An 81,928-nucleotide genomic window follows, 5' to 3' on the forward strand; every position below is an offset into this window, starting at 1 on the left:
CTTTTTGAGTCATCTGAATTTTTTTCAGTCTTTGAATTCTCGTAAAGCAGATAATACCTCCAAAGAAATTGATCAATTGAATTTAATCAGTTTTAGGGGAGATGAGTTCATACTCCAACAATATTATGAAGCCTCAACATCTGTTGATAACTATGGCCTATCAATGATTTATTTTTTTTCTAAAAATAATAGATAGTTATTAAAAATATTTTGTAGAGAATTAGTCATTTCGGTGACTACAAAACTCATTAATCCCATCAATCATGGTTTTTTCCACCAAAACTTTTGTTCGATGTTTTATTAACTCTGTTTTTAATGTTGATTTAAATCTAGAACAAGCATATGAATCATATTCAAAATTAAGGTTTTTATATCCCACATCCATAAGAATTAAACATTCTGGAGGCATTGGTTTGATAGGCATGAAGTTATTCGGGTTTAAATAATCAATTACTACTGAAGAATCTTTTTGATTATTTCCAACATCGTATAATACCCTAACCATCTTACGTACCATATTCCACAAGAAGCTTTCACCCTTAACATCTACACAAATCAGAGGCCCATTTTTTACAACAGACACCTCATCTACTGTTCGAATTGGATTTCTTTCACTTCTTTTTGAAAAATTAGAAAAATCATGGGCACCTTTAAAATAGTCCCCGGCCTCACTCATTTTATTTATATCTAATTCATTACAATCCATAATAATATAACGGTAATGTCTTGTATTAGCATATCGTGGTCTGAAACCATAGTGAACAGGCGTTTTTGCTAAAATCTGGACATCTGACGGGAGTGCATCATTTATTTGATTAATTATTACTTCATTTTCACTCATGAATGTTACTACATTTCCTAATGCATGGACGCCCCTATCCGTTCTTCCAGATATTGCAAAATATGCCTTTTTTAAATCATCAATTAATCTCATTTCTTTTAAAGTGCGAATCAATTCACCTTCAACTGTTCTAACATCAAGCTGTCTTTGAAACCCGTGAAAATTTGTTCCAATATAAGCAATTTTAAGTGCCACTTTTTTCATATGAATCTATCCATTATATCTATTTCAATTAATAATCGATTATGAAAATATAATGTGCATTTAGGGGTTAAACCCAATGTAATCCTTTTTTAATATGTGATTTTAATATGTTGATGATTATCATCTAAATTTAATATCCTCAAGCATTTCTGGTAAAGTAAATCTATAATTAATAAATATAAATAATGTGGACTTACCATTCATATTAATATGGAATAAAATATCAGGATTATGATCCCGGATAATTCAAAAAAAATTAATCAATTATGTAAGATATATGTTGGAATTTTTATAGGGAATGATCTAATATGAATCGTTTTTGGGGATATCTGAGTATTATAATGGCCACACTATTTTTTGGTATTTCCGCAACTTTCAATAAAATAATGCTTCAAGAAATGCATCCACTACCTATAGCTGCCTTAACTTACACCTTAGCCGGTGTTTTCTTGTTTTCAATAAGGCAATCTCCTATAAAGGAAAGAATACTGGATATTTTAAACAAAAAAAATAAATCAGAAAATTTTATTTCAAAGAGAGACTATGGGATATTGATTATAACTGCAATTTCCAGTTCAGTTATAGCGCCATTATTATATCTTAATGGGTTGAGTCAAACTACAGCAGTTAATGGGTCGCTTTTATTAAATTTAGAAATTTTATTTATTATTATTTTGAGTTTAATCCTTTTTGATGAAACTTTTAAAAAAAAAGATGTGATAGGAATAATATTTTTAGTTATAGGTGCCGTTTTTCTTGCTACTAAAGGTGAAGTTGACGATTTGATAAACAGCCAAACTTTCACAGGAAGCTTACTTATTATTGGAGCAGCAGTATTTTGGAGCATTGATATAGTTTTAAGTAAATTTCTGAGTAACAAAAGAGACTTGATATGGATTTCTGGTCTTAAAAGCTCAATTGGTGGAATATCATTATTATTCATTACGGGATTTTTTATGGGTTTGAGCCTATCTTTATCTTTAGAAATATTGCCCTTTTTGCTTTTTGTTTCAATATTTAGTGTAGGGAGTGCTTTTATTCTGGTTTATTTTGCCATTAGAGAAATAGGCGCAACTAGAGTTGGTTCAATTTTTCCATTATCTTCCCTTTTTGGCGCATTTTTTGCATTTATAATATTAAATGAGCCATTTGGAATATTAGAGATAATATTGGGATTATTAATGGTTGGGGGGGTGTTTATTTTATATTGGGATCCTGAAAAAACTAAAAAATAGAATTTAAAAAACTGAAATTGATCAGATGATTAACACCGGATTAACATTAAACTAATTAACAAAATTCTAAGCAATGAACTCCAGTTATTTCATGTTCAGGACAACTTGATATAAACTAACCCTACCTCATTATCAATAGGACTATCCATACTTACCTTTTTTTTATTATTAGTTTAATTAGTTAAAGCCATTAATAATTATTTTAAAGTTTGAATTTTGATTAATAATAGTAAAAGATTCACTGACATATAACACATAACATATTAATTGAAAGCTAATGATACTATAAAAAGCATGACTAAAAGGTGATATAATGTCCTTTCATCCTAACAAAATGTTAATAATACCTGCAGTAGATATTAAAAACGGAAAATGTGTTCAATTAGTACAGGGAAAGCCCGGAACAGAGCAAGTGATCATTGAAAATCCAGTTAAAGTTGCAAAAAATTGGGAAGATCAAGGGGCAGAAAATATACATGTGATTGACCTTGATGGGGCATTCGGTGAAAGGAATAACTTGCCACTGGTTAAAAATATTGTTGAAGATGCAGATGTGCCTATTCAGATGGGCGGAGGAATTAGAAGTAAAGAATATGCTCAGGAATTATTGAATATTGGGGTTGAAAGGATAATTTTAGGAACTTTAGCAATTGAAAACCCAGAAATAGTTGAAGAATTATCAGAAGAATATGATTCCAGCAGAATCATGGTTTCATTAGATAGCAAAGATTCTAAAGTTGTAATTAAAGGATGGACCGAAAAAACATCAAACACTGCACCAGAATTGGGGCAAATACTGCAAAAAAAAGGAGCTGGAGGAATACTTTTTACTAATGTTGATGTAGAAGGTTTATTAAAAGGTTTTAATTTAGAACCAGTTTTAGAATTAGTTGATGCTGTTAAAATACCCGTTGTTTATTCAGGAGGGATTACCTCTATTGATGACATCAAAGAACTAAGAAAAACCGGAGTTAAAGGATTGGTTATTGGTTCTGCTTTATACAAAGGAAAAATAGATTTTAACCAATCACTGAAATTCCAAAGACTAGACTAAATTAAAATATTATCAGGGCAAATATTCCGATTTCAATAAAAAGCATAGAAAACTCTATAGCAACATAATTAACAGGTGAAACAATGAAAATAGTGATGGCCACAGGTACATTTGATTTAATACACCCCGGACATGGTTTATACCTCCAAGAAGCAAAAAAGTTAGGTGGGAAAAATGCAAAACTAGTGGTGGTTCTTGCTCGAGATTCTACTGTACGATCTAGAAAAAGGATACCTGTCATTAGTGAAGATCAACGCAAAGAAGTAGTTGAAATGTTAAAACCAGTCAACGAGGCATATTTAGGTAGTGAAACCGATATGTTTGCCATAGTGAAACAAATAAAACCAGATATAATTGCTATTGGTCCTGATCAAAAATTTGATCTTGATGATTTGAAAAAAGAACTTGAAAAACGAGATATTAAATCAGAAGTGATCAGAGTTCCCCAATATAAAAAATCTCCACTTGACAGCAGTTGTAAAATTATTAAAAAGATTAAAAATACTAAATTTAGTGATAAATGCTTTAAAGATTGTTGAACAAATAATCCCCACACAAACAACTTTAAATTGTAAAAATAAATTATCTAACAATCATCAATTTAACTAAATTTAAAAGCAATATCCTTAAATAAAAAAAATGGATTAAAAGGGTAATTCTATGTAATGGCCTTTAATTTTTACTGTTTCTTTGTTCCAGTTTTTAATAGTGCCTAAAGTATTCTTATAACTGGTAGCATCAGCATCGTACCATTTTCCATTAATAAATAATTGAGCCCAAACATGCCCATAGGTATTACCACTGCTAAAAACACATTTACCATGAACATATCTCGCAGGAATTTTGGCTGCTCGGGCTAATGCTATAACTAAATGACTATGATCACAGCAATTAGCTGATTTAGTAGATAACGTTTTTACAGCGCCCTTTTTTGTATTGTAGTAAAATGAATACTTTAAATTATTTCTTACCCATTTGAATATTTTATCCGCTTTTTCATAACTTCCACTAGTATTATTGGTTAAGTTTTTAGATAACTCCTGAATTGAATCATCATGTATTTCGCAATTATCCGTGGACTTTAAGTATTCAGACGTATGGAAATATCCAACTTTAGCAACTTTCTTATATTTAATCTTTTTAACCCATTTATAAGATTTTTTATACTCATTGACGTATTTATATTTATAAACATACCTGTATTTGTATTTACCATGATAACTACTGTAATACCATTGTTTCATCGGAGTTTTAATTGTTTTAGTAACCTTTTTCCAGTAAGTAACTCTTACTTTAACTTTTTTATAAGGTACTTTAACATAATATGTGTATCTCTGAATATCCAGACTTGAATTATTTGTTGTGGCTGATTTTGTGGAAACTGTTTTAGTTGTTAAGTTCTTTTGAGTTACAGAAGATAAATTATTAGATAGCTGGTCATTATTTGAATCTACAGCATTAACTTCATCGATAGGCAACACCAATGCCACAGAAAATAGCAAAAGTATCGCAATTAAAGATCCTCCCTTAATTCTACCGCCTCCATGCCCAAAATATACCATATCATTAATAAGTATAAGATTATTGATTAAAAATCAAATAATCCATTAAATGAATAGCTATGGTTTCTTAGACATTAAAATATTCAAATTTGCATAATATATAAATTTTTTGATTTAAAACTGGGAAAAAGGAACATCTAAATCTAGTTTTCTCATTTAAGGCACATTTTAAAGGAATTGTATAATCATTGTATCATTATACCTAAATAATTCTGTTTTTTTATACTTGCTGGACTTTGAATAATCATTTAATAGAAAAAAACCAATTATGACTGTTTTTTAAACAATTTGGCATATTAGAAAGAATAAATCTATGATTAAAAAATTTAAAACTTGAAATATATGAATATGATCATTTTAAAAAAAAATTAAACACTGCAAAATGAAATATTAACTAAAAAAAGTCGAATCTGGAAAAATTTAGAAAAATTGACTTTATTTCTTAAAATTCTAAAAAACAATAACATGAAATATATGGGGGTTATTCCACTGCAGCCTATGGCTAATTTTGAATAGAATTAATATTAACCGGATCTATATTCTCTAAAAAATATTTTCAATATCTAAAATATCTTAAAAATACATTTATATCAACCCTCCTTAATTTGAAAATTCAGTGCCCATATGAATAGAAAACATTTAATTAGTCTATAAAAATAAATTAACCCAGTGAAAATAATTTAAATAAATATAATCAAATAAATCATAGCATACGGTGAAAAAATGATAAAAGTAGGTATAATTGGTGCAAGTGGTTACACTGGAGGAGAATTGCTGCGATTTTTATATAATCATCCGCAGGTTGAAGTAGTAGCTGCTACATCACGCCAATATAATGAAATGCCAATTTACAAAGTACATCCGCATATCAGGGATTGTGATTTAAGTTTTCAGGACACTGCCCCATCAGACATTGATGCAGATCTGGTCTTTACAGCGACCCCTCACGGGGCTTCTATGAAAATAGTTCCAGATATTCTTGAAAGAGGGATTAAAGTAATAGACTTAAGTGGGGACTATCGTTTTGATAATATAGCTACTTACGAAAAATGGTATGGCCTCACTCATGACAATCCTTTAGATGCAGTTTATGGGCTTCCAGAAATATATAGGGATGAAATAAAAAAAGCTTCATTTGTAGCTAATCCCGGATGTTTCCCTACAGGAGCAATATTAGCTTGTATGCCAATTGCTAGTGAAAAATTAACGGACGCATTTATTATTGACTCTAAAACAGGAGTTAGTGGTGCGGGTATAAAACCCACCACTGCCACACATTTTCCTAACTGTAGCGATAACATAGTTCCATATAATGTAACCACCCACCGTCACATGCCAGAAATAGAACAAGAAATTAACAAATTCTCATCTGCAAAAGTTTGTTTCACTCCCCATTTAGTGCCGGTGATAAGGGGAATTTTAACAACAGTTCATGTATTTTTAAAGGAAGATTTAACTTCAGAATCCTTAGAAAAAATTTACAATAAATTTTACCATGGCGAACCATTTGTAAAAGTTCTTGATGACGGAGAAATTCCCCGTTTAAGTGCGGTTAGAGGTTCTAATTATGCCCATGTAGGTTGTTTCCAAGTGGATCATAATGGTAGAGTCGTGATTGTTTCAGCCATTGATAACCTAGTAAAGGGGGCTTCTGGTCAAGCCATTCACAACATGAATCTAATGTTTGGTTTTAATGAAAAAGAATCTTTAGATGTGTATGGAATACACCCCTAATTCCATATATGACATCTAGGATGAAAAGATGCATTTAAAAAATTAAAGTAAATATGCTGAATTGTCTTAGTAATTTTCTTTAAATTTTTCAATTTTTTTATTTTTCAAAAATAATCTTTTTTATCTCAAAAAGCTTATAATAAAAAAAAGCATATCTATAAGAATAATTGAAGAAAATTTTTAGGCAGAGAGCATATGATACCATTAATTGAATTAATTACAAACCCCACTAAAATTTTTTAAATTAATTAGTTATTTTGAATGCACTATACCTAAACAATCAAAATAAGGTGTTTAAATGAAAACCATTGTTTTGTATTATTCCCGAAGTAGAAAAACAGCTACTGTTGCAGAAACTATAGCGAATGAATTATCAACAGATATTCAAGAAATAAAAGATGTTAGAGAACGTTCAGGATTTTTAAATTATGTTAATGCTTCAGTTGATGCCTTGAGAGAAAGTAAAACCAAAATAAATCCTGAAAAACTAGATCTCAACGATTACGGTCTGGTTTATATAGGAACGCCTACATGGGCTGGAAAACCTGCCCCTGCCATTATTACAATGATTGATCAGTGCGATTTTAAAGGAAAAGATGTGATATTATTTGCAACTATGGGTAACCAGGGCGGTAAGGGAGCTATAAAAAGAATGAAAGAAAAAGTTGAAGCTAGGGGAGCTAGAACAGTTAACTCATTTGTTCTAAAAACCAACAACCAGGAACTTATAGAAATAAAATCAAATACACTTAAAAAAATCGAAGAACACGACCTGAAGATTTATGGTATATGAAAATACATTCATTTCATTGTTAATAAATAGTATTTTATTTGTACTATATATTAACTAATATAGATTAAATGAGTTAAAGTTACTAAATTCATATCTAAAATAAAAAAAGGAAGATAAAACATTAAAATTAGGTCTTAATAATACTTATTTCATCCATATTAAGTCCTGTGCAATAAAATAGTAATAAAATTGCATGAAACTTCGAAATCGGTGATTCAATGCTAGAAAAATTTTTAGAATCATATAAACCATTAATTGCCATTCCCGTCGCAATTACCATAATTTCAGTGCTTTTATTAGCATTTAATGGTTTAGATGAAGGTGTAGACCTTAAAGGTGGGTCTTTAGCCGTTGTAAACTTAGAAAAACAAATTTCTCAAAGTGATTTAGATTTAATGCTCCAAAATGGACTTAACACAACCGATATCACTACACTATCAATAAATAACCAACAAGCCACCGTTGAAATTGGTACGGATGCAGATGTGGTTAAAGTATCAGAAGTATTAGAGGGGACTGGAACTATAATCAGTTACCAATCCGTAGGGCCTGTTTTGAGTAAACAATCACTGGATCAGGTGTATTGGGCAATTGGATTTGCATTTTTATTCATGTCCATATCAGTATTTATTATATTCAGAACCCCTGTGCCATCCATGGCAGTTATTTTTGCTGCAGCCGCAGACATATTGATTGCATTAGGTGGAATGTCACTTTTCAAAATTCCATTATCTCTGGCATCAGTAGGAGCCATATTAATGCTAATTGGGTACAGTGTAGATACAGATATATTGCTAACTACCCGATTATTGAAAAGAAAAGAAGGTACAATAACAGATAGAGCTTTAGATGCTATGAAAACTGGTATAACTATGTCTGCAGGAGCTATTGCAGCTATGGTTTCATTGTATTTAGTTACTGTGTTTTTGATACCTCAAGCCGTTACTTTGAGTCAAATTGCAGCTGTTCTTATAATCGGTCTTATGGCAGATATTATCGCAACATGGCTTATGAACCTTGGAATTCTCAGATGGTACCTGGAGGTTAAATCATGAGGAAAAAAGGATTTTCAGAATTTATCAGAGACCGCCGCGTAATATTACTCATCGTGCTCCTTATTGGAAGTGTGGTTGCTATTTCTACACTTGGGATCCAACAAGGTCTTGATCTAAAAGGAGGTTCTCTAATCCAGATTCAACTGGAAAAACCCGTTGATTCTGATACCATGAATACGGTTACCAGCGTTCTAGATAAGCGTTTGAACATATTAGGAGTTAAAGATGTTAAAGTAAGAGCCAGCGGAACGCAAAATGTTATAGTTGAAATTGCAGGTGTTCAACCAGACGAAGTAGCAAAAATTGTGGGAAGTCCGGGGAAATTCGAAGCCAAAATAGACAATAAGACTGTGTTTACTGGTGCAGACATTGTCAGTGTGCAGCCAGCAGTTATAACAGACACCCAATGGGAAGTACCCTTTAAATTATCTGCAGATGCTGCTAAAAATTTTGCCGAAGCTGCAAAAGGTAGAGCAGGCACTCCAGTTGAAATGTATCTAGACGATCAGATGATAACCAACCCGGAAATATCAGCAGAAGTAGCCAATGGTGTTCCAACTACTGAAGTCCGAATAACCGGAGGAAATGCAACTAAAGAAGACGCTACAACTGAGGCCAAATCAATTGAGACCCTTATGAAATCAGGTGCTCTTCCAGTGAAGGTTAGAATTGTAGGAGTTAGCAGTGTTTCACCAGATTTAGGTAAAGAATTTGGTCAGGGAGCTTTAATAGCAGGTTTATTAGCGATTCTTTCTGTATCAGCCCTAATAATAATCAGATACAAATCACCGATCCTGGTTATTCCGATTATTTTCACCACACTAGCAGAATTAGTATTGGTGTTAGGATCTGCGGCAGTTATACACTGGAATATTGATTTAGCAGCCATAGCTGGAATAATCGCCGCTATTGGTACTGGTGTAGATGATCAGATTATTATCACTGATGAAGTATTAAAAGGGAAAAATGTTAAGGAGAGAAGAACAAGGAGAACTAGAACAAAAATCAAAGGTGCATTCTTCATTATATTTGCATCCGCAGGTACCTTAATTGCAGCAATGCTGCCATTAGCATATGTTGGTTTTTCCAGAGGAGCTACAGGAATAGGTATGTTATCTGGTTTTGCATTTACCACCATATTAGGTGTGATTATTGGAATATTTATAACCAGACCAGTTTATGCTAAGTTTATAGAAGATTTTGTGGGAGATTAAATAAAAAGAAGAATTCATTCTTCTTTATATATTTTTTTTAAATTTTTTTGGAATATTTTGATAAAAAATCCTGTTTTTAATTAAATGGTTAACCCATCAATTATTTAAACATCCATTAATACTAATTTTATAAAGTAAAAACTCATATAACTTATAAAACAAAATTCATATATCTAAAAGGGCATATACCTACGCATAAAATGATATTTCACTTATTTCAGTTATATACTAATCTAGAGAATTTGAGGGTTATTTAGATGAAAAAACCGAAAGAACTGAAGGTAAAACCTATAAAAAATGGTACTGTAATTGACCATATTACAGCCAACAACTCATTAAATGTTCTTAGAATATTAGGACTACCTAATAAAAAGAGTAAAGTGACTATTGCCATGAATGTGCAATCTCCTCACATGGGCCATAAAGACATAGTCAAAATTGAAAATAGAGAATTAGCGTCCAATGAAGTGGATCAAATCGCTCTTATTGCTCCCAAAGCAACTATAAATATAATAAGAGAATATGAAATAGTTGATAAAGGTAAAGTTCATCTTTTAAATGAAATTAAAGATCTTTTAGATTGTACTAATCCTAATTGCATCACAAATACTCTAGAACCTGTTCAAAACAGATTTTATGTTATTGAGAAAGAACCTGTTATTTTGAGATGTCATTACTGTGAGAGATTGATGGAGGAAGCAGAAATTGAAAACCAACTTTAACCCCCATAAACAAAAACTAAAAAGATTATATTCAAAAAAAGTATTTATTTTGATCTCTTTATTAATCTGCACATTGGTACTTACATCACCAGTAACAGCCAAAGTATTTGTAACTGATACTTCTCATGGGATAATGACTGCTCCCGCTGCATCTTACACGGGAAATGAATTAATACTAAGCAGTACCACTCCTGAAAAGGCTGTTAAAAACTATCTCAGTGGACAAAGTACCATAGTTGTTGGAAATCTAAATATCGGTGGAACCAAAATCTCCGCTAGAACCTCAACATTAGCCAAATACTGGACAAAAAGCAATGTAGTCATTTTAACTACTGGAAATGATGTTTCAGCCACGTATCTTGCTATAAAATATAAAGCACCCATTCTTATCTCTGGCAAAACAATGCCTGCAGCTACAAAATCAGAAATAATTCGTTTAAAACCCAAGACCATAATTATTTGTGCATCTACTTCTTCAATACCTACTTCTTCATTAAAGTACTTTAAAAGTGCTAATAAAGTTCGAAGATGGCATGGTAGTGATCGTGCCACCTTATTGGCTGTTCAAAAATCATGGCCAAGTAAAACAAAAATAACTGCTCCAAAATCTCTTTTACCAGTGGCCATGAATTTATGGAAAACCGCTAATTTTGATATTTCAAGCAGTAGCAAAGTAACTATTAATGGAAGTACCAGTATATGGTCATCCAATACAGCTATAACCAGCATCGCCATGAACAGAAATGCTAAAAAAACTTTACCCACCATATACATTACTTCAGATAAACTGTCAAGTAGTTCTGCGGATAAAGCATTTTTAGCAAAAATAAAAAGTGCAGTATCTGGTTCAGCAAAAGTCGTTATAGATCCAAATTCACCAGCCCCCGGTGAAGCCAGTAGATCTATAAAAAATGCACCATCCGGATCAATTGCAGCATATATTGCCGCAGCATGCCCTGGATTAATGTATGATGTAGTTACTGGTGTAAAAATAGGATACTTGAAAACATCCGCCGCTAAATTAAAAGGAATAGTGTATGTTAACTATGGAAATTTAAATCTGGGAAGTACAAGCTATTTGAATCGCGCATGGGATGATAATTTCTCTAATGTTTACTTTGCCGGACTTTACACACCATCCAAATATTTATCAAATTCAGGGATTAAAGTCATTGAACCTAAAATTGGAACAACTACTGAATCCCAAAGAATAAATAAAATAGCATCTGGTTTGATTTACTACGCTTACACTTCAAATAAAGAACATACCAGTACTACTACTTATTCTAGTATGGTTGCAAAGCATCAAATAGATCCAACTACATTATCCACCAATGCACAGCAGATTTTAAATAATCAAGCCAACAGTATGAATCGAGGAAAATGGCTTTATTTAACTTCCCAGTACATTTCAGGGACACCAATTACTACTACATCCGATAGCATGACCGTGGCAACCTCATCATCCAGTACATATTCTGGAACGCTGACCCGGGCAGAGTATAAGTATGTGGCAAAGAAAGTCCATGAATTCATGAAAACTAATAAAAGGGCCCCTAACTTTGTTGATGTGAATGGAAAAAAATTAAGTATAAATGATTATACTAAATTATTTGCTCAAATAACCTCAAAACATACTGCCAAAAAAAGCATGAATTTCCCAGCTACGGTGACTTTGAATACTTCACTAATTGATCAAGTGATAGAAGCTATGAATCAAATAGGGAATTTAGTAAGCTCTTAAATTAGGGATATTTTGAAAAAGGGATTTAAATCCCTGATTTTTTTTATTTAAATAAATAAATAGATTTATTTTATCAATTTTTTGAATACTATATTAACCACTATATTTTCCAGCTATATGCTTAGCTAATCTCTTAGCAAGAGCCATTATAGTGAGAATAGGTGGTGCGCCAGGAGATATAGGTAAAACACTAGCATCAGCCACGAATAAGTTTTTAATCTCTGTTTCCAAGTTACAATCAACAACACTCCCTATAGCCGCAGTTCCCCCAGGATGTGCACCTCTAGGATGAGTAGAAACAATTGTATCTGCCTTAACTCCAGCTTTAGTTAAAATAGCTCCAGCCACAGCAGCCCCTTCCGCTAAAAAACGAACATCTTGAAGTGTGTCATGTTTTACAACGGTATTCTGATTAACATGTCCAGATAGTTCATCTCCAATTTTCACCATTAATCCCAAAATGTCTTTATCCCTAACACCCCTATCTTCCAGGGCTTGAGAAATGAAGGTAGAAAAATGGGGAGATATTATAAAATTATCCATTGCAATGAGTGCATTCATCTGCACTTCTTCTTTGAAGCCTATATTCTCAAGAACTCCCCCTACGGTAATAAATGTATCCATGAAAAATGTTTCACCTGCATCAATACCTGCCTTTTGAAGAAGGCGGGGTGTTTCAACAGCACCAGGTGATAAAATAACCATATCCGAAAGTATTGGTCCAGCAGATGTTTCAATTCCCTTAATGCAACCATTTTCAATAATTAAACCAGCTACATCAGTTCCAGATATTAATTCAGCTCCTTGTTCTTGAGCTTCAACTATGAAATCCTTAGCACTCCATTTTGCATCATTTGGACAACCAAAAGAGCATTTACCACAAGGTTTGCACTCTTCTGAACGGATAAATTTAGGCATCTTCACTACAGGAAGCCCCAATGATTCAGCCGATTCCATTATCACTTTAGTACCCTCACCAAAGTGTGAATCCGGCATTGGTCCAATAGATAATTCTTTTTCAATTTCCTCGAGTTCCAGGGATATATTTACTCCCATTCCATCTAATTCGCTCTCAAGGACCCTAACTCCATTTCCAGCAGCTACCAAAGTAGATCCACCAACACATGATGTTTTAAGTAAATCCATTCCTTCCTCTGATGGATCATAACATTCAAAAGCTTTTTTAGAATTTATAAAGGGACCTTTCTCAATTATAGTGACAGGAAATCCCGCCATTGCTAATTCTTTTGCAACTGTTGCTCCTCCGGCACCGGATCCTACTACAATAACCATTTAAATACACCATATTGTTTAATTCATGACCGATATAGATTTTTAACTATTGTTAAATTGATGTTTTATAGATAGTGAATTTAGGGAATAAATGAAAAAATTAAAAATGGAAATTAGTTATTCCATTAAAAGTATAGCTCTAGTTGGGCAGGAGTTGATACAAAAACCGCACCCGATACAAGTCTGATTGTCTATTTCAATTGCCCAATCATCCTGAATACATATTGCCTTTACAGGGCAAAGCGAAACACAAGCCCCACAGTCAATGCATTTGTCAGATTCTTTTTTGACAACTTTCATTATAGGTGTGACTTCAATACCCTGCTCTTCCATGTAACTAATACATTCATTTTCCTGAGGGCCGCTAATCTCAACCAGCATTTTACCCCCTCTAGGAGTAATATGGGCTCTTAAAATATTGAAATCAATATCATATAATTTTATAGCATCAGACATTATGGCTTTATTGATAATACTGGGTAAAAATCTTAACCACGCTTTCATATGGCTTCTCCCCCATTTTCGTTATTTAAATTTTCTCCAATTAGTCGAGATATATCTTCCGCAGTGATCATTCCTTTAACCATTTTGTCTTTATCAACAATTGGCAATCCTGAAATATTGTGTTTATCAATTCTTCTAGCAATTATATCCACTGATTCATCTTCCCGGGCAATTACAACTTTACGAGTCATTACTTCTTCCAGTTTAGTTCTGCCTTTAGCAACAGCATCAGCTATATCCCATGAAGTGACAATTCCCTTGAGTTTCCCATTATTATCTACAACAGGAAGATGATTAATATTATTATCAACCAATTTTTTAGCCACATCCTTTATCTTATCCTCAGAATAAGCAATAATAACCGGTTTACTCTCAATATCTTTAACCATTACCGCAGGTTTGCTAATCTCAAGTGGGCTAACTGTAAAGCCCTTGGAAGGAATTTTTCCAACCGGATTAGAGAGTAAAAAGTCTCCTTTTTCTATCCAGTCTTTGAGTTCCTCAGCAACCATCAAAGCCCTTTTATACGAGGAAAGAGGTGATGTAGGTATTTCCATCCCATTAATCTCAATTTTTCCAGTTTTTAACTCTTTATAATTAGTTTCTTTAACTACAGGCCTACTACGCCTTGGAACACCGTAATCAATAATCTTACAAGTTATGTCTTCATCACAGATAGCAGTTCTAGCAGCTATATCTTCATTAAGAATAGGTATAGGTATTCCTGCCCCCACATAAAGAGTTGGTCCGTATTTTGGCATGGTAGCACCCCGAACATACTCAGGATTCATTTTTTTCATATCACCTGTAAGAGTAAGTGTTCCTGAAGCACTGACTGGAACCCCATTGCGGCGCTCTGCATCTGTGGAATGCTGGGTACCTTCACCTACTATGTAACCTTCTGCTCCACATAAAAATATTTTAGTTCCCATTCCGATTGTCTGGAAATAAGGATCATTAATCAAAGGAGAAAGTTCTCCAGCGCTGGAATAAGTTATATTGCCAAAATTAGGCAGTAATGTTCCCATATAAGTATATAATGTTTCTTCAGTAGAATTTGCTGCCACTGCATAGTTTTGATAGCAGTTTCGGGGATTTAACATGGTAGCTTCATTAATTTTATCCAAAGTTATGGATGTTTCTACACGCTTTAATGGATAACAATCAGTCCCATAAGCTTCAGCAATTAATTCGACTTCTTTACCCCGAATTAAATCTTCTATAACGTGAGATCCACCGTAATCTAAACCTATATCGGCATTTTTACTGGGCTGGGTTGCACCAATATATGCATCCACTGCAGCCAGACCAGAATATGCTTCTACCCCGTTTAAATATGTTTTACTCATTTTTATAGGTGGATCTGTATGACCAAAGTTTAAGAAAGCACCAGAGGAACACATAGCACCAAATGTACCGGTAGTTACAACATCAACCTCTTCTGAGGCCTTTTTAATGCCTTCTTCCGTGACTATGCGAGTCATTTCAACTGCAGTGACAACTACAGCTTCCCCGTTTTTAATCTTTTGGTTTATTTCCTCAATTGTTTTCAACTGAACACAACCTGTACTAATAGAATAAAGAATATGATAAAATCAATTAATTTAATCTATTTTTTATCTAAAGGATTTTCTATTTAATTAATAAATAAGATACGATTTGAAATATTGGTACTTACTCATAAATAAAGTTTGCTTAAATATAATTATCCAGTTCTACCATATTAACTTTAATTTGGATGCTCTTTATTTAATATCTAAAGATTAATTTAACGGGTAAATACTAAAATAAAAAATAATTCAAAGAATGCAATTACTAATTAAATAATTTAATGCAGAAAAAATTATTATTTCATAATAAGCAATTGAAATAAAAAATAAACTATATAATTACCTTAAAAAATAAAGTTAATTAATGATTTTATATTAATTTGAAATTTTCACCATATCTATTCAAGTTATGATAAATCGATTAGCATTATGTAAATTAACTGAAAATAACGGATACATTTAAAAAAAAGGGAGATAAAATGAAAAATCAACTGGATTTGGATTTCTTTAGGAAAATAATTCATTCTTTGGAAAAAGAAGCAGATTACATAGACATAAGGGCAGGAACTGGTAATAATACTTCTATTTTAATGAAAGATGGGAAAATACAGGAAATCAAATCCGGTTTCGACCGGGGAGGTAGGGTAAGAGTTCTTAAAGATGGGGCTTGGGGCTTTGCCTTTACTAATGATTTAAGTAAATTAGATGAAATAGGAAATTATGCACTTAAACTTGCCCAATCATTAAAAAGTGATATAGAATTAGCACCATATGAACCAGTAGTTAGCAATATTAAATCTCCTGCTAAAATACCTCCTTCAGAAGTTTCTACAGAAGAAAAAAAGGACCTGATCAAAGAAGCCAATTATGCAACCAACATAGAAAAAGTAGTGAGTACTACGGTAAACTACGTGGATATGGAAGGCAGCACTATATTTATGAGTTCTGAAGGAGCATCAATACATATGGACGAATCCAGAGTAGGAATGTTTTTAAATGCTGTTGCATCCTCAGGAGAAGTCATACAATTTGGCCATGGCAGTATGGGTGGGGCTCGTGGCTTTGAGGTACTCAAAAATGCAGATATAGAAAAATTTGGAAGAAAAATTGGTGAAAAGGCTGTCCGATTGCTTTCTGCAAGTACGCCACCTTCCGGCAAATTTCCAGTGGTAACTGATTGCGAATTAACTGGAGTTTTTATCCACGAAGCACTGGGCCATGCAGCAGAAGCAGATTTAATTTTACAGAATGATTCAATATTAAAAAATAAAATGGACACACAAATTGGATCTAATCTGGTTACTATTATTGATGATGCTAGTATGGATGCTTTTGGTTATTATGCTTATGACAGCGAAGGTGTGAAAACAAAAGAAAACGTACTTGTCAAAGAAGGCGTTTTAAAATCCCTTTTAAGTTCTCGCGAAACTGCATCAAAACTTAACCTCCAGCCATCAGGTAATGCTCGTTCCATCATCAGTGAGCAACCCATTGTTCGAATGAGTAACACTTATCTTAAACCAGGAGAATTAACATTCAATGAGTTATTAGAAGATATAAAAGATGGAATTTATCTTAAAGGTTCTAGGGGAGGACAGGTCGATACAGGTAAAGGTATATTCCAATTTAATGCTGCTGAGTCATTTAAAATTGAAAATGGTGAAATAAAAGAACCACTTAGAGATGTTTCATTATCTGGTAATATTATGGAGACCTTGAAAAGTGTTGATGGTGTGGGATCAGATTTCAAGATGAGTATTGGTTTTTGTGGTAAATCCGGCCAAACCGCCCCTGTAGGTGATGGAGGCCCTCACGTACGAATACAAGATGCTATGGTGGGAGGTGCCATGTGATGTTATCTGAAGAAGATGGTAAATTTCTCCTAAAGTTAGCTCGAAAAGCAATAGAAACCTATTTGAATGAAGGCAAAATATTGGAAGTTCCTTCTGATACACCTGAAACAGTTAAAAAATTGCAGGGCGCTTTTGTTACTTTAAGTGAACATGGAAACCTTCGAGGGTGTATTGGATACTGTGAACCATTCAAGCCTCTGGTTAATACCATAATTGAAGTGGCAATATCTGCAGCAACCTCTGATCCACGTTTTAATTCTGTGGAAAAATCAGAACTTCCAGACATAGATCTTGAAATAAGCGTTTTAACCAAACCCCAATTAGTTGAAGTTAAAACTTCCTCAGAATATTTAGAAAAAATTGAAGTAGGAAAAGATGGTTTAATAATTGAAAAAGATTTTTATAAAGGTATTTTATTACCCCAAGTGCCAGTGGAATGGAAGTGGAATGCTGAAGAATTTCTTTGCAATACTTGCATTAAAGCAGGACTTGCACCAGATTGCTGGCATGATACAAAAACAAAGATTTTCAGTTTTCAAGCCCAGATATTTTACGAAAAATAACAAATAATATTAATAAGTAACTGAAATAAATAATAAATTAATTTTAAAAATTTTTTATTCAGATAAACTATCTTTAACTTGAATCATTATCTAATTAATTATTATAATTAATTTATACGTCTTTTAAACAGAAATTTAATAAATCTTACTGATAAATCTTTAAAACTTAAAATAATTAAAACGTGATTTCATGATAATACCAACCGTCCCTACCCCTGATGAACTTCTCGATCAAGGATTTAGAAGAGCAAAAAAAGCTGCTGCCTTGGTCAGAACTTCTAAGATACATAGAAATAAAAAATCAAAACGTATTGAAGAAGTGAGAGTGCAAACTGCTTGTGATGTAATTATAGACCGAATAAAAATGATACTGGATAGGGTTCCAGATATTGAATCCTTGCCTGAATTTTATCAAGACTACATCGACGTTGTTGTTGGTGTAGATCAGATGAAACAATCTTTAGGTGGCCTAAACTGGGCAGTAGGCATAATTACACAATTAGAAAAAGATTACACTTCTCGAATAAGGCGTACTAGGCCAGAAAATGCAGCTAACCTCAGAAAACAAGCATTTGGGAGAGTTGCTTCAGTAGTTAACAAAATTGAAAAGGATTTGGACTTTTTAGATTTTGCTAAAGCAAATCTAAGAAATATGCCCACTGTTGATTTTGAAGCCACAACTGTAGTTATTGCTGGTTTTCCTAATGTTGGAAAATCAACTTTACTCCGGCAACTTACCACCGCCGAGCCAAAAGTAGCAGATTATCCATTTACAACTAAAGGGATTCAAATTGGACATATGGAACGTAAATGGAAAAAAATACAGATAATCGATACTCCCGGTCTCCTGGATCGCCCTATCAAAGATATGAATGAAATTGAATTAAATGCCATGGTGGCATTAGAACACTTGGCAGACGTTATATTATTCATCTTTGATGCATCTGAAACTTGTGGATATCCATTAGATAGTCAATTTAGACTTTATGAAGAAGTTAAAAAACTATTTAAAACCCCGGTGATCTCTTTATTTAACAAAATGGACTTATCAGATAACATTAAGTATTTAGAAAAATATATTAATAAGCTAGAACAACCATTGATGGTTTCTGTTTCCCAAGGGATGGGAGTCTCAGAAATAATAAATAGGCTGGAGGAATTTGGTGAGCGAAAAGAAAAAATTAGATAGAAAAATCGAAAAGCACAAAGATATGCTTGAGAAAAGAAAATCTGCAGCTGAAAAAATGATGGACGACATGGTCAAAAGTATTAAAGACATGCAAAATGACCTTGAAAAAAAGATATCAGAGTACACCGAAGCAGTCCCAGAAAAGCCAACCATGGATGTCATTGAAACCGATGAAAAAATTGTGGTGAAAACAGATCTTCCTGGTGTTGATAAAAAAAATATAAACATTGAACTCTCAGAAGAGAAAATCACTGTTACTGCACAATTCGAAGAAGAAGTAGAAGTTGAAGATGCGAATTACTACAAGAAAGAGCGCAAGTACGGGGAAGCAATGAGATCTCAAAGATTGCCCGAAAAAGTCCTAGTTGAAGAAGCTACAGCAAAATTCGAAAATGGTGTTTTGACTGTTGAACTTCCTAAATTAGAAGTTAAAAAGAAATTCAATGTTAAAATAAAATAATCCTTTATTTATTTTATAGGGATTATTTCTTACCCCCTAATTAATTTTTAAAAAAAATAATTATTTTTTCTATAGATCGTTGAAAATATTTTAATTAAATATTCTTTTTAGACAAACATTACTCAATTAAATAAAAAAATGATTGAATAGAATAACAAACCCCGATCAATATCTTACTTTTCCAATATGCCTGGTACTTCCGGGATCTTCATTATTATAATGTGCTAAATAATATATGAACCATTCTAACGGAATAACCAGGGAAAACGGTGCCAATAAATTATTAATGTCCGCATAGTCACTCATTTTGAAAACTATATTTTGAGCACCAATATTTTCACAAAATTCTAATGCTCTCTGGGTCAGTGCATCTCCAGGGTAGCCGGCATCTAAAAATACAACAGGCACATTTTTTTCCACGCGCTCAATTAAACCATGGCGAAATTCGCCAGAATAAAGAGGGCATGCATGTTTTAATGCCCCTTCCATGAACATTGTTAGCGCAAGTTTATAAGCCAGACCATAATTAGGACCGCTCCCCATACAATAAAAGAGTTCTTCATCTTTAAATTTAGAGGCCAGCTCCATATTTTCAACTTCAGTTGATTTAATCTGAGATTCCATGATTCCAGGTAATGTTTTTAATTGTTTGAGAATTTCAGAAGAATCAGGAGTATCATAAGCATTGAATAAAATCTGATATAAACACATTAATTGTGTAACATATGTTTTAGTCCCCAAAATAGCATTTTCTCTACCACATCTAGTTAAAACTGCATGGGCCGATTCTTTCATCATACTACTTTCTTCTTCATTGGTTATGGTGATTGTTTGAAGGCCCAGATCATTAGCTCTCCTGAGTGCTGCCAATGTATCAGCAGTTTCACCTGATTGTGAAGTCAATATGAGTCCTGAATTTTCATTATCGATTTTTTTATGATAATAAAATTCATATCCTGTAAAAACATTTATATTTGCATCATAAACCATTGATAAAGCATCTTTAGCTGAATAACATGTGGATAAAGAGCTACCGCAGCCCACCAAATATAAGTTATCCATATCTTTAACTTTTTCTGAAATTTCTTTCATATGAGATTTTTCTGCTTGAAAAGTATCTTTAAGTGACTTGGGTTGATCCAACATCTCATAGTACATGTCATATTTCATGATATTCCCTCGTAATAGTAATCCTCGAGTAACCCATGGAAAATTATTTAATAATTTCTATTTTTTAAATTAATGTTCGTTGATAATAATTACTTATAAAAAGTTTTTAAAGTTTAGAAAACTATTTTAGTTATTTTTGTAAAAGTTTTTGAAAGTTCTATTGATTATTGACTTTATTAAATAATATCTTTTCTAATTAAATCCATGAAAAGTTTTGCTATGCACACTGATGTGCGAGCTGCTTCGATAGCATCTGGAGCTAATAAACATACTATAGGTTCTTTACCCCAACCACCAGTATGATAAATCACATCGGGAACTTCACCAATCTTTTCAACTGCTGCACTAACACCCCAAGGTATTGTCCCGCCCTCCATATTCTGAACATCCTTTGGTTCTAAATTACGATCATATGAAGAAACCTTAAGGCCTAATTTCTGACAAATCTCAATTATTTTTGGGTGATATTTCAAGTTAATAGCGCTTCTCTTATCTGAATCGTATTTTTGAATATTGATAATCATTCTGGCCATGTGGGATGATGCACCAAACTCCGGTTCCATGCATGCAAAAGCACGTCCGTGTGCAGCGGTTATCCTACCAGGAAAACCCGCAACATCTTTTTCATTCCGAGCATTTTCCTTAGCCATAACCAGATTAGTTCTTACTTCTGGAACCAGAATAGCAAACTCTGACGATGATGTGAGTATTTGAAGTGCTTCTTTCAATTTCTCAATTTCCATAAGTCAAATATTAACTTGATTTAATATAATATTTATTATAAAAATTAATAGTCAAAGACAATATTTCAGGATATAATCAAAAAGAGTTAGCCCACACTAAAAGTCTAAGTTATATAATCAAATTATTGATTTTAACTCCAAAAAATAAATTAAGAACAACATACCACATAAGGGATAATATGAATCACAAGAATATTGTGGAAAGAAGTTTAATTTCAAAGAAAGGGGATTTAAAATATTTAGGTATGAAAAATGGTGAGTTATATGAATGTATAATAACCACTGAAAATCCGGACAAAACATCCAATGCAGCACCAATTGGAGTATTATGCAAAGACCCTGAACATGTGATTTTATATTTATATGATGGAACCCATACTCTGGAAAATATAAAAAGATCTAATTTTTTTGTAGTTAATTTAACAAAAAATTCATTAATATTTACTAAAACTACCCTATCAGATATTTCAGAGGATAATTTCAAATATTATAAAGAGTATCCATATATTGAAGAAGCTGATGCTTTTTTTATGGTAAAAACTGAAAAAATCAAAGATATAACCAAAAATAATAGTTTAGGATCTGCAAATATGTCCATAATAACGGGGAAAGTTAAAAATGTTGTTAAAATAAAGGAGTTCAACCAACCTTTAAATCGAGGGATTTACGCAGTTATAGAATCACTCATCCATTACACCCGTATGAATTTAGCAGATAAAAATACCCAAATTAGTTATTGGGGGCGAATAAAAGAAATGAACCGCGTAGTTCAAAAAGTAGGTAGCAAAGAAGATAAACTATCCATGAAAGAGATTATTACTAAAATAAAAAGTGAATATAATAATTTAGAATAATTTTTATTACGATTCATTCTATTATTTTTTTTATAACCTCAACAAATTCAAATTTTGTTCCATCGAAAAGACCCTTGTCACTTAATTTAAGTTGGGGGATTACTAAAAGCGCTAAAAATGACATGGTCATGAAAGGAGATTCTAATGAACATCCCATTTCTCGGGCAATTTTATGAAGTTCTTTTAACTTTGAAGATACTGTTTCCGCATCGCAGTTGCTCATGAGACCTGCTACAGGTAAATCCAAAAATTTATGAATATCTTTTGAAACCGCAACTAAACCTCCTCGATTTTCTCTTAAAAGATTCACTGCCTTAGCCATGTAATCGTAACTGGTACCTACCACAATGATATTATGAGAATCATGTGCTACACTGGATGCTAATGCTCCTTCTTTAATTTCGAATCCATTTACAAATGCCTTGGACATTCTCCCATGACCATATCTTTCAACAACAGAAATTGGGAGAATATCTTTTTGAATATCTGCAGTTATCTTACCATCAATTATAGGTAATTCTGCTTCCATCTCAGAGGTTACAATTTGCCCCTCTAAAACTTTAATCACTCTAACCAAAGTACTTTTTCCTGAAAGATTAATATTAAAATCTTCAGGGCTCTTTTGTTCTACATGAATACTGCTCTCCCCAGATATAGTGACCGGTTCAAATAATGATTTACCCTCTTCAGCAACCAGTTCACCCCGAATGAAAACTTTTTCCACTTCAAAGTTTTCCAGATTATCCACCAGTACTAAATCTGCCTGATTACCTGGAACTATAGCTCCCATTTTTAAAGAATAATGTTGGGCTGGATTTAGGGTAACCATCCTAATGGCCTGAAGAGGATCCATTCCTAAACTGATTGCTTTTTGAACCAATTTATTTAGATGTCCTTCTAAAAGATCTTCAGGATGTTTATCATCAGAGACTAAAAAATCGCCACCAATCTCAATTAAATCTTCCATGTTTTTAGCCGACGAACCTTCTCGAATCATGATTTTCATACCCAGTTCTTTCTTTTCCAATGCCTCTTCAGCAGAACTACATTCATGGTCAGTGGAAATGCCTGCTGAAATATATTTACATAAATCTTCACCTGACAATAAAGGAGCATGGCCATCTACGGGTTTTCTATTGAACTGAGCACTTTTTATTTTATTTATAACCGAAAAATCTTCATTTATGACTCCTGGAAAATTCATCATTTCGCCTAAAGCCACGATTTGATCTTTCTGCATTAAAAAATCGATTTGATTAGATTCTATTGTAGCCCCTGATGTTTCAAAAGGAGTGGCCGGAACGCAGGAAGGTGCTGTGAAATAAAAAGTTAATGGAACATTTTCAGAGTCTTTAATCATCAAATCTATTCCCTTTGTGCCCATTACATTGGCAATTTCATGAGGATCAGCAACTACTGCTGTTGTGCCATGAGGAACCACAGCATGTGCAAAAAAAGAAGGAGTTAACATGGAACTTTCAATGTGGATATGTGCATCTATTAATCCCGGAACCAATAATCCTTTGAAATTCCCTTTTATTTTCTTTACACATTTTATTATACCCGACTCAATTTCAATCTCAGCAGGATATATTTCACCGGTGAAAACATTTAGAATATTTCCTCTTATCATCATCATCCCTCAATTCAAACCTTCAATAATGTAACTTATAGAAATATCATAGGATATAAATCATTAATTAATGATTCACTGCTCTTTTACTAATTAATAATTTCCTTAACCCTACCTATGCGACCATCTTCAAGTCTAACTTTGATCCCATGAGGATGAAATGGTGAGCCTGTTAATATATTTTTAACTTTACCTTTCGTCAAGTTACCGCTTCTTTGATCTTTTTTAAGTACTATTTTAACTTCGGATCCTATTTTAATATTTTTTCTGGTTTTTCCATCCATTTTCCCCAATCCTTAACTAAAGTATGTAAAAAATTTTATTCGGTAATTAATTTTTATTAGATTTTGGATTAATAATGTCTTTTGGCATATCAATCTGGAAAGAACAATAATCATTAAAATCAAAGATCGTTCAACAATGTGATAAATATTTATGAAAATAAAATATGGTTAATATGAGTGGATTAATGTCCGTTTTAGATAATTATCAACTTAATTGTTTTAATATGTGTTATGTTATGCATTATAGAGGCAATATTAATATTTGTCACCTATAACCCAGAAGAAATGCAAACCAGATTTTTTTTGAAATATAGTCAAATCAGAAAAAGGTTCTGTTTCTTTTAGTTGCAGGGCTTTTCATATCTGTGTACTCCAATAATGAAATTGGGATAATAAAATCAATAGAATGCCTTTTTTGATTTAATTCAGTAATCCTAGCCCTTGTTTTAATCTCATTTTATTACTTTGTGATCACTGTAAGAAATAACTTTAAAATAATAAAATTTTGATCCAATATATCTGATTAAAAGATGTATTAAACCGGAATCTTAAAAAATAGAGTGCCAGTAGAAATTATTCTTCCGACTTTAATTCATCTAATAACATGGGCAAGAACGCTCCCACATCAGTTACAATACTTACTACCTGGGCACTTCCTCTATCTGAAAGCTTAGTTACTGTAGCCGGGTTAATATCCACGCATATGCTTTTAACCTTAGACGGGAGTACATTACCTGTGGCAATAGAATGTAGCATGGTGGCGATCATGATAACCATGTCAACTTGCTGAGCATATTTACGCATTTCATCCTGAGCTTCTATAACATCAGTTATAACATCAGGTAAAGGTCCATCATCCCTTATAGACCCTGCAAGTACAAATGGAACATCATTTTTTATACATTCATACATTATACCTTTTTTTAAGATTCCCTTTTCTACCGCATCCTTAATAGACCCAGCAGTGTTAATTTCATTTATAGCCGAGATGTGGTGGCGGTGACCTCTAGTTACAGCTTCTCCACTTTTAACACAAATACCCAAGGAAGTCCCATACAATGCATTTTCAATATCATGAGTGGCTAGAGCATTTCCACCCAATATAGCATCAATATAACCTTCCCTTATCATTTGAGCTAGGATAGATGCAGATCCCGTGTGAACAATAGCTGGCCCTCCAACTATTGCTATTTTACCATCCCTTTCTTTAATTTCCCTTATTTCATCGGCAATATTTTTAATCAGAGACATGAGTGGTTTTTCAGAGGACACGTCACTGCCCATAAATTCAAAGACTCCTTTTTTACCTCGAGGTCTCTCTGGGGGAGTGACCCTTATTCCTTCTCTTCCCACAACAATCAAATCATCTTTCTCGATGAGCCCTATAGGTTTACAAAAAGCTCTTTTTTGGATAGGATCCAGTACAATCATGCAATCCATTTCAATATCCTCTACCAAAATCCATTCTCCTTGATAAAGAATATGTGTGGTGTGATTAGTAGTAGAATAAAATTCAGAAGGTATAACTCTATCTTTTTCAGATTTTTGTAGCTCAACATCTTTTATTTCAGATATGGATGCTCCAATTTCACTTAATTCATCTAAAATCTCATTCAGATGATCCGGCCTTGGAGAAGAGACAAGAATCTTTGCATGACTTATATCTGTTTTTTTCTTTCCAATTTCAAATTCAATTATTTTAAAGTCTCCCCCCATATCCATTATTATATCAAGAGTCTTAGGAAGTATAAGACTATCAATTATGTGGCCGGAAAGCTCTACCTCTCTTGTATTCATTATTACACCTACAAAATTAATTTTATGATTTATTGCTTTATAAATTCACCATACGCTAATTTAATTCCAATAAACAGTTAATTAATCTAATTAACTTACCAAATGATTTCACTAACAAGCTTAATTCTTATACCACACAATATTTTTTGTGGATAAATCATGGTAATTAAAATTAGAATTATGCTAGGTTAATATGTGATGCTTTTAGTTATATTATAATTTATGGTTAATGACAAATTTAATATTGATTTTAATAATTAAAGCAGATAATAACTAAAAATAAGGTATAGCGTTCCAATGAATTCATTTTAGTTATATGATCCTAAATTGAATCTATTCTTGTAAACACAGGAAATCATAAATTATTTTTGCCCCATTAATCGAAGTCATATCACCAATACTATCAGAAGCGACTTCTACTAAATCCATGCCAATAACATCTTTATTAGCCAATATTTTAATCAAATCTTCCACATGACAGGGACTAATACCACAAGGAGAAGGAGTACCCACACTGGGCGCATAAGAAGGATCAAGAACATCTATATCTACTGTCAAGTATATGGGGCCTTGTAATTTGGATAAAACATTTTTAATTATCCCAATATCCTTGCGAACATCTGATGCCGTATAATATTCTATCTTTTGATCATTTACAAAATCCATTTCTTCTAAAGAAGCAGACCTTACCCCAATTTGAATAATTTTTTTAGGATTTAAATCAAAAATTCGGCGCATGACAGTTGCATGAGAATATTTCTCTTGAATATAAGTATCAATTATATCCATATGGGCATCAAAATGCACCACTGTAACTTCATCCAAATCCGAAAATGTCTTAAACGCTTTTAATACACCATAGCTTATACTATGATCCCCACCAATTACAATTGGAGATATTCTATTTTCTAATAACTCCAAAACAGTTTCCTGCAAGTTAGAACATGTTCTCTTAAAATTTCCAGGGGATACTTCTACATCACCAAAATCAAAAAAAATAGAACTCAAACTACAATTGAAGGACATATTGTAGTTTTCAAAATTATAAGATGCTTCACGTACTGCAGCCGGACCAAAACGTGCCCCAGGCTTGTAAGTAGTGGTGCTATCAAAAGGAACCCCTATTAAACCAAATATTTTATCTGACTTATCTTTTAATGGAATTTTAGAATTAATGAGATTTTGAGGAATATGATCATCAATATGATGAACACCAATATCAGTTTTTTCCCTTGAAAAAGCAAATTTCGAAGGGTTATGAGTATAAAAGAGCATTATATCCTCATATTCCCATGTTTATTATTTATAAATCATTTGCTGATTTTTTAAGAATTTTAACCTTTAGTTCTCATGAGTTTTTTGTTACCCATGGCCAAGATGTATTCTACTTCTACCCCTTCAATTAATTGTTCTCGTAGTTCATCAGGGATAGGAATTTCAAAGGTTTCATAAGTTTCTAAGTCCATTAACTGGACGTCGCTTCCCATAATAGCAAGTACTTGACCGGTTCTTTTATCAATTATTGGTATGTCAATTTTAGTATCTACTGGTTTAACAATGCTTCTTTTTTGTTTATCAAATATACCTAAAGCTTCTACACGAGCTTTTGCAGAACCGTGCTTACCCGGAGATGAAGTCGAGATACTGGTGATTTTTGATGCTTCGCCATCCAATATTACGTATTTACCTACTTTTAAAGTTTTAACTTCTACCACTTTCTTTGACATTATTTTACCTCCAAAATATAGAAATACCTAATATATTCTAAAATCAGGTATGTGAATTATGATTACAGATTAAACAAAATTTATTCATTAATCGTTTGATAAATGCAATATTTAAATACATTATTTAAAATGATCAGTTAGACATCAATGATGCTAATATTTTTAGTAATATGTTAAACTACATATTTATATTGAACATATGATAATTCTAAACAGTCTTTTTCTATTAGCTCAAAGTCTAAGATTAAGCATTTCAAGACATTAATAGCATATTATTTAATCAGTTACTTAATAGTAAATTAAACCAGCATATAAAGTTTAATATTAAACTTGTTTTAACCAAGATCCAATATATTTGATAATGCTTAAATAATAAAAATAATTATTGAGTATTAAACATGTTATAAAGCATTTAAATAAATTAAAAACAGAATAAAGATAATCAATTTAAAATTTAACACCATATACTAAATTATATTAATAAAAATATTGATTAGATGCCTTAAAAACTTAATAACCCTACATAAACCCATTAACTATATATTTTAAAAATAAATTTGTGATAAAATGAAAGTTGCAATAACATCTGGTAAATCAGAAGGACCAAGTAAATTAAATGCATTTGATAACGCTCTTTTAAATGCTGGAATTGGTGATGTGAATTTAATCAAAGTTTCCAGTATTCTTCCCCACAATACTCAAATAGTAGAAGTACCTCAATTAACGCCAGGAGATATGATTAACTGTGTATTATCCCATGTCAGCTCAGATAATGAGGGAGATCTTATTTCTGCAGCTATCGCAGTAGCCACATCTGCAGATTTTGGTTGTGTGGTCGAACATTCAGGAATAAATCAAGAACCCCATAAGATAAGAGAAAAAGCAGTTTCAATGGTCAAATATATGATGAAAGTAAGAAATCTGGAAATAAAGGAACTGGTTGTTGAAGAAATTAATCATAAAGTAGAAAAACAGGGCGCTGCTGTTGCGGCGGTAGTTTATTTAGGTGAATAAATCAGGATTCATATAAAATTAAACTTATTTACAAAATTATTTTTTTTTTACAGAAAATAGAAATATTCCTCCCTTAAAAACCGTTTCTAATTTAGGAATATGGTAAAAAATAAAAACCATGTTAAACTAATAATAATCATAATAATATATATTAATAAAAAAGTTGATTTAATCTTTAAAATGGTGCGGTTTAAATGGAAGAGTCCGAATTACAGCTTTGGAGAAGCATAGGCATTAAAATGGCCGAACAGGTTGGAAAAGCAGTTTCTCCATTGGTTGGTAAAAAAGAAGCCGATGAAAATATAAAAATGGGTGCAGATGGTACCCCATCTAAACTTATTGATATTGTAGCAGAAGATGAAGTGATTGGAGTGCTGGAAAGCACCTCTAGGCCAGTTACACTAATAAGCGAAGAGATTGGAATCCTAAATATAGGACAATCTTCAGATGAAAATTTAAATGAATATGACCTCAATTCCAATTCCAAAAGCGAAAGTTCAGATAAACAAATTATTTTTGTTGTTGATCCTCTCGATGGGACAACTAATGCTGTGAAAAGGATCCCCATATATGGAATTTCAATTGCAATTGCAGAATACATACCAGGGCCGGAAAAACCATCATTAAATGATGTTAAAATGGGTTTTGTGAAAAATTTCGCTACGGGAGAGTTATATGAAGCAATTAAAGGTAGAGGCGCATTTTTAAACGGCGAAAAAGTTTATCCTTCCCTAGAAAATGAGCTAAACCGTTCTTCAATGGGGGCTTTTATCTATGGCACCAAATTCAGTCAGGTGAATAATGTTTGCAAAATGATAAGGCGAATGAGAATACTGGGATCTGTAGCTATAGAATTATCCTATGTATCCAACAGTACATATGATGCATTTATGGATCTGAGAGGAAACTTACGGGTGGTTGATGTTGCTGCTGCAAAACTTATTGTTGAGGAGGCAGGTGGAATCATTACAGATCAGGAGGGTAATGATTTAAATGGTCTTCTAAATGTAAGCGCCAGAACATCCATTATTGCCGCGGGGAATAAAAAACTACATCAACAAATAATGAAAAATATGGAGGTAATTTAATGCATATTGGTCTTGCAGCTAGATTAGATATGCCCAAATCAGTGGAATTTGCCAGAAAAATAATCAAATTCTTACTATCAAAAAATATAGATCTTTCTATAGATTTATCACTTGCCCAGGAGCTTCCTGAATTTGAAAAATATTTCATTGATATGGAAGATATGGATACGGATATGGTTATAGCAATTGGTGGTGATGGCACCATTTTGAGAACTCAAAGTTTTGTTAACCAGAAGGACATACCTATTTTTGGAATAAACCTTGGAACAGTGGGTTTTTTAACTGAAATTGATCCGGAAGACGCTTTTAAAGCTTTAGAAGAAGTCCTTAAAGGCAATTATTTTATTGAACGGAGGACCCAACTAAGGGTGTATCATGAAAGAGAACTCCCCTCGGCCTTGAATGAAGTTGTAATGATGACCCGTAAACCTGCTAAAATGCTCCATATTGAAATATCTGTAGATGATGAAGTTGTTGAAGAATTAAGAGCAGACGGACTTATAATAGCAACCCCTAGCGGATCAACTGCCTACTCAATGTCTGCTGGAGGGCCAATTGTGGATCCGAAAGTAGAAGCCTTCTTAATTGTCCCAATATGTCCATTTAAATTAGGTGCTAGACCTATAGTAGTTTCTAACAAAAGTGAAATAAAAGTTAAATTACTAAGGAAAGGTAAAAAAGCCATAGCTGTTATTGATGGTCAATTTGAAGAAGAAATCAACTTTTTAGAAGAGTTAATTTTTAAAAAATCAGACACCGACGCGTATTTTGTTAGATTAAACAAAGGTTTTTATAAAAAAGTGAGAGAAAAACTCACTGAAGGAGGAATAAGCACACCTAATTAATTCCTCTTAAATTTTAATTTTAATATATACTATCTATTGAATGATCAAATAACAAAAAATTCTATTTTTACATTTGAGGGTTGCTAATGAATGCTTTAATTATCGATTTAACTCACAGTGGATTTACCATAGCTTTAGAGCTTTCCAAAACATCGCAATTTAATGAAATATGGGCATGGGACTTATATCAAACAATGTCAAACCAGCAAATAGCTGATTTGAAAAATAAAAGAATAAAATTAATTAGCAACCTCCCTGAGCCAGAGGAATTAAAAAATTTTTGTATTATTGCCCCGATTCACTCTCCTCTTGATTTAAATATTCACCTGACTCATCATCAGGCAGTTAATCTTATTCTAAAAGAATGGAAAAAATCTCTAAAAATGCCCGTGATAGAAATTACGGGTGTTAAAGGAAAAACCAGTGTGGCAGGGATGCTCAAATCAATTCTAACTTCTGAAAATCCTCTTGTATTAAGCAGCCTTGGGGCATCTATTTGTAACCAGGGTTCAGATATAATTCTTAAAAAGAATATCAGCATTACCCCCGCTAGTATTATTGAAACAATTAGATTGGCAGAAGATTATGATTACAATATGTGCATATTTGAATCGTCTTTAGGTGGAACTGGACTGGCAGACGTGGGAATACTGACTAATATATCTGAAAATTATTCTATTGCCCAGGGAAGAAGTACCGCAAGCAAAGCAAAACGCCAAATATTCCAAAGTAAGATTACCTGCTGCGATCATGAAACATTAAATGAATTTTACAGTGATTTAAAAAAATTAATGCGAGAAAGAATTAATACATTCAGCTTGAATGACAAATATGCTAACTTATATGCACATAATATAAAATATGGGCTAAAACAAACTTCATTTAAGATAAAAGCTGAAGGAGTCAAAACAACGAATAATCAAGTATTAAATTGTTCTTTTTCTGTTGAAACATTTGCTCCTGCACCACATCATGTGAGTAATGTCCTTGCAGCAATATGTGGGTGTTTAACATTAAATATGCCTATAAAAACAATACAAATAGGACTTAAACAATTTTCTGGTCTTCTTGGGCGCAGCTCTCTTAAAGTTAAAGATAAAGCAGTTATCATTGAAGAGATCAATCCCGGAATCAATGTTAAAGCCATTGAAAAAACAATTCAAATGGCTAAAACCATGCCTAGTCCATTTATAATATTAGGCGGACAGTATGGAATAACTTGTGAAGAGATTGATGAAATTAAAGCATCAGATCTTCTTCAAAATATTTTAAAAAAAGATCTAATATTTAATGAAAACAATATAATCCTTACTCATGAATTAGGAAAAGGAATTAAAGAAAAAATGGAAATAAAACCAGTTTACATTGAAAACCCACAAAAGGCAATTGATTACGCTATAACAAATCAAGCAAAAACAATAATTTTTATTTACCGGTCAAATTATTCTAATTTAGAATTGCGATAAAATAGTAATAAAAAATTTTTAAGAAAAGATACTTAAAAAAGAGATTGTGTGCATTAATTTCAATAAAAATAAGTGATTGAATATATTTATATTATAAAAACCTAATTCATGTTGTTATAAAAATCTTTTATTTAAAATATAAAAAATATCAAATTAATATTATAGTATTATACCTAAAAATTCAGATAAGTTAAGATGAGTAAATTAAAGACTAATTAATTTTATTAGGCCCTCTTTAAGCTTTGGAGATGATTAATTGATTGTAGGAACCCGAGGGAGTAAACTTGCAACAGTGCAAACGAAATATATAATAAGTGAATTATCAAAAGTAACTGATGAAAAAGTTGACATAGAAATAATCAAAACCACCGGGGACAAAATTACAGATTCTCAACTTTATAATATAGATTCGAAAGGGCTTTTTACAAAAGAGCTTGACCGTGCCGTTTTAGACGAAGACGTAGATTTTGCAGTGCATAGTTTAAAAGATGTTCCTACAGAATTAGACGAAGATCTAACAATTGCTGCAGTTCCTATACGTGAATCTCCCCATGAGGCCCTTGTTTCAAAGAAAAGTTGGATGGAACTTTCACAAGGAGCAACAATGGGTACAAGCAGCCTGCGAAGAGAAGCATTTTGTAATTACCACCAAAAGAATTTTAAGTTAGAGCCTATAAGAGGAAATATAGAAACTCGAATTAGAAAAGTGATGGAAGGCCAGTGTGATGCCACACTAATGGCAGAAGCAGGATTAAAAAGATTGGGATTGACTAAATATATTAAGGAGATATTCTCTTTAGATTATTTAACTCCTCCTGCAGGTCAGGGGGCATTAGCCATTATCACTAGAAAAGATAGTGTCAAAAAAACTATCATTAAAAAATTAAATCATTACGTTTCTGCTCAGGAAGTTCTTGCTGAGAAAAAAGTGTTAGAAGAATTGGGGGTTGGGTGTCAGTGGCCTTTAGGAGCTATCGCTAGAACTAAAGGAGATCAACTAGATCTCAATGCAATACTTCTTACCAAAGAAGGTAAAATCTTATCCAAAGTAAATTTAACTGGATCAATTAAAGAAGCTGAAAAATTAGGAATAAATGCTGCAAATCATATGGAGGATTATATTTGAATAAAATTAACGTGGGAGTAATTGGTGTTGGAGCAATGGGATACAACCATGCTCGAGTTTATTCTCGTCTAGATAACGCTAATTTAATGGCTGTTTCAGATTTAATGAAAGGAACTTTAAGCAAAGTTTCAAAAAAATACGACACTATAGGTTATGTGGACTATGAGAACATACTGGAAATGCCTGAAATTGAAGTGGTGAGTGTTTGTGTTCCTACAACACATCATTACAATGTAGTTATGGCTGCTATTGATCAGGGCAAGCATGTTTTAGTAGAAAAACCAATAGCATTTACATTAAATGAAGCTAAAGAAATGGTGAAAGCTGCTAAGAAAAAAGGCGTTAAATTAGGGACTGGTCATGTAGAACGGTTTAACCCAGCAGTTCAGAAGGCAAAAGAGCTTATTGAAAATGACGTGATTGGAGATGTGGTTTCCGCATCGGCCAAAAGAGTCGGGCCTTTTCCACCTAGAATAAAAGATGTGGGAGTGACCATCGACTTAGCCATTCACGATTTAGATGTTATGTACTATCTATTTGACGAACCCGTGGCTGAGGTATACGCCACAATGGGGTCCATATTAGAGAAATGTGAATTTGAAGATCATGCCGAGATCATGACCAAATTTAACAGTGGTATTACGGGCATTTTAGAAGTTAACTGGCTCACACCCTACAAACGCAGAGAATTAGAAATTACAGGAACCGACGGTATTATTTCCATTGATTATATTGATCAAAGTATTGATGTTTATGGTAAATTTGCTCAAGATGTGCAGATTCAGCACGCTGAACCACTGCAAGAAGAGATTAAATCTTTCCTTAACAGCGTATCTAATGATGAAACCCCTCAAATCACCGGGGAAGATGGTATTTATGCTCTCCGCACAGTGCTTGCAGCAATGAAATCCTCAAGAGAACATAAACCCATCAAATTAAATGGAGAATAACCCAATACTTTATTTATTATTAATTAAAGATAATATTATTAAATTAAAGATACTCAATTCTATTTTTTATTCATTGGGGTTGTAAAAATGAATCAAGAACTCATAAAAAAAGCCAATGAACTACGCAACAGAGGTTTCACCACTGGAGAAATTGCAGACGAACTTAATGTTTCAAAGGATACTGCACGATGGTTAACCTTACAATCAACTGGCAAAAAAGTGGAAGATAAAAATCAAGAAACACCTGTAGATTTTGCAATAAACTGGGAAAGCCTAGGTGGCAGTTCTGCAAGGATGAGATACGTTTCTGCAGCCATAGCCGATATGGCTTTAAAACACGGCACGGCAGATGTTATAGTCGGTATTGCTGTTAGCGGAGTTCCTTTTGCAACTATGATGGCCGATGTAATAGATTCTGAAACCGGCATCGAAACAGCTCTTGCTGTATTCCACCCTAAAAAACATAGAAAAGATGAAGATGCAAAAGGAGCAATAAGTAGCAATTTCGCATCTGTTGAAGGAAAAAGAGTGGTTATTGTGGACGATGTTATAACCAGCGGCCGAACTATAAAAGAAGTTATTAAAGTTCTCAAGGATCAGGATGCTGTCCCCATTGCAGTTACTGTTCTTATCGATAAAAAAGGAATATCCAAAGTTGAAGACGTTCCAGTAGAATCTTTAATTAGAGTAAGTCGACTGGGATAAATTAATTTTTTAAAAAAGGACATCCAACCTTTTTATATTTTCCCAAAGCTGATTTTATTTGTTTTTATTTGAAAATAAAAAAAAGTATTAGTTTTGATGATTAAGGCCTATATCTTAAAACTGCGCCAATACCACCAAAAGCTCGAAGAAGTTGCATTCCTTCTTCGGTTTCAGTTGAAACAATTTCAACTTCAGATCCAACTTCTTCTGCCATTTCTACAAAGTCATCGATAATGTCTTTACTTTCAATTATTTTAATTCTTTCATTGCAAGAAGAACAAGTCTCTTCAGATTCTTCTTCTCCTTTTTTAGAAGTTTTTTCTAATCTCTGACCACAAGCAGAACATTCATAAGTTATTCGCTGAGAATTAATATCTTCCGAAAGTAAAACTATTTCTACCGCACCCATTTGTAAATGCATTCGGACTTCTTTTTCACCATAAGATGCAAGGCCATCATCATTTATAAGTTCATGCAAAAATCGTTGCACTAACTTTTTCTCACGCATTACATCTATTTCCATTAAAACATCCATGGATTTATCAATTACTTCCCTAATGCCAAACTCGCCAGTATATGAAGTATCCACTGTTGTAATAACTTTTTTCTTTATTTCATGGTGTAAATAATCTCCTTTAAGGAAATCTTCTTTAGTATGGCCCGGTCCGCCCAGAATTACTCCTTCTAAATCAGGAAGGGCTAGAAAAGCTTCGTTGATATGTTCTCCGATTCTTTTTAAAAATTCGTGAGCTGCTAATTCAATTAACCTATCAAACCTTCTTTGAGACTGCCCACCAGCTTTGTGTTTTCCAGGCACACCACTTGTAAGAGTTTTCACGATATCTATTCTTTTACCTTTTAAAATAGCAACGGTTGCTTCTTTACGATCTAGAACTGCCAGACCATATACATCTTTATCCGCTAGCATTTCTTCTAATGGTTCCAAATAAAATTCACTATTACAATGATAGGTGTATGTTTTTATGGGTTCCGAAGGTTCGAAAACATAGGTTTCCATTTTTTCAGTACCAGGCCCACCCCTTGGAATCATGCCTACAAACATCACCAGACCTTTCTCAGGAGGCTTAGGGAATAATTTCAATCTCTGCATTATAACTTCAATTGCAGATTGCACATTCTTTTTTGTTGATTTACTTTTTATATTAGCACTCTGGCTAAGTTCTTCCCTCATATGTTTAACAACATCACTAACCTGCTTATCTGGAGGTATGTAAACTGATACAAGTTCAGTTCCTCTTCCTTTTTTTTCAGAAAGGTCCTTTAATGTTCTTTTAAATTCATACATTTCCTTTGATGAGACATCAGTCAATATTATCACTCCAATTGAGAATATGGTCAGTAAATATAAATTTTTTAATTGAATTATTTTAAATTGAAGGTTAAGCTAATTTCAATGGGTTTTATATAATTTAACGTTATTTAGAAAGTAAACTTATTATAAATCGTGATTTCATATAAATATTTTAATCAATATTAGGATTAATAAGTCAATTAATAGAATAATCGACACAGTTAGGTCATATTAGTTATGTATCTTAAGGTATAAAACTTATCCATATCAACTGTATAATAGTCATATTTACAACAATTAATGATATATAACTACATCTATAATATTATCAATCAAAGAAAAAAAATGGATTTGAATATTATTAAAAAGTAAAACCCACTGAATCTAATTTTAAATATCCATATATTAATTAGTATTAAGTTCTGGTTTAATTACTCAGATTTAGGTGATGATTTATGAGAATCGTAATTACTATAGGTGGATCAATTATTATCAAAGAATATGATCACCAAAAATTTGCAGCATATTCAGAAATTTTAGCTTCATTAAAAAAGGATCATGAAATATTTGTGGTAGTAGGTGGTGGCCAGCCAGCTCGAGATTATATAAAAATTGCAAGGGCATTAGGATGTGGCGAGGCACATTGTGATGATATAGGTATAGATGTCACCAGATTAAATGCTAAGCTATTAATTATGGCACTTGGACAGGAAGCCTATCCAATAGTGCCAGAGAATTTCCACCAAGCACTCGAGTATTCAACTACTAACAAAATAGTTGTCATGGGAGGTACTGAACCGGCCCATAGTACTGATGCTGTAGGTGCAATACTGGCAGAATTTGTCAAGGCTGATCTTTTAGTTAACCTTACCTCAGTAGATGGACTCTACAATAAAGATCCTAACAAATACAAAGATGCTAAGATGCATGAAGAAATAACTGCAACAGAAATGATGGATTTTTTAGCAGATAAAGAAGTTAAGGCAGGAACTTACGAATTTTTTGATATGACTGCTATTCAAATGATAAAAAGATCCGGGATAAAAACTATTATAACCAATGGTTTCCAGCCTGACAATCTTTTAAAAGCCTTAAATGAAAAAATAGGCACTACTATAATTCCAAAATAATATTAAATACAATATACTACTTAATTTAAGAGGTGTAAAAATGACTAAACCACACAGACATTGCGCAGTTTGTGGGACTCCTATCCCCCTAGAAGAGAGAACTTGTTCAGATAAATGCCAACAAATATTAGTCCAAAATCAAAATAAAGTCCGAAAAACTAGAATGATATTATATGCTATTTTCGGTGTTTTTATTTTAGTATGGGTAGCGTATATGATTTATGGTAAAACATAAATTTTTTTTAAATCATGGATTTTGGAAATCCCCACAATCCAAATATCATTTTTATAAAAAATTAAAGAATTTAATTATTACATCTATTTTTTCCACAAAGCAATTCCACCATATCCAATGAATATTAAACCAATGGCAACCCCTATATAAATTGGATCTAATCCTAAAGCACCCATAATAATGTAAATCAATCCTAAAACTAGCGCAATCACCCCAATATTCTTCTTAGTGTTGCTTTGTTTAGCAGATAAGAGAAGTAGAACTCCTGCAATTATTAACAGTACTGCAGTAACATATACCCATGCCCCTGCTAGGAGACTTATTAGGAAAGTCCTAAATACAAGCGAAAGACCAAAAGCGAGAGATATGATTGCAAAAATAATCCAGATAACAGTTACACTAGTATTAGTTTTTCTCTCTTTAAAAGCATTAATAGCCATCCATATACCAAAACCAGTTAATATAATTCCAGAAATTATACTAATAGCTGTTACTCCCATAGTTGGGGAAATTAAAAGTACTAATCCAATTATAACAGATATTATACCCATCCAATTATCATTTGCCATTAAATCACCAATTATATTTTTGTCAACAATAACATAAATTAATTTAATTGAATCTAGAAAAATGAATAAAATCTAAAAACTATAAATTGAAAATTGATTTTATATATACCATTAAAATAAAAAAATTAATAGAATATTCTAATCAGTCTAATGAAAATAATAAAACTTACGAGCGAGGAAATTTGATGCAGATTTTAACCACACCCAATATTGAAGGAAAAGAAATTATTGAATATTTTGGTTTAGTAACAGGAGAGGCTTTGTTAGGTGCTAATGTTTATAAAGATATGTTTTCCGGAGTAAGAGATGTTGTCGGTGGAAGAACATCTGCTTATGAAGAAGAACTTAAAAAAGCTAGAGATATTGCTGTTAAAAGCATGGAAGAAAAAGTTCAAAAACTTGGAGGCAATGCAGTGGTAGGTGTGCGAATTGTATATCACAATCTAGGTGGAACCATGGGAAACACTATAATGGTAAGTGTTTCTGGAACTGCTGTTTTATTTGAATAATTTTTTATCCAAGATTATCCAGTTTAAATAATTTTCAAAGAAACAATTACCTGCCCAGAGGACAAAATCATGCCAAATATTTCAGTAATATCTAAAATAAAATCTTTCTTTATTGAAAAAAGATGGGGGATAGCAGCTATCCTAATAGGAACTGCTGTAGGTCTTTTATCTGCTGTTATTTGCATTAGGGGAAATATAGCTATTTTTGGTTTTAATATTTCATTTATTATTTCCCCATTAATCGCAGGATATGTAGAAACAATAATTGCTCAGAAAAAATATGGTAAAACCACTGGAGCTATAAGTGCGCTCCTAATATTTTTAATAATAAATATTAATTCATGGGTATTTCCTAAAGATCCCATAAGCATTAATTTCATTACGCTAGGTGGATTAGGCCTTGCATTTCAAGCAGCGTTCCCCATACTTGTAAATTACCTTATTTTTGTCGTGTTTTTAGGTGCTTTAACCTATTTGATTGGTTATTTAGGAACTTTATTATCAAAAGCTACTTACAAAATTACCGGTCAAAAGCCAGAGGAAAACCATATCATTCCAGAATTAATTGATCTCGATAAATATGGTATTACTGCAGTTACCACTACTATCAAAAACAAATCCATTTCCAAAAATTTAGGAATAATATCCAGTGCCCACATTTTCAAACCGGATTTGAAGGTAATTAATTCTAAAAATGGAAATTCCCCTAATATATTTGATCAATTTGAAATAGCCCGCAATATAGCATTAGCTGATTTAATGGAAAAAACTAAAGAATTAGGGGCTAATGCAATATTAGAAATTGAAATTGATTATACTGAAATTGGTGGAATCAAAGGCAGTGAAATATTAGTTAATGTTAGTGGTAATGCTATCCTCTTAGAAAAATAATTTAATTTTTATTATTTTAATCTTATTAAATATTAATTCCCAGCAAATCAAATAAACCTAACATTTTAAGGGCTATGAATATTAAGATACCCACAAAAATAATTCTTAAATGTTTTTCGGGTAATTTTTGAGCAGTATTTGCGCCGATTCTAGCCATGGGTATGCTGAAACCTGCTAAAATTACCAACTGAAATAGATTTATGTAACCAATAGAATATGCTGGCAATCCAGAAACAGAAAGCCCATTGATCGCGTAGGAAATAATCCCGCCTATGGAAGTGATTACAATCACTGCAGTAGATGTTCCTACTGCTTCTAACATGGAAAACCCCAGTAATAGTACAAATATTGGAACAAGAACCACCCCACCACCAATTCCCAGTAAACCTGAAAAGAACCCTGCAATAAAACCCCAAAATAACAGTAAACGTTTTTCTAAGATTTTTTCATTATTTTCCCCAATATTTTTGAATCTGAGAAAATGTAAGGACACAAAAATCAGTAAAATACCAAATAAAAATTGTAAAATATATGCAGGAATATTTGCTGTAAAAAAGGCCCCAATTGTCCCCCCCACAAATCCTGCTATTCCCATATATACGGCTGGTTTTACCAGAACGTATCTATTATTATAATGACCATAAGCCCCACTTAAAGCGGTTGGGAATATTACTGCTAGACTGGTACCAAACGCAGTTCTTATAGCAATGTCAGGGGATACTCCGAGAGACTGCAATAAAAAAAACTGCACAGGGGCTAGTATAAATCCACCTCCTACACCTAAAAGTCCTGTAGCAAACCCTACAAAAATTCCAGTGAATATGAGAAGGGTTATATATATTAAAAATGGATCCATAAAATAAGTTTATTTTTGAAATGCATAAAGTCTATGATTTGAAAAAAACTCAAAATATTAAATTATAGATTATGTCTCTTCTAAAAATAGATAAATAATTATATACCATATAATCAATTATTTGAAAGGATATTAATTATTTAAATCGCGAGAATTTTCTTATCAATCAAAGGATTTTTTTAATTTTTATTTTAGGTGAAAATGTGAAAATCAGCAATATGAATACTTTAGGAATTATTTTAATTATATTAAGTGTTTTATTATTTCTCAGCGACTTTTTAGATCCATTCATTACTTATTTCACACATATATTTCTTATGGGTTCATCTGAAGGTAAAGACGTGCTTTTTTTCACACTCATGGGGACCATGCTAATTTTAAGCCCTTTATTCATCGAAAAAGGTTATTTAAAGCATAAACTAGATAAAGTTTCTTATTTTAAGCAATTAAACCAAAATGATTTCTTAAAAATAGCCATTATATTAGTAGTCTTTACTTATATCATGGGGCTGGTTATGGAGATAATGGTTAGACAACAGCTTGATGTTTCTATCTTTACCACATTTATCTCGCTTATCCCCAGTCCTACATCCACCAGTCTTACCCACAGCCACATATTTAAAGCCAGTATCAGCCCCATTATAAAAAATTTTATTATTGTTCCTTCTCAAATCCATACCGGAACATCTTTATTGCAGTATGTTCCTCCTTTAGGCCCCATAGCCCTGATTACACTGCCATTAGTATATATAATTGGTTTGTTCTCATTAGGCCATCGCAGAGATTTTCATAAGGTAATTTTGATATTTGCCCTTGCAACTACTATGATTGGAATGATTGACGGAGGATTGTTTTCTACTCCTGCAATGGTGGGACTTTCTGGACTTTTAGGAATTCAAGCACTCAAAATTCCATTTTCACCACGCAATCTTATTACTCCAACAGTTATTATAGGATTATTGATTATTTTAAGGGTTTTTTTGAGTTTAATGGGGTCCAATACAGAATATTATGAGGTTACGATTATTGGATCTACAGAACCGATTAATTTAGATGGGTATGATGTAGTATCCTATCAAAAAGAAGGTGACAGGATTATTTTACATTTAGCTCCACATTACAATGAGATGGTACTACTTAATGAATTAACAAAATCCTTGGAAGGTAAGGCCCGTGGATTTTTCATATCATGGAACTTTTTCTCATTTTTTTAGCAGTAAATGATTAAATTAAATCAGTTTCATTAAAAAATAGACCTATAATAAATTAAAACTTAATTAAAAATAAGAAATAAATGATTAAATCAGACATTAATATATTTTGAGATAGATATCATGGTAAAAATTAGCATTATCATTCCTACTTACAATGAAGAAGAATACTTGCCACAGCTACTGGATAGTATAAAAAGTCAGAATTTCACTGATTATGAGATCATTATTGCAGATGCCCAATCAAAAGATCAGACCCGGAAAGTTGCTCAATCTTACGGTTGTATAATCGTAGAAGGAGGTTTACCCGCTATTGGACGAAATAATGGGGCTGAAAGAGCTCAAGGGGAACTCTTATTATTCTTAGACTCTGATTTAATACTTACAGAAGGATACTTGAGAGATACCGTGGAAGAATTTGAGCACTTAAATTTAGGAATTGCTATAACTCAGATGATTCCTCTTTCAGATAGTAAAAGAGATAAAATATTACACGAATTTGCTAATAGGTTTATGATAATGGTTGAATCCATAAAACCACATGGTGCTGGTTGCTATGGGATAATTTCCCAGAAAGAATTGCATGATGAGATTAAAGGATTCGATGAATCCCTTGATTTTGGGGAAGATACGGATTATATAGAACGTATTGGGAAAATAAGCAATTTTAAAGTTTTAAGACGCCCACGGGTCCTGGTTTCAATTCGGAGATTAGAAAAAGAAGGATTGAAAAGTTTAGCATATAAATACAGTAAGAGCACGATTTATGATTTTATGGGTAAAAAAGTGAGTGCAGATGATTTAGACTATACTTTCGGTTATGAAAAAGAATTAGATGAAGAAAAACCCCTGCCACCTAATAATTCTCTTCCAGTTCAATCTGAAAGGAAACGGATCATATACTCAGTATGCGGTGAAGGTATGGGTCATGCCATAAGAAGTAGGGTGATATTAGAAGAATTAAGTAAAGATTATGATATCCTTATTTTCGCCAGCGAAAGAGCGTATCAATACCTTTCAGCTAACTTTGATAATGTTTTTGAGATTTATGGTTTTAACACTGTTTATGAGGATAATGCAGTTAAAGACATTAAAACATTTGTTAAATCTATGAAAAAATTCCCTCGGGATTTAAAAGATAATCTTAAATTACTTTATAAAGTTGCCCGTGATTTTAAGCCACATATAATAGTTTCAGATTTTGAGTTTTATGCCAGTCTTTTAAGTAAATTATTAAGAATCCCCATGATCAGTATTGACAATATGCACGTCATTACCCGATGTAAAATAGATTATCCTTCCAAATACAAAAAAGACAAATTGAAGGCCGAAGGAGTCGTGAGATCATTTATTGTAAGGCCAGTCAGGTATATAATCACCAGTTATTTCTTCCCAGAAATAAAAAATCCTGAAAAAACAGTTATGTATCCCCCTATTTTAAGAAATGAAATTTTTAAGCTGAACCCCCAATATGGAGATTATACTTTGGTTTACCAGACCAGTAAGTCTAATTTAAAGCTGATTGAAACATTAAAAGAAAATGGTGGAAAATTCGTAGTATATGGTTTTGATAAAGAATCTGTTGAAGGGAATTTACAGTTTAAATCTTTTAATGAAGATCAATTCTTTAATGATCTGGCAAATGCAAATGCGGTTATTACTAATGGCGGTTTTACATTAATAAGTGAAGCAATTCATTTAAAAAAACCAGTATTTAGTATTCCTGTGAAAGGACAATTCGAACAGATATTAAATGCTATTTATTTAGATAAGCTGGGCTATGGTGAGCTTCAAGAAGAAATAAATCACAAATTATTGAAAAATTTCATAGCAAATCAGTATCATTACAGGGAAAATCTAAAAAATTATGATAGTGGTGATAATCATGATTTAATAAATGAATTAAAATCATCTATTGAAAAATACTCTAAAATTAAGTAATAGTAGTATTAAAAATAGCTCATATTCCAAATCGTGAAAAATAAGATAATCATCTAATAAAAAATAAAACAATATTTTAAATAAAAAAAAAGGTTTAGGGCATACTTATAAAGTTACACCCATATCTAACTGCTCAGTGAGTTCTTTGTACCTGTTTCGAATAGTGACCTCAGTCACACCCGCAATATCCGCCACATCTCTTTGGGTTTTTCTCTCACCAAGAAGAACTGAAGCTATATATAAAGCAGCTGCTGCTACTCCAGTAGGACCCCTACCTGAAGTTAAACCTTTTTCCATTGCTTTTTCTATTATTTCAATTGCCTTGGATTGCACTTCTCCAGATAACCCTAATTCACTGGCAAATCTAGGCACATAATCCACAGGAGAAGTTGGAGGTAATTTTATATTCAATTCCCTGGTCAAGAAACGGTACGTTCTACCTACTTCTTTTTTACTTACCCTTGAAACCTCTGCAATTTCATCTAGAGTTCTAGGAACATTACAACGTCTGCAAGCTGCGTAGAGTGACGCTGCAACTACTCCCTCAATACTTCTACCCCTAATGAGTTTGTTTTCTACTGCACTTCTGTAGACTACAGATGCTGCTTCCCTTACGCTTCTTGGAAGACCAAGTCTGGAAGAATCCCGGTCTAATTCACTCAATGCAAAAGCCAGATTTCTCTCAGTAGCCCCCGAAATTCTGATTTTCCTCTGCCACTTCCTCAAACGGTACCATTGAGCACGGTTTCTTGCAGGAATATCCCTACCGTAAATATCTTTATTTCTCCAATCAATCATGGTTGAGAGACCTTTATCGTGGATAGTATAGGTTATAGGTGCTCCTACACGAGTACGTTTGTCTCTTTGTTCGTGATCAAAGGCCCTCCATTCTGGACCCATGTCCACCAGATTGTCATCAATTACCAATCCGCAACTACCACATACAATTTCTGCTCTTTCGTAATCTCCCCTGAGATCTTCAGAGCCACATTCTGGACATTTAGTTTCTTTTTCCGTTTCGGAAACGTCACTTTTCATCTTTTCTTTCGTTTTTTACGCCCCCATTTTTTCACGGGTTTTGTGCTAACATACAACTCTTCTCCAACTTGGTCGTGGAATACATCAGAATTTTTTGTTCGAAATGGTTTTATAGTTACATAAGGTTTCTTAGTAGGACCAAAAACATCATGTACTTTTCCAATTCGTTTATTATCCTTAGTAAAAACAGGCAGCCCTAAAGCTGGGCTTTGACTAGATCTTGCTATAATATTCCCCTTGTTGGAGATGTGTGAAATGGTTCCCAATATTTTCATTTTAAAACCGAAAACTTAATATGTACTCTTATTTTACACAAGTCATATATAAATGTTTCGATACCATTATATAAAAAGAATATTTATCTTAAAAGTATTTTTCCCTTAAAATCTCTTTAAAAAGATTTCTATTTGGTTAATTGAAATTGAGTCCATATTCAATCTTTTAAATAGTTTATAAAGAAAATTGCCATGAAAGTAATATTACAACAGAATAATATCTATTTAACCTCGATGGGTTTTTTATCGCTGACAATTATTTTTCCATAGTAAAACGCGGCGAATGCTCCAATCAATGTTGGGGCAATATAACTGGCCAGTCTATCAATAACACTGGCGGCCACAACATAATCCGCAGAAATACCAGCTACTGCAAAAAGCCCTATCAAAACTGCTTCACGTATTCCCAAGGATCCCGGTAAAATAGGTAGCAGGGAGATCATTATCCCAATAGTGTAAATTATAACCACTGGAAGAATTGGTGCATGTACTCCCACCGCTAAAAAACAAACGTACATACGCACAATATCCAGACCCCACATCCCAAAAGACAGGAAAAATCCGATTAAAAGCACTTTTCTATCTTTAAGGGCCATTGCAAATCCCGTGGTAAATCTATTGATATAAAAAATAATTTTTTGACTTATATCAGAAAATCGAATTTCTTTGCGAGTTAATTTTAAAAAAAATGGGAATACTGACTTAGCAACAGATAAAGCAATTTTTTGAGCGATTTCCTTATTAACTCCTGCATAAATAACTACACTGAAAAACATTATAGATAAAATAATAAGCACACTAACAATCAAGCGAGTCCAAATAGAAATATTCCAAGTTAAAATTAAAATTGCTGCAAGTATAGAAATAATAACAAAAGGCATGAATTCGAACACCCTATCCGCAGTAGAAGATGCAAATCCTATTTCAAAAGGAGTTCCTTTAACTTCCCGCAATATATAAGCCCTTAATGGTTCCCCTCCAGCAGCCCCAGGAGTTATATTATTTCCAAAAAGGCTGGCAAAAAGCATTCCCATTACACTAATATATTTAGGTGATTCGTCAACTACATCCAAAATCATCTTCCACCGCAGAGCCCATAATAGAAGAATACCTGCTTCCAGGGCAAAGTTCAGTGCTAAGAACCAGCGATTAGTTTTTTCTAAAACCATCAAAATATCATTTAGCCCTGCAAAAGCTGAAATAGCGAAAATCAGTACTGCTACCCCTATAAATGATAAGATAATGGCTTTTTTATGTTGGCGGATGTAATCAAAAACATCCTGCTTTTGAACCTCATTTTCTAAAGAAGACATTTAAACTCCTAATATTAATAATCATAATTAGATAAACTCAGAATACTAATTAAATTAAGTAAATTTAAAATACAATGAATTTAATCTAGGCCCAGTATATTTAAAAGAGATTTTCCTGATTTAAGCTGGTTTCTAATGGTTATCTCCTTTGATTTTATTGCGCTGGTCTTTTCAATTACTTCACTCAAAATCGGTTTAGGGACAACCACTACTCCACATTCATCCCCCAGAACATAATCTCCAGGATTAACTTCATATCCATTAAATTCAAGTGGCATATTAATTTCACCATTTAATAAAGATTTACCTGCATTAGGAATTATTTTTTTTGAAAATACAGGATAATGCATTTTTTTAAGTGCATCTAAATCCCTACAAGCGCCATAAATTATAGTACCTGCTAACCCTTTCATCTCTGCAGCAGTAGAAGTTAGTTCACCCCAAACCGCATTATCTTCACCTTCGGCGAATATGAAAAGAACGTCCCCTTTATCTGCTTCATCAATTGCTTTAACCGAAGTACCCCAATCATAATCGTTAGTTCTTACGGTAACAATTTTTCCACTGATTTTCTGATTATTTAGCGATTTTAAACCATTTATTACTCCGTTAATCCCAGTGATTTCATTCATTGCATCTGAGAGTTGAGGGGTTGATAAAAATCTTAAAGTATCTAAATCATCTCTGCTGGAAGATTCCTTCTTTCTTGCGGCGAATTTTTGGCGAAGCATGGAAGGAGATAATTTATTTTTTTCTACCATTTAGAATCAATCCTGAGGTGTAGTAACCTCTTCAACCATAGTTCTACCTGCAACAACCTCATCCACACTGTGTATTGAACCACCGTAATCTTCAATGGCCTTGGAAATCTCTTCAAAATTTAAATCATTGCCCTGTATGGTAACTTTAATATTTTCAGTTTCCTTGTCAATCTCCATTAAAGTTATATTTACACCTTCAACACCACTCAATTCACTTAAATATTTGGCATAATAGGGTATAATCGGATCATGAGGTTTTAATATATCTAAAACAATTCTAATTAGGCCTTTTGCCACTTATATTTCCTCCAGATAATTCTTGAATTTAAATTATTTAAAATAATGTTTTATATAAACCTTTTTGTAAAATCACTTTTTCTTTAGTTAATTTATTTTAGAGAATATATTTAAAACTTTAGTATAATTAATTTAATTAAATAAATATATGTACAAATTAAAATAATTGGAATCAAATACCTTAAAATCAGATTTTATCTTAAAATAAAAATATTGATGCTTTTTAGACAAAAATAAAAATTTATAATTATCCAAATTAAATTATATGTTGTAAAAATACTATTTAAAATAAAATATTGTCTTATGGAATTTTTTAACTGGGATTCACACATCTGCAATTTTATATATGAGTTTATGCATATAGTGACATAGATACTATTACACATCATAAAGGGCTTAACATGAGTTTAAGGAGATTGTTACATTTAAGTGAAGAACTCGAGAAACTCAAATACTATAGCGAACAAGGAGTGCCTATCATTATAGAGGGCAGAAAAGATGAAAAAGCTCTTAAAGACTTGGGCATAGAAGGTTATTTCATAAAAGTTTCAGGAACACCTTTAAATCTCTTTGAAATCGCTGAAATTGCGGCCAAATCATCAAAAGTAATCATTCTTACGGATTTTGATAAAAAAGGCAATCAATTAGCTAAAAGACTATCACAAGATATACAGAGTTTGGGGTCTAATCCCGATATGCAAATTAGGCGCAAAATCATGGGCATGACCCGTAAATACATCAAAGATATACAGAGTCTTCCTAAACATGTGAGTCGACTTGAGCTTGAAGTTTGTCCCTATGGATGCTGTTGGTAATCACTGTTATCCATCTGTAATGGTTTTCTAATATCATAATTACAGATTATCATATTTGATAACTAATATTATCCCTGAAAGTATCTAAGAAATTTAGGGAGGCTTAACATGGGAAAAGCTGAAGAAATAAGCACAACCAAGTATCTCATTCACGCTCAAATTAACGCTAATGGAATCGTAGAAAAGCCAGATGTCGTAGGAGCCATATTTGGCCAGACCGAAGGGCTTTTAAGCAATGATTTAGATCTCAGAGAACTTCAAAAAACAGGACGAATAGGTAGAATCAAAGTTAACATCAATTCCCGGGGGGGACGATCCAAAGGGGAAATAGTTATACCATCTAGTCTTGACCGAGTAGAAACTGCTATTCTTGCTGCATCTCTGGAAACTATAAATAGAGTTGGACCTTGTGAAGCATATATCCAGGTTTCCAAAGTAGAAGATGTCCGCGCAGTTAAACGCAAAAAAGTAGTGGATCGGGCAAAAGAAATTTATGCCGGTATGATGGATGAAGTCACACCAGAAAGCCTGAAAATGATCGAAGAAGTCAAAGAGGCTATGCGAATCCACGAAATAACAGAATTTGGAGATGAAAGGCTCCCAGCAGGACCAAATGTTCCAAGTTCTGACGCCATATTAGTCGTGGAAGGCAGATCCGATGTTTTAAATCTTTTAAAACATGGTATTAAAAATGCTATCGCTGTTGAAGGAGTTAGCGTTCCAAGGACTGTTGCAGAACTGACCAAGAAAAAAACAGTTACTGCCTTTGTTGATGGAGATCGTGGCGGAGAACTTATTTTAAAAGAGCTGCTTCAAGTTGGAGAAATCGATTATGTAACTCGAGCTCCAAAAGGAAAAGAAGTTGAAGATTTGGGTAAAGATGAAATTATGGTTGCCCTTAGAGATAAGGTACCTATAGAACAAATTTACCATGACTTAGGCGTGAAGCCAGTAGAAGAACCAAAAAGTGAAGACAAAGTGGTGGTATTGAAAAATATCCTCGCTGAATTAGAAGGTTCAGGTAACGCAGAAATATTAGACGACACTTTAAATATATTAAAAGAAGTGAAGGTCGAAAATTTATATGACGAATTAAAACGGGTAACTAACCACCCTTACGCAATAGTATTTGATGGTGTGGTTAGCCAGCGGCTAATTGATATTGCCTATGAAAAAGGCATTAAACATATTGTTGCCATTAGATCTGGAGAAGTCATTAAAAGGCCAGAAAAGATCAAAATAATTACTCGTTAGTTTATAAGTTGTATAACAATTAATCAATATCTGGAAGAATTTCATATATCTTCCATAAATTTATTTTTTTAAATTAATTTTTATATTTTAAAAAATATAATATAATATATATAAATTGTACTTAAAATACGCGGAAGACGTTAGTATGTACATAAACATGGCAAAAAAATATCTAGATGAAATAGAAACTACCAAGGATATTTTAATACCAAAAGACCCACTCGATAGAGTTATAGGTCATGAAGAAGTTATTTCTTTTGTTAGACTTGCAGCCAAGCAAAAAAGGAATCTGCTGTTAGTCGGCCCCCCAGGTATAGGCAAATCACTTATTGCCCAGGCCATCTCTTTTCATTTATCAGCCCCTACAGAAGAGATAATAGTCGTCCATAATCCAGAACATCCCGAAAGGCCATTTGTAGAAGCTAAAACAAGCAAAGAAATGGAACATGAAGTAATAAATATAGAGAAAGCTGAAGGAGAATTACTGGATCCTAAAAATGTTCCTGATGGTGTGGCTGAAAGACTCGGATTTAAATGCATCCACTGTGGGGATTATAATAGTGCTTATTTAAGTATATGCCCTAACTGTGGAGGGGACAAGTTTTCACATATAAATGCCCGTCGAAAGCATTTAGGTGATCTTTTAGGTATGTTCGAAATGAATTCTGATCAAATAAACATTCCTCAAGAAAGAATCACAACTACTCGCATTACTAATGGTCGTGAAGAAGTAGTTATCTATGAAAGAGTTGGTGGAGAAGAAATTAAAGTTCTTGATCAAAAAGCTCTGGAAAAAAGGCGTCAAATAGTTGAAGAAAAACCTAGAAATATTATTGTTCCATTAGAACGGAAAGTATTTGTACAAGCAACAGGGGCCAGTGAAACCGAATTACTGGGGGATGTTAGACATGATCCCTACGGAGGACACCCTGATTTAGGAACACAGCCTTACGAAAGAGTAGTTCCAGGCGCAATACATGAAGCGCACGAAGGTGTGCTATTTATTGATGAAATAGTGCATATATCAAAATTACAACGCTTTATCCTATCTGCTATGCAGGAAAAATCATTTCCAATTGTAGGGCGGAACCCTCAAAGTGCAGGAAGTTCTGTTAAAGTGGAAAATGTTCCATGCGACTTTATTTTTGTAGGAGCATGTAATATTGTAGATTTACAGTACATATTACCTCCTTTAAGGTCCAGAATTCAAGGCGAAGGCTATGAAATTCTAATGAACACTACCATGCCTGATAGTGAAGAGAATGAGAATAAAATAGCACAGTTTACAGCTCAAGAAATTGAATTAGATGGCAAAATACCTCACGCTACAAAAGGTGCGGTTGAAGAACTTGTCAAAGAAGCCCGGAAAAGAGCTAAAGTTATTGATGATAAAAAAGACGCTTTTACTCTACGGCTGCGAGATCTTGGCGGAGTTGTAAGGATGGCTGGAGATCTAGCAGTTATGGACAATAGTGAGTATATAACCAAAAGTCATGTGCATTTAGCTACAAAAAAGGCCATATCCATTGAAGACCAAATTTTAAAAAGATATCATACTTTTGAAAACGCACTGCAAAAAGATTTATCCAGTTCTCAAAGAATAATGAATCCACCCAAAGATTATCATAACGAAAACGTTGATCGCAGTTACATGTAGGATTTAGGGAAAAATTATTTATAAAAAAGATTATAAAGAGCTATGATAAGTATAAATAGTTATATCCAAACTTATCCAAAATATAATCTAAATTTGGTTCTATAATTAAAACTTATATCTAAAATAACTTAATCCTATCCTGATAACATGAATCACTATTCCCAAAAAACTGGAAATCCAACCACATTTCACTCTGAAGGTTTTTCTGAATCTTTTTCATCCCATTCCAATGATGACGAGAGAAAAACTTTATTAGAAGTTTATGATTTTCCAGACATGATTGAAGAATATCTCATTGAGCTGGAAATCAGAAATTACTCCCGCAATACCATAAAAACATATAAATCTATTGTAAATGGATTCCACACTTTTTTATTAAATGAAAAAGATTTGTATGATGAACGGAGAGTTTTAAGATCATTTAAAAGATACATACAATATCTTAAACGAGAAAAAAATGTATCTCAAAATTATATTTACTTAGTTACAGTAGTGGTAAAAAAATTCTTTGAATTCAACAACATTTATATCTTAAATGAAGTTAAAACTCCCAAAAGAACTAAATCACTGCCTAAATCCCTGAATGAAACTGAAGTGATGAATTTAATAAATGCTATGGATTGTAATGGCAATAATGGTAATGATTCTCCCCAACAAGTTAGCAATAAGCTTAGAAATAAGGTTATTTTAGCATTACTTTATTCTTCAGGCCTAAGAGTTTCTGAACTTGTTTCTCTAAAAAGTGATGATGTGGATTTAAGTGATAGGACTATCCGAATCAGAGGAAAAGGAGAAAAAGATCGTATTGTCCTCTTTGATGAGAAAACTAAAATATTAATGGAGAATTATTTTGAAATAAGATTAAATAAAGGAGATCATCTTTTTTTGAATCGTTTTGGTGATCCAATATCTCCCAGATATGTCCAGATGATGATCAAAAAATATGCCGAAAGTGCTGGGATTAAAAAGAAGGTTACACCTCACATTTTAAGACATTCATTTGCAACGCACCTTTTAAAAAATGGGGTGGATATTAGGGCCATACAACAACTCTTAGGACATTCCAATCTTTCCACCACCCAGATTTATACCAGTGTAGATATGCAAACCCTGCGAAATGTTTATGACAGAGCTAAACAATGATAAAAACAACCCATAATTACGTGACTGGAACAATGATAATATAAATTTTAATTTAATATTTATGTAAAACTGAATTAATTATTTAGTAGGAAAAATAAATTACTTTTTTGTTTTAAATCTAGTTTCAGTTGTCCAATTCACTATTATCCACAATTAATCGCTCTTTATATCTTAACTCTTCAAATTCAATTATAAAAGAAGTTCCATTATTTTTATTTAAATCCAGCGTACCACCTAATTGAGTTATAAGAGTATTTAACATCCTAAAACCAAAAGAACCTTTATAAGGGTACTCAATATATTCAGGGATACCCACACCGTCATCACTGATTTTTAGTTTATACATCCCATATTCATTACTATACATTTCTACCAAAATTTTTCCTTTTTTAGAGGGAAAAGCATGTTTAAATGAATTGGTTAAAATTTCATTAATAATAAGCCCACAAGGAATAGCTGTTTCCACATTTAAAGCTATATCCTCAGCATCAATCTCTATTTCTATATCAGAACTCTTTTTATAGGAACTAGATAGCTGAGAGACCAGACCAATTATATAATTAGTAAAATCAATACTAGATAAATCTTCTGATTGGTAAACCTTCTCATGTATGCTGGCCATTGATTTAAGTTGATTTACATAATCTTTAAAGAATTCATGGATTCTTTGATCATCTTCGAAGTATTTAGACTGTAATGAAAGCAAACTAATGATAATCTGAAGATTATTCTTAACCCGGTGATGAACTTCTCTCAATAACGCTTCTTTTTCATCAAGCGCTTTTTTTAAATATTTGTTTACTGCTCGTTGTTGTAATAGTTGTAATTGGGTCTTTTTGGCTTCATGCTTGTATAAAGCCATTTCAATATTGATCTGTAAATCTCTCTCTTGGAATGGTTTTAGAATATAACCATAAGGTTCTGTTTTTTTGGCACGCTGCAATATTTCTTGGTTACTATAAGCCGTTAAATAAACAACAGGGATATCATACCGTTCAGATATCTTTTGAGCTGCTTCAATCCCATCCATCTCCCCCTCTAACATAATATCCATTAAAACAGAATCAGGACAGGATTCTTCAATTTTTTCCAATGCTTCCTCTGCAGAAGGAGTTATAGCTGGAACTTCATATCCCAAATCTTCGAGGATTACTTTAATATCCTGTGCGACAAGTTCCTCATCTTCGACAATTAGGATTTTTTCATTCGCCATTTAGTGTCCGTCCCTTGTAATTTAATTCCTGGAAGATAATTTCAAATCTAGTCCCATTATTCCGGGCAATATTAATCTCACCAGCTATCCTTTTTGCTAGGTTGGTCACTAGTTGAAGACCAAATGAATCGACTTTGTTAATATCCAACTGTGGAGGTATGCCTCTACCATTATCCGCTACAGTAAGTCGGATTTTATCCTTATTTTCCCCAGTTCTATGAATTCCAATATATATTTCACCTTCTTCTTCCAAGTTAAAGGCGTGTTTAAGTGAATTAGTTATAAGTTCATTGATTATTAGGCCACATGGAATTGCAGTTTCAATATTAAGTTTTACATCTTCCAAATCCAGATCTAATTTAATCCGCTGGGTATCTGTTCTAAAAAAATGAATTATATCTCCAGTTAAATCGCGAATATATTCTGCAAAGTTAACACAAGCCATATCTTTAGAATTATATAATTTTTCATGCACCAGAGCAATTGAACTGACCCTATTTTGACTTTCTTTAAATATTTGTAGTGCATTAGGGTCTTTTATATGTCGAGATTGTAAGCGTAACAAGCTGGATATTACTTGTAAATTGTTTTTAACCCGGTGATGAATCTCATGAAGAAGTAGTTCTTTCTCTTCTAAAGATTCTTTTAATTTATCTTCTGCAATTTTTCGTTGGGTTATATCCTGTATAGTCCCAATAATCCTTACAGAATCATTAGAGTCTTTATTGAAAATTTTTCCCTGGAAAGCAACTATCCTAATATCTCCATCGGGTCTGATAATTTTATATTCATCATAAAATGGTTCCCGATTTTCGACTGCAGTTTTTATATTTTTTAAAACTATCTGTTGATCTTTAGGATCTATAAATTTCAAGAATGACGAATGAGTAAATTCCTTTCCCGAATTTTCAACACCCAATATCCGGTAAAATTCATCTGAACAATCCATTATGCCTTCAGAAAAGTTCCATTCCCAACTGCCAATATGGCCAATTTTCTGGGCTTCACTCAATTGCATATTCTTCTTATGAAGGTCTTCTTCAGCTTTTTTAAGTTTTTTTTGCTCTTTAACTTCTTCAATAGCCCTAATAATTGCAGGACCTACTTTTGGAAGATTGCTTTTCAATACATAGTCAGTTGCGCCCCTTTTTAAAGCTTCAACAGCAAATTCTTCTCCGATTTTACCGCTTACAAAAATAAAAGGAACTTCCGGGCATTTCTTATTAACTATATCCAGTGCTGAAACTCCATCAAAATGAGGTAGAGAATGATCAGCTAAAATTAAATCCGGCTTGAACTCATAAATTGCATTAGTAAAGTCTTCTTCTAACTCCACAGTTTTAGAAGTGTAATTAATGCCTGCTTTTTTGATTTCCCTTTCCATTAATTCCACATCAAATGGAACATCCTCCAGAATCAGAATTTTATAAGTATTCATATTGTCCACTGTCTATGTTTATTATCATTTTATTATTATCTAAATTAATCCAAGTAAATTCTTAATAATTATATTATTAAAATACAAACAACCAATATTATTGTTTATAAATATTTAATATTTGATAAAAATTAATTTAATTCTGCTCAGTATAAAATGTTTTGCCATATAACAGAGTTTATATTAAAAAGTAATTAGAATATTATTAAATAAGGTTATTATGCAACCCCCTAATAATGCCATAAAATAAATTTATAAACCTTAGTAGAAGGGATTTTTTGAGAAAATTTGAAACACCCCAACTTGTTATTAGTAAATGCATAGAATTTGAATCTTGCAGATATAATGGATTGAAAATATCCAGCCAAATCGTTAAAGATCTTAAAAAAAATGCAAATTTTTATCCCGTTTGTCCAGAAGTAGGAATTGGGTTAGGTATTCCCAGAGATCCCATACGTCTGGTTAAAATAGATGACGAAATAAATTTAATACAACCCTCAACCCAGAGAAATTTAACTAAAAAAATGAAACAATTTTCTGATTCTTTTTTAAATGATTTAAACAATATTGATGGATTTATATTAAAAAATAAATCTCCTTCCTGTGGAATAAAAGCAGTTAGAGTTTATCCACAAACCATGAATTCCAGACCATATAATGATGGAATAGGTCTTTTTTCAGTATCAGTATTTGAAAAATTCCCTTTCATCCCAGTAGAAGACGAAGGAAGACTTAGAAACTTAAAAATTCGTGAAAATTTTCTTACATCAATTTATACTTTAGCAGAGTATCGTAAAATAAAAAAATCTGAAAAATTAATAGATTTAATAGATTTTCACTCCAGAAATAAATATTTGCTTCTCTCTTACAATCAAATATTAAGTCAAAAAATGGGGCGTTTAATAGGTGATCAAAAGAGTTATTCCTCTGATGATTTATTCCAGACATATGGTGATTTATTATCTAAAACATTGAAAACACCACCCGAAGCACCAGCTAATATAAATATGTTAATGCATGTTCTGGGTCATTTTTCAGGAAAACTTACTCATGAAGAAAAATCGTTTTTCCTAGATGCCATGGAAAAGTACAGACAGGGAGTAATGCCTCTTTTAGTATGCCTTAATATTTTAAAAGCATGGGTTATACGATTTAATGAAGATTATTTAAAAGATCAAACCTTTTTTCAACCTTATCCTGAAAAATTAATGCCTGTGACTAATATCCAACTCGTTTAATGAAATTATATTAGAATTAGAAAGTATTAGGTGGGTTCTGATCAATTGATTCACGAAGAAAGAATATCTAATTTGAATGAAAATTCTCTTAATTCTGGAGAGTATGTTCTCTACTGGATGCAGGCATCACCTCGAAGCCATTGCAACCATGCGCTTGAATTTGCTGTTAGGAAATCCAATGAACTTAAAAAGCCACTTATAGTCTTTTTTGGAGTTACACCTAATTTTCCCGATGCTAATAATCGACACATGAGATTTTTATTGGAGGGACTTAAAAACACCGCCTATGATCTGGAAAAGAAGAACATCCAAATAGTTATTAAATATCAGGAACCAGACCAGGGCATTATTGAATTATATGATGATGCAGTTTTGACTGTTACTGATAAAGGATATTTATCTATTCAAAAAGAATGGTATGATAATGTGGCAGAAAATATCCAATGCCCGCTAATTCAAGTTGAAACAAATGTTATTGTCCCTGTTGAAACTGCATCTCCTAAAGAGGATTATTCCGCAGGAACCATCAGGCGAAAGATACAAAGAGAGTTAAAATTTTTCCTCCAACCACTTAAAGAACATATCCCTAAGATAAGTTCATTAGACTATGATTTTGATTCATTACCGTTAGAAGATGCCTCCAAAATCATGAAACAAATGAATATAAAAAATCAAATCAAAAACAGCATTTTTACTGGTGGAAGTAGTGAAGCAATTAATTTATTCAATTTATTTTTAGAAGAAAAACTGGATAAATTTGCTGATTTTAGAAATGACCCCAGCAAAAATTATGCATCCAATATGAGCCCTTATCTACATTTTGGACAGATTTCCCCATTATATCTTGCATTGGAATCGATGAAAACCAACAGCCCCGGATTAAAATCATTTTTAGAAGAGTTAATAATCCGCAGAGAACTAAGCATGAATTTTGTTCATTATAATGAACATTATGACCGTTTCGATTGTCTTCCCGATTGGGCTGCCACCACACTTTTAGAACATCGAAATGATAAAAGAGAATATTCCTATAATGTAGATGAACTGGAGTATGCTCAAACACATGACCCCTACTGGAATGCCGCTCAAAAAGAAGTGATAATCACTGGAAAAATGCATGGCTATATGCGTATGTACTGGGGTAAAAAGATCCTTGAATGGGTTGATGATCCTCGAAAAGCTTATGACATAGCTTTATACATTAATAACAAATATGAATTAGATGGACGAGATCCTAATGGTTATGCAGGAGTAGCATGGTGTTTTGGTAAACACGATCGTGCCTGGAAAGAAAGAGCTATTTTTGGTAAAGTAAGGTACATGAATGCTAATGGGCTGAGGCGTAAATTCAAAATTAATAAATATGTAGAAAGAATTGAAAATTTAGAATATGAGTAATATTCATGATTCTGCTAAAAAACTTTTTATAATATTGAAAACTAAGTATTTAGGGAAGTAAAGGACTTCCTGTTTCTAAAATATTTTTAATATATTATCTCGCTTGAATTCAAGTACTAAGTTTTTGGAGGACTTTGAGTGAATGTAACTTTAAATAACTACTATAAAAAACGTTACGATTTATTTAAATGGAGAAACGATCAATCAATAGCTTATAAAGCAGTTATGGCTTTCTTCATGGCCTGTATAACTGGCATAATGGCCCAAATTATTATTCCATTACCCTGGACTCCAGTTCCAATTACTGCTCAAACTTTTGCAGTTTTAATTTCAGGAGTACTTCTTGGAAGGCGCTGGGGCGGATTGAGTATGCTGATTTATGTCACAATAGGACTTTTAGGAGTTCCATGGTTTGCACAAATGACTGGTGGTCTGGATATACTCCTAGGTGCAAGTGGCGGATATCTTATTGGGTTTATACTAGCATCCTTGTTTTTAGGATATTTTTCAGATAAATACAACCAATCCCGAAATTTCACTCCCATGCTGGGTTTAATGACTTTTGCCAGTTTTGTCCTGATTTATGTTCCCGGATTAATTGTATTAAGTTTTTACTTATATTCTACTCAGGGAAACTTTCCGGAAATATGGACCTTACTTGCGATGGGAGTAATTCCATTCTTAATTGGTGATGCACTAAAAATTGTTGGAGCTTCCGCTTTAACCAAAGCATTACTGCCTAAAGAACAGTAAATGAAGAATTAGGAATGAATAATTAATGAAAAATACATCAAAAGAGTTTTCTGGTACAATACGTATCAGAGCTCACCATATTCTTTGTATCCAAGGTTTTAAAGGATATGGCTACAGTGAAGATTTTGTTCATAATATGACTGAAATAATTGATTATTTAGAAACAAATCATTCTATTGTAGTTGAAACCATTAAAAGCACAGATGATATCTGCTTATATTGTCCACACTCAAAAAAAGGGCAATGCCACGAATCAAAAGATTCTGATAAAAGAATTACAGCCATGGACCAAAAGGTTATAGAATATCTTGGAATTCATGACAACAATACATATTCCTACAATCATCTTTTAAAATTGCTGCATGAAAAGATCGATTTTTTAAAATTAAAAGATATCTGTGGAGATTGTTCGTGGATAGAAAACTGTAATCTTTATTTAAAATTAAATAATAACAAATAACCTTTTATTTTATGAATATAAACAGTTATCTAGTTTTTTGATAAAAAAATTTTTAATTAACATATCTTGACCTCTATTTACATCATATTAACTAAAGGTGAAATAAGTGCTTTATAGAAAATTAGGTTCGACTGATATTGATGTATCTATTTTAGGCTTTGGGGCTATGCGTTTACCAACTGAAAAGGACAGCGAACAAATTAACCAAAAATCTGCTTATGAAATGCTAAAATATGCTCTAGATAATGGATTAAACTATATTGATACTGCTTATCCATACCATAATGGGCAAAGTGAAGTATTTTTAGGTGATTTTTTTAAAGACCATCCCCAATACCTTGAAAAAATTAACATCTCCACCAAAATGCCCAGCTGGTTAATAAAAAATCCGTCGGATATGGATTATTATCTTGAAAAACAGATGGAAAATTTAAAAACAGATCAGATCGATTTTTACTTGCTGCATTCCCTAAAACCAGATTACTGGGAAAATTTAATGAAAAATAATGTTTTAGAATTTTTAGATTCTGCTTTAGCAGATGAAAAAATTAAATATGCTGGTTTTTCTTTCCACGGGGAGATAGATTTATTTCTGGAGATAATTGATGCATATAACTGGGATGTGACCCAGATACAAATGAATTTTATGGACGAATACTATCAAGCGGGTCTTGAAGGTCTAAAACATGCATCTTCTAATGGTATTGGTACAATAATTATGGAACCATTAAGAGGTGGATCCCTGGTAAGAAATATCCCCGAGGAAGTAAAAGAAATTTGGGATCTTGCTGATGAACCTAAAAGCCCTCTGGAATGGAGTTTAAGGTATCTGTGGGACTTTGAAGAAGTAGATGTAGTTTTGAGTGGAATGTCCACTCTGGAACAAGTACAGGAAAATATTGAGCTTGCTTCTACAGGATATCCTAATTCTTTAAGTATTAATGATAAAGAAATAATAAAAGAAGTTAAAATGGAATATAAAGAAAAAATAATAGTGGATTGTACATTCTGTGGTTATTGTATGCCCTGTCCCAAGGGAGTGGATATCCCTAAAAACTTCAATATGCTAAACAACGCCCACATATTTAATGATCCAACAGGGCCTAGAATGCAGTATTTTACTCTGCTTAGGGAGGATCAGAGAGCATCTATGTGCGATGAGTGTGGAGAATGTAATAATATATGTCCTCAACTGATTCCCATAAAAGAAAAATTAAAAGATGTTACAAATCTTTTTGACAAAGAATAATTCACAGGCAATAATGGTTTTTAATTATGAACGAAGGAATTGTTTATAACTTAAAAAAGTGTTTTTGATAAAATGGGATGGATTATTTCCTTTTTGACACAATAGCGAAAATTTAGTTTTTATTGTCTTAATTTGCACCATGATTTATAATTTTTTGCAATATTGGAGTTTACATCCCCTCTAATAATATTTCATTACCATGAAAATAATAAGATTAAGATTTGTTTTAGTATAATAATATATGAGTAGATTAATATATCTTAAATAAACCAAATTAGTTTATCATATCAAAATTTTGAATAATATTTTTATAATAGATAACAGGTGAAAAAATGGACATTCAAATATTTCCTAATAGAATTTTAAGTGCAGATACCACTGAAAATTTATTGAGAGACCTAGATAAAATCGATGGAATTAAAAGGATAGTATTGCAAGGTCAAAGGCTTCCCCCTGCCGAATTAGGACATCCTGATCGTAGAATGATTACTGTTAAAGGTCAAGAAATCGATTTACAAATCAAAACTGGTCGTGTGCTATTAGAAATTGAAGATGAAGAAGTTATTGATGAAATAAAAACCGCCAGTGCACCTCATCTACCATTTGGATTTGATGTTTATGTTGGAACATTTATACGTCACGAAAAAACAGTTACTGATAAAATCAAGTATGGGTCTGAATTAGACGATATTCCTGATGAAATGGTTGGTTTAACTGATCCCAATGCTAAACTCAGTGATAGGGCTAGTATAATTAAGAAAAAAGAAGAATAAACTAATATATTTTATTAAATTTTTTTCTTTAAAATTTTCCAAATATGAATCAATAAAAATTAATTTATTATTATCATATTCACTTCATATTCCTCTAATTTATAGGTCTTATCCACTTGAGGGTAAGGTTTAACAGACCTCAATTTAATTTGGTACTTGCCTAACTTTTTTTGATTAAGTTTTTTAACAGACGCCGGACTAATTAAAGTAAATTTCCTGATTTTTCCATTCTTTGAAAATTTCAATTTAACTTTTACTTGCCCCGGCCCGATACATGTACCTCCTTGAGGGCATCGGGAATCTTCACTTACATTCAAAAGGGTTATAGTGACATTTTCAGATTTAATCTTAGCCGATTGATTTATTTTCAGTGAAAAATTTTGATTAACTTTGGTTTCTACCAGTGCATTTTGACTTTTTGATGCAGAATCATGGTCTTGAAATAAAAATATCCCTACAGCAGACCCGGCGATAAAAAAGACAAACATGAAAATTAATAATTGGGCAATTTTCATATGGAGTTCCCCTTAACCAATAAATCTAAATCAACTAATAAATTAAACTTTTTTTATAGAATATAGTTGTTTAGAAAACTTAAATAATTTTTTATCAAGAACGACCTAAAAACGAATTTCAGGGTCTTTTTTCTAAGATAAACTTTTATAACGATTTAAATGGAAACATTTCTCATAAAAATTTAATAGTATTCAACATCATAATATTATATTAAACTATACCGGGGGTGGGCTCATGCAGCCAACAGAAAATTTTAATTTGTTAATTACTCTCCAGGGTCAAAAAGGAGAAAATACAGGAGAAGAAGTTCTGGGAATGGAAGAAATAGAACTCGCACTTCAAAATAAAGAATCAAATTTGAATTTTAAAGAAACAAAATTTCCTAACGTCATTTTAATTGATTTAAACATAGACCCCAAAGAAGTTGTCCAAATACTAAAAAATGCTCCAACCACAGTTATATCAAAAGTGGTGCCAATGGAAACAGTTACTAGAACTCGTTTATCTAATATTCTAGAAAAAACTATGCAGCTTACCGGTTCAAAATTAGATCATGGCGAAACAATTACAGTTAGATGTGATTTGAGGGGTAAGAAATACATTGAATCAAAAGAAAACCTTATAAAACATATATCTGACGAATTAAGTGATAAATTAAATTTAAGTATTAATGAAAAAAACCCTGATTGGGTAGTACAAGTAGAAGTAGTTGGTGAGAATACCGGTATAAGTGTTTTAAGAGAAGAAGATATTCTAAAAAAAAGTTAATAATGACTTAGATCCAAAATAAGTGGAGAAAGGGAGTGCTTTTTGCATTCTATTAAAATAATAAAAAGCGGGAAAAAATGGAAAACCAAAAAGAAAAATCAGAATCCTCAATTCTAGAGACGCGAATTATTAAACGCCTACGAATTTACATAGCCATAATCATCCTTATTTCAATTTTAATAATATACGAATTGATTCAGGGCCATTTTAATATTCCATTGGCCATAATTGGGATTATTATAGGATGGGTTATTGGGATTTTTGTAAGTCGAATGTATGTCTTGAGTTGGGATGACGACGAAAACATTATTGTAAGTCACATGGACGGCATCGGAGCAGTTATCCTGGTTTTTTACTTGATTTTCGTAATAAATAAATCAAAATATTTTGGATACTGGGTTCAAGGCACTCCATTATTCGATCTGGTTATCTCCGTTACATTAGGTACTATGATAGGTAGAATACTAGGCACTCGAAGCAGCATAAAAAAGGTTTTAAGGGCATTGAAAATTGAAAAATTAATTGATGATAACAGCCCATAATTGTTGATTTTTTTATTCAATTCTTTTTTATTTTATAGTGCTTATTATTTCTTCAAAATAGGGTCTGGCTTGAGTACCATTTGATGGAGCCACATCATGATTATCAGGTATATAATCTATGCTGTAATATTTGCCATTTTTTTCAAACCAAATTGCTATTGGTGGGTCTTCTATGCATTTACAGCTTGTACCATTTATGGTTTTATTTATTTTAGCATTTATACTAGTTCTTTGATAGCTAGTTATATCCTGGTATTGCTGTACAATTATACTTTTTTTTCCGGAATCTATAATTATTCTTGTGTCATCTGTATCATTTCTATTTAAACTATAATGCCAGTCACCTGTGAGTTGAAAAGTGCTGTTTCCCACTGTTACTTTGCTTGTAGAGGGATAAATACAACCGGATACTATTATTATTAAAATTAATAATCCTATTATTGTTATCAATTTTGGTTTATTCATTAAGAATTACTCCCCTTAAAAAGTATTTTAATTAATAATTAGTATTTTATATTTTATAAAAAAATTAACTCTGGAAATATAAATTTTAGCCAAGAAAGTTGTTAATAAATATAATTAGAAAAAGCATGATAAAAGCGGGCAATAAAAACAAGAGGTATTTGTTTTAGAAAACATGACTTTTATACAATATCTATTTTTTATAACGTGCGCCTCATGAATTAATTATGATTTAAAATTTTTCTAAAAAAATAAATTACTTCGTTATAGTGTAGTTTTACGAATATTATTTTTAATATTTTTCAGGGAAATATTAGTAAAGATGTGTTTTCAAACCAGTTACACTTTTCCACATGGGGAGATTTTTCAGGATTTTAATGATTAAATTATGTTTAGATGAATAGTATTATATATTTTATAATAAATAATAAAAATTAATTTTATAGCATATGCGTCTTGTTGAATTAAATATCATTTTAAAGCGTATGGAGTGGAACTATTAAAAAAATAAAAAGAGATATTCCTATTGTTAAATATACGTCCCAAGAAAACATGTTTTTTAGAAAAGCATTGCTAAAAAATGTTCCCCTAATCTATATTGATAGAAGAGCGAAATTTTCTAGAGTAGCATTTTTGATGGATACTTGCGATTACATATTATCAAAAGACGCTCAGGAAAGAATAAACCAGGTTATGGAAAATCTAATAAAAGATTACCAAAAATCTAACAGCAGAATATATTATGGGCTTGAAAACAAAGGCATTCTTATTTCAACACATTATTTAGGCGGGCATATTGCAAATATAAAAGTTTCAGATAGTATAAAACTTTCAAAAATTATCTATGATATTGTAATGGATACATCTAACTGGATAAAAAGAGACATTTTCAAGGATTCTGATAAAAGATAGGCTTTTTAACATAATAATTAAAGGATGCTAAATTGAAAATTGGGAAAATAGATCAAGTGATAAACTGTTAATATTCACATTAAGAAAAAATAAAAGGGCGGATAATAATTAATTTATTCAATGGAGATACATTCCCATGTTTCAGCTTCAGTATCTATGGTAGCATATAACTCCTTTTCAACATCTTTGAATAAATCTTCACAAGTGAATTCCAAGTCTGCCGCTTTTTTAACAGAATACATTCTGCCCCTTCCACTTTTAACGACTATGTCACCATCTCGGGTCATTCCCACTACTAATTGTTGTATTTCTTTTGCCATAATAATCAACTCAATTTAATGAAATATCATTTCTAATTAACTAAATTATAATTATAGATTGATATACATTAAAGTTATTATTTTCAGTATCATTAAAAATTGTATAATTTAAATAAATTTTAATCAAACACAGCAGATCAAATAAAAAAAATTGAAAAAATTCCGAATAATTTCAGTTGTATTGAAGGTAAGCTATCACTCCTTTATTTTTTTCATTATAAATAGCAAATAAAGTTAATAGATTAATTTCTGCACCAAAGGGTATAGATAAAATAAAAAAAATAAGCACATTAACGGTTTGATTATAAATCGCCAGTTATATAATATAACTTCCAAATAGAATTTAGATCATTAAATTATTGAGGCAAAGCTTGTGCGAGAACAAACTAGTTGTGGTAGATCATTTTCCTGGCGAATATCCCAAATTGCATCCCACACCCCCAAAGAAGGAATGAGTTTAGAACAATTTTTAGATACTATAGGCGAAGAAGGTCAGCTATTTTCATGTATAATTTTAACTGCTCCTTTTTTATTGCCCATGTCCATCCCAGGTAGCAGCATTCCATTTGGTTTAGCCATATTCTTGATAAGTTTAAGTATAATCTCCAATAAGAGAATACTACTTCCAAAAAGGGCCTTAACTTATAAAATTTCTAAAGAAAATATTAATAACGTTTTAAATGGGATAGTAAGGGTTTTAAAGCGTATAGAAAAATATATTAAACCCAGATTTGTTTTTTTAAGTTTTGGGAAAAAAATGGATGTGTTTAACGCTATTTTAATGGCATTTTGTTCATTACTCCTAACACTGCCTTTACCAATTCCCCTAACTGATTTTTTACCAGCATACGGAATACTTTTTCTGGCCTTAGGATCCTTAGAATGTGATGGTTATCTTATTCTAACTGGATATGGGCTGGTAACAGTGACTACAGCTTATTTCTCTTTAACTGCTTTATTAGGAATGGATCTTATAAGGAATGTATTCCTATTTTTAGGATTATAAAATAATGAAAAACAGATTATTCCATTTCTAAATCATAATCATGACCGATTCTAGTTTTTAAGGTAGTCCATGATTTGATATCTGTTTCTTCTTTAATGAACCGATTTATTTCCTCCAGTTCATTATAATCATATAAAATAATGTCATATCTTTCAAAAGAAACCGTGATATCAGCAATGGATTTAAAGTTTTGTTTTAATAAAACAATATTCTCATCAACTTGATCTTTTTCAGAAGGCATTATAATAATATGTTTGGAGATTATATAAAGTTTGAAGATTTATTTGTCCAATTAATTAAAAAATCTGATTTTTGTTAGAAATAATCAAACCATTATTACAAATAAATTATACTAAACCTAAATAAAGAGCCACTATTCCAATTAATCCACAAAGTCCCGCGGATAAATAACTTGGTTTTCTGGATTCAACAGGCAATTTGTTACCTGTAATGAAAAGTAATATTGCTAAAACAAGTAGTATTGGTCCACCTACAACAAAGAATAAATTCATGATAATCCTCCTTAAAATAATTTAATAATCCTGTTTATTATAATTTCTATTTTGAAGTATATGAATCACCTTATTTTATAAATATGGGGTAGTTTCTAGGTTTTATTGAATAAAAAATATTATTTTTTGATTACATCCGATAACTTTAAATAGTATATCTGTTAAACGTTAAGATTGCCTCATTTAAGCAGGCACTTTTACCAAAAATCCCGAATAGTCCCGTGGGGTAGTGGTAATCCTGCTGGGCTTTGGACCCGGCGACGGCGGTTCGACTCCGCTCGGGACTATCCTTATTTTTATCTATTTAACAAAAATTAGCCTATAAATTTATTTTATGATATATATTAATTTTAAACTAGCAAAACTTTAAAATATTATTTAAATTTAATATTAATTATATAATCAGTTCAATTATTGAATAATTTCACGAATAAAGTATTCATGGTAATTTTATGGAAAAACTACTCATTTTAGGTGTAAACACCAGGCCATTATCCTGTTCTGCTCAGAAACTGGGTTACATAATATATTCTGCCAGTTACTTTGCAACTAAAGATTTCAATTGTTACTATAAGGAAAAGCATATTTTACATCAAAAACCCAATAATTCGTGTGGATATTTCGCACATTCATATAGTGAAGCAGATTTGAAAAGTTTGTGTGTCGAGTGGATAGATGAAGTAGACCATATTATAACATATACAGGTATTTCACCAGAAAATTTCTCATCTTCAAAAATTTTAGGCAACATTAAAATTGAGAATATTGAAAACAAGTTTCAACTCCATAAAAAATTAAAAAAAAAATTCAATGTTCCTGAAACATTTCTCTTATCTGATATTGATGAAGCCCATGAAATCAACCAGCAATACCCTGAAAAAGAGTTCCTGATAAAACCAATCAAAGGATCTGGTGGTTATGGGATTAAAAAACTGGACGAAATATTATATGAAAATGTTTCTTTTTCTGAAGAATTCATTTTACAGGAATTTATATCTGGGGAAAATGTAAGTGCTTCAATTCTTTCAACTGGGAAAGAAGCCAAGCCATTGATTTCAAGCAGACAAATCATAGGAGAAGGTTGTTCTGGGCCGGGTAGTGAGTTTATTTACTGTGGCAATATAACTCCGTATCCGGGAGATGCAGAAAATATGAAAAAAATTGCCTGCAATGTGGTAGAAGAACTATCATTGATAGGTTCCAATGGTGTGGACATGATTATAAAAGATGATGAAATCCACATTGTTGAAGTAAATCCCCGTATACAGGGAACATTTGAATGTGCTGAAGCATCATTAGGTATTAATTTAATGGAAGCTCATATAAATGCCTGTAATGGTAAATTAATGAAAATTAATGAACCTGAACAATTTGCAATTAAAAAAATTTTATATGCCCCACAGCGATGCATGGTGGGCGAAGTTAATTTTAAAGGAGTATATGACTTGCCTTTAAAAAGCGCGATTATTGAAAAAGGAGAACCAATCGTAACCCTGCTTAATTGTGGTAAAACACCTGCTGAAGTTATTAAAAAGACAAATGATTTGATAAATAAAGTGAAGAAAAATTTGGTTCCATTAAAGTAGATAAATAACTTACCCTAATTTTAAAGACAAATCAGAGTGAGCAGATTTTACAAACGCGAAAAAGAAAGTTTGGTTTTGTCTTTGATCTGGTGGTTCCTGTACTTACGAACACTTCTCTATTCTTATGATTTTTAAAACTTGATTAATATTATAAACTCTCTTTTTTAAGTTAAATGTGATCTATTAATCTCATTTATTAATATTAACGGTTTAAAATAATTTAAAAGATCTAATATTAATAATAATAATAATAGTTTATTTTAAAAAATAATGCATATTCCGGATTATCAATAGAAAAAGAACAATAATGTCAAGTAAAAATTAAAGCCCACGGAGTTCAAATATCATTAAAAATGATATTTTAAATAATTAGACTATATGATGCCTAAAAGCATTAATATGAATATAATGGTCCCTACAGTTATCAGTATTGTTGATAAAATCATCCCTCCAGTTAACATAAGGAAAATTTTAGCCCTTCGATCAGGGTCTTTCATGTAATCTTTTATAGGATCTTTACTCATCCCATCACCTCATTAATAATATTACCTTACTAAAAAAATATATTGAGTTGTAGTTGGAAGTTCATTTCTTAATTTCTTTATTTCATTCCCATATAAAAATAGTTCCATGGAATCTTCACCCTTTTCTAAAATTTCACAAACAATTGCAGCCTCCATTTTTCCAGAAATACGAGCTCCCGAATCGTTAGAATCCAGTTCAATATAAATAGGCAATTTCAATTTATTGTGATCCCCAATTGGGATGATTTTAGACAATCTTTCAAGTTCAATAGATTTAAATCTATGTCTATTACCATCAGCACCCACCACATGAGGCCGTTCATCTTTTAAAAGATCAGCTAAGAACTTCCTTTGGCGAGGAATGTGTCTATTTAAATTTACCACTTGCTTTTTTAATAAGCGACTAGATCGATCCAAATTATTTTTCATTACTATGAATTACGTTGACATTAATTAAGTATTATACACCACATAACAAATTTGTTTAAATTATTATCCATTAATTAATTTTATATGGCATAAATCTTAGACTAAATATTGGTGGTACCTATGGATATTAATATTGAGCAGTGCCGGGAGAATGACAAAATAAAAGAAATTATCAGTCAAAGTAAACTCCCTATTAAATACATTAAGCTTCTTTTAAGAATTTCAGATACCATCTATTTAAATGCCATTAATTACAATGTTCAGATCAATGATGGAAGTGTTTCCATTTTTTTAATTTCATCAAAGCCTGAGAACTTAACTGGTACTTTTAATACCATATCATTAACCAATGTATTTTATAAAATACGGGATATGGAACGTGAAAACAAAGACATGAATAGTACATGCAAAATAGAAGAGGATGTAATAAACATCCAAATTCAAATAGCATTAAATTGACCATGGGGGTTTGGTCCATGGATATCGATGATTATGAAAAATTAATTATAAGTACGGTTGACATAGAAATAGAAACTTCATCAATTTCTGAATCTAGAAAAACTTTATTAACTTTACATGAACGAAGAGAAATTCTTAAAGACATACAATCTAGATTAGAAAGAGATATTAGGTCTGTTGAAGTGGATTACTTAAATAAGAGAACATTTATACGCGAAGAGTTTTCCTCTACAAATTTTGAAAAATCTTCTAAAATGAAGAAAATGCTGAAAGGGGGAACTAGTTCACCTGCTCGCCGTCGTGCAAAGGCCATGAAAAATCTCGAAAAAGAAAGAAACTCTAAAATTGAAGGGTACCGCGATATGAAGGTTAATGTTGATGATCTAATTGAGCAAATTGAAGAAATAATGGTGGACGTTTATAGCTCTATAAAATCATTATTAGGCAATAACTATTGATCATACATATCAAATATATTTAAAAAGAATAATTCCTCATATATTTTTCTAATATTTTTAAAAAAGTTAGTAATGAAAATAAAAAACAGGAGTCAAGTTAAAATAAGTCTTATTTATGGGTAAGACTTATTGGAAGTATAATAACGACTCCTAAAAGATCATCTTTTTTTACAGTTCCATCATTTGCTGCCACAAATGTAGTGTAATCTGCATGGCGATCCATAGATATTGGTAAATGTGTTTCTTCACCAACAGCAATAGGGTGGCCTAAATGGTGAGCAGCATATGCACACATATAGATAATGTGGTTACCTGGAATAGAAATCTTGTTTATTTTAATTGGTGTAACATCCCCAGATTTAATATCTATATCCTCATCCGCAATGATTGCTCGGAGGTTGCCAGAAATGGTTCCAATATTAAAATCAACTAATTCTGACTCATATTGTTCCATCTCTTTTTTGACTTCACCTAGTCTGGTTAATATTCTAACCATTACTCCATCTCCATGGATTTTTTAATCATTTTTAAACGCACGAAGTTTTCCCTTTCCATTTCTTCGAGTCTCATTTCAATATATTTGACGGTGTTTTCCAGCTTCGGAATGATAATATGTTCCAATGCATTAACCCGCCTTTTAGTAGACTCAATCTCACCTGCTAAGAGGATAATTGTTTTTTCTATCTCTCCCAGTTCAATGATGAGGGCAATGGACTCTTCAAACTTCTTAGCTGCTTCATCCAGTTTAACAGAAGTGTCAGCAAAACTGTAGCCCCTATCAACCACAGTTCTTTCAGTAGATTTAGCATCAATTACTGGTACTACTACACCCATTACACTTCGAGAATCTATATCTACTTCAATAGATTCTTTTACTGACATGGCAGCTTTATTAACTGCTAAGTCACCCATAATGACTTGAGCTGCAGTTAAATCTTCAAAAGCTTCTTTGAGCTTTTCTTCCACATTTTCACGGGACCCTTTCACCCTTTCTAAGATGTTGAAGAACTCCATAATCAGAGCATTTCGCTTTTCCTTTAAAAGGCTGTAACCTTTAACTGCAAGCTTTTCTCTTTCTTTTAATTTAAGGAGTTCCATCCTTGTAGGGTTAATCCCTTCAATCATTTCTTGTGCCATTTTATCCCTCTAAAAAAATAGAGAAGGGTTCATTCTTCGTAATTAGGAAGGTACTTAGGTATGTGCTCTTCCCTAACCCTTTTGAGTTCTGCACGAGGTAGTAAACTTAGAAGTTCCCAACCTAAATCAAGAGTTTCTTGAATGGATCTGTCTTCGTCACGAGTCTGAGTAATGAATTGTTTTTCAAATTCATCAGCAAACTTCAGGAACTTTTGATCCCTTTCAGTGAGTGCTTCTTCTCCCACTACTGCCATTAAATCTCTCAAGTCACGACCTTCTGCATATGCAGAATAAAGCTGATCAGAAACTCCACTGTGGTCTTCCCTAGTTTGTCCTTCTCCAATACCCCCACTCATTAACCGAGATAGTGATGGAAGCACATCTACTGGAGGGTAAATACCTTTACGGTGTAAGTCCCTTGAGAGTACGATTTGTCCTTCGGTAATGTAACCAGTTAGATCTGGAATTGGGTGAGTAATATCGTCTTGAGGCATAACAAGAATTGGCATCTGAGTAATAGATCCTTCTTTTCCAACTATACGCCCAGCCCGTTCATATAAACTGGCTAAATCAGTGTACATGTATCCAGGATAACCTCTTCTTCCAGGTACTTCTTCACGTGCTGCAGAAATCTCCCGTAATGCTTCACAGTAGTTAGTTAAATCAGTTAATATAACCAGTACGTGCATGTCATGCTCGAAAGCTAAATATTCTGCGGTGGTTAATGCCATACGAGGAGTAATAATCCTTTCAATTGCAGGGTCATCTGCAAGGTTCATGAATACTGTAACCTTTTCTAGCGCACCAGTTCTCTCGAAATCTCTCATAAAGTAGTTTGCTTCTTCGTGAGTAATACTCATAGCTGCGAATATTACTGCAAAGTCTCCACCTTCTTCATCTTTAGATAATACTTTAGCTTGTCTTGAGATTTGAGCTGCAAGTTCATTGTGAGGTAAACCAGATCCTGAGAATATAGGTAATTTTTGTCCTCTTACCAGAGTATTCATTCCATCAATAGTGGATATACCTGTTTCAATGAATTCTGCAGGGAATTCTCTGGCAGAAGGGTTCATAGGGTTACCATTGATGTCCAGTTCTTTTTCAGGTATGATTTCTGGCCCACCATCTATAGGTTTACCAGTACCATTGAAAATACGACCCATCATATCCAAAGAAACCCCAATTTTTGCGGTTTCTCCAGTGAATCTAATTTTAGTAGTAGCAGTGTTCAAGTCACTGGTTCCTTCAAAAACCTGTACAACAGCCAGATCTTCTTTAACTTCTAGAACCTGTCCTCTTCGGTGTTCACCAGTAGGTGTTTCGATTTCAACGATTTCATTGTAAGCTACACCTTCTACTCCTTCAACCATCATTAAAGGACCGGCTACTTCAGTAACTGTGGTGTATTCCCGAGTTTTTATATTTGAGTTCATTTTTACACCTCACCACATTGTTTGATAATTTCATCCTGAATTTCCTTGACTTTTGTCTCGAATTCTTCTTCAGGAATGTATTTCATACGTCCAATTTCTTCTTTAACTGGAACATTGATGATATCGGCAGAAGGAGCCCCTCTCTCTAAAGCAGCAGTTGCTTGATGCTGGTACAATATAATAGTTTTCAGCATTTGGAATTGTTTATTTGGTGGACAATAGGTGTCTACTTCATGGTAAGCGTTTTGCTGCAGGAAGTCCTCCCTAATCATACGGGTGGTTTCTAAAGTGATTCTTTCCCGGTCAGGTAATGCATCTGGCCCTACTAATTGCACAATCTCTTGAAGTTCAGATTCTTTCTGTAAAAGAACCATAGCTTCATCCCGGGTAGCTCTCCATTCGTCTCCTACACTTCCAGCCCACCAGCCCTGGACACTGTCAACATATAATGAGTAACTTTGTAGCCAGTCAATGGATGGAAAGTGACGTTTATCTGCTAAAGATGCATCCAAAGCCCAGAATACTTTACATATTCTAAGGGTGTTTTGAGTAACTGGTTCAGATAAATCCCCTCCTGGAGGAGATACTGCACCTACAACAGAAACAGAGGAAACTTTTTCTTCAGTTCCTACAGTGGTTACTCGACCAGCTCGTTCATAGAATTGAGCTAATCTTGAGGCTAAGTATGCAGGATATCCTTCTTCACCAGGCATTTCTTCAAGTCGACCAGAAATTTCCCTCATAGCTTCTGCCCATCTAGAAGTGGAATCAGCCATTAATGCCACATCATATCCTTGATCACGGAAATATTCTGCAATGGTAATACCAGTATATACACAAGCTTCCCTTGCTGCTACCGGCATGTTTGAAGTGTTAGCAATTAGTACTGTTCTGTCCATGAGAGGTTTACCAGTTTTTGGGTCTTCCAGTTCTGGGAACTCTTTAAGTACCTCAGTCATCTCATTTCCTCTCTCACCACAACCAACATAAACAATAATGTCTGCGTCAGCCCATTTAGCTAATTGTTGTTGGGTAACAGTTTTTCCAGATCCAAATGGTCCTGGGATTGCAGCAGTTCCACCCTTAGCTACAGGGAAGAAAGTATCTTGAGCTCTTTGGCCAGTTACTAATGGTATATCCGGGTCAAGTTTTGCTTTGTATGGCCGTCCTTTTCTTACAGGCCATTTTTGCATCATCTGAACTTTTTCTACTCCAGAATCAGTTTCAATTTCTGCGATGTCTTCCACCACAGTATATTCACCATCAGCTACAATGGATTTTAAGGTTCCAGATAGTGTTGGTGGGACCATAATCTTTTGGACTACGGATGAAGTTTCCTGAACTTCCCCAATGACATCTCCACCTTGAACCTTTTGGCCAGCCTGAGCAAGTGGAGAGAATTTCCATTTTTTATCTTTTGAAAGTGATGGAACATCTACTCCTCTTTCAATGTAGTCACCGGTGAGCATTTTAATATTTACCAGAGGTCTCTGGATTCCGTCAAAAATAGAACCAATAATACCAGGACCTAGTTCTACAGATAATGGCCCTCCAGTACTTTCTACTACTTCTCCAGGTTGCATACCTGCAGTTTCTTCATAAACCTGAATGGTTGCAGTGTCGCCTTCGAGCTCGATAATTTCTCCAATGAGCTTGTCGTTACCGACCTTAACCATTTCATACATTTGGGTTCCTCTCATCCCGTCTGCGATGATAACAGGACCCGCGATTTTAATTATTTTTCCTTCAGTAATCATTTTACCATCTCAACCCCAATTACTCGCTTGATAAGATCCCTCATCGGGTCAACGGCCCTTTCAGACGGGCCTGATTTATCTGGAATTTCAATTATCATGGGTAATGCACTTGATTTAGTGAATCCTTCAATAACGTCTCTTAACTCGTCACCTATTTTTTCTGTGGTTATAATAATGGAAATTTGTTCCTTTATTAAATTTCGAAGAGTTGTTTCAGCCTCTTCAGGCGTTTCAACAACATATCCTTCTTTTATACCGCCCAGCTTAAATCCAGTTACTGTGTCAACATCAGCAACAACTGCAATAGATGATTTCATACTAACATCTCCTTAATCATAGAAACAGGAAAACCAGCTTCCCTTTTTCCCCGGGCTATAACTTTTAAATTCCGGATTTCAACTTCTTTTCGGCTTAAAAATCCAATCATTGGACCTACACCAAATGGTTTTTTAAGGGATAATGTTTTTGCCATTTTTGTTAAGTATGCATCAAGAGCTTTTTCAAAAGGTGCTATGGAACCAGTAGCATTGTAATCTGAGAGAGCATCTGCCAGCCTAGGGGCATAATCAGTGCCTTCTAAACCACTAATCACTCCACTTACATCTTCAGATTCCATCAAGTCTTTTAATTTCCAATCTCTTATTTGATAACCATCAGATATCATGTAATCACTGATATCATCATATTTAAGACCATCTGCTTTAGAACGGAGTATTAGCTTTAGATTAGCAACATCCACCTTAGATCCAAAGTAAGAATGTAAAATACTGCTATTTTCATCAGCAGGATTAGCGGCGGCTCTTAATAAATTTTCTAAATAATACTTATCTAAAGCAGCTTCTAATGGTAAAATCATCCCTGTTTTTTCATAGGCAGGTAATGCATCTTCCAATATTGAAGCATAATCAGTGCCTTCTAAACCAGTAATGACATCAGTAACCGTATTAGCATCTGCTAAACGTTCCATATTTTCACTTAATTCCCCGAAAGGAATTAAAAGATTGGCAGTTTGTTCAGCATTTAGACCTACTTCTTTAGCAGTGAGCATACTTTTAATATTCCGAATATCCCATTTTTGAAGTTGTACTTTGAAAACGTCTTTGATGTCACCAGGAGCTATCCGCGCTATTAAATCATAAGTTTCAGCAAGTTGAGTGTCCAATGCTTTTTCTAAGGGATATTGATCCACAAATTTAGCATATTCTGGAAATCCTCTCAGATAGTTTTTGAGTTCTTCAACATCATCAGTTTCAATAATCTCAGAAATTTGTTTTTCTGTGAATAAACGGCCGATTCTAGCCCTTACTCTTGCATTGGGATATGCATAGGGGAACATATCTAATACCGGACGTATTGTAACAATAACTACAATTGCACCGATTATTGCTCCTGCCAGGAGTAAAAGTCCAATGAATGATTCTATTGAGGGGAATCCCAGTGAAGTTACTATGGTAGTAATGCTTTCAGCCATATTCTTTCTCCCCTATTAATTAAATAGAACCTTGGCAACCTCTGAACGTAGGTTTTTCTTGAACCTTAACATTCTGGCCTCGATGGTATTATTAACCTCGATTTGTCCGTTTTTAGTTTTTAATACAGCTCCTCCGATAGTTTCAACATTTTCACCAATTTCTAGTGTAGTTGATGCACCCGTAGATGATTCCACATCAGATTGGATTTTACCGAGGGAGTCCTTTATCTTATCTACATCTTCAGATTTGATGTGAACTGTCAAATCTCCGCCGCCTATTTCTACTGCGGCTTCTTTAATAATTTCAGCTAAAGATTGTTTATATTCATCAGAAGAAGTATCGGCAATCTTTTTAAGTTCTTCCATTGCCTCTTTAAATGCTTCTTCTATTAGTTCTTCTCTAGCCTCCAGTTGTGCCCTGCGTGCATTCATTTTAGATTCAGAGATAATTTGCTGATATTTCATACTGGACTGCTTTTTAGCATCTTCCAATATTTTTTCCTTTTCCACCAGTGCCTTTTGTTGGCCGTCATCTAAAATAGATGCGGCCTCACTTTCGGCTTTTTGGATAATTTCATCAGCTTCTCTTTGAGCATCGGACAATATACTGGAGACAATTTTATCTGCCCCAGAGCTCATTAATTATTCCTCCTATCCCAGGATTCCGCCGAATACCATGAGTAATATGGCAATCAAGAAACCGTAAATAGCCTGAGTTTCAGGTAACGCGGAGAAAATAATACCCCGAGCAAACATGTCTGGATCTTCAACAACAGAACCAACAGAGGATGCAGCTGTAATACCTTGACCCATACCGGATCCTAAACCAGCAAATCCAATTGCTGCACCAGCACCTACTGCCACTAATCCAGAAGTTACAGCAAGGCCTTCTCCACCACCAAGTAATCCAGAGAATACTAATAACAATATTGCAATCAAGAAACCGTAAATAGCCTGAGTTTCAGGTAACGCGGAGAAAATAATACCCCGAGCAAACATGTCTGTGTCCTCTGCTACAGCACCTACACTTCCTGCTGCTGCAATACCTTGTCCTAATCCTGATCCTAAACCAGCAAATCCCACTGCTACACCAGCACCTATTGCTGCTAAAGCTGTTCCTAAAGCTACTTCAACCATATTTTTACCTCCTTACTTTCGTAAAGCTTCTTTCAGCACGAAAAGCCTCAAATTTTGTTTTACCACCCATATAAAATTGGGCAAAGAATTCTACATAATGCAAACGAAGTGAATTAATAAATGCACCTAAACTTTGGAAAGCCAAGTTTGCAATGTGGCCTCCAACAAATATTATTGGTGCTAAAATGATTCCAATAATCGGTATCATTTCTATACTCAAACCAGTTAATATATTCACAGTCATGGCTATTCCCCCTGTGGATAAACACAGAGCTAGAAGCCGGGCATAAGATAGTAAGTTACCCAGGAATCCAGAAACATCCATAAGACCAAACAGTCCATTGAAATATAAAAGCATAGCCAGTGCAATTAATACAACTGGTCCTCCTACAAATATTCCTCCTAATAAATAGAGAACAATACCTGCTTCTAATATTAACCACACTATCTGGGTACCCAGAGCAGAGCTCATATCCCCCATTCTAATGTTATTAATAGCACCTAATACTAAACCGAAGTTTATGTGTAAAACACCGACCACTAAAGCCATTATTAGGATATTAGCAGGATTTTTAAATGCATCTATTGCAGGAATTACTGTAGGTAAACTAAGATTAAATAGTGACGGGAACATGTCTCCAACAAAACCATTGGTTGCCATTCCCAAAATAAATGCCCATGCACCACAGGCAATTAAAATAATTCCAAAGTCTCTCATGAACTTATTTACTTTACCAAGTCCAAGGTATAATACAACTCCAATTAATGCATCAATAATACCATAACCCGCATCAGTTAGACAAAAACCGAAGAAAAACGGAAATATAATCGCCATGAATATTGTTGGGTCAATTTCATTGTATTTAAGAGGAGAATACATCTCTACAAAGTTTTCATAAGGTTTTGCAAACCGAGGGTTATCCTGAACTATAGGTACCTCATCAGTATCTGGTTCTTCAGAATCCACTACAGCATGACCTTTAGTAGATTTTTCAATGACTTCTAAAGCTTTTTCCTGTTTTTTAACAGGAACCCAGGCTTCAAACATCACTGTTTTTTTGGTTTCACCAAACGAAGCAAATACCTCATTCCTCTCTTTTTCAATTTCTAATTGTTCTTTTAAGACCAGTAATTCATCTTCCCATTTGCGAGCTACTTCACGCAGTTCTGTAACAACAGATTTTCGCTCATGGGCAATGTTATCCAGTCTATTTTTAGAATTAACAATTAAATCTTTTGGTTTACCAGATAATCCGGATATTTCAAATCTTTCGAATTCCATTTTCCTTAGAATTCCGGCTATCTCATCACCATGCTTGTTTAAGGTTATGACCATGATTATTTTTTCTGTTTTAGCATCAGCATCTGTATCAAATACCACTAATTCATCAGTGGAATCAGATGCAGCTTTCTGGAATTTATCAAATTGTTCCAGAGGCATTTTACCTGCCAATACAGAAATATATTTAGAATTTTCTAAATCTGCAAAGTCAACATCAAAATTAATTAGTTTCTCCGAGACACTCAGTGCAGCTTCGATTTCTGTTTTTTCAGAATCAAAACCAGCTAGCTTATCTTCCAAAACCTTAGTTTGCGACTCTACTTCACCCAGTAATGATTCTGCTCTTTCAATTAGAGCTTCTGAGTCCAGGTCTTCAACTTCTTTTTTATCAAATACCGATGGGTTGATAAAACCTTTTATCATATCTTTGAGCCCTGTATCTTCAGCACCCATAGTACTTAAAAAGTCTGCAATCCCCGAGGTCTTCATTAAAAGAGAAGCTATTTTACCAGTTTGTGGAGTTACTTTTGAAGGTTTTAGAATTTGAGCCCACTCAGCGTCTTGTTGAATACGTTCAGATATATCATGAATCTGTACGATCCCCTCCTCGTGTAAAGAACGAACAGCGGAATCGGCGTACTGATCCAACGTTATTATTTTCAGTTTACGCATCCTCGCTGGTAAGAACATGGTACTCACACACTACAAAATATTTTTAACAATAATATTCGCTGCCTCGGCAACCTTACCACTGGATTTGCTTTTAATTTCTTCTACATCTCCTTTGGCCTGGTTAGATATATGGAGGGCTTCTTTTTTTGCATTTGTTTCTGCATCAAAAATAGTACTTTCAGCTTCTTCTTGAGCTTCTTTCTTAGCCGTTTCCATCATTTCCATGGATTTTGCCTTGGCTTCATCAATCATTTCAGATGATTTTATTTTTGAATCTTCTATTAGCTTATCAGCATCGTTTTCTGCTTTCTTTATCGTAGTAATAGCTTCCGATATCGTTATCATTTGAACCACCATGGTATAGCAAAGTCTATTTACGAGTATATTTATCTTTTACTATTTGATTTTTTATCATGATTTATTATTATCAATTATTTAGTGTTTTTATTGATTTTTATTAACAATCGCCAGAATAATACCATTATAAACAAATATTACTATAAAATAATCATGCGAAAATTGTTCAATCAATTTATTCTTCAAAATTTATATAAGAAATTTTTCTCTCATCAACTCCGTCATAATAAATTTCATCTCCATCAAAAAACTTCCGAAAAGCAGGTTCACGCACCTTTTCCTCATAGACATGAGATATTAAACCTGGCAACCGACCAATCATAAATAATCCAGTCCCAGTTCTCCAATCAAAACCCATATCTGATAAAATACCAGCATTAGCGCCATCAATATTCATACAAACATTTTTCAGATCAGATAAAATATCTTGAATTTCAATTGCCAGTTGAGTATGAGGCCCTACACAACTATGTTTTCGAGCAATTTCAATAAGTTTCTTAGCTCTAGGATCTTCCTTATGATATCTATGGCCAAAACCAGGAATTTTTTTACCTTTTTTTAAGTAGGTGTTTACGAGATTTTGAGCAATGATTTTTATATCATCTGGAGAATCTGAATCAAATGCACCTTGCAAAGCTTTCATTGACCTTTCAATTGCTCCAGCATGATTTTTACCAAATGCAAGTAAACCTCCTGCAATACATGCATGAACGGGAGATCCTGCTGAAGCAATTAACCTTGCAGCTTGAGTACTAGGTGGAGTTACACCATGATCACAGAATGAAACAAGAACAGCACTTAATAATTTCGATTCTTTTTTAGTAGGCATTTCACCTTTTAATAACAAATAAACCATTTCAGAAAAAGATATGTTACCAATGAGGTCTTCTTGAGAATATCCACGGGTTACAATCTGATTAGGTTCAACTTTAGTTATCGATGTTCGCCATTTAGGATTGGTTACCTTGAATACATTCTCTAGTGTTTCTCTTCCGATTGCCATGATCACACCTCAAAATTAGATGGCAACTCTATTGTCGCCCTTCGGGGTTCTACGCAGCAACAAGGGCGCATAGATACAATTCTAACTCCACTGGCCCTTTGAGGACCCACATTGACAAATGATCCTAGTGCAGTAAAGTTTCCCCCCAAACCTAAGGGCCCTATTTGTGTCTGGTTAATAGAATCAGTTATTTTTTGTTCAATGGATGATTGATTATTTAAATTTCCATAGGCCATTGCTTTTAACATTAATGATGTAGCTTCAAAATGAGTTCTACCAATGCCTATTGCAGGAATACATGGAGTGCACCCCAACATTGGGACCTCTGATTTCATCCATGTTATCACTTCATTAAATACTTTTCGATTATCCCGCTTATGGAAAAATCTATAAGTACTTGCCCTTATCTCTGGCCCACCACCTAACATCAATACATGGATTTTTATCCCGCACCCCTCGTGCTTATCTAATATAAATGACGGTGCAATGAGATTTCCAGGGTCCTCATATAAACCTTGACTTTGTTCAATGCGACAAATATCATCACCTTTAACTGCCATTGGCCGTGCCGGAAGATTTTGAAGCCCGGATTTTATTCCTTCTTCAATATTTTCAAAAAATCCAGGCGGTATGGATGTATCATTCCCTATTTCTATAATTATATGAGGAATACCAGTATCATCACAGAGGGGTCTTTTTTCTTTTCTGGCAATTTTAGCATTTTTTAAAAGAAGATTAAGTATCCATGCCGAGTTCTCATTTACTTCTTTTTTCAATGCAGTTTCATATGCGTCTATCTGGTCAGACCGATATGTTGTGCTGGCCTCGATGACAGCCTCCTGTACTAAATTAATAATATCCATAATAATTCTCCAAATATCGTTAAAATGTTTATAAATCATTAAAATGACATTTAATAATAGTAACCACTATTGCATTCAAAATTAACAATTTAGCATAACAAATCATAATATCAAACCATCTAATAAATATCTATTTATTAATTATTTTAACTAAGTTGAATACATTATAAATATAAGAAAATATAGTAGTTTAAATAAAATTATGGTGAATATTATAAAGAAATATCCTAAAATTATGATAATAAAACCTAAGAATAATGATTAGAGGAATATTTGAGTTTTTAAGATTTTTAAACATTACAATTTATTATTTTTATGGGGAGTTATTTTCTCAAATAAATCATGTCTCTAATTATCTCTTTGAAATCTTAGCATCGGGATAATAACGATTAATCATAGATTGGACTAAATAAACCTGTTTAATCCTTTCACCGGCCTGAACCTCAGTAGTGTCCCACCCATGATGCCCTGCAACCGCGCCGCCTGTTTTAAGATAAACTGGGGCAGCTACTTTAATAATATCTGGAGCTTCGTAATGTCGAATGAAACCTCCAGAAGATTTAGGATTTTCAGTGTGGAGATCAATGGAAATATCCAGGGATTGTCTTATTGCTGAAATCATATTTATTTGCAAATCCCGTACGGGATTAAATGAATTAGCTCCTAATTGTTCTAAGAGTTGAGCAGATGCAGGATTACCATGGCCAGTATGTGCAGAAATTTTAAAATGAACATTTTCAGGTAGTTCTCCTTCAAGCCTCATTTTATTTAAGACCCAGAGGAGGCCTTCGTCATATATCACAATACCCCTTACACCCAGATTAACTGCTCTTTTAACATCTTCAATGGCATAAATTAAATTATCATATCCCCTGAGACGATATCCAATTCTTGCTCCTTCCTTTGTTTGGGCAGATGCGCTGGTATCATATGTAGCACGAGGACCTACACTTAAAAAAAGTTCCATTTGAGCATCAATGGCCATTTGATTCATATCTTCGATTTCACTATCAGTTAGCAACATTATTCCTTTAGTTTGAGTTACTCTGTGCACATTAACTTCAAATTCATCCATAGCATCAATTAATGAATGAAGGGCTCCCGGTTTTTGAATGCCTGGAACTTCAAAACGGTACTGCGCACCATCATCAAATCTCTTTTGAGACTCAATGAGCCCATAATTTCCTTTAATTCCCATTTTTTCTAAGAATAATCTGGTTTTTTCCATTTATTCCCCTCCACGTTTCAACTATTTAATCCCTGAAAGCATAATCATTGTTGTTATATTGATTCTTTAATTTTGATTCTTTAATTTTTTATAAATAATGGAATTTTATTTACTAAATTAAAATTTTATTTGACGTTTTTTCATATTTAATAACATGGTTTCTGTTTAAGTAGAATTTTCTTAAATCATCGTATATTATTCTAAGTTTATTTATATAATCAAAATAAGCCAAAAGATTGGTTATTTTATCTTTTAACACAGCAAAATTAATTTTTTTGAAAATACTAACTTAACTTTTGTATTGGTTTATCTTGAAAAATTATATCCACTTAGCCCACAAACTGTCTCTTATACACATCTCCGAGCCCACGAGACTGCAGCTAATCTCGTATG

At 32.9% G+C, this 81,928-nt stretch carries 86 protein-coding genes and 1 tRNA gene; 45 read left to right on the plus strand and 42 right to left on the minus strand.

Annotated features, from left to right (window positions below; genetic code table 11):
• Positions 1–220: 220 nt before the first annotated feature.
• Complete coding sequence (gene truA / locus MXE27_RS02980; RefSeq protein ID WP_248610917.1) at positions 221–1,045, minus strand: tRNA pseudouridine(38-40) synthase TruA; 825 nt, start codon at positions 1,043–1,045, stop codon at positions 221–223.
• 308 nt (positions 1,046–1,353) lie between these two features.
• On the opposite strand from truA, the gene MXE27_RS02985 reads away from it, so the two are divergent.
• From MXE27_RS02985 to MXE27_RS02995, 3 genes are all read left to right on the plus strand, one after another.
• The gene (locus MXE27_RS02985) at positions 1,354–2,280 is read left to right on the plus strand and encodes a DMT family transporter (RefSeq protein ID WP_248610918.1); all 927 of its coding nucleotides are present in this window, start codon (positions 1,354–1,356) and stop codon (positions 2,278–2,280) included.
• Between the two features lie 313 nt (positions 2,281–2,593).
• Positions 2,594–3,334, plus strand: a complete 741-nt coding sequence (hisA, locus tag MXE27_RS02990) for a 1-(5-phosphoribosyl)-5-[(5-phosphoribosylamino)methylideneamino]imidazole-4-carboxamide isomerase (RefSeq protein WP_248610919.1) — start codon at positions 2,594–2,596, stop codon at positions 3,332–3,334.
• An 83-nt stretch (positions 3,335–3,417) separates the two neighbouring features.
• Entirely contained in the window at positions 3,418–3,873 is a 456-nt protein-coding gene (locus MXE27_RS02995) for an FAD synthase family protein (RefSeq protein ID WP_248610920.1), read from the plus strand.
• Positions 3,874–3,978: 105 nt separating this feature from the next.
• Here MXE27_RS02995 and MXE27_RS03000 read toward each other — a convergent pair whose 3' ends face one another.
• Entirely contained in the window at positions 3,979–4,896 is a 918-nt protein-coding gene (locus tag MXE27_RS03000) for a transglutaminase-like domain-containing protein (RefSeq protein WP_248610921.1), read from the minus strand.
• A gap of 723 nt (positions 4,897–5,619) precedes the next feature.
• On the opposite strand from MXE27_RS03000, the gene argC reads away from it, so the two are divergent.
• From argC to MXE27_RS03030, 6 genes are all read left to right on the plus strand, one after another.
• Positions 5,620–6,630 carry an N-acetyl-gamma-glutamyl-phosphate reductase gene (gene argC, locus MXE27_RS03005; protein ID WP_248610922.1) on the plus strand — a complete coding sequence of 337 codons (1,011 nt, stop codon included), beginning with the start codon at positions 5,620–5,622 and terminating at the stop codon, positions 6,628–6,630.
• Between the two features lie 298 nt (positions 6,631–6,928).
• Positions 6,929–7,423 carry a flavodoxin family protein gene (locus MXE27_RS03010; RefSeq protein WP_248610923.1) on the plus strand — a complete coding sequence of 165 codons (495 nt, stop codon included), beginning with the start codon at positions 6,929–6,931 and terminating at the stop codon, positions 7,421–7,423.
• A gap of 218 nt (positions 7,424–7,641) precedes the next feature.
• On the plus strand, positions 7,642–8,478 hold the full coding sequence (locus tag MXE27_RS03015; protein WP_248610924.1) for a protein translocase subunit SecF: 837 nt from the start codon (positions 7,642–7,644) through the stop codon (positions 8,476–8,478).
• A complete protein-coding gene (locus MXE27_RS03020) occupies positions 8,475–9,692 on the plus strand; it encodes a preprotein translocase subunit SecD (RefSeq protein ID WP_248610925.1) in 1,218 nt (405 codons plus the stop codon). The genes MXE27_RS03015 and MXE27_RS03020 overlap by 4 nt, the downstream gene beginning before the upstream one ends.
• 257 nt (positions 9,693–9,949) lie before the next feature.
• Positions 9,950–10,414, plus strand: coding sequence for an aspartate carbamoyltransferase regulatory subunit (pyrI, locus tag MXE27_RS03025; protein ID WP_248610926.1), 465 nt, complete (start codon positions 9,950–9,952; stop codon positions 10,412–10,414).
• Entirely contained in the window at positions 10,398–12,158 is a 1,761-nt protein-coding gene (locus MXE27_RS03030; protein ID WP_248610927.1) for a cell wall-binding repeat-containing protein, read from the plus strand. Before pyrI ends, MXE27_RS03030 begins: the two co-directional genes overlap by 17 nt.
• Positions 12,159–12,251: 93 nt before the next feature.
• On the opposite strand, the gene MXE27_RS03035 is transcribed toward MXE27_RS03030, so the two are convergent.
• The 3 genes from MXE27_RS03035 to MXE27_RS03045 form a co-directional block, all read right to left on the minus strand.
• Positions 12,252–13,451: a GMC family oxidoreductase N-terminal domain-containing protein gene (locus tag MXE27_RS03035; protein ID WP_248610928.1), complete on the minus strand. Its 1,200-nt coding sequence runs from the start codon at positions 13,449–13,451 to the stop codon at positions 12,252–12,254.
• Positions 13,452–13,568: 117 nt separating this feature from the next.
• Entirely contained in the window at positions 13,569–13,955 is a 387-nt protein-coding gene (locus MXE27_RS03040) for a 4Fe-4S dicluster domain-containing protein (protein ID WP_248610929.1), read from the minus strand.
• On the minus strand, positions 13,952–15,508 hold the full coding sequence (locus MXE27_RS03045) for a homocysteine biosynthesis protein (RefSeq protein WP_248610930.1): 1,557 nt from the start codon (positions 15,506–15,508) through the stop codon (positions 13,952–13,954). The genes MXE27_RS03040 and MXE27_RS03045 overlap by 4 nt, the downstream gene beginning before the upstream one ends.
• 476 nt (positions 15,509–15,984) lie before the next feature.
• On the opposite strand from MXE27_RS03045, the gene MXE27_RS03050 reads away from it, so the two are divergent.
• The 4 genes from MXE27_RS03050 (at position 15,985) to MXE27_RS03065 (ending at position 19,570) form a co-directional block, all read left to right on the plus strand.
• Positions 15,985–17,358: a TldD/PmbA family protein gene (locus MXE27_RS03050; protein ID WP_248610931.1), complete on the plus strand. Its 1,374-nt coding sequence runs from the start codon at positions 15,985–15,987 to the stop codon at positions 17,356–17,358.
• Positions 17,358–17,921, plus strand: a complete 564-nt coding sequence (locus MXE27_RS03055; RefSeq protein ID WP_248610932.1) for a TIGR00296 family protein — start codon at positions 17,358–17,360, stop codon at positions 17,919–17,921. The genes MXE27_RS03050 and MXE27_RS03055 overlap by 1 nt, the downstream gene beginning before the upstream one ends.
• Positions 17,922–18,111: 190 nt before the next feature.
• A complete protein-coding gene (locus tag MXE27_RS03060; RefSeq protein ID WP_248610933.1) occupies positions 18,112–19,110 on the plus strand; it encodes an NOG1 family protein in 999 nt (332 codons plus the stop codon).
• Positions 19,085–19,570: an Hsp20/alpha crystallin family protein gene (locus MXE27_RS03065; protein WP_248610934.1), complete on the plus strand. Its 486-nt coding sequence runs from the start codon at positions 19,085–19,087 to the stop codon at positions 19,568–19,570. Before MXE27_RS03060 ends, MXE27_RS03065 begins: the two co-directional genes overlap by 26 nt.
• Positions 19,571–19,735: 165 nt before the next feature.
• Here the strand turns inward: MXE27_RS03065 and MXE27_RS03070 are convergent, their stop codons facing one another.
• Both MXE27_RS03070 and MXE27_RS03075 read right to left on the minus strand, forming a co-directional pair.
• Positions 19,736–20,740 (minus strand): SIS domain-containing protein, encoded by a 1,005-nt coding sequence (locus MXE27_RS03070; RefSeq protein WP_248610935.1) that lies wholly within the window; start codon positions 20,738–20,740, stop codon positions 19,736–19,738.
• A gap of 176 nt (positions 20,741–20,916) precedes the next feature.
• Positions 20,917–21,483, minus strand: a complete 567-nt coding sequence (locus tag MXE27_RS03075; RefSeq protein ID WP_248610936.1) for a thiamine-phosphate synthase family protein — start codon at positions 21,481–21,483, stop codon at positions 20,917–20,919.
• Between the two features lie 179 nt (positions 21,484–21,662).
• Here MXE27_RS03075 and MXE27_RS03080 point away from each other — a divergent pair, with 179 nt between their 5' ends.
• Positions 21,663–22,337, plus strand: a complete 675-nt coding sequence (locus MXE27_RS03080; protein ID WP_248610937.1) for a DUF447 domain-containing protein — start codon at positions 21,663–21,665, stop codon at positions 22,335–22,337.
• Between the two features lie 13 nt (positions 22,338–22,350).
• Here the strand turns inward: MXE27_RS03080 and ade are convergent, their stop codons facing one another.
• The 5 genes from ade to eif5A all read right to left on the minus strand — a co-directional run bounded on the left by ade (position 22,351) and on the right by eif5A (position 27,778).
• Complete coding sequence (gene ade / locus MXE27_RS03085; RefSeq protein ID WP_425438259.1) at positions 22,351–23,973, minus strand: adenine deaminase; 1,623 nt, start codon at positions 23,971–23,973, stop codon at positions 22,351–22,353.
• Positions 23,974–24,059: 86 nt separating this feature from the next.
• Positions 24,060–24,254, minus strand: coding sequence for a YwbE family protein (locus MXE27_RS03090; RefSeq protein WP_248610939.1), 195 nt, complete (start codon positions 24,252–24,254; stop codon positions 24,060–24,062).
• A 573-nt stretch (positions 24,255–24,827) separates the two neighbouring features.
• The gene (locus tag MXE27_RS03095; RefSeq protein ID WP_248610940.1) at positions 24,828–26,051 is read right to left on the minus strand and encodes an ornithine cyclodeaminase, nickel-pincer nucleotide-dependent; all 1,224 of its coding nucleotides are present in this window, start codon (positions 26,049–26,051) and stop codon (positions 24,828–24,830) included.
• A 333-nt stretch (positions 26,052–26,384) separates the two neighbouring features.
• Positions 26,385–27,326: an agmatinase gene (speB, locus tag MXE27_RS03100; protein WP_248610941.1), complete on the minus strand. Its 942-nt coding sequence runs from the start codon at positions 27,324–27,326 to the stop codon at positions 26,385–26,387.
• 59 nt (positions 27,327–27,385) lie between these two features.
• On the minus strand, positions 27,386–27,778 hold the full coding sequence (eif5A, locus tag MXE27_RS03105; RefSeq protein WP_248610942.1) for a translation initiation factor IF-5A: 393 nt from the start codon (positions 27,776–27,778) through the stop codon (positions 27,386–27,388).
• 567 nt (positions 27,779–28,345) lie between these two features.
• Here eif5A and MXE27_RS03110 point away from each other — a divergent pair.
• The 7 genes from MXE27_RS03110 (at position 28,346) to MXE27_RS03140 (ending at position 34,972) form a co-directional block, all read left to right on the plus strand.
• Positions 28,346–28,792, plus strand: a complete 447-nt coding sequence (locus MXE27_RS03110) for a pyruvoyl-dependent arginine decarboxylase (RefSeq protein WP_248610943.1) — start codon at positions 28,346–28,348, stop codon at positions 28,790–28,792.
• Between the two features lie 194 nt (positions 28,793–28,986).
• Positions 28,987–29,880, plus strand: a complete 894-nt coding sequence (locus MXE27_RS03115; RefSeq protein ID WP_248610944.1) for an inositol monophosphatase family protein — start codon at positions 28,987–28,989, stop codon at positions 29,878–29,880.
• On the plus strand, positions 29,880–30,725 hold the full coding sequence (locus tag MXE27_RS03120; protein ID WP_248610945.1) for an NAD(+) kinase: 846 nt from the start codon (positions 29,880–29,882) through the stop codon (positions 30,723–30,725). The genes MXE27_RS03115 and MXE27_RS03120 overlap by 1 nt, the downstream gene beginning before the upstream one ends.
• Positions 30,726–30,811: 86 nt before the next feature.
• Positions 30,812–32,191: a coenzyme F430 synthase gene (cfbE, locus tag MXE27_RS03125; RefSeq protein WP_248610946.1), complete on the plus strand. Its 1,380-nt coding sequence runs from the start codon at positions 30,812–30,814 to the stop codon at positions 32,189–32,191.
• 256 nt (positions 32,192–32,447) lie between these two features.
• Complete coding sequence (gene hemC / locus MXE27_RS03130) at positions 32,448–33,317, plus strand: hydroxymethylbilane synthase (protein WP_248610947.1); 870 nt, start codon at positions 32,448–32,450, stop codon at positions 33,315–33,317.
• A complete protein-coding gene (locus MXE27_RS03135; protein ID WP_248610948.1) occupies positions 33,314–34,267 on the plus strand; it encodes a Gfo/Idh/MocA family protein in 954 nt (317 codons plus the stop codon). The genes hemC and MXE27_RS03135 overlap by 4 nt, the downstream gene beginning before the upstream one ends.
• 87 nt (positions 34,268–34,354) lie before the next feature.
• Positions 34,355–34,972 (plus strand): orotate phosphoribosyltransferase-like protein, encoded by a 618-nt coding sequence (locus MXE27_RS03140; protein ID WP_248610949.1) that lies wholly within the window; start codon positions 34,355–34,357, stop codon positions 34,970–34,972.
• 100 nt (positions 34,973–35,072) lie between these two features.
• Here MXE27_RS03140 and prf1 read toward each other — a convergent pair whose 3' ends face one another.
• Positions 35,073–36,302 carry a peptide chain release factor aRF-1 gene (gene prf1 / locus MXE27_RS03145; protein WP_248610950.1) on the minus strand — a complete coding sequence of 410 codons (1,230 nt, stop codon included), beginning with the start codon at positions 36,300–36,302 and terminating at the stop codon, positions 35,073–35,075.
• Between the two features lie 437 nt (positions 36,303–36,739).
• Here prf1 and pyrH point away from each other — a divergent pair, with 437 nt between their 5' ends.
• Both pyrH and MXE27_RS03155 read left to right on the plus strand, forming a co-directional pair.
• On the plus strand, positions 36,740–37,414 hold the full coding sequence (pyrH, locus tag MXE27_RS03150) for a UMP kinase (protein WP_248610951.1): 675 nt from the start codon (positions 36,740–36,742) through the stop codon (positions 37,412–37,414).
• Between the two features lie 40 nt (positions 37,415–37,454).
• Positions 37,455–37,649 carry a DUF2116 family Zn-ribbon domain-containing protein gene (locus MXE27_RS03155; RefSeq protein ID WP_248610952.1) on the plus strand — a complete coding sequence of 65 codons (195 nt, stop codon included), beginning with the start codon at positions 37,455–37,457 and terminating at the stop codon, positions 37,647–37,649.
• 83 nt (positions 37,650–37,732) lie between these two features.
• Here the strand turns inward: MXE27_RS03155 and MXE27_RS03160 are convergent, their stop codons facing one another.
• Positions 37,733–38,218: a DUF308 domain-containing protein gene (locus MXE27_RS03160; protein WP_248610953.1), complete on the minus strand. Its 486-nt coding sequence runs from the start codon at positions 38,216–38,218 to the stop codon at positions 37,733–37,735.
• Positions 38,219–38,403: 185 nt separating this feature from the next.
• Between MXE27_RS03160 and MXE27_RS03165 the strand changes: the two genes are divergently transcribed.
• The gene (locus tag MXE27_RS03165) at positions 38,404–38,727 is read left to right on the plus strand and encodes a heavy metal-binding domain-containing protein (RefSeq protein ID WP_248610954.1); all 324 of its coding nucleotides are present in this window, start codon (positions 38,404–38,406) and stop codon (positions 38,725–38,727) included.
• 69 nt (positions 38,728–38,796) lie between these two features.
• Positions 38,797–39,618, plus strand: a complete 822-nt coding sequence (locus MXE27_RS03170; RefSeq protein ID WP_248610955.1) for a heavy metal-binding domain-containing protein — start codon at positions 38,797–38,799, stop codon at positions 39,616–39,618.
• Between the two features lie 25 nt (positions 39,619–39,643).
• Here the strand turns inward: MXE27_RS03170 and MXE27_RS03175 are convergent, their stop codons facing one another.
• Positions 39,644–40,474 (minus strand): sulfite exporter TauE/SafE family protein, encoded by an 831-nt coding sequence (locus MXE27_RS03175; protein ID WP_248610956.1) that lies wholly within the window; start codon positions 40,472–40,474, stop codon positions 39,644–39,646.
• Between the two features lie 203 nt (positions 40,475–40,677).
• Between MXE27_RS03175 and MXE27_RS03180 the strand changes: the two genes are divergently transcribed.
• Positions 40,678–41,688: a hypothetical protein gene (locus MXE27_RS03180; protein WP_248610957.1), complete on the plus strand. Its 1,011-nt coding sequence runs from the start codon at positions 40,678–40,680 to the stop codon at positions 41,686–41,688.
• Between the two features lie 120 nt (positions 41,689–41,808).
• Positions 41,809–43,626 carry an MJ1255/VC2487 family glycosyltransferase gene (locus tag MXE27_RS03185; protein WP_248610958.1) on the plus strand — a complete coding sequence of 606 codons (1,818 nt, stop codon included), beginning with the start codon at positions 41,809–41,811 and terminating at the stop codon, positions 43,624–43,626.
• 105 nt (positions 43,627–43,731) lie between these two features.
• Here MXE27_RS03185 and MXE27_RS03190 read toward each other — a convergent pair whose 3' ends face one another.
• From MXE27_RS03190 to MXE27_RS03210, 5 genes are all read right to left on the minus strand, one after another.
• Positions 43,732–44,664 (minus strand): transcription initiation factor IIB, encoded by a 933-nt coding sequence (locus tag MXE27_RS03190; RefSeq protein ID WP_248610959.1) that lies wholly within the window; start codon positions 44,662–44,664, stop codon positions 43,732–43,734.
• Complete coding sequence (locus MXE27_RS03195) at positions 44,661–44,939, minus strand: H/ACA ribonucleoprotein complex subunit GAR1 (RefSeq protein ID WP_248610960.1); 279 nt, start codon at positions 44,937–44,939, stop codon at positions 44,661–44,663. The genes MXE27_RS03190 and MXE27_RS03195 overlap by 4 nt, the downstream gene beginning before the upstream one ends.
• A gap of 221 nt (positions 44,940–45,160) precedes the next feature.
• The gene (locus tag MXE27_RS03200) at positions 45,161–46,252 is read right to left on the minus strand and encodes a UPF0104 family protein (protein WP_248610961.1); all 1,092 of its coding nucleotides are present in this window, start codon (positions 46,250–46,252) and stop codon (positions 45,161–45,163) included.
• Positions 46,253–46,332: 80 nt separating this feature from the next.
• On the minus strand, positions 46,333–47,013 hold the full coding sequence (locus MXE27_RS03205) for an RraA family protein (RefSeq protein WP_248610962.1): 681 nt from the start codon (positions 47,011–47,013) through the stop codon (positions 46,333–46,335).
• Between the two features lie 6 nt (positions 47,014–47,019).
• Positions 47,020–47,310 (minus strand): DUF211 domain-containing protein, encoded by a 291-nt coding sequence (locus MXE27_RS03210; RefSeq protein ID WP_248610963.1) that lies wholly within the window; start codon positions 47,308–47,310, stop codon positions 47,020–47,022.
• A 401-nt stretch (positions 47,311–47,711) separates the two neighbouring features.
• Here MXE27_RS03210 and MXE27_RS03215 point away from each other — a divergent pair, with 401 nt between their 5' ends.
• The 4 genes from MXE27_RS03215 (at position 47,712) to xerA (ending at position 52,179) form a co-directional block, all read left to right on the plus strand.
• Positions 47,712–48,125: a toprim domain-containing protein gene (locus MXE27_RS03215; protein WP_248610964.1), complete on the plus strand. Its 414-nt coding sequence runs from the start codon at positions 47,712–47,714 to the stop codon at positions 48,123–48,125.
• 108 nt (positions 48,126–48,233) lie between these two features.
• Positions 48,234–49,379, plus strand: a complete 1,146-nt coding sequence (gene dnaG, locus MXE27_RS03220; RefSeq protein WP_248610965.1) for a DNA primase DnaG — start codon at positions 48,234–48,236, stop codon at positions 49,377–49,379.
• Between the two features lie 145 nt (positions 49,380–49,524).
• Entirely contained in the window at positions 49,525–51,036 is a 1,512-nt protein-coding gene (locus tag MXE27_RS03225; RefSeq protein ID WP_248610966.1) for an ATP-binding protein, read from the plus strand.
• Positions 51,037–51,183: 147 nt separating this feature from the next.
• Positions 51,184–52,179: a site-specific tyrosine recombinase/integron integrase gene (gene xerA, locus MXE27_RS03230; RefSeq protein ID WP_425438260.1), complete on the plus strand. Its 996-nt coding sequence runs from the start codon at positions 51,184–51,186 to the stop codon at positions 52,177–52,179.
• A gap of 124 nt (positions 52,180–52,303) precedes the next feature.
• On the opposite strand, the gene MXE27_RS03235 is transcribed toward xerA, so the two are convergent.
• The gene (locus MXE27_RS03235; RefSeq protein WP_248610967.1) at positions 52,304–53,392 is read right to left on the minus strand and encodes a histidine kinase dimerization/phosphoacceptor domain -containing protein; all 1,089 of its coding nucleotides are present in this window, start codon (positions 53,390–53,392) and stop codon (positions 52,304–52,306) included.
• Positions 53,382–54,830 carry a histidine kinase dimerization/phosphoacceptor domain -containing protein gene (locus MXE27_RS03240; protein ID WP_248610968.1) on the minus strand — a complete coding sequence of 483 codons (1,449 nt, stop codon included), beginning with the start codon at positions 54,828–54,830 and terminating at the stop codon, positions 53,382–53,384. Before MXE27_RS03240 ends, MXE27_RS03235 begins: the two co-directional genes overlap by 11 nt.
• Positions 54,831–55,108: 278 nt before the next feature.
• Here MXE27_RS03240 and MXE27_RS03245 point away from each other — a divergent pair, with 278 nt between their 5' ends.
• From MXE27_RS03245 to mcrD, 6 genes are all read left to right on the plus strand, one after another.
• A complete protein-coding gene (locus MXE27_RS03245) occupies positions 55,109–56,068 on the plus strand; it encodes a YbgA family protein (RefSeq protein WP_248610969.1) in 960 nt (319 codons plus the stop codon).
• A 45-nt stretch (positions 56,069–56,113) separates the two neighbouring features.
• On the plus strand, positions 56,114–57,466 hold the full coding sequence (locus MXE27_RS03250) for a deoxyribodipyrimidine photo-lyase (protein WP_248610970.1): 1,353 nt from the start codon (positions 56,114–56,116) through the stop codon (positions 57,464–57,466).
• A 138-nt stretch (positions 57,467–57,604) separates the two neighbouring features.
• Positions 57,605–58,219, plus strand: coding sequence for a biotin transporter BioY (locus tag MXE27_RS03255; RefSeq protein WP_248610971.1), 615 nt, complete (start codon positions 57,605–57,607; stop codon positions 58,217–58,219).
• 25 nt (positions 58,220–58,244) lie between these two features.
• A complete protein-coding gene (locus MXE27_RS03260) occupies positions 58,245–58,679 on the plus strand; it encodes a DUF1284 domain-containing protein (protein WP_248610972.1) in 435 nt (144 codons plus the stop codon).
• 106 nt (positions 58,680–58,785) lie between these two features.
• On the plus strand, positions 58,786–59,928 hold the full coding sequence (locus MXE27_RS11980; protein WP_248610973.1) for an aldo/keto reductase: 1,143 nt from the start codon (positions 58,786–58,788) through the stop codon (positions 59,926–59,928).
• 332 nt (positions 59,929–60,260) lie between these two features.
• Complete coding sequence (gene mcrD, locus MXE27_RS03270; RefSeq protein ID WP_248610974.1) at positions 60,261–60,701, plus strand: methyl-coenzyme M reductase operon protein D; 441 nt, start codon at positions 60,261–60,263, stop codon at positions 60,699–60,701.
• Positions 60,702–60,760: 59 nt separating this feature from the next.
• Here the strand turns inward: mcrD and MXE27_RS03275 are convergent, their stop codons facing one another.
• Complete coding sequence (locus MXE27_RS03275; protein WP_248610975.1) at positions 60,761–61,216, minus strand: hypothetical protein; 456 nt, start codon at positions 61,214–61,216, stop codon at positions 60,761–60,763.
• A 235-nt stretch (positions 61,217–61,451) separates the two neighbouring features.
• Here MXE27_RS03275 and MXE27_RS03280 point away from each other — a divergent pair, with 235 nt between their 5' ends.
• Entirely contained in the window at positions 61,452–61,985 is a 534-nt protein-coding gene (locus tag MXE27_RS03280; RefSeq protein ID WP_248610976.1) for a THUMP domain-containing protein, read from the plus strand.
• 77 nt (positions 61,986–62,062) lie between these two features.
• Positions 62,063–62,527 (plus strand): hypothetical protein, encoded by a 465-nt coding sequence (locus tag MXE27_RS03285; RefSeq protein WP_248610977.1) that lies wholly within the window; start codon positions 62,063–62,065, stop codon positions 62,525–62,527.
• Between the two features lie 27 nt (positions 62,528–62,554).
• On the opposite strand, the gene MXE27_RS03290 is transcribed toward MXE27_RS03285, so the two are convergent.
• On the minus strand, positions 62,555–62,992 hold the full coding sequence (locus MXE27_RS03290) for a hypothetical protein (RefSeq protein WP_248610978.1): 438 nt from the start codon (positions 62,990–62,992) through the stop codon (positions 62,555–62,557).
• A gap of 633 nt (positions 62,993–63,625) precedes the next feature.
• Between MXE27_RS03290 and MXE27_RS03295 the strand changes: the two genes are divergently transcribed.
• Entirely contained in the window at positions 63,626–63,901 is a 276-nt protein-coding gene (locus tag MXE27_RS03295; RefSeq protein ID WP_248610979.1) for a hypothetical protein, read from the plus strand.
• A gap of 113 nt (positions 63,902–64,014) precedes the next feature.
• On the opposite strand, the gene MXE27_RS03300 is transcribed toward MXE27_RS03295, so the two are convergent.
• Complete coding sequence (locus tag MXE27_RS03300; RefSeq protein ID WP_248610980.1) at positions 64,015–64,221, minus strand: hypothetical protein; 207 nt, start codon at positions 64,219–64,221, stop codon at positions 64,015–64,017.
• Between the two features lie 373 nt (positions 64,222–64,594).
• Here MXE27_RS03300 and MXE27_RS03305 point away from each other — a divergent pair, with 373 nt between their 5' ends.
• Positions 64,595–65,227, plus strand: coding sequence for an exopolysaccharide biosynthesis protein (locus MXE27_RS03305; RefSeq protein ID WP_248610981.1), 633 nt, complete (start codon positions 64,595–64,597; stop codon positions 65,225–65,227).
• Positions 65,228–65,243: 16 nt separating this feature from the next.
• Here the strand turns inward: MXE27_RS03305 and MXE27_RS03310 are convergent, their stop codons facing one another.
• Both MXE27_RS03310 and MXE27_RS03315 read right to left on the minus strand, forming a co-directional pair.
• Entirely contained in the window at positions 65,244–65,468 is a 225-nt protein-coding gene (locus MXE27_RS03310) for a hypothetical protein (protein WP_248610982.1), read from the minus strand.
• A gap of 106 nt (positions 65,469–65,574) precedes the next feature.
• A complete protein-coding gene (locus tag MXE27_RS03315) occupies positions 65,575–65,739 on the minus strand; it encodes a hypothetical protein (RefSeq protein ID WP_248610983.1) in 165 nt (54 codons plus the stop codon).
• Between the two features lie 215 nt (positions 65,740–65,954).
• On the opposite strand from MXE27_RS03315, the gene MXE27_RS03320 reads away from it, so the two are divergent.
• Together MXE27_RS03320 and MXE27_RS03325 are read left to right on the plus strand one after the other, a co-directional pair.
• Positions 65,955–66,026: transfer RNA gene (locus tag MXE27_RS03320), tRNA-Gln, on the plus strand.
• A gap of 165 nt (positions 66,027–66,191) precedes the next feature.
• Entirely contained in the window at positions 66,192–67,325 is a 1,134-nt protein-coding gene (locus MXE27_RS03325) for an ATP-grasp domain-containing protein (protein WP_248610984.1), read from the plus strand.
• Positions 67,326–67,699: 374 nt separating this feature from the next.
• Here the strand turns inward: MXE27_RS03325 and MXE27_RS03330 are convergent, their stop codons facing one another.
• Together MXE27_RS03330 and MXE27_RS03335 are read right to left on the minus strand one after the other, a co-directional pair.
• Complete coding sequence (locus tag MXE27_RS03330) at positions 67,700–67,849, minus strand: hypothetical protein (RefSeq protein ID WP_248610985.1); 150 nt, start codon at positions 67,847–67,849, stop codon at positions 67,700–67,702.
• A 21-nt stretch (positions 67,850–67,870) separates the two neighbouring features.
• The gene (locus MXE27_RS03335; RefSeq protein ID WP_248610986.1) at positions 67,871–68,278 is read right to left on the minus strand and encodes a DUF61 family protein; all 408 of its coding nucleotides are present in this window, start codon (positions 68,276–68,278) and stop codon (positions 67,871–67,873) included.
• 120 nt (positions 68,279–68,398) lie between these two features.
• Between MXE27_RS03335 and MXE27_RS03340 the strand changes: the two genes are divergently transcribed.
• Together MXE27_RS03340 and MXE27_RS03345 are read left to right on the plus strand one after the other, a co-directional pair.
• Complete coding sequence (locus tag MXE27_RS03340) at positions 68,399–68,737, plus strand: hypothetical protein (protein WP_248610987.1); 339 nt, start codon at positions 68,399–68,401, stop codon at positions 68,735–68,737.
• A 17-nt stretch (positions 68,738–68,754) separates the two neighbouring features.
• Complete coding sequence (locus MXE27_RS03345; RefSeq protein ID WP_248610988.1) at positions 68,755–69,195, plus strand: hypothetical protein; 441 nt, start codon at positions 68,755–68,757, stop codon at positions 69,193–69,195.
• 109 nt (positions 69,196–69,304) lie between these two features.
• Here the strand turns inward: MXE27_RS03345 and MXE27_RS03350 are convergent, their stop codons facing one another.
• The 13 genes from MXE27_RS03350 to MXE27_RS03410 form a co-directional block, all read right to left on the minus strand.
• Entirely contained in the window at positions 69,305–69,691 is a 387-nt protein-coding gene (locus MXE27_RS03350; RefSeq protein ID WP_248610989.1) for a DUF22 domain-containing protein, read from the minus strand.
• Positions 69,691–70,332, minus strand: coding sequence for a V-type ATP synthase subunit D (locus MXE27_RS03355; RefSeq protein ID WP_248610990.1), 642 nt, complete (start codon positions 70,330–70,332; stop codon positions 69,691–69,693). Before MXE27_RS03355 ends, MXE27_RS03350 begins: the two co-directional genes overlap by 1 nt.
• Positions 70,333–70,361: 29 nt before the next feature.
• Positions 70,362–71,765: an ATP synthase subunit B gene (locus MXE27_RS03360; protein ID WP_248610991.1), complete on the minus strand. Its 1,404-nt coding sequence runs from the start codon at positions 71,763–71,765 to the stop codon at positions 70,362–70,364.
• 2 nt (positions 71,766–71,767) lie between these two features.
• Complete coding sequence (locus tag MXE27_RS03365; protein ID WP_248610992.1) at positions 71,768–73,522, minus strand: ATP synthase subunit A; 1,755 nt, start codon at positions 73,520–73,522, stop codon at positions 71,768–71,770.
• The gene (locus tag MXE27_RS03370; protein WP_248610993.1) at positions 73,519–73,839 is read right to left on the minus strand and encodes a V-type ATP synthase subunit F; all 321 of its coding nucleotides are present in this window, start codon (positions 73,837–73,839) and stop codon (positions 73,519–73,521) included. The genes MXE27_RS03365 and MXE27_RS03370 overlap by 4 nt, the downstream gene beginning before the upstream one ends.
• Complete coding sequence (locus MXE27_RS03375; RefSeq protein WP_248610994.1) at positions 73,836–74,993, minus strand: V-type ATP synthase subunit C; 1,158 nt, start codon at positions 74,991–74,993, stop codon at positions 73,836–73,838. The genes MXE27_RS03370 and MXE27_RS03375 overlap by 4 nt, the downstream gene beginning before the upstream one ends.
• Positions 74,994–75,008: 15 nt before the next feature.
• Positions 75,009–75,632 carry a V-type proton ATPase subunit E gene (locus MXE27_RS03380; protein WP_248610995.1) on the minus strand — a complete coding sequence of 208 codons (624 nt, stop codon included), beginning with the start codon at positions 75,630–75,632 and terminating at the stop codon, positions 75,009–75,011.
• Between the two features lie 12 nt (positions 75,633–75,644).
• Entirely contained in the window at positions 75,645–76,130 is a 486-nt protein-coding gene (locus tag MXE27_RS03385) for a V-type ATP synthase subunit K (RefSeq protein WP_248610996.1), read from the minus strand.
• A gap of 4 nt (positions 76,131–76,134) precedes the next feature.
• Positions 76,135–78,102 carry a V-type ATP synthase subunit I gene (locus MXE27_RS03390; protein ID WP_248610997.1) on the minus strand — a complete coding sequence of 656 codons (1,968 nt, stop codon included), beginning with the start codon at positions 78,100–78,102 and terminating at the stop codon, positions 76,135–76,137.
• Between the two features lie 12 nt (positions 78,103–78,114).
• Positions 78,115–78,429 (minus strand): ATP synthase archaeal subunit H, encoded by a 315-nt coding sequence (ahaH, locus tag MXE27_RS03395; RefSeq protein WP_248610998.1) that lies wholly within the window; start codon positions 78,427–78,429, stop codon positions 78,115–78,117.
• Between the two features lie 187 nt (positions 78,430–78,616).
• Positions 78,617–79,444: a citryl-CoA lyase gene (locus MXE27_RS03400; protein ID WP_248610999.1), complete on the minus strand. Its 828-nt coding sequence runs from the start codon at positions 79,442–79,444 to the stop codon at positions 78,617–78,619.
• A 2-nt stretch (positions 79,445–79,446) separates the two neighbouring features.
• Positions 79,447–80,307, minus strand: coding sequence for a fumarate hydratase (locus MXE27_RS03405; RefSeq protein WP_248611000.1), 861 nt, complete (start codon positions 80,305–80,307; stop codon positions 79,447–79,449).
• 352 nt (positions 80,308–80,659) lie between these two features.
• Positions 80,660–81,535, minus strand: coding sequence for a U32 family peptidase (locus MXE27_RS03410; protein WP_248611001.1), 876 nt, complete (start codon positions 81,533–81,535; stop codon positions 80,660–80,662).
• Positions 81,536–81,928: the final 393 nt, after the last annotated feature.

The sequence above is a fragment of the Methanobacterium alcaliphilum genome (assembly GCF_023227715.1).
Classification (GTDB): domain Archaea; phylum Methanobacteriota; class Methanobacteria; order Methanobacteriales; family Methanobacteriaceae; genus Methanobacterium_E; species Methanobacterium_E alcaliphilum.

Excerpts from the sequence above, each read along its gene's own strand:
- MXE27_RS03185 (WP_248610958.1), top strand. The coding sequence starts at position 41,809 with ATGGTAAAAATTAGCATTATCATTCCTACTTACAATGAAGAAGAATAC.
- MXE27_RS03225 (WP_248610966.1), top strand. The coding sequence starts at position 49,525 with ATGTACATAAACATGGCAAAAAAATATCTAGATGAAATAGAAACTACC.
- MXE27_RS03340 (WP_248610987.1), top strand. The coding sequence starts at position 68,399 with ATGGATATTAATATTGAGCAGTGCCGGGAGAATGACAAAATAAAAGAA.
- MXE27_RS03200 (WP_248610961.1), bottom strand. The coding sequence starts at position 46,252 with ATGTCTTCTTTAGAAAATGAGGTTCAAAAGCAGGATGTTTTTGATTAC.
- MXE27_RS03215 (WP_248610964.1), top strand. The coding sequence starts at position 47,712 with ATGAGTTTAAGGAGATTGTTACATTTAAGTGAAGAACTCGAGAAACTC.
- MXE27_RS03000 (WP_248610921.1), bottom strand. The coding sequence starts at position 4,896 with ATGGTATATTTTGGGCATGGAGGCGGTAGAATTAAGGGAGGATCTTTA.
- cfbE (WP_248610946.1), top strand. The coding sequence starts at position 30,812 with ATGAATGCTTTAATTATCGATTTAACTCACAGTGGATTTACCATAGCT.
- argC (WP_248610922.1), top strand. The coding sequence starts at position 5,620 with ATGATAAAAGTAGGTATAATTGGTGCAAGTGGTTACACTGGAGGAGAA.
- MXE27_RS03075 (WP_248610936.1), bottom strand. The coding sequence starts at position 21,483 with ATGGAAATTGAGAAATTGAAAGAAGCACTTCAAATACTCACATCATCG.
- hisA (WP_248610919.1), top strand. The coding sequence starts at position 2,594 with ATGTCCTTTCATCCTAACAAAATGTTAATAATACCTGCAGTAGATATT.
- MXE27_RS03350 (WP_248610989.1), bottom strand. The coding sequence starts at position 69,691 with ATGGTTAGAATATTAACCAGACTAGGTGAAGTCAAAAAAGAGATGGAA.
- MXE27_RS03375 (WP_248610994.1), bottom strand. The coding sequence starts at position 74,993 with ATGGCTGAAAGCATTACTACCATAGTAACTTCACTGGGATTCCCCTCA.
- MXE27_RS03355 (WP_248610990.1), bottom strand. The coding sequence starts at position 70,332 with ATGGCACAAGAAATGATTGAAGGGATTAACCCTACAAGGATGGAACTC.
- eif5A (WP_248610942.1), bottom strand. The coding sequence starts at position 27,778 with ATGTCAAAGAAAGTGGTAGAAGTTAAAACTTTAAAAGTAGGTAAATAC.
- MXE27_RS03035 (WP_248610928.1), bottom strand. The coding sequence starts at position 13,451 with ATGGTTATTGTAGTAGGATCCGGTGCCGGAGGAGCAACAGTTGCAAAA.
- MXE27_RS03315 (WP_248610983.1), bottom strand. The coding sequence starts at position 65,739 with ATGAATTTATTCTTTGTTGTAGGTGGACCAATACTACTTGTTTTAGCA.
- MXE27_RS03325 (WP_248610984.1), top strand. The coding sequence starts at position 66,192 with ATGGAAAAACTACTCATTTTAGGTGTAAACACCAGGCCATTATCCTGT.
- MXE27_RS03050 (WP_248610931.1), top strand. The coding sequence starts at position 15,985 with ATGAAAAATCAACTGGATTTGGATTTCTTTAGGAAAATAATTCATTCT.
- MXE27_RS03405 (WP_248611000.1), bottom strand. The coding sequence starts at position 80,307 with ATGGATATTATTAATTTAGTACAGGAGGCTGTCATCGAGGCCAGCACA.
- dnaG (WP_248610965.1), top strand. The coding sequence starts at position 48,234 with ATGGGAAAAGCTGAAGAAATAAGCACAACCAAGTATCTCATTCACGCT.
- pyrI (WP_248610926.1), top strand. The coding sequence starts at position 9,950 with ATGAAAAAACCGAAAGAACTGAAGGTAAAACCTATAAAAAATGGTACT.
- MXE27_RS03310 (WP_248610982.1), bottom strand. The coding sequence starts at position 65,468 with ATGCCTTCTGAAAAAGATCAAGTTGATGAGAATATTGTTTTATTAAAA.
- MXE27_RS03330 (WP_248610985.1), bottom strand. The coding sequence starts at position 67,849 with ATGAGTAAAGATCCTATAAAAGATTACATGAAAGACCCTGATCGAAGG.
- MXE27_RS03115 (WP_248610944.1), top strand. The coding sequence starts at position 28,987 with ATGGAAGAGTCCGAATTACAGCTTTGGAGAAGCATAGGCATTAAAATG.
- MXE27_RS03070 (WP_248610935.1), bottom strand. The coding sequence starts at position 20,740 with ATGAAATATGACATGTACTATGAGATGTTGGATCAACCCAAGTCACTT.
- MXE27_RS03260 (WP_248610972.1), top strand. The coding sequence starts at position 58,245 with ATGAAAAATACATCAAAAGAGTTTTCTGGTACAATACGTATCAGAGCT.
- MXE27_RS03295 (WP_248610979.1), top strand. The coding sequence starts at position 63,626 with ATGGATACTTGCGATTACATATTATCAAAAGACGCTCAGGAAAGAATA.
- speB (WP_248610941.1), bottom strand. The coding sequence starts at position 27,326 with ATGCTCTTTTATACTCATAACCCTTCGAAATTTGCTTTTTCAAGGGAA.
- MXE27_RS03390 (WP_248610997.1), bottom strand. The coding sequence starts at position 78,102 with ATGTTCTTACCAGCGAGGATGCGTAAACTGAAAATAATAACGTTGGAT.
- MXE27_RS03095 (WP_248610940.1), bottom strand. The coding sequence starts at position 26,051 with ATGAATACAAGAGAGGTAGAGCTTTCCGGCCACATAATTGATAGTCTT.
- MXE27_RS03280 (WP_248610976.1), top strand. The coding sequence starts at position 61,452 with ATGCAGCCAACAGAAAATTTTAATTTGTTAATTACTCTCCAGGGTCAA.
- MXE27_RS03290 (WP_248610978.1), bottom strand. The coding sequence starts at position 62,992 with ATGAATAAACCAAAATTGATAACAATAATAGGATTATTAATTTTAATA.
- MXE27_RS03410 (WP_248611001.1), bottom strand. The coding sequence starts at position 81,535 with ATGGAAAAAACCAGATTATTCTTAGAAAAAATGGGAATTAAAGGAAAT.
- MXE27_RS03365 (WP_248610992.1), bottom strand. The coding sequence starts at position 73,522 with ATGATTACTGAAGGAAAAATAATTAAAATCGCGGGTCCTGTTATCATC.
- truA (WP_248610917.1), bottom strand. The coding sequence starts at position 1,045 with ATGAAAAAAGTGGCACTTAAAATTGCTTATATTGGAACAAATTTTCAC.
- MXE27_RS03155 (WP_248610952.1), top strand. The coding sequence starts at position 37,455 with ATGACTAAACCACACAGACATTGCGCAGTTTGTGGGACTCCTATCCCC.
- MXE27_RS03385 (WP_248610996.1), bottom strand. The coding sequence starts at position 76,130 with ATGGTTGAAGTAGCTTTAGGAACAGCTTTAGCAGCAATAGGTGCTGGT.
- MXE27_RS03020 (WP_248610925.1), top strand. The coding sequence starts at position 8,475 with ATGAGGAAAAAAGGATTTTCAGAATTTATCAGAGACCGCCGCGTAATA.
- MXE27_RS03370 (WP_248610993.1), bottom strand. The coding sequence starts at position 73,839 with ATGAAATCATCTATTGCAGTTGTTGCTGATGTTGACACAGTAACTGGA.
- MXE27_RS03080 (WP_248610937.1), top strand. The coding sequence starts at position 21,663 with ATGAATCACAAGAATATTGTGGAAAGAAGTTTAATTTCAAAGAAAGGG.
- MXE27_RS03195 (WP_248610960.1), bottom strand. The coding sequence starts at position 44,939 with ATGAAAATATTGGGAACCATTTCACACATCTCCAACAAGGGGAATATT.
- MXE27_RS03140 (WP_248610949.1), top strand. The coding sequence starts at position 34,355 with ATGAATCAAGAACTCATAAAAAAAGCCAATGAACTACGCAACAGAGGT.
- MXE27_RS03110 (WP_248610943.1), top strand. The coding sequence starts at position 28,346 with ATGAAAGTTGCAATAACATCTGGTAAATCAGAAGGACCAAGTAAATTA.
- MXE27_RS03285 (WP_248610977.1), top strand. The coding sequence starts at position 62,063 with ATGGAAAACCAAAAAGAAAAATCAGAATCCTCAATTCTAGAGACGCGA.
- MXE27_RS03160 (WP_248610953.1), bottom strand. The coding sequence starts at position 38,218 with ATGGCAAATGATAATTGGATGGGTATAATATCTGTTATAATTGGATTA.
- MXE27_RS02995 (WP_248610920.1), top strand. The coding sequence starts at position 3,418 with ATGAAAATAGTGATGGCCACAGGTACATTTGATTTAATACACCCCGGA.
- MXE27_RS03055 (WP_248610932.1), top strand. The coding sequence starts at position 17,358 with ATGTTATCTGAAGAAGATGGTAAATTTCTCCTAAAGTTAGCTCGAAAA.
- MXE27_RS03345 (WP_248610988.1), top strand. The coding sequence starts at position 68,755 with ATGGATATCGATGATTATGAAAAATTAATTATAAGTACGGTTGACATA.
- ahaH (WP_248610998.1), bottom strand. The coding sequence starts at position 78,429 with ATGATAACGATATCGGAAGCTATTACTACGATAAAGAAAGCAGAAAAC.
- mcrD (WP_248610974.1), top strand. The coding sequence starts at position 60,261 with ATGGACATTCAAATATTTCCTAATAGAATTTTAAGTGCAGATACCACT.
- MXE27_RS03060 (WP_248610933.1), top strand. The coding sequence starts at position 18,112 with ATGATAATACCAACCGTCCCTACCCCTGATGAACTTCTCGATCAAGGA.
- MXE27_RS03170 (WP_248610955.1), top strand. The coding sequence starts at position 38,797 with ATGCCAAATATTTCAGTAATATCTAAAATAAAATCTTTCTTTATTGAA.
- MXE27_RS03400 (WP_248610999.1), bottom strand. The coding sequence starts at position 79,444 with ATGGCAATCGGAAGAGAAACACTAGAGAATGTATTCAAGGTAACCAAT.
- MXE27_RS03205 (WP_248610962.1), bottom strand. The coding sequence starts at position 47,013 with ATGGTAGAAAAAAATAAATTATCTCCTTCCATGCTTCGCCAAAAATTC.
- pyrH (WP_248610951.1), top strand. The coding sequence starts at position 36,740 with ATGAGAATCGTAATTACTATAGGTGGATCAATTATTATCAAAGAATAT.
- MXE27_RS03240 (WP_248610968.1), bottom strand. The coding sequence starts at position 54,830 with ATGAATACTTATAAAATTCTGATTCTGGAGGATGTTCCATTTGATGTG.
- MXE27_RS02985 (WP_248610918.1), top strand. The coding sequence starts at position 1,354 with ATGAATCGTTTTTGGGGATATCTGAGTATTATAATGGCCACACTATTT.
- MXE27_RS03040 (WP_248610929.1), bottom strand. The coding sequence starts at position 13,955 with ATGAAAGCGTGGTTAAGATTTTTACCCAGTATTATCAATAAAGCCATA.
- MXE27_RS03380 (WP_248610995.1), bottom strand. The coding sequence starts at position 75,632 with ATGAGCTCTGGGGCAGATAAAATTGTCTCCAGTATATTGTCCGATGCT.
- MXE27_RS03015 (WP_248610924.1), top strand. The coding sequence starts at position 7,642 with ATGCTAGAAAAATTTTTAGAATCATATAAACCATTAATTGCCATTCCC.
- xerA (WP_425438260.1), top strand. The coding sequence starts at position 51,184 with ATGAATCACTATTCCCAAAAAACTGGAAATCCAACCACATTTCACTCT.
- MXE27_RS03010 (WP_248610923.1), top strand. The coding sequence starts at position 6,929 with ATGAAAACCATTGTTTTGTATTATTCCCGAAGTAGAAAAACAGCTACT.
- MXE27_RS03235 (WP_248610967.1), bottom strand. The coding sequence starts at position 53,392 with ATGGCGAATGAAAAAATCCTAATTGTCGAAGATGAGGAACTTGTCGCA.
- MXE27_RS03165 (WP_248610954.1), top strand. The coding sequence starts at position 38,404 with ATGCAGATTTTAACCACACCCAATATTGAAGGAAAAGAAATTATTGAA.
- MXE27_RS03335 (WP_248610986.1), bottom strand. The coding sequence starts at position 68,278 with ATGAAAAATAATTTGGATCGATCTAGTCGCTTATTAAAAAAGCAAGTG.
- ade (WP_425438259.1), bottom strand. The coding sequence starts at position 23,973 with ATGATGATAAGAGGAAATATTCTAAATGTTTTCACCGGTGAAATATAT.
- MXE27_RS03360 (WP_248610991.1), bottom strand. The coding sequence starts at position 71,765 with ATGAACTCAAATATAAAAACTCGGGAATACACCACAGTTACTGAAGTA.
- MXE27_RS03275 (WP_248610975.1), bottom strand. The coding sequence starts at position 61,216 with ATGAAAATTGCCCAATTATTAATTTTCATGTTTGTCTTTTTTATCGCC.
- MXE27_RS03300 (WP_248610980.1), bottom strand. The coding sequence starts at position 64,221 with ATGGCAAAAGAAATACAACAATTAGTAGTGGGAATGACCCGAGATGGT.
- MXE27_RS03175 (WP_248610956.1), bottom strand. The coding sequence starts at position 40,474 with ATGGATCCATTTTTAATATATATAACCCTTCTCATATTCACTGGAATT.
- MXE27_RS03090 (WP_248610939.1), bottom strand. The coding sequence starts at position 24,254 with ATGGATGGAAAAACCAGAAAAAATATTAAAATAGGATCCGAAGTTAAA.
- MXE27_RS03190 (WP_248610959.1), bottom strand. The coding sequence starts at position 44,664 with ATGAAAAGTGACGTTTCCGAAACGGAAAAAGAAACTAAATGTCCAGAA.
- MXE27_RS03120 (WP_248610945.1), top strand. The coding sequence starts at position 29,880 with ATGCATATTGGTCTTGCAGCTAGATTAGATATGCCCAAATCAGTGGAA.